A 115,343-nucleotide genomic window follows, 5' to 3' on the forward strand; every position below is an offset into this window, starting at 1 on the left:
TGAAAACTCAGGCCATCATTGATGCCTTCGACCAGCTTGGCTATCGCAGCCGGCTGATCGCCGGCGGGCGGAAAAGGCTGAAACAACTGGAATGGCGAACCCTCGAAAGACACGAACTCCCCTTTCGGAGCGTCGTCCGGCGCGTCCGCTTGAGCGGCGTTTTTGTCTATGAGGCGATCTGAATCTTGCATCGGGTATTCCCTGGAATTTGGCGCCCACCCGCCTCAAGGAGGCAGCATGCGCAACCCGACAGATTAGCGCAGACGCGGCCAGCGCGTCACCCAAGAGGGCTCTTGATGCTGCCACCGTATTGTCAGCAGCCGAGTCTTTACAGGGTTATTCGACCGAAAGCGCGGGCGGCACACCGCCATAATTCCGGCACCGCTCTCGAACCGCTTCCTAAGCGTTTGCGCCGGTTTCGGTATTTCTCCCTGCTGCTGAGTCGAGCAATTGCAAGCGCAGCGCAAGCGAATTGATCATAAAATGTTGCAGCGCACAAAATGTGGCAATATCAGGCACACAACGCTTGCGACGGCCAGCCGCCAACACCTCACTTGAACCCAAGGGCAAAACATGCTGTATCAGCTTTTTGAAACTCAACGCGCTTTGATGAGCCCGTTTGCGGAGTTCTCCAGCGCCTCAGCCAAGCTCTATAACCACCCTCTGTCGCCGTTCTCGCATTCGCCGATTTCGCAACGGGTGTCGGCAGGTCTGGATCTGATGCATCGCTTGGCCAAGGACTACGAAAAACCGGAATTTGGGATCCGTGGCGTCAACGTGGACGGCGTGGAAGTGGCAGTTCAGGAACTGGTGCCGCTGACCAAGCCTTTTTGCCGCCTGCTGCGCTTCAAGCGCTACACCGACGATTTGGCCGTTCTGTCCAAGATGAAGGATCAGCCCACTGTGCTGGTGGTGGCACCGCTGTCTGGCCATCACAGCACTTTGCTGCGCGACACCGTGCGCCAACTGCTCAAAGACCACAAGGTCTTCATTACCGATTGGACAGATGCCCGCATGGTGCCCAAGGAAGTCGGCGCCTTCCATCTGGATGACTACATTGCCTATGTGCAGGAATTCATCCGCTTGGTGGGCCCGGACTGCCATGTGATTTCGGTCTGCCAGCCGACCGTGCCGGTGCTAGCCGCCATCTCGCTGATGGCCTCCAGCGGTGAGCAAACACCGCGCAGCATGACCATGATGGGTGGCCCGATCGACGCACGCAAGAGCCCCACCGCCGTCAACAATCTGGCCATGAACAAGCCCTATAGCTGGTTCGAAAACAATGTGATTTACCGCGTACCGACCAACTTCCCGGGTTCGGGTCGGGCGGTTTACCCAGGCTTCTTGCAGCACACCGGTTTCGTCGCGATGAACCCGAATGTGCATATGAGCTCGCATTACGACTACTTCCTCGACCTGATGCGCGGCGACGACGAAAGCGCCGATTCGCACCGCCAGTTCTATGACGAGTACAACGCCGTGCTCGACATGCCGGCCGAGTACTACCTCGACACCATCAAGACCGTGTTCCAGGACTTTGCCCTGGTCAACGGCACCTGGATGGTCAAGGGTCAGTTGGTGCGCCCGCAGGACATCACCACCACCGCCTTGCTGACAGTGGAAGGCGAGCGCGATGACATCTCCGGTGCCGGCCAGACCCGCGCCGCGCATGAGCTGTGCTCTGGAGTTTCAAGCGTTCACCAATACCATTACGACGCCGTGGGCGCTGGCCATTACGGTATCTTTTCGGGCCGACGCTGGCGCGAGAATGTCTACCCCGAGGTGCAAGCCTTCATCAGCAAGTATGACCGTCCGGACGCCGTGCTTGCTGGCCAAAGGCCTGCAGCTAGCCCGGTCCAGACGCCTGCGGCCAGCCCTGCCCCAACCTCCGAGCCGGCCCGTAAGACCAAAAGCAAATCAAGCACTTGACGAGACTAGCTTCAACTGCAGTCGAGCTGCAGCGTTTGGTCGGGGAGATTGACGCGGCATTGCCGCAGACCCAATGCACACGCTGCGGCTTCCCGGACTGCCATGCTTATGCGGTAGCGGTGGCGAACGGTGAGGCGGGCATCAACCAATGCCCGCCCGGTGGCGCCGAGGGCATCGAGCGCTTGGCCGCGATTACCGGGCGCGCTGCCCTGCCTTTGAGCGCGGCGCATGGCCAAGAAGGCCCGTTGAAACTGGCTGTTATTGATGAGGCTTGGTGCATAGGCTGCACCATGTGCATCAAGGCCTGCCCGGTGGACTGCATCGTCGGCGCGCCCAAACAAATGCATGTGGTCGTCAACGATCAATGCACAGGCTGCGAGTTATGCGTGTCGGCCTGCCCGGTCGACTGCATCTCGTTGCTGAGTCTCAAACCCGAGCTCAGCGGCTGGGCCGCCTGGGGCGAGAGTCAAGCAGATGCCGCCCGCGAGCGTTATCGCTTTCATCAACTCAAATTGGCCCGTGGCGAGCAAGAAAACAGCGCTCGCCTGGTCGCCAAGGCCGAGGCCAAGCTGGTCGATCTGGCGGCGGCTTCCAAACTCACCGAAGCCACGGCCCTGGACGCAAAACGTGCCGTCATCGAAGCGGCACTGGCGCGCGCTCGCGCCAAGCGGCTGGGCTAAGCGACAGCCCGTCCAGCATCAAGGCCGGTCGATAGGCTCGTCACATCACGAGCTCTGCCAATTCCAGCTCATCAGGGGTCTCATCGATCAGGCGGTCAAAGTCGGCCGCAGCAAACTGACCCTTGGGAATCAGCGGCTTGTCCAGCGGACGGTAAACCCGGCTGTGCAGACGGTTGAGTAACTCGGAATGCTCCATCGCCGACACCACCTCCTCCGGGTTGAGCAGCATGGCGAAAGGGCTGTACAAGGCGCTTGCAAATTGGGTGCTCAACATGGTGATGCTCCGTTAGGTTCGACTTACGTTTCAAGATGTAAGTAACTTTAGGGAGCGGGAGCAGTTAGGCATAGTCGGGGCCGCGCCAATATGCGTGTCAGGCAAACTCCTAGGAGGCTGTCGGGCCAAGGCCGGTGCGGCCCCGGCACGGCACTCGCAATCAGCTGCCCGACTTGGCCATCAGCTTGAGCAGCTTGGCCTTCAATTCATCCCTGCCGGCAGTGCCGGCAAAGTCAGCCGCTGTGAGGCCTTGATCATTGCGAATATGGACATCGGCACCGGCCTTCAGCAGTGCTGCCGGCAGATCTATCGCGCCATAGCGCACCGCCATCATCAGAGGCGTGCTGCCATTGGGCGAACGGGCATTGATGTCCGCGCCCTGACTCAGCAGCCAGACGGCCACACCGTTGTCCGGCCCGCTGCAGGCGTAATGCAGCGGTGTCCAACCGGCGGTATTGACGGGCGCGCCTTTTTTGACGATCTTCTGCACCCAGTCCAGCTTACCCTTGATGGCCGCCAGCATCAGCGCAGATTCGCCGTTCGCATTGACGGCCAGAATGTCCAGCTGCGGGTGGGCCAGCAAACTGTCCAAGGCCTTGTCCGAATCCTCACGCAGCGCAATGTTCATTGCATAACGGCCACGTGCATCGGGCTTATTGGGGTCCGTGCCGCGCTGCAAAATCTTTGACACGGTGTAGCCATCATTCAATTCGGCCGCCAAAACCAAATCATCAATCGGTGCCGCCAAGCTAGCGCCGGTGATGGCCATACCGAGCGCCAACAACACCCCTATGCTGCGAGTCTTCATCGATTGCCCCTTTTTTTTCTTCAATTCAAGCCAAACAAGCGCCGGCAGTTGGCCGAGGTTTGCGCCGCCAACTCTGCAATCGACACACCTTTCACCGCCGCCAGCGCCGCACCGACATGCGGCACATAAGCCGGGCTGTTGGTGCGTCCCCGAAAAGGCACGGGCGCAAGGTAGGGGCTGTCGGTTTCGATCAGCAATCGCTCCAGCGGCAGCGCCGCAGCCACATCACGCAAGTCTTGTGCGCTCTTGAAGCTCAGGATGCCGGAGAAGGACACGTAATAGCCCCGCTCGACGGCCGCCAGGGCCACGTCGACGCTTTCGGCAAAGCAATGGAACACCCCGCCCGCCTGCTCACCGCCCTCCTCGTCCAGCAAGCGCAAGGTGTCTGCGGCGCTGCTGCGGGTGTGGATGACCAGGGGTTTGGCGGCCTGCTTCGCAGCGCGGATATGGGTGCGAAAGCGCTCGCGCTGCCACGCCATATCGACCTCGATGCTGCGGCCGTTGAGGCGGTAATAGTCGAGGCCAGTTTCGCCTATCGCCACCACCTTGGGATCGGCCGCACCCGCCACCAACTCCTCGACGCTGGGCTCATGCACATCCTCATTGTCCGGGTGCACACCCACGGTGGCCCAGAGCTGAGGGTACTGATGCGCCAAACTGCGCACGAGCGGGAATTCTTCCATCGTGGTGCAGATGCAGACCGCCTGCTCGACTTGTGCGACGGCCATTTCGGTCAGAATTTCCGGCAAGCGTGCGTGCAGTTCGGGAAAGCTCAGATGGCAGTGGGAATCAATGAACATAGAGGCCAAAAGATGGGGGAACATTGCCAAGCGTGCCAGGACGCAAGGCTAAAAGAGGCAGGACTCAAATTGTCTGAGTCGGTTTGGACGAAGAAATTTGCGTGCCCAAAATCTCCTCGATCTTGAGCTTGACCAAACGGCTCTTTTCATCGGAAGGAAAGCGCACGCCGATACCCTGCGTGCGTCCGCCGGAAGCATTGGCCGGCGTCAGCCAGGCGATCTTGCCCGCCACTGGATAACGCTGATTGTCATCGGGCAAGGCCAGCAGCAGGTAGACGTCTTCACCCAGGCGATAGTCGCGCGTGGTCGGCACAAACAAGCCGCCGTCGATAAAAACCGGCATATAGGCCGCGTAAAGCGCGCCCTTTTCCTTGAAGGCCAACTGAATCACGCTGGGCCGCGCACCCACAGCGGCCACAGCGCCTACAGCGGCCGCTTGACCGGCGGGAGGCGAGCCCGTAGCTGGTTTTGAAGGCGAATCACTCATGAGGCCGAGTGTAGCGAAAGCCTTGCCTTGCCATCGATCGAAAAACGCGGCTCATCAGCGGCGCGGCGACGCGTCCATCAGCGCTTGTCGACCTTGAGCAAACAGTGACTCCATCAACAAGCCGGCATTCAAAGGGTGCTCGGCATGACGGGCTGCGCGGCGCAGTGCCGCGTCCCAGCCGAGCAGCGGTCCAGTGAGCTTGGGCGCGGGCAAAAACTCGGCCGCAAAATAGCTCGGCGGTGCACCGTGGCAGCGCCGCAGCAGATCATGGCTGAGGCGCTGCAAGGCGTCGATCGCACGCGGGACGGGCCAGTCGGCCAAGGCGGCAGCTTCGCCTCGCGCCAGGCGTTGGGGCAACTGCTGCCAAACACTCGCCCGCAGGCCGGCCTCGAACCAGTCCTTGGCTTCTTGCGGGCGGCCGCCAGCGGCCATCAGCAAGACGTCTGCGCACTCTACCCCTTGCTCGCTCAGCCATTGCAGCGCAGGTTTTTGCGCCGGCAGGCCCAGCGGCAAGGGTTGGCAGCGGCTGCGAATGGTCGGCAACAAGCCCTCGGGCGAGTTGCTGGCCAAGACAAAGCGCAGCATGCCGCCGGGTTCTTCCAGAGTCTTGAGCAAGGCATTGGCCGCCACATTGTTCAAGGCCTCGGCAGGGTAAACCACCACCACCTTGGCGCGGCCGCGTGCTGAGGTCACCTGCGTGAAGCCCAGCATCGCCCGCACGGCATCGATCTTGATCTCGCGGCTGGGCTTGGTTTTGGAAGCCTTGGGCTCACCGTCCCTGCCGGTTTCGCTGTCCTGCGCCCAGCCCAACGTCTCACGCAGGGCATCGGGCAGCAGCAACTGGAAGTCCGGATGGGTATGGGACTGAAATAACAAACAACTTGCACAGTGTCCGCAGGCCGGGCCGTGGCTGGTCTGTTCGCCCGCCCCATGCGCTTCACACAACCAGGCCTGCGCCAAGAGCAAAGCCAAATCAAATTGACCCACGCCCGCCGGCCCTTGCACCAGCAAGGCGTGCGAGCGCACCGTCGCCAGCGCTTGGCTCAAGGGCTGCTCCAACCAGGGCAGCACTTGCTGCAGAGTGCCGGCTACCACCCGCGCGACTCCATCACAGCGCTGATCTGCGCCGCCACCTCGGCTACCGAAACGCTCGCATCGATGCGCGCGAAACGCTGCGGCGCGCCAGCGGCTCGCGCGGCATAACCCGCCCGCACGCGCTCAAAAAAATCCAAATCCTGCTGCTCAAAGCGGTCGGCCTCGCGCGCCGCCGCACGGCGCGCCGCCGCCATCTCGGCCGGCAGGTCGAACCACAGAGTCAGGTCGGGCTGGCGACCGTTTTGCACCCATTGCTCCAGCGTCGTCAACACGGCCAGATCCATGCCCCGGCCGGCGCCCTGGTAGGCGAAGCTGGCGTCGGTATAACGGTCACAGACCACAGTCTGTCCGGCCGCCAAGGCCGGCTCGATCACCCGCTGCAAATGGTCGCGCCGGCCCGCGAAGACCAGCAGCGCTTCGGTCAAGCTGTCCATGCCGCTGTGCAGGAACAGGCCACGCAGGGTCTCGGCCAGCTCGGTGCCGCCAGGCTCGCGCGTGTTGACGACCACGGCGCCGCGCGCACTCAAGCGCTCGGTCAGGGCCGCAATATGGGTCGACTTGCCGGCCCCGTCTATGCCTTCAAAGGTGATGAATCTGGCTGTCACTTGCTTCAATCTAGATTACTTGCCGCGCTGGAATTTATTGACCGCGCGATTATGCGCGGCCAGATCGTCACTGAACTCGCTGGAGCCGTCGCCGCGAGCCACAAAATACAGCGCCCGGCTGCGCGCCGGGTGCAGCGCGGCCAGCAGCGAGGCATTGCCCGGCATCGCAATCGGCGTTGGCGGCAAGCCGCCTCGCGTGTAGGTGTTGAAGGGCGTGTCGGTCTGCAAATCACGCTTGCGCAGATTGCCGTCAAAGGCCGCGCCCAGGCCATAGATCACCGTCGGATCGGTCTGCAAAGGCATGCCCAGGCGCAGACGATTGATGAAGACGGCCGCCACCATGCCACGGTCGGCGGCGGCACCAGTTTCTTTTTCCACGATGGAAGCGAGGATCAAGGCCTGGTCTTGGTTCTTCAAGGGTAGGCCCTCGCTGCGACCCGCCCAAGCGGCGTCCAGACGCTTTTGCATCGCTTTGTGCGCGCGCTTCAAGACGGTCAGATCGCTAACGCCCCGGCTATAGGCATAGGTATCCGGAAAAAAGCGTCCTTCCGCCGCCTGCTCGGGCGCGCCCAGCAGCGCCATCAATTGCGCCTCGCTCAGTCCTGCCGTGCTTTGCTTGAGCGCAGGAGCCTTGGCCAGCGCGGCGCGCACCTGGGCAAAGGTCCAGCCCTCGATCAGGCGCAGCTGCTCCAGCACCTCGTCACCGCGCACCATCTTGGCGAGCAAATCTCGCGGTGTCACCCCTTGATGAATTTCGTAGCTGCCGGCACGTATCAAGCGCGCTTGGCCCGACCAGCGAAACCATTCATACAGCAAGCGCCCATCGGCCTGCACACCGGCATTGACCCAGGCCTGTGCCACCTCCCGGGGCGAGGCGCCGGCCTCGATCGAGAGCTCGACCGAGGGCGCGGCCAAACTCAGCGGCGCTTGCAACCACCACCAAATCGCTCCGCCCATGATTGCTGCAAGCAAAAACAGGGTCGCCAGCAATTTACTTAAAAATTTCATTCCCAATACCCTTTTGCCCACGCCCTGATTCGGGGGCTGATGATAATCGCGCCATGACTATATTCAGCACCAACATCGGCGGGGCCGCTCGCTTGACGCAATGGGGCGTGATCCGCGCCCAAGGCGAGGAAGCGGCCAAGTTTTTGCACAGCCAACTGACGCAGGACTTTGCCCTCTTGGGCGTCAATGAAGCGCGCTTGGCTGGCTTTTGCTCCGCAAAGGGGCGTTTGCTCGCAACATTGATAGGCTGGAAAACGAGCGAGAGCGAAGTGCTGCTGGCTCTGCCGGCGGAACTGCTGCCAGCGGTCCTCAAGCGCTTGTCGATGTTTGTGATGCGTGCGAAATGCAAGCTCAGCGACGCCAGCGCCGAGATTGGACTCTGGGGCTTGAGCGGCGCCGAGGCGCAGGCTTGGCTGGCCGAGGCGGCGCCGTCGCAACGTTGGGCCTGTGCCGACATTGCTGGGGCCCGGGTGATTCGATTGCCTGGCCTTGAAAGCCAAGCTCGCTTCTTGCTGGCGCAAGACGCCCAGGCAGCCGCGCCGGCCCTGCCCGTCATCAGCGAGGCCGACTGGCAGTGGTTGGAGCTGCTCAGTGGCCAGCCTTGGGTGCTGAGTGCCACCAGCGAACAATTCGTGCCGCAGATGTTGAACCTGGAGTTGCTGGGCGGCGTCAACTTCCAAAAAGGCTGCTACCCCGGCCAAGAGGTCGTGGCGCGGATGCAGTACCGCGGCACGCTGAAACGTCGCACCTTCCTGTTCGAGACCGAGGCGGGTTTGGGTATGGAAGTCTTGCCCGGCCAAGAGATTTTCCATAGCGAAGACCCCGGTCAACCGGCCGGGCTGGTGGCCAATGTGGCCATCAAGGATGGCCGGGCCTTGCTGCTGGCCGAGACCAAGATCGCCGCGCTCGCCAGCGGCAGCTTGCATCTGGGCTTGATAGACGGCCACCTGCTGCGTCCGGTCGCCCTGCCCTATGAGCTGACAGAGCCGCAATGAGCGTTGAGATTTACGTCTACTACAAGGTGCTGGACGCAAATCTTGATGCGGCCCTGCGGGCCTTTGAGCAAGCCTTGCTTGGCCTGAGCGGGCCATGCCCAAGGCTGCTGCGTCGTGAAGGCAGCACGACAGGTGAGCAAACCTGGATGGAAATTCATGCTGGCGCCAACGCTCAAGCTGACGAGCAACGGCTGGCTGTCGCCATGAGCCCTTACCTCAGCGGCATCCGCCATAGCGAGCGTTTCAGCCCCTTGCGCTGAGAGTCAAATGCCCGCCAGGAGCGGGCTCGCTCAACCGTCAAGCCTCAAATGCCTGACGCAGCGCAAGGCCGCAGGCCTCTAGCGCGGTCAAGGCTTCGGGGATGGCCCGGCCCATCTTGATGAAGTCATGCGTCACGCCCCGGAACAGCTCCAACTGAACCTGCCCCCCATTGGCTCTCAGGAGATCGGCATAGGCAATGCCTTCATCAACCAAGGGGTCGCATTCGGCCAGCAACACGCAAGCTGGAGCCAAGTCGCTATGGTCTTCGGCTTCAAGCGGCGCAAAACGCCAGTCACGCTTGTGATGGTGGGAAATGTAATGGTTGAAAAACCAATCAATGGACGCCGCGTCGAGCAAGAAGCCATTGGCAAACAGCTTGTGCGAGGCGGTGTCGGCATGCGCCGTGGTGCCGGGCGTGATCAGCAGCTGCAGGGCGAGCTTGAGACCGATATCGCGCGCGTGCAGCGCGCAGACCGCAGCCAGCGTGCCGCCCGCACTGTCGCCGCCAACAGCAAGGCGTGAGCCGTCCAGCCCCAAGCTCGGAGCCGCTTTGGCCAACCAAGTCATGACCGCCCAGCAATCATCGACGGCCGCCGGGAAGCGGTTCTCGGGCGCCAGCCGGTAATTGAGCGACAAGACCGCCGCTCCGCTGCGCAGAGCCAATTGCCGGCATAGGCTGTCATGGGTATCCAGGCTGCCAATCGTGAAGCCGCCGCCATGCAAATAAAGCAAGACGGGCAAACATGCGTCGCTGGGGGCATAGAGCCGAGCGGCCAGCGGCCCCTCGGCCCCGGGCACTTGAAAGTTCTCGACCCGAGCCAGCGGCGCACGGGGCAAATCCAGAATCTCGGCACCCATCAGATAGCCAATTCGCGCCTGCTTCGGGCTAAGGCTATGAAAGGCCGGCCGATTCGCGCGGTAGATGCGGTTCAAAACGCCGGCCATCTTCGGTGTCAACAAGGTGCTACTCAAACAGTACTCCAGGGCTTAGGCTAGGGGCCAATCCGCGATTTTCCCATCAGCCCAGGACTCCACATGGCCTTGATTCAATATCTGACCCAGATTCACATCGATTTCGGTGCGGTCGCCATGCTGCCGCAGCTCTGCGAACAGGCCGGCATCCATCGCCCCTTGGTCATCACCGACATGGGCGTACGCTCGGCAGGCGTGCTGGCACAGGCGCTGGCACCTTGGGGCGCCTATCCACCGCCGGTGTTTGACCAAACCCCCGCCAATCCGACCGAGGCCGCCGTGCGCTGGGCCGTGCAGCTATGCCATCACGGCTTTTGTGACGGCCTGATTGCGATTGGCGGCGGCTCCAGCATGGACTTGGCCAAAGGCGTGGCGATCGCCGCCACACACCAAGGCGCCTTGAAAAACTACGCCACCATTGAGGGCGGCAGCCTGCAAATCACAGCCGCAGTCTTGCCAGTGATCGCAGTTCCCACCACCGCCGGCACCGGCAGCGAGGTTGCGCGCGGGGCGATTTTGATTGTGGACGATGGCCGCAAACTTGGCTTTCACAACTGGGTCTTGATGCCCAAGGTCGCCCTGTGCGACCCTGAGTTGACGCTGAGCCTGCCGCCGCGCCTGACGGCCGCCACTGGCATGGACGCGATCGCGCATTGCATGGAGACCTTTATGTCGGACGCCATCAACCCGCCGGCCGACGGTATCGCGCTGGATGGCCTGCGGCGCGGCTGGGCCCATATCGAACGGGCCACGCTGGACGGGCAAGACCGGGAGGCGCGTTGGCAAATGATGAGTTGCAGCATGCAGGGCGCGCTGGCCTTTCAAAAAGGCCTGGGCTGCGTGCATTCGCTCAGCCACGCGCTGGGCGCGGCCGACCCGCGCCTGCATCACGGCACGCTCAATGCGGTGTTTCTGCCGGCGGTGATTCGCTTCAATGCCGCGGCACCCGGCATGCAGCGCGAACAGCGGCTGCAACGGATGGCGCAAGCCATGGGCTTGTCGGGCGATGCTGTCGCTGGTGACGGCGTGGCCCTGGCGCAAGCCGTCAGTACGATGAACGCCAGGCTGGGCTTGCCGGCAGGCTTGGCCGCGTTGGGCGTTGACCCGCAATTGTTCGACGCGGTGATCAAAGCCGCCCTGCTCGATCATTGTCACAAAACCAACCCGCGCGAGGCCAGTGCAGCTGACTATCTGGAGATGCTGCACGCATCTCTTTGACGCGCAGCGCCGCAAGGTCGAAGCGATTTTTGGGCTTGAAGAATTGAAAAAGGCCCGGCGACTGCCGGGCCTTTTGCTACTCAAGTGAGTTCGCTTGCGTTGATCAGCTGATCAGTTGATCAACCATGCTTGGCGTCGAAGAACTGCTCATCTTCGGTCGAACCCTTCAAGGCAGCGGTGGAGGCCTCGCGTTCGATTGTCGTGGTGACGGCGTCGAAGTAGCCGGTGCCGACTTCGCGCTGATGCTTGACGGCGGTGAAGCCGCGCTCAGCCGCCGCGAACTCCTTCTCCTGCAACTCGACGAAGGCGCTCATATTGTTGCGAGCGTAGCCGTAGGCCAACTCAAACATCGAGTGGTTCAGGCTGTGGAAGCCGGCCAGCGTGATGAACTGGAACTTGTAGCCCATCGCACCCAACTCGCGCTGAAACTTGGCGATCGTTGCGTCGTCGAGGTTCTTCTTCCAGTTGAAGGAAGGCGAGCAGTTGTAGGCCAGCAGCTTGCCGGGGAACTTGGCATGGATGGCGTCGGCAAACTGCTTGGCGAATGCCAGGTCGGGCTTGCCGGTCTCGCACCAGATCATGTCGGCGTAAGGGGCATAAGCCAAGCCACGGCTGATCGCCTGCTCGATGCCGTTGTTGGTGCGATAGAAGCCTTCGACCGTGCGCTCACCGGTGCAGAACGGCTTGTCGTTGTCGTCGATATCGCTGGTGACCAGGTCGCCGGCTTCGGCGTCGGTGCGGGCCAGCAACACGGTAGGCGTGCCCATCACGTCGGCGGCCAGGCGGGCTGCGACCAGCTTGGAGACGGCTTCACGTGTCGGCACCAAGACCTTGCCGCCCATGTGGCCGCATTTCTTGGCCGCGGCCAATTGGTCTTCAAAGTGAACACCGGCGGCACCGGCTTCGATCATCGCCTTCATCAGCTCGAACGCGTTCAGCACGCCACCAAAACCGGCTTCGGCATCGGCCACGATAGGGGCGAAGTAGTCGATGTCGTTCTTGCCTTCAGACCACTGGATCTGGTCAGCGCGAGCAAACGTGGCGTTGATCTTCTTGACGACCTTGGGCACCGAGTCGACCGAGTACAGCGACTGATCGGGGTACATCTCGCCATTGCTGTTGGCGTCACCGGCGACCTGCCAGCCAGACAGATAGATCGCCTTCAGGCCGGCCTTGACCTGCTGCATCGCTTGGTTGCCGGTCAGGGCGCCGAGCGAGTTGACGAAGGGCTCGGTGTTGATCAGACCCCAGAGCTTGTTGGCGCCACGCTTGGCCAAGGTGTGCTCGACTTGCAGCGAGCCCCGCAGACGCACGACGTCGGCGGCGCTATAGCCACGGGTGATGCCCTTCCAACGTGGGTTTTCGGCCCAGTCTTTTTCGAGGGCGGCAATTTGCTGGTCACGGGTCAAAGTCGTCATGAGTAACTCCTGCTTGGCTAAGGGAAGAAAAAACCGTCTTGCTGGATCTAAATTTAGTCCTCTTCGGCCCGCAGTGGAAGACTTATGTCTTATATAAGACCAAATACTTAAACCTTATAAAACAACAACTTACGAACAACATTTCTGATTATGAAAAGACTTTCCCCATGATGAGAAAAAATGCGGCAGTGCAACATCACAGCAATTCACGATGCGCAAGCGGGATTTCACATCGTGGGAAATAGGCCTGCGCCAAGAACCCGCTCAAGCAGTTGGGGTCGGAGCAGCCTCTGGGCACAGAGTCAGGTCCAACCCACAAATCCCTATAAACCGCCCACGAAATAGCGCTTCAACCCCGCCAGCACCATCTCAACCGCAATCGCGGTCAGCACCAGGCCCATCAGCTTTTCAATCGCCGAGATGACCGAATCGCCGAGCAGGCGGCGGATACGGTCGGCCATCAGCAGGGTCAGACCCGACACCCACATCGCCGCCAGCAAGGCTCCGATCCAGTCCCAGATACGGTCGGGTTGACGGGAAGAAAGCAGCAGCACCGTCGCCATCGCAGACGGCCCAGCCAGCAGCGGCACGGCCAGCGGAAAGATAAAAGGCTCTTTGCCCGGCTCCAGGCCATAGGCCGATTCGCCGGCGGCGCCAAAAATCATCTTGATCGCAATGATCAACAAAATCACCCCGCCTGCCACTTCCAGCGATCGCTCGGACAGGTGCATCACCCGCAAGAACACATCGCCAAAGAACATAAAGGCAAGCAGCGCGATGGAGGCAATACCGACCTCACGGCCGGCCACCCGCGCGCGCCGCTCCTTGGGCACGGACTTCATGATGGAGACAAAAATGGGTAGGCTGCCGAGCGGGTCCAAAACCAGCAAAAGCAGAATGAAGGCGGAGAGAAAGCTATGGTCCATGGCACGATTGTCGCCGCCACCGAGCCGCTCGGGCAGCTATCCTTCGGCCGAAATCCTTCCGTTGAAGAAAAACAATGATGACCGCCATGACCACAGAAAAGCTAGACGCCATCGACCGCAAGATTATTGAAGTGCTGCAGCGCGATGGACGGGCCTCCAATGTGGAATTGGCGGCTCAAATTCATTTGTCGGCGCCGCAATGCTTTCGGCGGGTCAAGTCACTGGAGGAGCGCGGCGTGCTGCGCGGCTACCGCGCCTTGGTCGCCCCGCAGACGCTGGGTCTGGGCGTCACGGCTTATGTGAGCCTGAACATCGCCGGCGAGGCCTTTGACCGCGTCCGCGAGGTCGAAACCTTGATCCGGGACTTCCCGGAGATCCTCGAATGCCATACGGTCTCGGGCGACTGCGACTATCTGCTCAAGGTGGTAGCGCAAGACCTGAAGTCACTGTCGCAGTTCTTGACCGACAGGCTGATGCAAATCAAGGGCGTCGATGATGTGCGCTCGATGATTTGCCTCGAGGAAATCAAGCCGCCCTCGCCGCTGCCGGTACGGGACTGAATTCGAGTTCAACCCCGCGGGTGATGTTGGGCGTGAATAGCTTTGAGCCGTTCACGCGCCACATGGGTGTAGATCTGTGTGGTTGACAAATCGGCATGACCCAAGAGCAATTGCACCGCGCGCAAATCGGCACCGTGGTTGAGCAAATGGGTGGCGAATGCATGCCGCAAGGTGTGGGGCGACAGGGGGCTGGTGATGCCGGCCGCTATGGCGTATTTCTTCACCAGGGTCCAGAACATCTGCCGGGTCATGCCGGTGCCGCGCACGGTCACGAAGAGTTCATCGCAGCGCAGCCCTTTGAGCAAATTGGACCTGGCTTCTTGCAAATAGCGCATCAGCCAGCCATGCGCCTCCTCGCCGAAAGGCACCAAGCGCTCTTTCGAGCCCTTGCCTGTGATGCGCAGTGCCGCCTCCTTGAAGCCGACATGCACGCTCTTGAGCGTCACCAGCTCGGTCACGCGCAGGCCGCTGGCATACATCAGCTCCAGCATCGCGCGATCACGCAAACCCAGCGCGGTCGTGGTGTCGGGCGCGGCCAGTAGCAACTCGACTTGCTGTTGGCTCAAAAGCTTAGGAACACGCAGCGCTTGGCGCGCGTTTTGCAAGCGCAACGTCGGGTCGGCCTGAATTCGCTGTTCGCGCAAGGCCCAGCGGAAATAGCGCTTGAACACACTCAGGCGCCGGTTTGAACTGGTGGCCCGGCTGCCCGCGTGACGAGCGCTGGCATAGGCCAGCAGGTCCGGCTCCCGGCATTGATCCAAGGCTTTTGCGTCCGGCTGCGCCAACAGCCAGTCGGCCAACAGGCTCAGGTCGCGCCGGTAAGCCTCCAAGGTATTGGCGGCCAAACCGTCCTCAAGCCACAAGGCCTCAACAAAGCCATTGATCGCTTGTTGGCTGGCGGCAGCCTTGGAAGCTGGCGTCGTCACTCCAGCTTGAGCTTTTGCTGGGCCACCACGGACTTGTAGACCTCAAACTCGGCCTTGATCTGAGCGGCAAATTGCTCGGGGGTGTTGGCCAAAATGATGGAGCCGGTGTCCTCGATACGCTTTTTCACGTCGGGCAACTCCACGGTCTTCTTGACCGCAGCATGGACCTTGTCGACCACCTCTTTGGACAGGCCCTTGGGGCCGTAGATCCCGTAATAAGCCATTCGGTTGACCGGCTCCAGGCCCACTTCCTTGAAGGTCGGCACATTGGGCAGCTGGCTCAGGCGCTGCGGCGCGGCGACGACGATGGGGATCAAGCGGCCGTCTTTGATGAAGGGCAAGGCCGAGGGCAGATTGTCAAAAATCATCGGAACTTGGCCGGCCACCGTGTCGTTGAGCGCCGGGCCGGCGCCCCGGTAGGGAATATGGATGACATATACACCGGCCAAACTCTTGTAAAGCTCCATCTGCAAATGCCCGATACCGCCGGTGCCGCTGCTGGAGAAGCTGTACTTACCGGGGTTGGCCTTCAGCTCGGCCAAAAAGCCTTTGTAATCCCGTGCCGGAAACGAGGGATGCACGGCGATCACATTGGGCGTGGCCGCCACATTGATGATGGGCGTGAAATCGGTGATGGGGTTGTAGGCGATCTTTGGATTGATGGCCGGGTTGGCGGCCGTCGTCGACACCGTGGCCATGCCCAAGGAGTAGCCATCTGGCGCCGCCTTGACAGTCTCACCGGCACCGATCGTGCCGCCACCACCGGCCTTGTTTTCCACCATCACGGTCTGGCCCAAGGCCAGATGAAGTTTCTCTGCCACCACGCGAGCCACGATGTCGGTCGTTCCTCCTGGCGCAAAAGGAACGACCAAGCGCACCGGCTTGTTCGGATAGGTCTGCGCCAAGGCTGGCTGCAGGCCGGCCAGGCTCAAAACCAAAAGACTTGTACCCGACACCCAATTGCGACGATTCATGCTTGACTCCGGTTGAGGCTTTCGCTGCGCTAAGTTTGCGGCACCAAGCATGCCACAAGCTGCGTCACCTGTTTGCCGCCAAGGCCCAGTCAATATGTTCACTCACCAGCTCGCCGGCGCCGGCGCGAGCTTGTAGCAAGGCCGCGCGCATCTCGCCATGCTCCTGGGCACGCAAAGCATTGCCCATCGCCACGGCCAAGTTGCGCTGCCAGCGTTCATACCCAATGCGGCGGATGGCCGAGCCCTCAGTGCGGCTCAAAAACTCTGCCTCGCTCCAGACCCAGAGCTGCAGCAGCCCGGGTGCTGCCAAGGCCTCGCGCGCATCAAAATCGGCCAGCGAAGTTTTTTGGGCGAACTTGTTCCAAGGGCAGATCAATTGACAGTCATCGCAGCCATAGATGCGGTTGCCGATCAAGGGCCTCAGTTCGAGCGGAATCGGCCCGGCATGCTCGATGGTCAGATATGAAATGCAGCGCCGCGCATCGACCCGGTAAGGTGCCACGATGGCCTGGGTCGGGCACACATCGACGCAGGCCGTGCATTGCCCACAGTGGGCCGTAACGGCCTCGCTCAGCGGCAGCGGCAGGTCGACATAAATCTCGCCCAGAAAAAACATAGAGCCAGCCTCACGGTGCAGGGTCAGCGTGTGTTTGCCGCGCCAACCCAGGCCGGATCGCGAGGCCAGCTCGACCTCCAGCACCGGCGCAGAATCGGTGAACGCGCGATGGCCAAAAGGGCCGATCAGACCGGCCAGCTGGGTCGCCAACTGTTGCAAGCGGTTGCGCAAGACCTTGTGATAGTCGCGCCCTCGGGCATAGATCGACAACTGCGCGCGCTGCGGGTCGGCCAGCCCCGCCCACTCGATGGCCTGCCATTCGGCTGATGTGTCGCGCGGCAAATAGTCCATCCTTGCCGTCAGCACCCGCACCGTGCCCGGCACCAGCTCGGCTGGCCTGGCGCGCTTGAGCCCATGCGCCTGCATATAGTGCATCTGGCCGTGAAAGCCGGCCTCCAGCCAAGCCAGCAAACCGGGCTCGGCCGAGCTCAAATCAATATCGGCCACGCCGATCTGGGAGAATCCCAACTCAAGCGCCCAGCCGCGCAGCTGCTCCAGCAGTTCGGCCAAGGTCTTTGCATCGATCTCGTCATTCATCTTCTGTGGAGCTTGCGTCATTTGCGCATTCTAGAAACTCAGTCATTGCTTTGGCCCAATGAGGCCGCCTGCGAGGCTTTTGCGCAGTCTTTTGCAAACGCCCTATGCGCCGGCACCGAGTCGATCAACGCCAGCATCGAGCTGCACGGCCAGCTCGGCGCTGGCAAGACCAGCCTGGTGCGGCATCTGCTGCGCGCCTTAGGTGTGGAGGGCCGCATCAAAAGCCCCAGCTACGCGGTGATGGAAAGTTATGACGTGAGCAGCACGGCGCCACGGGTCGGCGAAGTTAGCCACTTTGATTTCTATCGTTTCAACGACCCGCGCGAATGGGAAGACGCCGGCTTTCGCGACATCTTTGCCGCGCCTGGACTGAAGCTCAGTGAATGGCCCGAAAAGGCCAGTGGTGTGTTGCCCCCGGCCGATTTGCAGATCTGGCTCGATGTCGGGGCCAACGACAGCCGCAGCGTGCGCCTCATCGCCGGCAGCGCTTGGGGGCAGCAGATGCTGCAAGCTTTAAGGACAAGCCCATGAGCGCGCGGCGCACCGCCCTGCGGGCCATGGGCGCGCTGGCTTTGGCCCTGCGCTTGCCTGCGACAGCGATGGCAGCTGGCAGCTTCAGCAGCATCATCGCCGTGCGTGTCTGGCCCGCCAGCGACTACAGCCGGGTCACGCTGGAGTCCGACAAGCCGCTACAGGCCAAACATTTTCTGGTCGAGAACCCCGACCGCCTGGTGATAGATATCGAAGGCCTGGAGCTGAACGCCGGCCTGCGCGAGCTGCTGGGCAAGGTGCGCGCCGACGACCCGTTTATCGGCGGCGTCAGAGTCGGCCAGAACACCCCAAGGGTCGTGCGACTGGTGCTTGATTTGAAACAGCCGGTCGCGCCGCAAATTTTCACCCTGGCGCCGGTCGCCTCCTACCAGCACCGGCTGGTGTTCGACCTCTACCCCCAACAAGCCGCCGACCCCTTGCTGGCCCTGATCCGCGAAAAGGAGCAGGCCGAGCAAGCTGCCGCGCAGTCGGTGCAAGACGCCTTGGGCGAGTTGATAGGCCGCATCGACAAACCCAACTCGACAAAGCTGCCGCCCGTGCCGCCGCCCTTGGTCGTGCAAACGCCGGTGCCGCTGCCGCCCTTCCCTGCGGCCTCGGCGGCGAGCGCCAAAACGGATGCGCTGCCCGGCTTTAGCCAGGCCAAACTGGACCGCCTGATCGTGATTGCACTGGACCCTGGCCATGGCGGCGAAGACCCCGGCGCCATCGGCCCCACAGGCTTACGCGAAAAAGATGTGGTGCTGGCAGTGGGCTTGAAGCTGCGCGACCGCCTCAACAGCAACCCGAATATTCGCGTCATGATGACCCGCGACGCCGACTTCTTTGTGCCCCTGCATGAGCGGGTCAACAAAGCGCGCCGTGTGCAGGCCGATCTGTTCGTGTCTCTGCATGCCGATGCGTTTTTCACCCCACAGGCGCGCGGCGCCTCGGTGTTCGTGCTGAGCGACGGCGCTGCCAGCAGCCAAGCCGCTAAATGGATAGCCAACAAAGAAAACGCAGCCGACTTGGTCGGCGGCGTGAATGTCGGCGCGGTCAAGGATGCCGGTGTGTTGAAGGCCATGTTGGACATGAGCACCACCGCACAGATCAAGGATAGCCTCAAGCTGGGCCACGAGGTGCTGGGCCAGATCGGCCGAGTCGGCAATCTGCATAAGCGCAAGGTCGAGCAGGCCGGATTTGCCGTGCTGAAGGCACCGGATGTGCCATCCATCCTGGTTGAAACGGCCTTTATCTCCAACCCTGAAGAAGAAGCCAAGCTGCGCGACCCGGCCTACCAGGGCGAATTGGTCGAGGCCCTGGCCACCGGTATTGCGCGTTACTTTGCCAAGAATCCGCCACTGGCACGGCATAGGGCGCTGACCTGAGCGGGGCAAAGTCGTTTGCCCGCTTCAAATGTGGCCAAGCTGCCTAAGTGGGCCGAGTGGGCCGAGTGGGCCAACTGGGCCATTCAGGCAATCAAGCGGCCTTGACCTTTTCTGCCTTGCGCGCCTTCCAGCCCCCGTAAATCGCGATCAGCCCCGGGATGATGATCATGGCCCAGATGATCTTGCTCAGATTCGTCTGCACCCAGGCCAGATTGCCGAACCAATAGCCTGCCAGCGTGATGCCGAGCACCCAGATCAGCGCGCCGATGACGTTATAGAGCGTAAATTTCGCCCGGTCCATCTCGGCCACACCCGCGACAAAAGGCGCGAAGGTGCGCACAAAGGGCATGAAGCGCGCAATGATGATGGTGACCGCGCCATTGCGCTCGTAAAACTCATGCGCGGCGTCGAATGCCCTGCGGTTGAAAAAGCGCGATTGCTCCCACTTGAACACCTTGGGGCCGATAAAGCGCCCGATCGAGTAATTGCATTGATCACCCAGAATCGCTGCCACCAACAATATCGCCAGCACCAGGGGCAAATTAACCAAGCCAGCACCGCAAAGTGCGCCGACCACGAAGAGCAAGGAGTCGCCCGGCAAAAACGGCATCACCACCAAGCCGGTTTCAACAAAAATAATCAAGAACAACAAACCATAGATCCATGCGCCATAGTGAGCTACAAAAGACGCCAGATGGCGATCAACGTGGACAATGAAGTCGATCAGGGTGCTAATAAGTTCCATGGCGCGGGATTATGCGGCAAGCTTGTGACAGCCAAGGAAGCGCCCGGGTCTATCGAAGAGCCGCACTCAGTCCTTCGGGCGGCGCAGTTTCAGCAGCAATTCGACCAGCCTATTGATATCAAAAGGCTTGCCCATATGCTCGTTCATGCCGGCGGCCAAGCAAGCCGCGCGGTCGCTGTCCAGGGCATTGGCCGTCAAGGCGATGATGGGCAAGGCCGTCAGGCCCAGATCGGCCCGAATGTGGTGGGTGGCCGTGAAGCCGTCCATCACCGGCATTTGCAGATCCATCAGCACCAGATCGAATGAATCGCGGCCTGCGGCCAATTTTTCCAGCGCTTCCTGCCCATCGTTGGCGACCTGCACGCGGGCACCCTCGTCTTCCAACAACTCCAGCGCGATCTGCTGATTGTTGAGGTTATCTTCCACCAGCAGCAAGCGCATGGCGGCCAAGCGCCGCCGCGGCGCAGCCGTGTCCACAGCCACGCTCGGCGCTATGGGGGCTGGCGCCGGCGTGGCGGCCGGCAGCGCCGCAACACTGCTCTTAAGCGCCGGCGCCGTCGGCTTCAATCCTTGCAACGCTGCCGACAGCGACTCCAGCGCGGCCGCACCTGCGGCGCTTTGGGTGGCGAACTCGGCCAACCAAGCTTCATCAGGCGCCAGGTTTTGTTTGAGCTGGGCCTCGCCGGCCGCAGCCAGCTTGGCCAGGGCGTCGCCGCCCAGCGTGGCCACCAAGCCCTTGAAGCTGTGCACGGCAATCGTGGCCGCCGCATAGTCTTCGGCCTGCAGCAGCGCGCGCAGCTGCTCGGGCAATTGCACGGCGCTGGCTGCCAGCGAAGCGGCCATGCGCTGAAACAGCCCGACCTTGCCCATCATTCGGTCCATCGCACTTTGCACATCAAAGCCCTGGGCGGCGGCCATCGCGCGCAAATCGGCCGGCACCGCCAAGGTCGGAAACACGCGTTCAGCCGGGGCTGCCGTCGGGGCAGATGGAACGGGCTGGCTTGGGGCTGGTGCCTGACTAGGCGCGAGCGACGCAGCAGCGGCTGCCTTGGCCTGGGCCGGCGGCGCAATCACGTGGCCCGCTTGCTTGGCCAGCCTGCCTGCGTCCAGTTGCAAGAGCATGGCAACAAGTTTGTCTACCTCAAAGGGCTTGGCAATGTGCTCGTTCATGCCGGCAGCCAGGCAGTCGCGCCGGTCGGAAGCCAGGGCATTGGCCGTCATCGCCACAATCGGCAAATCGGCGAGGCCCAAATCATTGCGAATGATCAGGCAGGCCGTCACACCGTCCATTACCGGCATCAGCATGTCCATCAGCACGACCCGGTAGGCCTGCGGGTCGGCGCGCAGCATATCGACCGCCTGCTGACCATCGCCAGCCACATCGACCCGTGCGCCAGCATCTTCAAGCAACTCCTTGGCCAGTTGCTGGTTGTTCAAATTGTCATCGACCACCAGCAGGCGCATGCCCCCCAAGGCTTGCGGATCGGTCGCAAGCCGCGCTTTGTCCAGCTGCGGCTCGGCACCTGCTGTGAGGTGCGCCAGCCTATGCTCATGCGCCAGTAAAGCGCGGCGCAAGGTGGCGGCGGTCAGCGGCTTGAGCAGCACCAAATCAATGCCGGCCTGCTCTTGCGCGCTGTGCTTGGACATCAATTCCTGATCCAGCGCCGTCACCAGGGCGGCAATCGGCAAGGCTTGCTGTTGATGTGAGCTGATCTCCCGCAAGCGCTGCAGCGCGCTCCAGCCTGCTTGCTCGCTGGCTGCCGCGCCGCTGCGCCAATCCAGCAAGACAGCGCGGCATTTGCGCCCCCCCGCTTGCAGTTCGCCCAAGACCGTCAGGCCCTGCTCCAAATTGGCCGCCACGATGTGCGCCCACTGCATTCCTGTCAACATACGGGCCAGCACAGCGCGAGCGCCGGCGTTCTCTTCGATGATCAAGATGGGCTGGCTTGATGGGGTTTGCGGGTCAAGCAGTGCCACCTCAGCCCCTGCCCCAGTCTTCACCAAATTTGACGCAGCGCCGGGCAAGGCAGCCGCAGGATTTGGCAGGGCGTCGGGCAAGGCCGCCGCAGGATTTGGCAGGGCGTCGGGCAAGGCCGCCGCCAAGGGCAGCGTCAAGCTGAATGAAAAGCAGCTGCCCTGCCCCAAGCTGCTTTGCAGCCTCAGCTCCCCGCCCATCAGCGCGACCAGGCGCTGGCTGATGGCCACCCCCAAGCCGGTGCCACCAAAGCGGCGTGAGGTCGAGGCCTCGGCCTGCGAGAAGCCGCTGAAGATACGCGCATGGTTCTCCGGCGCGATGCCAATGCCGGAGTCCCTGACCGCAATATCCAGCGTCACCGAATTGGCGTCTCTTGAGAGCAGCGTCGCCGCCAGCACGACCTCTCCGGCCGCCGTGAACTTGATGGCATTGCCGCACAGATTGATCAGCACCTGCTGCAAGCGCATCGCGTCGCCGAGCAATTGATCCGGCAGCTCGCTGTCGATATCGAACAGCAGCTCAACCGGCTTATCGCCCAAATTGGCAGACAAAATGACCGCCAAGTCGGCCAAGAGCTGCTCCATGCTGAAAGCCTGCACGTCCAGACTCATCTTTCCGGCCTCGACCTTGGAGAAGTCCAGGATTTCATTCAGCAGGCCCAGGAGCGAACGCGCAGCCCCCTCGGTCTTGGCCGCGTAGTCGGCCTGGCGGGGCGTCAGGTCGGTGCGCCGCAACAAGGTCAGCATGCCCAGAATGGCGTTCATCGGTGTGCGGATTTCGTGGCTCATATTGGCCACGAAATTGCTCTTGTACTGCGAGGCCTCCTGTGCCGCTTCGGTCGCCGACACCAATTCGGTCACGTCCAGGCGCAGGCCCACGATATGGCCGTCGGCCATGCGGCGCTCCACATTGCGCACGCTGCGCCCGTCGGCCAGGCGCTGCACCAAGCTGCTGTTGCCGGTCCGATGCAGGGCCACGCGCTCGGCCACCCATTCTTCAACCCGGCCTAGGGCGTCGGGAAACTTGCCGCTCTCTGCACCCACCCGCATCATGGTCTCGAAGCTCACACCGGGCACGATCAGGCCGGGTGCGTAGTCGAACAGCTGCACAAAACTCTGATTGCACAGCACCATCTTGTCGTCCGGGTCGAACAAGACAAAAGAGCCGTCCAGCGCCTCGATCGAGCCGCGCAGCAGTTCGGTGCTGCGTATCAACTCGGCATCAATCCGGCGCCGCACGCTGATGTCTTGCAAGGTCCCGACCAGGCGAAAGGGGCCATGGTCATTGAATTCCACCTCGCCCACCGCACGCACCCAGGTGGCGCGCCCCTTGAAGGTGGTGAAGGGCAGTTCGAGATCGAAGCCTGCGCCGTTCGCAATGCCGGCTTTGAGGGCGGCATCCAACAACAAACGCGAAGCCTGCGAGAACGGCCTTTGACTGTCGGCATAGCTGGGCCGGTAGCCCGGCTCCACTTCATGAATCAAGCAGGTCTGGTCCGACCACTGCACCTCTTGCGTCAGCAGGTCCAGCGCCCAGCCACCCATGCCGCTGATTCTGGCCGTACGGTCCAAGAAGGTGCGACTGTCATGCAGCTCGGCTTCAGCCAATTTGCGAGCGGTGATGTCAATCAGGGTGCCGGCCATCCAGCGCGGCCGGCCGTCCTCGCTGCGGCTGAAGAGCTTGCCCCTGGACTGAGCCCAAATCCAGCTGCCGTTCTTGTGCCGCATGCGACCTTCAAACTCATAGGCCGGCGTCTGGTCATCAAAATGCTTGCCCAGCAACACGGCCGAGCGAGTGATGTCGTCCGGATGGTTGAAGCTGCTCCAGGTTTCTATGGTGGTGGCGCCCAATTCTTCCAGCGAGTAGCCGACGATTTCGGCCCAGCGGTGGTTGAACTTGGTCTCGCCGGTCTCGACATTCCACTCCCAGGTGCCCGCATGGGTGCCATCGATGATGTTTCGCAGCGCCAGGCGCTCGCGCCCGAGTTCGCGTGCCGCCATCGCGGCCGCCGTCACATCTGTGCGTATGGAGATGTAGCGCTGCACCTTGCCTTCAGGCCCCATGACGGGTGATATCAAGGTGTCGACCCAGTACAGCCCGCCGTTTTTGTTGCGGTTGCAGATTTCACCGCGCCAGGCCGTACCGGCGGCGATCTGGCGCCAGACCTCGGCCCAAAAGCCCGGCGGCTGATGGCCCGAATTGACGATGCGGTGGTCTTGCCCCAGCAGTTCCGCCTGGCTATAGCCACTGATGCGGCAAAACTGCTCATTGGCCATGATGATGCGACCGGAGGCATCGGCAATGGACACGATCGAGTGCTGATTGAGCGCAGCGAACAGTTCGTCCCGCCCATCCGGGGCCTCATCGAACCAATGAAGCTCGGGCGTGGTCATGCCGCCAAATCCCCGGCGGCACGCGCTGACAAGCCTTTGTCTCGATCCATCACTGTAAAGCTGAGGCTGCGCATAGATGATCCAAGCGGGCTGATTGATCTGCTTCGAACGTTTTTATCATGGCCTGTTTTGTTTTGCTTTGCTCTTTCAGGGCAGGCACAGCACATTGACACCCCAGGGTGCAGCAACAGTCATCTTCCTGCTATCGGCGCGGCACGCCGCAGCTTGAGTGCGAACATTGCTTGGGCGCTTTATCTGGCGCCCAAGCCAGGGCAAGCCTGACCAAGGTAAAATTCGGCATGGATTTGTCCCTTCCCGCCTCGCCTGTGCCTGCACCGCAGCATCTGGCCGCCGCGCCCACGCGGCGCAGCATCCGCGAACTCCCCGATGAACTGATCAGCCAAATCGCCGCCGGCGAGGTGGTGGAGCGGCCTGCATCGGTCGTGCGCGAGTTGGTCGACAACGCGCTGGACGCCGGCGCAACGCAAATTCAGGTCAAGCTGATGGCCGGCGGCGTGCGCGCCATCGTCATCGAAGACGACGGCCTGGGCATCCCGGTGGACGAGTTGCCGCTGGCGCTCAAACGCCATGCCACCAGCAAGATCCGCTCGCTCGATGATCTAGAGTCGGTCGCCACCATGGGCTTTCGCGGCGAAGCCTTGGCCGCGATCTCCTCGGTCGCCGAGATGGCGCTCTTGAGCCGCTGCGAAGGTGCCGCCCACGCCCACCGGCTCGACGCTCGCTCGGGCGAGTTGGCCCCGGCGGCGCGTTCGCGTGGCACCAGCATCGAGGTGCGCGAGCTGTTCTTCAGCACCCCGGCGCGGCGCAAATTCTTGAAGACCGACGCGACCGAGTTGGCGCATTGCATGGAGGCGGTGCGCCGCCATGCGCTGGCCCGGCCCGATGTGGGCTTCACCGTCTGGCATGAAGGCAAGCTGGTCGAGCAGTGGCGTATTGCCTCGTCGGAGCAGCGCTTGAGCGATGTCTTGGGGGCGGAGTTCCTCGCCGTCAGCCGGGCGGTTTTTTCCGAGCGCGGCCCTTTGCGGGTCTATGGCCGCGCCGGCCTGCCCGAGGCGGCACGCAGCCGCGCCGACATGCAATATGTCTACGTGAACGGCCGCTTTGTGCGCGACAAGCTGATCGCGCATGGCATCCGCTCGGCCTATGAAGACGTGCTGCACGGTCACCGCCAGCCCAGCTATGTGCTCTTCATCGAGATCGCGCCCGACCGTGTCGACGTCAATGTGCACCCGACCAAGATTGAAGTGCGCTTTCGTGACGGCCGCGAGATCCATCAGCAGGTGCGCTACGCGGTGCAGGATGCGCTGGCGCTGTCACGCTCAGCCGCTGCGGAGAACCTCGAGCCCAGCCCCGCCGAGCAAGCGCAACAGGCGATTGCCGCTGCGGCCAGCGTGCCGGGCTATCGGCCCTCGCCCGGCAATCCGCCGGCCTGGTTTGCGCAAACGCCCACCGCACAGGCCAATGAGCCGGCCGCAGGCTACGCCAACCCGCCCTCAACCAATAGCTGGCGCCCGCCGATTGGCCAGGGCGCGCAGGCTTCGCTGGGGCTGGCCGAGGTGGCCACACTCTACGGCCAGGCCGAGTTCAATCCGCAGGCAAGACCTGACCCTGCAGTGCCTTTGCAGCAAGCCTTGCCCCAGCATGACTGGCCGCTGGGTCGCGCCATCGCGCAGATCCAGGGTGTCTATGTGCTGGCCGAGAACGCGCAGGGGCTGATCATTGTCGATATGCATGCGGCCCATGAGCGCGTGGTTTATGAGCGCCTCAAGGCCAGCTTGGGCGCTGCGGCGATCGAGTCGCAGCCGCTGCTGATCCCGATCACCTTTGCCGCGACGGCGCAAGAGATTGCGGCCGCTGAGGCGCATGCAGCGACGCTGGAGCGGCTCGGCATGGATGTGGCGCCGCTGTCGGCCAAGGTCTTGGCGGTGCGCGCACGGCCGGCGGCGCTGGCCGGCGGCGATGTGGTGGACTTGGTGCGCAGCGTGCTGGCCGAGTTGGCGCAGTTCGATGCCAGCCACGCCATTGAGCGCGCTCAGCATGAAATTCTCGCCACCATGGCCTGCCATGGTGCGGTGCGCGCCAACCGCCAGCTGACGCTAGAAGAAATGAATGGCCTCTTGCGCGATATGGAACGCACCGAACGTGCCGATCAGTGCAATCATGGCCGGCCGACATGGCGGCAATTGACCATGCGCGAACTCGATGCCTTGTTTTTGCGCGGGCGCTGAAGTTCATGCTTGTTGCATGACGAATTCAGCGACTGCTTTTTGTGATGGAGCCCTTTATGGCCACTTTGAAATTGAATAAAAAGAATAAAACTGGCCCAAGTGGTTCCAGTCGACCTGACGGCGAACGTCGCCCTCCAGTGCGCGGCAAGGGTGTCTCACGCCCACGCCAAAGCCTGGAGCGCGCGCAAGCCGAGCGGCAGGAGCGACAAGCGCAATATGAGCAGCGCCAAGGTGGCTTCAATGCGGAGCGGCCCGCCTTCGCCGGATCACGCGACGAACGCGCAAGACCGCCGGCCGGCCCCCGCCACGGTGGGCCTGATCAGCGTGGTGGCTATCAAGGTCATCAGGGCGGCCCTCGCCGAGACGCGGGCCCACGGCGTGACGAAGGCCCTCGCTACGAGGAGCGTCGCCCGCAAGCGGGCTACGGGCGCCCACATGAATATGACTCACGCGACTCGCGTGAGTCGCGCGGCCCACGCGATGAAGGCCCGCGTTATGAAGATAGGCGCCCCGGCGGCTATCAAGGTCAGCGCCCGAACGAGCGGCCGCCAATGCGGGAAGCTCGCGAGCAAGCGCCTCGTTTCGACGACCGGCGTCCGCAATACGACCGGCCGCGCCAGGATCAACAAGGGTTTAACGAGCAGCGCCCACGTCAGCAATTCCAGGGCGGCGGTGGTGGCGCTGGCTACAACGCGCCGCGCGAGCAAGGTGCTTACCGGCAAGGTCCGCGCGATCAGCAGCAATACCAGCAGCAGCGTCCGCGCTATGAGGACCGTGGCCAGGGCGGCTATCGTGGGCAAGGCGATCAAGGGGGCCAAGGCGGCTTCAATCAACAGCAGCGCGAAGAGCCGGGTCAAAGCAATTTCACCCGCCAGGATCAGCGTCGCGCCAGTGGCCCCAGGCCCGCGCCACGAGGGCCAGTTCAGTCCTCTAAGTATTCCCAGGCAGCGGCCCGCCAGCTGCCAGAGCATCTGCGCGCTGCGGCCGCTCAGCTGAGCCGTCAGCTCGGCGATGACGACGAAGATGAAGATTATGTGGATTCGCGCGATGAAGGCGTGCGCCTGTCCAAGCATATGGGCGTGCTGGGCATGGCCTCGCGCCGTGAAGCAGATGAGTGGATCGCGGCCGGCTGGGTGCGCGTCGACGGCAAGATGGCCGTGCTGGGTCAGCGCGTGCTGCCGGGCGTGAAGATCGAGGTCGATCAACTCGCTAACAAAGAGCAGGCCAAGCGCGTGACCATCCTCTTGCACAAGCCGATTGGCTGGGTCTCGGGTCAGGCCGAAGACGGCTATGAGAACGCGTCCACGCTGATCAAGTCCGACACCCATTGGACCGAAGACACCTCCGGCATCAAATACCACCTCGGCCACAGCCGTGGCTTGGCACCTGCCGGGCGGCTGGACATCGACTCGACCGGCTTGCTGGTGCTGACGCAAGACGGCCGCATCGCCAAGCTCTTGATCGGCGAAGACTCCAAGATCGAGAAGGAGTATCTGGTGCGGGTGGAGTACCACGGCCGCGACGGCGTCAAGAGCGCCGACGGCAGCTTCCCCGCCGCCGATATGGCGCTGCTGAACCATGGCCTGGAATTGGACGGCGTTCAGTTGAAGCCGGCCAAGGTCAGCTGGGCCAATGAAGACCAGCTGCGCTTTGTCTTGCGTGAAGGCCGCAAGCGCCAGATCCGCCGCATGTGCGAGCAAGTCGGCCTGAAAGTGGTGGGCCTCAAGCGCGTGCGCATCGGGCGCATCAACTTGGGCAATCTGCCGGTCGGCCAGTGGCGGTTCCTGACACCGTGGGAGCGCTTCGATTGATGGCGCGAGCAAGCCAAATGGGAGCAGGATGGGGTCAAATCAAATGAACCTGACCCCATTTAACGGGCCGGTTTGCTTGGCTGGCCCCACGGGCACGGGCAAGACCGCGTTTGCGCTGGAGATCGCGCAGGTCTTGCCGGTGGAGATCATCAGCGTCGATTCGGCCCTGGTCTACCGCGGCATGGACATTGGCACGGCCAAGCCAAGTGCTGCCGAGCAGGATGCCGTGCCGCATCATTTGATCGACCTGATCGACCCACTGGACGCGTTCTCGGCCGGGCAATTCGTGACGGCGGCCAAGCGCATCGCAGTCGAGGTCTTGGCGCGCGGCCGCTTGCCGCTCTTGGTCGGCGGCACCATGCTGTACTTCAACGCGCTGCACCAGGGCTTGAGCGAGATGCCGCTGGCCGACCCGGCGCTGCGCGCCGAGCTGGATGCCCGCGCGGCCGAGCTGGGTTGGCCGGCCCTGCATGCCGAGCTGGCAAGACTTGACCCCATCACGGCCGCCCGGCTGGCACCAAACGACTCGCAGCGCATTCAGCGTGCGCTCGAGGTCTGCCAGTTGGCCGGCCGGCCTATGAGCGAGTTGCACGTACAACGCAAGGGCGCGGTCGATTGGCCCATGATTTCGCTGGAACCGAATGACCGCGCCTGGCTGCATAGGCGCTTGGCAGAGCGCTTTGAGCTGATGCTCAAACAAGGCCTGCTCGACGAAGTGCGCGCCTTGCGCGCGCGCGGCGACCTGCACGCCGATCTGCCCTCGATGCGCTGCGTTGGCTACCGCCAAGCCTGGGCCGCGTTGGAGACCAATAACTTCAAGGACTTGGCCGAACAAGGCACGATCGCCACCCGCCAACTGGCCAAGCGCCAGCTGACTTGGCTGCGCTCCAGCCCGCAGCGCCATGTGATCGCCTGCGATGACCCTCAGGCCAAGCTACATCTATTGGCTTGCCTGCAACGCTTGCTGAGCGCCCCTCATGCCGGTGCTTGAGGCCCGTGGTCTGGCCAAAAGCTATGGCGCCACACCCGTCTTTACAGGCATTGATTTGCGCCTCCAAGCCGGCGAATTGGTGGCGCTGCTGGGTGAGTCCGGCTCGGGCAAGTCCACACTCTTGAATTGCCTAGCCGGCCTGGATGAGCCCAGTGCCGGGACGGTGCATCTGGCCGGCGCAGAGTTGGGCAGCCTGGGCGAAAGTCAGCGCGCCTTGCTGCGCCGCCAACACCTGGGTTTTGTATTCCAGGCCTTTCATGTGCTGCCGCATCTGAGCGTGGCGGCCAATGTCGGCCTGCCCTTGCTGCTCATGAAGCGAGCCGACCCGCAGCGCGTGCAAGAGATGCTGGAGGCCGTGGGCCTGGGCGATCTGGGGGCTCGCAGCCCGCGCCAGCTGTCCGGCGGCCAGTTGCAAAGAGTGGCGATTGCGCGCGCGCTGGTGCACCGCCCGGCGCTGGTCCTGGCGGACGAGCCGACCGGCAACCTCGATGCCCGCAATGCGTCCGCCGTGCTGGATCTGCTGCTGGAGCAAGTCCATGCGCAAGGCTCGGCCTGCTTGCTCGTCACACATTCCGAGCGTGCGGCGGCGCGTGCCGACCGTTGCCTGCGGATCAGCGAGCAAGGCATCACGACGCAGGACCTTCAAACACAGGCGCTCGCTTGAGCTGGGCCTGGCTGACCCAGCTGTCTTGGCCCGCCCTGCGCCATCAGGCGGGCCGGCAACTCTTGGCCCTGCTATCCATCACGCTGGGTGTGGCGCTGGCTTTTGCGGTGCATCTGCTCAATAGCAGCGCCCTGAGCGAGTTCTCCAAGGCCGCCGCCAGCCTGAATGGCGCACCCGATCTGGTGCTGCGCGGCACACAAGGTCCACTGAGCGAGAGCAGCTATGCGGCGCTTGCCAAGCTGCCGGGCCTGAGTCTGGTGGCCCCGGTGCTGGAGGGGCAAGCGCAGGCGGTAGGCGCCGACGGCAAACGTTTCAACTTGCGTGTGATCGGGCTGGACGTCCTGCAGTCCGGCCCGCTCAGCCCCGAGCTGATGCCCAGCGAGCTGAAGTCCATCTCCTCATTGCTCGACCCGGCCACGGTCTTCCTCAATCCGGCCGCCATCGCGCGCCTGGGCGGCAAGGCCGAGCGCCTGAGCCTGCGGGCCGCACAAGGCACGGGTGCGGCCCACAGCCAAGACTTTGCCATCGGCCCGCCGATTGCCGCGACAGGCTCAGCGCTGGCGGTGCTGGACATCGCCGGCGCTCAACTTTTGCTCGGCCGCCTGGGCGAGCTCGACCGCATCGACCTGCGCCTGGAGGCCGGGCAGAACGTTTCGACATGGCTGGCCAATAACGCTTTACCCCAGGGGCTGAAGGCCGCCCCGCCGCCCGACGAAGGCGCGCGCCTAAGCGCCATGACGCGCGCCTACCGCGTCAATCTGGGCGTCTTGTCTTTGATGGCCTTGTTCACCGGCAGCTTTCTGGTTTTTGCGGTGATGTCCTTGTCGGTAGCGCAACGCCAGCCCCAGCTCGCCTTGTTGGGCGTGCTGGGCATGACGGCCAAGGAGCGTGCCGCCTTGATCATGGCCGAGGGCCTGGCCCTGGGTCTGCTCGGCAGCGCCGCTGGGCTGCTGCTGGGCTATGCCTTGGCCAGCGTGGGCCAGCAAGTCTTGGGCGCCGAGCTCGGCTTTGCCGTCGGCAAGGCGGGCGGCAAGAGCTTCGGGCTGGCGCTGAGCGCCACCCAAATCGGCGCTGCGGCCATCTTCGGCGTCATTGGCGTGCTGATCAGCCTGGCGGCCTGCGCCCTGCCCGCTTGGAGCGTGCGGCGCATGCCGGTCGCCTTGGTCTTGCGCGGCCTGGGCAATGAGTTGGAACCCGCGCTTCCCAGCTGGCTGGGGCCGAGCTTGTTGTTGGCAGGCCTGGCTTTGGCTTTTGTGCCTCCGCTGCCCGCCTGGCCGGACGTGCCGCTGGCCGCCTACGCGGCGATGTTTCTCTTGCTGCTGGGCGGCATCGCCTGCGTGCCCGCCTTGCTGCGACTGGCTCTCGGCCTGCTGAGTGTCTTGCCGAAGGCCTTGAGCGGCTCTGCCCTGCTTGCCTTGGTGCGCGATCGCGCCCGCGACCAAGCCGGCGAAGCCAGCCGCTCTTTGGCCGGCGTCTTAGTGGCGCTGAGCCTGTCGGTGGCAATGCTGGTGATGGTGGGCAGCTTTCGTGACTCCTTGACTCAGTGGTTAGATCAAATGCTGCCGGCGGATTTTTATGTGCGCTCCAGCCTGCGCATGCAAGCCGGCCAAGGCGCTGCCTTGCCGCCCGACTATGCCCCGGCCTTGCGCGCCAGCGGCCTGGCCAAGACCGTGACCGGCCAGCGCAGCAGCAGCGTTTGGCTGGACGAGCAGGCCGAAGCGATCGACTTGATGGCGCGCGAGTTCAAAGTGGATCAGCTGCCCCTTGTTGGGCCGCTTGTTGAGCCCCTTGCCGAGACATCGACTGCCCTGCCCGTCTACATCAACGAGCATCTGCGTGACCAGCTGCAGCTGCGCCCGGGCCAAAGCATCACACTGCGTTTGACGCCGGGCGGCGCGAGGCAGGCGGCCTATGTGCGCGGCGTCTGGCGCGACTACGCACGCCAGAGCGGCGCGTTAATGCTGCAGCTGAGCGACTACCAGCGCTGGAGCGGCGATATGCAGCTGACCGAGCTCTACATCTGGCTCAAACCGGGTCTGGCCTCGGCCGAACCAGGACCTCAGCTCAAGGCCTTGCAGTCCAACAATCTGGACGATCTGGAGTTTGCTGCCGTTGGTGAGTTGAAGGCCATGTCGCTGAGCATTTTTGAGCGCAGCTTCGCGGTCACCCATTGGCTGCAGGCGGTGGCTTTGGGCATAGGGCTGTTCGGCATCGCCGCCAGCCAGTCGGCGCAGGTCTTGGCGCGGCGGCGTGAATTTGGTCTGCTGCGCCATCTAGGGCTGACGCGCGCCGATGTGCTGCGGCTCTTGGCCGTCGAGGCGGCGCTGCTCAGCGGCGTTGGCGCGCTGGCCGGCCTGGGCCTGGGGCTGGCCCTGAGCGGGGTGCTGGTCTGGGTAGTCAACCCGCAGAGTTTCCACTGGAGCATGGACATGAGCCTGCCTTGGCCGCGCCTGCTGGCCTTGCTGGGCGCCGTGTTTCTGGCCGGCCTGTCGGCCTCGATGCTGGCTGCCTGGCGCGCCACCGGTGATGACGTGGTGCAGGCGGTCAAGGAGGACTGGTGATGATGATGAACATGGTCACCGCCCTGCGCCGGCGCCGACTCTTGCAGGCGTTGGGTCTCACCTCGCTGCCCGGCTTGGCGCGATCTGAAGGAGAGGTCCCAGGCCTGCAGTTCCCGCGCGACTTCGGCGCCCATCCGGCACAGAGCCTTGAATGGTGGTACCTGACCGGCGTGTTGGGCGACGTTTTCAGCGAGCGGGAGCTTGGCCCCCCTCGCTTCGGCTATCAGCTGACCTTTTTCCGTGTGCGCGGCCCGGCGCCGCCAGACCACCCGAGCCGCTTCGCCGCCCGGCAATTGCTGCTGGCGCATGCCGCCGTGACCGATCTGGCGGGCGGCAAATTGCAGCACGATCAGCGCCTGGCGCGCGCCGGATTCGGTATCGCCGAGGCCAGCGAAAGCGATTGCGATGTCCATTTACGCGACTGGTTTTTGAGAAGAAACGAGGCTGGCTACCGCGCCGGCTTCGCCAGCAAGACAGGCGGCTTCGCGCTAGCCCTGCGCTTGCAAACCACGCAGCCGCCCTTGCTGCAAGGCCAGCAAGGGCTGTCGCGCAAGGGCCCCGACCCCGCTCAGTTCAGCCACTACTACAGCCAGCTGCAGTTGCAGACCGAAGCGAAGCTGCAGCTCGGCGGCAAGACTCGCCAACTCAGTGGGCGCTCCTGGCTGGACCATGAATGGAGCGACAACCTGCTCGGAGCCCAAGGCGGAGAACAAGCGGTCGGCTGGGACTGGGCCGGCATCAATTTGAGCGACGGCGGCGCGCTGACCGTCTTCAGGCTGCGCCGGGCCGACGGCACGCAGCTCTGGGCCGGCGGCAGCTGGCGCAAGCCCGGCGGCACTAGCCAGGACTTTGCGCCTGCACAGATCAGCATGGCGCCGCTGAGGCATTGGCGCAGCCCGGCCAGTGGCGCCAACTATCCGGTCGCCTGGCGCATCACCACACCGCTGGGGCAGCTGGAGCTGCGCACGCTGCTCGACGCGCAAGAAGTCGACGCACGGGCCAGCACGGGCATGCGTTACTGGGAAGGCGCTGCGGAGTTGCTGAGCCTAGACGGCCAGCGCCTCGGTCTGGGCTACCTGGAGTTAACCGGCTATGCCGACGGCATGACGCTGCTGCGGTCGCAGGGGCCAGACAAAAAACTCAAGCCCTGAGCTCGGCCGCCCGGCCCGGCATCAAGCCGTCGCCCACCCGCACACAGTTGCGGCCATCCGCCTTGGCCATGTGCAGGGCGTCTTCGGCCGCGTTGACGAATTGATCCAGGCTGTGGTGGTCGGCCTGCAGTGCCGCCACACCCAGGCTGACGCTGACCGGGATGACGTGGCCGTTCCAACAGAAATCAAGCCGCTCGACCCGTTCACGAATCCGCTCCGCCACATCGAGCGCACCGAGCGGGTCTGTGTGGGGTAAAAAAAGCCCGAATTCTTCACCGCCAAAGCGAGCCAGCACATCGCCCTGGCGCAAGGTCTCGCTGCTGGCCTCGGCAATCTGGCGCAGCAGCATGTCACCGCAGCGGTGGCCAAAGTTCTCGTTGATGCGCTTGAAATGGTCGAGGTCGATCATCACCATCGCACAAGTCGTTTCATAGCGCCGGGCCAGGGCCCATTCACGCTCGATCAAGCCGAGAAAGGCACGCCGGTTGACGATGCCGGTCAACATATCGGTGCTTGAAAAGCGTTTGAGCTGCAGCGTCGACTGTTCGAGCTGCGCCAGCAGGCCCAGCAACACGCGCCCGAGCAGCGCAGCCAGCAAGAGCGCGCTGACCCCGGCACAGAGGGCGGCGGCAACGCGGTCGCCAAAACCCAGCAATGAAATCAAGAGCTGTGAAACAGCTACCGCAGCCAGCAATGCCGCTGCCAGCAGCAGCGCCAGGGCCTTAGCCGGCCCGAGGACCTCGGTCCATTGTCTCAACAAGGCCAACCACCTGGGCGGCTCCAAATTTTTCAACATGTGCGAATAGTGAAGCGAATGTGCGAGCAGCATTTCAACACAGACCTACAGGCTTCAAGAATCATTGAGCCGCCGTGTTGCCGAGCCCGACCGATGCACGCGCGTCACAATCTTGTCGTAAATCAAAATGGCCAGCCGCAGGCTGCAGCAAACTGAAGCGATGACCAACAAGCTCGCGGCAATGACCGCGAGGCATGGAGACAAGACATGAACAAGCACGCCGCCGCCGCATGGCTGAACAGCATTGAAGCTACCGTGGACCAGATCCTGCAGCGCGTACAGGGCGAGATCGTGATGGCCATACCGCTGGGCCTTGGCAAACCCAACCCCTTGGTTAACGCGCTATATCGACGCATTGCGGCCAGCCCCGAGCGCCGGCTCAAACTGTTCACCGCCCTGTCCCTGGAAAAACCCCAGGGCAAGTCCTCGCTGGAGGCGCATTTTCTGGAGCCGCTGGTCGAGCGCGTGTTTGGCGACTACCCCGACATGGACTATGTCAAGGCGCTGCGCGCCGGCACGCTGCCGCCCAATATCGAGGTCCATGAGTTCTTCATGAAGACCGGCGATTACCTCGGCAATGATGGCGCGCAGCAGGCCTTTGTCTGCACCAATTACAGCTTCGCGGTGCGCGACATGATGTCGCATGGCGTCAATGTGCTTGCGCAAGCGGTGGCGAGCCGCACCGGGACCGACGGGCGCACCGAGTTTTCCCTGTCCTGCAATCCTGATCTGAGTTTTGATTTGATCGAGCGCATGCAAGCGCAGGGGCGGCCACTGCTGGCGGTGGCCATGGTCAACCATGAACTGCCCTTTATGCCCGGCAACGCGGTGGCCTCGCCCGATTTGTTTGGCCTGGTGCTGGATGGCCCGGGCTGCAGCCACACCATCTTCGCGCCGCCCAATGCGGCCATCAGCTGGGCCGACTACGCCATCGGTCTGCACGCGGCCAGCCTGGTGCCCGACGGCGGCACGCTGCAGATCGGCATTGGCTCGCTGGGCGACGCAATCGCGCAGGCCTTGATCGTGCGCGATGGAAATAGCGAGCATTTCAAGACCATCCTGAGCCCGCTCTGCCATGGCGAGCTGCAAGGGCGCGAGCTCGATAAGTTCGAGCAAGGCCTGTACGGCTGCTCGGAAATGTTCGTCAACGGCTTTATGCGTTTGATCGAGGCCGGCCTGATTCGCCGCCGCGTTTTCAGTGATCTGGATCTGCAAGAGTTGGCGCTGCAAGGGCGCATGCCGGCCAATCCCAGCCTGCAGGTGCTGCAAGACCTGCTACAGCGCCGGCGCATCAGCTCGCCGCTGCGCGAGGCCGACCTCGCCTTTCTGAGCCGGCACGGCATCTTCAAGGCCGGCGTGAGCTGCAGCGCGGATCAGTTGCAGCTGGGCGAGCAGTCGATTCGCAATGATCTTCGGGACCCCGCCGCCCTGGCCGCCATCGAGGCTTGTTTGCTGGGGCCAAGCTGGCTGGGAGCGACCATCATGCATGGCGGTTTCTTCCTCGGGCCGCGTGACTTCTATCAGCGCCTGCGCGAGATGCCCGAGGAGCAGCTGGCCCTGATTGACATGACACGCATCGGCTTCATCAATGAACTCTACGGCGACGCCCTGGGCAGCGAAGCGCTCAAACGTGCACAGCGCGTCAAAGCTCGCCTGATGAACACGACGATGAAGGTCACGCTGCTGGGGGCGGCGTCCTCGGACGGCATGGAGTCGGGGCAGATGGTGTCGGGCGTCGGCGGTCAGTACAACTTCGTCGCCATGGGCCATGCGCTGCCCGATGCGCGCGGTATTTTGATGCTGCGGTCCACCCATGACAATGCCGACGGTCTGCGCAGCAATATCGTCTGGAGCTATGCCAACTGCACCATTCCTCGCCATCTGCGCGACATCGTGATCACCGAATACGGCGTCGCTGACCTGCGCGGCTGCACCGATTCGGAATGCGTGAAACGCTTGCTCAATATTGCCGATTCGCGCTTCCAGACCGCGCTCTTGCACGAAGCGATTGCCCATGGCAAGTTGGAGGCGGACTACGAGATTCCCGCCGCCGCCCAGCGCAACAGCCCCGAGATGCTGCGCGAACATTTGCGCCCCTGGCGCAACAGCGGCGTGCTGCCGGACTTCCCCTTTGGCACCGACCTGACGGCGGACGAGCTGACCATCGTGCGCGCACTCAAGAAGCTCAAACACGCCAGCCACCATCCGCTTGAATTGGTCGGCATGATTTTGCAAAGCTTGAGCGGCGAGAAGCCCGTGCCGCCCGCCTATCTGGAGCGCCTGGGCTTGGCCGACGCCAAGAGTTTCAAAGATTTGTTTGTGCGCAGGCTGTTTGCCAGCAATCTTTAAGCCTCAGCCGGATGGCATTTTAAGCCGCCGCATACACTGCGGCCATGCCCAAAAACCCAGACCTCGCCCCACCAAAAACCGGCAATCCACGCTCGCTCAGTGGTTTGCTGCCATTCCTGCAACCTTACCGTGGCCCCATTTTGGGCGCCTTGCTCTTCTTGGTGCTGGCCGCCATGGCCACCCTGGCCTTCCCGCTGGCGCTGCGCGGCCTGGTCGATCAAGGCATGGGTGGCAGCTCCACCAACGGCGCCCTCCAAAGCGGCGAGCGCTTGATGGCGATGCGCGAGCATTTCCTGGCCTTGTTCGCGGTTGGCGCCGCGCTGGGTGTGTTTTCGGCGGCGCGTTTTTACGCCGTCACCTGGCTGGGTGAGCGCGTCACTGCTGACCTGCGCAATGCGGTCTATGGCCATGTGCTCAAGCAAAGTCCGGAATTCTTTGAGACCACCCAAACCGGCGAGGTCTTGAGCCGCATCACCACCGATACCACGGTGGTGCAAACCGTCGTCGGCTCCAGCTTCTCGATGGGCTTGCGCAGCCTGGTCATGGGCGTGGGGGCGATGGCCATGCTGATCGCCACCAATCCGCTGGTGATGACGCAGGTGCTGGGCATCTTGATCTTTGTGCTGCTGCCGGCCATCTACTTTGGCCGGCGGGTGCGCAAACTCAGCCGCTCGGCGCAAGACCGCGTCGCCGACACCAGCGCAATCGCCGCCGAGGTCTTGAACGCGGTGCCGGTGGTGCAAAGCTATACGCAAGAAACCGCTGAGGCCAGTCGTTTTGCGCTCGCCAGCGAAAACGCCTTCGAGACCGCCCGCAAGCGCGCCTTGGTGCGTTCGGGGCTGGTGGCCTTCATCATCACCGCCACCTTCGCCGCGCTGCTATGGGGCTTGTATCAGGGCACGCAGGCGGTCTTGGCGGGCAAGATTTCGGCAGGCCATCTGGGCCAGACCATTGTTTATGTGATTTTGCTGGTCAGCAGCGTGGCCGTGCTGGCCGAGGTCTACGGCGATGTGCTGCGCGCGGCCGGCGCCACCGAGCGATTGATGGAGTTGCTGGCCAGCCGCTCGCCGGTGGGTGAGCCTGCCCGGCCACAGGCGCTGCCGCTCATGCCGGGCGGCAGCGCGCTGCGCTTGGAGCAGGTGAGCTTCAACTACCCTTCCCGTCCGAACCAAGCCGCCTTGCAGGACTTTGCGCTCAACATCCAGCCCGGCGAAACCATCGCGCTGGTGGGCCCCAGCGGTGCTGGCAAGAGCACCGTGTTTCAGCTGCTCTTGCGCTTTTACGATGCCCAAAGCGGCCGCATCTTGCTGAACGACGTGCCCACCGATCAGCTCAGCCTAGCGACGCTGCGGGCCGGCATTGGCCTGGTGCCCCAAGACAGCGTGATCTTCTCGACCAGCGCCATGGAAAACATCCGTTACGGGCGCCCCGGTGCCAGCGACGCCGAAGTCATCAAGGCGGCCGAGGCTGCGTTTGCCGATGACTTTATCCGCCGCCTGCCCGAGGGCTATGCGACGTTTCTGGGCGAGCGCGGCGTGAGGTTGTCGGGCGGCCAGCGCCAACGTATCAGCATTGCACGCGCGATGCTGAAAAACCCGCCGCTGCTGCTGCTGGACGAAGCCACCAGCGCGCTGGATGCCGAAAGCGAGAGGATGGTTCAAGCCGCACTTGAAGCGGCGATGCAGCACCGCACGACGCTGGTGATTGCGCACCGCCTGGCCACCGTGCAGCGCGCCGATCGCATCGTTGTGATGGAGCATGGCCGCATTGTGGATATCGGCAGCCATGCCGAGCTGAGCGCGCGCGGTGGGCTCTACGCCAGGCTGGCCGCGCTGCAATTTGATTTGCAGCCGGCTGCCGAGGCTTAAGCCGAGTCCTAAAGCCAGCGCTGTCTGTCGATGATTGACAGCCGCCGGCGCCTGCTCATTTTTTGATCTTCTTGGCGGCTGAGGCTGGGCTAGCCGGCGCTGAAGCGGCATGCTCCACGCTGACGGCCGATGCCTCAACCATGGCGACCCGCACCTCATCACCGACCTTCAACTTCTTGATGTCGACGCTTTCGGGCACAGGCACGGTGAAGGTGCGGTGCACGCCGCGCAAGGTGGCGGTATTGGCCTTGGCATCAAGTGCCTTGATGATGACCAGCATTTCCACGGTGCTGGACTCCGTACGACCGGGCAGGCCGCCCACATCCGTTGTCGCCGAGGCGCTGGACTCCACCCGCTCGCGAATGCCACTTGAGCCGGCCTTGCTTCTAGGCTCCAGGCTGACCGCGATTGCGCTGGCATAACGAATCACCAGCTCGTCACCGACCTGCACCTTGTCCAGATTGTTGACGCTGGCCGGTACATCCATCTTGGTCAGCTTGCCCTTGGGATCACGCACCACGGCGGTCCGCTTGGCCAGGTCCAGCTCCACCACGCGCGCCCTGAATTCCAGCTCGCTGCCCTTCATCCGGGCCAGTTCGGTCTTGCCGGATACGGTTGATGTGACCAGGCCTTGCGCTTGAGCCGCATGGCCCAGGGCCAAGGCCATTGCGAATGAGAGCGAACCGAGAGTGAATAGCTTCATGAAAAATCCGTTCAGGAGGGGCGGTAGATCTTGCTCACTATTGGAGCACCGTTTAGTTTGATTCCATCAAGTCCAGCGCAGCAAGGGGGCGCAGCAGCAAATTTGCGCCCGAGTTAAAGGGCTGACCTTGTCGGTCCAATTGACGCAAACTGAGCTCGGCCGTCTGAGCTGTTTGGGCTTGAATCAGAAAATAGTTGCTCTGCTGCTCATTCAGCAATTTCAGATGAAAGTAGCTTTGGTTTGAGCCGGCTTGGCTGACACTCCATCGGCCCTGCTGCAGCAGCGGCAGCCCCGGCTTGCCCAGATAGCTTTGACGCATTCGGTAGACCCCGTCAGGCAGCAGGGTCAGTGTATGGGCGATGCCGGCACAGTCGGCGCAGGGCAAGACGCCGGCAAAACTTTGCGGCAAGCTCAGACCGGCCTTGTCAGAGGCCTGGCGGGCGGGTTCCTGCCCCACCGAACTTCGCGCCACTGCCTGCAGCTGCAGCTCCAAAGGCTGGGCCGGCGCATCATTCAGCACCGGGTAATGCTGGGTGCTGGTAAACCGCAATTGGCCGTCCACATGGATGGTGGCGCGCAGCGCGTAGCGATGCCTTGGATCGACCTGCGTCTTGGGCACCGTCAGCTTAAAGTCCAGCGCTGCTTGGCTACGCCCCAGCGGCCTGCTCAGCTCGGCCATCAGCTTGGCCGGCGCGTCGGCCAGCGACACATCTTCGATACGCACGGTGAAGACCGCCTGCGGCGGCAGCGCGATCCGCTCCCGATAGCTGGCTCGGCCCTGCACTTCAAACATCGCGCCCTCCCCGGCGGACGCGGCGCCGGAAGGTGCAGCGGCAATGGCCAAGCCCGGCCCGCAAGCGAGTGCGGCCAGCACGGCCGCGGCGCGCGTAAAAAATGCAAGTGCTGATCTATATTTCATGCGTCACCCGTCGGGCCGGCACAGCCCGGTATATATCCTAACGGCTGAAGCGCTCAGCTCGGTAGCGAGCTGCCGTTATAGTGCCAAAGCATACGTGGCCTTGCCTAGCCTTTTCGAGAAAAAGGGCTGGCCCGGCTTCTTGAACTGGCAACAAAGAAAGACGCAACACCATGCGCAAGAACCTCGGCTTGACCAAGAGCGTCGCCCTCTCCCTGCTGCTGGCCTTGCCGCTGGCGATGTTGATGAGCGCTTGCGAGAAGAAGGCGCCTCCCGCAGCGTCCAAACCGCCCCCGGCCGAGGTCAGGGTTGTGACTTCCCGCTCAGAGACCGTGCCGGTGGTGAACGAATATGTGGGCCGAGTGGCTGCGTTTCGCTCGGTCGAGGTGCGCGCCCGGGTCGAGGGGATTCTGGAGCAGCGCCATTTCGTCGAAGGCAGCGAGGTCAAGAAGGGGCAGCTGCTGTACACGATTGACCCCACCCCTTACCGCATCGCTTTGAATGATGCGCTAGCCGATCAGGCCCGCTCCAGCGCCAATCTGGCGAGTGCGCGCTCAAAGGAAAAACGCCTGGCGCCGCTGGTCAAAGAGAACGCGATCAGCCAGCAAGACTATGAAGACGCGGTCACGGCGGTCAAGCAGACCGAGGCGCAGCTGGCGGTTTCCGCCGCTAACGTCGAGCGCGCGCAGACCAACCTGGGCTACACCAAGGTCTTGGCGACCGAGTCGGGCAAGATAGGCGCCGCCTTGGTGCCCGAGGGCCGCCTGGTCGGGCGCGGTGAATCGACCCACCTGACCACGGTCGACCGGCTCGATCAGGTGTATGTCAATTTCAACGTCGCCGACCGTGACGCTTTGATCCTGCGCCGAGAGCTGAGTACGGGCCGCGTCAAAGAAGGTGCAGGCAGCGCCCAGGCGCGCATCTTCTTGCCCGACGGCAGCGAGTTCGAGCGCACCGGCAAGCTGGACTTTTCCGAGTCGCAGGTCAACCCCAGCACCGGCACCATCACCTTGCGCGTGGTGATGCCCAACCCCAAACAAAAGCTCCTGCCCGGCATGTATGTACGGGTGGTCTACACCTCGGGCGAGCGGCCAAACACCATTTTGATCCCGCAAAAAGCCGTCACCAAGACACCAACCGGCCATGTGGCCTGGGTGGTCGGGCCTGAGAACAAGGTCGAGCGCCGCGATCTGGTGGTGGGCGAATGGTTAAAGAGCGACTGGATCATCGAGAAGGGCCTGGGTGCGGGCGAAACCGTCGTGGTCGAAGGCCTGCAGCGCCTGCAGCAAGGCGCGGTGGTCAAGCCGACACCTTGGGTGCCCGGTGCTGCGCCCAGTGCGCCGGCCTCAGTCATCTCGGCCGCCTCCGCCGCCTCGCGATAAACCGGAGGCCTGATCATGGGATTTTTTGTCAAGCGCCCGGTCATGGCGACCGTCATCGCCTTGCTGTTCATGCTGATCGGCATTCTGGCCAGCACCCAGCTCGCTGTGGAGCAATACCCTAACGTCGCACCTCCCCAGGTGCAAATCACCGCCGTCTACCCCGGCGCCAGCCCCGAGACGCTGGAGACGACGGTCGCCGCGCCGCTGGAGCGCGAGATGAACGGCATCAGCGGCCTGCTCTATATGCAGAGCACCAGCTCGGCCAGCGGCTCGATGCAGCTGCAGATCTTCTTCCAGCCCGGCACCGATCTGGACCTGGCGGCGGTGGAAGTGAACAACCGCGCCAAGCGGGTCGAGTCGCTGCTGCCGCAAGAAGTCTTGCGCAATGGCCTGCGGGTGGACAAGACCAATCCGCAGATCCTGCAAGTGATCGTGATGCAGTCGGATGACCCGCGCTTTGATCGCACCTATATCGCCAATCTGGCCAATAGCCAGGTCATCAATGAGCTCAAGCGCCTGCCCGGCGCCGGCGATGTGACGCTGTTTGCCGCGCCCTATGCGATGCGCTTGTGGCTGGACCCGGACCGGCTCTCCAAATACCGCCTGACCGCCGCCGATGTCGGTAATGCGGTGCGCGAGCAAAACCAGAACTTCGCCGTCGGCGAGATTGGCCAGTCGCCCGCCGACAGCGGCCAAACCCTGACCTTCCCGGTGCAAACAGCCGGCGGTCTGACCGATGTCGAGCAGTTCAAGAACATCGTCATTCGAGCCCAGGCCGACGGCTCGGTGGTGCGCGTGCGTGACATTGCCCGGGTCGAACTCGGAGCCGACGACTATCTGTTTGAGTCGCGCCTGAACGGCAAGCCGGCCGTCGCCATCGGCGTGTATCTAAGCCCGGGCGGCAATGCGCTGGAACTGTCCAAGGCCTTAAGGGTCAAGATGGACCAACTGACGGCCTCCTTCCCACGCGAAATCAAATGGTCGGTCAGCTACGACACCACCAAATTTGTCACCGCCTCGGTGGAGCTGGTGGTGCATACCTTTATCGAGGCCTTCATCCTGGTGCTGGTGGTGGTCTATCTGTTCTTGGGCAGCATGCGCGCCACCATCATCCCGCTGCTGGCGATTCCGGTCTCCATCGTTGGCACCATGGCCGGCCTGCTCTTGGCCGGCTTCTCGATCAATATGCTGACGCTGTTCGGCCTGGTGCTGGCGATCGGCATCGTCGTTGACGACGCCATCGTCGTCGTCGAAGCGGTCGAGAAGATCATGCATGACGAACATCTGGACGCGACCAGCGCGGCCATCAAGGCCATGCAAGGCATTGGCGGCGCCATCGTCGGCGTGACGGCGGTGATCTGTGCGGTGTTTGTGCCGATCGCTTTTCTGGGCGGCGTCACCGGCACGCTCTACAAGCAGTTCGCCATCACCATCACCTTCGCCACCCTGCTGTCGGCCATCACCGCGCTGACGCTAACGCCGGCCTTGTGCGCACTGATCCTCAAGCCCGGCATGACCAAGCTCAAGCCGATTCAGGTCTTCGACCGCTTTTTCGAGCGCGTCACCGGCGGTTATGTCAAGGGTGTCAAGCTGCTGCTGGCCCGCAAGCTGCTGGCCTGGGGCCTCTATGGCGGCATGATCGCCGGCGTGGTGTTCTTGTTCGGCGCGATTCCCGGTGGCTTTGTGCCCGAAGAAGACAAGGGTTCGATCTTTGTTGCGGTGGACCTGCCGGCCGGCGCCTCGCCCGAGCGCACCCGCGAGGCCCTGATCAAGGCCGAGAAGATTCTGGCCAGCGAAGACTCGGTTCAGGACGCCACCGCGATCCTGGGCTTCTCGATCTTCTACCGCTATGCCAACCAGGCTTTCATCTTCGCCACACTCAAGCCCTGGGCCGAGCGCAACACGCCGGAGACGCAGGTGGCCGGCTTGCTCAAGCGTCTGAACCGCAAGTTCTCGACCATTACCGAGGCGCGCGTGTTCGCCTTGAATGAGCCGCCGATCTCGGGCATGGGCAATGTGGCCGGTTTTGACTTGCGCCTGATCTCGCTCGACGGCGACCGCGCCAAGCTCAATGCGGCCACGCAGGCCTTGGTCGCCGCCGCCGCCAAAGACGAGCGCCTGGTCGGCACCCGCAGCGTGGCCGCACCCGATGTGCAGACGCTGTTCCTCGATGTGGACCGCAACAAGGCCAAGTCGCTGGGCGTGTCGGTGCCTGACCTGTACGCGACGGTGGGCACCTTGATGGGCTCCAACTTCATCAACCAGTTCACCGCCTTTGGTACCAATCTGAAGGTCAAGATGCAGGCCGAGCAGGCCTTCCGTTCGGACCCGGCCGCGCTGGAGCGCTTCCAACTGCGCAACGCCTCTGGCGAGTTGGTGCCCTTGGCGGCGCTGATGCGCACCGAGTGGCGCTCGGCGCCTATCGCTTTGACGCGTTACAACGGCTACCCCTCGATTCAAATCAACGGCGGGCCCGCACCCGGCCGCAGCTCGGGCGAGGCGCTGGACGCGATGGAAGAGCTGGCCGCCCAGCATCTGCCCGAGGGCGTGGCTTTCGAGTGGTCGGGGCAATCCTTGCAGGAGCGCGTCGGCGGCTCGCAGTCGGCCGGCATTTTTGCGCTCTCGCTGGTCTTTGTGTTCCTGTTCCTGGCCGCACTTTATGAGAGCTGGTCGCTGCCCGTTGCGGTGTTCCTGATCGTGCCTATCGCTATTCTGGGCGCGCTGCTGGCCCTGCTGCTGCGCGGCTCGCCCAATGATGTGTTCTTCCAGGTCAGTTTGATCACGCTGGTCGGTCTGGCGGGCAAGAACGGCATTCTGATCGTCGAATTTGCCAAGCAGCAATATGAAGCCGGCATGTCGGTGATGGACGCAGCCGTGGAAGCCGGCCGCCAGCGCCTGCGCCCGATTGTGATGACCTCGCTGGCCTTTATCCTGGGCGTGCTGCCCCTGGTCAAGGCATCGGGCGCGGGTGCTGCCACGCAGCATTCGGTCGGTACCGGCATCTTGGGCGGCATGCTGGCCGCCACGCTGGTGGGAGTATTTTTCACACCGCTGTTCTATGTGGCGATGATGAGTCTTTTCAAGCCCAAGCCTGAAACAAAGCCCAAGCCTGGGCCCGAGCAAGCTGCGGAGGTGCAGCCATGAGATCCCATCGTTTGAACGGGCTCGCCCTGGCCGCCGCCCTGCTCTGCAGCGCCTGCGCCGCGCCCACCGCTGAGCTCGCCGGCTACGCGCCCCAGCCGGTGCAAATGCCCGGCCAATGGAACACCCCGACCAACGCCGCCAGCAGCCTGGCCGAGCGGCCGTTCGGCAGTCTGTTTAAGGATGCCGAGTTGGAAGCCTTGATCAAAGAGGCGCTGAGCAATAACCGCGATATCCGCATCGCCGCCCAGCGCGTCGAGCTGGCGCGCGCGCAGTACGGCCTGCAACGGTCGGCCGGTCTGCCCAGCCTGGGCGCAGACGCCAGCGCCACCCGCAGCCAAGCGCCCAGCGGCCTGAGTGCGACCGAGAACCTGACATCCAGCAGCTACCGCCTGGGCCTGGGGATGCCGGCTTGGGAAATCGATTTGTGGGGCCGTATTGCCTCGCTGTCAGACGCGGCCTTGAACAATGTGCGCGCCAGTGAGGCGCTGCGGCATTTCGTCGAGGTCGGGCTGGTGTCGCAGGTGGCGGCCGGCTGGCTGAACTTGCTGGAATACGACCAGTCGCTGCTGATCGCCGAGCGCACCCGGGTCTCGCGCGTCGAGTCGCTGCGCATCGTCACACTGCGCTTCAATGCCGGCGTGGTCTCCAAGGTCGATGTGACCCAAGCAGAAACCTCGCTGGCGCAGGCGCAGGCTGCCTATGCCCAGTTGCAGCAAAAGCGCGGTTTGCAAGAGAACGCCTTGTCGCAGCTCGCCGGGCGCAACCCCGGCCCCTTGCGAGTCAGCAAGCCGCTGGAGCGGCATGAATTGCCGCAGGCGCTGCCGGCCGGCATTCCGTCCGATTTGCTGACACGCCGCCCCGATGTGCGCGCCGCCGAACTGAGCCTGGCGGCCACGCAGGCCAATGTGGAGGCTGCGCGCAAGGCCTTCCTGCCCAGCATCTCGCTGACCGGCTTTTTGGGTTTCATCAGCCCGCAGCTGAGTCAGCTGATTGATGGCGACCGGCAGGCTTACACCATCTCGCCTGCCGTCACCCTGCCGCTATTCACCGGCGGGCGGCTGAGCAGCAATTTGCAGGCAGCCGAGGCTCAGCAGCGGATTGCGACCGAGGACTACGCACGCACCACCCAAGGCGCTTTGCGCGAAGTTGAAGACGCTTTGGTGCGCTTTCAACGCCTGCGCGAGCAGCAGGCCGCTATGCAGACCATCGTGAAAGCCAGCCAGGAACGGCTGCGCCTGGTGGACCTGCGCTACGTCAACGGCATATCGAGTTTCTTCGAGGTGCTGGAGTCACAGCGGCAATTGTTTGACGCCGAGCTGCAGCTGACTCAGCTGACCAGCGGCGCCTATGCGGCGGTGATCGAGCTGTACCGGGCCTTGGGCGGCGGCTGGACGCCACAGGGCTAAGCCGCGCCCAGAAACCAGCGCCGGTTCACTCCTGAACCGGCCCGGTCAAGCCCCATTGCCCGCTGGGCTGCTTGCAAAAGCGGAACACGCCCTCGTCGCGCTGGTTGCCCCAGCTGTTTTGGATGCGCAGATTGCGGCAGTCCATATCGCGGAACCTGCCGCGCGCCAAGGGCGTGACGACGCCCGAGGCACGGCTCTTGTCGCTCTTCCACTCAAAGCTCTGCCCTTCGGCCTCGGCTACCACCGCCTTGTCGATCTGCGCCCGCATCAACGCCTGATCGGCCGCGCTGAAGCGGGAAAAGGCCGAGTTATTCATCGCGCGCAGATTGCTATTGGCCTGCGCTGGTGCAATGAAAACCGCCGTTAGGCTCAGAAGTAGAAGTAAGGCTTTGATGATGACACCTGTGCTGGCTGTAGGACTGCCCGACAGAATACTGCATCCCATAGAATTCGCCCCCATGAACAGCCCAAGCTCCAGCCCCATCCTCAGCCATTCAGCGCGCCCGGTGCGCAGCCAGTACGAGGACTTCATGCGCCATGTCTTCAAGCATGGTGCAGCCAAGACCGACCGCACCGGCACCGGCACGCGCAGCGTGTTTGGCCAGCAGCTGCGCTTTGACCTGAACGAAGGCTTCCCGCTGGTGACGACCAAAAAGGTCCACCTGAAGTCCATCATTCTGGAGCTGCTGTGGTTTTTGCGCGGTGACTCCAACGTCAAATGGCTGCAAGAGCGCGGCTGCACGATCTGGAACGAATGGGCCCGCGAAGACGGCGACCTTGGGCCCGTCTACGGCGTGCAGTGGCGCAACTGGCCCAAGCCCACTCCTGACGATCCTTGTGGCCACATCGACCAGATCGCCGAAGTCGTCAAACAGCTCAAGACCAACCCCGACTCGCGCCGCATCATCGTCAGCGCCTGGAATGTGGCTGACCTGGACCAGATGGCGCTGATGCCTTGCCACGCCTTCTTCCAGTTCTATGTCGCCGACGGCAAGCTGTCCTGCCAGCTTTACCAGCGCAGCGCCGATATCTTTCTGGGCGTGCCCTTCAATATCGCCAGTTATGCCCTCTTGACCCAAATGCTGGCGCAGCAATGCGATCTGGCCCTGGGCGACTTCATCTGGACCGGCGGCGACTGCCATATCTACAGCAACCATTTCGAGCAGGTGCAGACGCAGCTCGCCCGCGAGCCCCGCGCTTATCCGACTATGACGATCAAGCGCCGGCCGGCCTCGATCTTCGACTACGAATTCGATGACTTCGAGCTGAGCGGCTACGACCCGCATCCCGCCATCAAGGGCGCGGTGGCGGTATGAGCCGGCCGAAAATCAGCTTGATCGCAGGCGTGGCCCAAGACGGCGCGATCGGCCGGGGCAACGACTTGCTTTGGCGTTTACCGGCCGATCTGGCCCGCTTCAAGGCGCTGACGCTGGGCCACGCCGTCATCATGGGGCGCAAAACCTGGGACTCGTTGCCGGCCAAGTTCAGGCCGCTGCCTGGCAGGCGCAATTTGGTGCTGACGCGCAAGCCAGACGCAGCGCTTGACGGTGCCGAAGTCTGCACAAGCTTGGACTCTGCCCTGGCCGCCTGTGCGGGCCAAGAGCGCGTGTTCGTCATCGGCGGCGCCGAGATCTATGCGCTGGCCCTGCCGCTGGCGGACCGGCTGGAGCTGACCGAGGTAGGACAGGCCTATCCGGATGCGGATAGCTTCTTCCCGCTCTGGGACAAAGCGGCCTTCAGCGAAGCGGCACGCGAGCCAGGCCAGAGCCCGGACGGTTTGCGCTACGACTTCGTCAGCTATCAAAAACACATCTGATTAAAAAAAAGAGGGAACACGCTATGTCAGGACACGGCTTTCACGTTCACGGCCCGCATGACCATGAGGTCGAACATGCGGCCCAGCATGAACCCAAGGGCATGGCGGGCAAACTGGCGGTCGTGACCGCCATCTTGGCCACCATCGGTGCCAGTTTCTCCTATATGGGCGGGGCGACCCAGGCCAATGCCGGGCTTTACAAAAACGAAGCCGCTATCAAGAAGACCGAGGCCGCCAACCAATGGGCCTTCTACCAGGCCAAGAGCAGCAAGCAGAATCTGGCCGAGTTGGCAGTAGAGATCGTCGGCGAGGACAAAAAAGCCCGCTACCGCGAAGACATCGAACGCTACAAGAAAGAAAAGGCCGAGATCAAGGACAAGGCCGAGAAGTTGGAGGCGGAGTCCAGCGACTGGAACCATCAAAGCGACGAGCAAATCCATTTGCATCACCGTTGGGCGCAGGCCACGACGGTCTTGCAGGTCTCGATCGCGATGGCCGCGATTGCGCTGCTGACCAAAAACCGCTGGATGACGGCCGTCACCCTGGTGCTGGGCACGGCGGGCATTGTGCTGGGCGCTCTGGCCTGGCTGCATATTTGAGCGACGCTGACTCAAGGCACAAGCCTAGTTGCTAGTGCCTGATTTGAGCGGCGCGTCTAAATCGGTCGGTATTTACCCTTGAGTTGAGGCAAGGGGATGGAGAAGTCTTTCCGACAGACTCATACTGTTCGCTGACCCCCAGCTCTTTCCATGACTTCCGACCACAAATCCACCCAGACCAAGGCCGAGAACGCAGTCCCAGCAGCGCCTGCGGTGCCGGCTTTGGTCGCTACGGTGGCTGTGCCCCTGCCAAGCAGCGCGGCGGCCGATGCCAGGCCTGCGCTGGCCATCGTCGGCATTGGCGCCTCGGCCGGCGGCCTGGAGGCCTTCGAGGCCTTTTTCAAGGCCTGCCCGCAGGACACCGGCCTGGGCTTTGTGCTGGTGCCGCATCTGGACCCCGACCACGAAAGCCTGCTGGTCGAAATCCTGCAGCGCAGCACCGCCATGCCGGTGCTGCAGGCGCTGGACGAAACCTTTGTTGCGGCCAATCACGTCTACATCATTCCGCCCAACCGCGATATGGCCATCCTGGGCGGCGAGTTGCAGCTGACGCTGCCGGAGGTGGCGCGCGGCAAGCGCATGCCGATCGACGGTTTCATGCGTTCGCTGGCGGCTGATCAGCGCGGGCGCGCCATAGGCATCGTCTTGTCAGGTACCGCCAGTGACGGCACGCAGGGGCTGGCCGCCATCCTCGACGCCGGCGGCACCAGCCTGGTGCAAGAACCCGGCAGCGCGCGCTATGACGGTATGCCGCAAAGTGCGATCAAGGCCGGGGTAGCGAAGCAGGTCTTGTTGCCCGAGCAAATGCCGGCCCAGTTGATGCGCTTGGTCAAACAACTTGCTGGCGCGCCCCGGCTGACGGCGCTGGCGGCGACAGTGCCGGTCAGAACGCTCAACGCGCTCAACAAGATCTTGCTGCAGCTGCGCGCCAGCAGCGGCCATGATTTTTCGCTCTACAAAAAGAGCACCATAGGCCGGCGCATCCAGCGCCGCATGACCTTGCATCAAATCGACGACGACCTCGTCTATGCGCGCTACCTGAAGGAAAACCCGGGCGAGGCACAGCTCTTGTTCCGCGAGTTGCTGATCAATGTGACCAGCTTCTTCCGCGACCCCGAAGCCTTTGTGATGCTCAAGCAGACCCTGCTGCCGCCGCTGCTGGAGGGCAAGCCGGCGCACAGCGTCTTCCGGGTCTGGGTGGCCGGCTGCTCCACCGGCGAAGAAGCCTATTCCATCGCCATGATCATGCATGAGCTGCAAAGCGAGCTCTTGTCCAGCAGCGCGCAAGGCCTGACCCTGCAGATCTACGCCACCGATCTGGATGATGAGGCGATCGCCGTGGCACGAGCCGGCCGCTACCCCAGCAGCATCGCGCTGGACGTGTCGCCAGAGCGCCTGCGCCGCTTCTTCACCAAGGAGGCGGAGGGCAGCTACAAGGTCAAAAAAGAAATTCGCGACTCGGTCGTGTTTGCGGTGCAAAACGTCATCAAAGACCCGCCCTTCACCCGGCTGGATCTGCTGAGCTGCCGCAATCTGATGATCTACCTGGAACCCGAGTTGCAGCAGCGGCTGATCAACACCTTTCATTACGCGCTGCGGCCCAATGGCTTGTTGTTCTTGTCCACTTCGGAGAGCATCACCAACCAGCCCGAGCTGTTTTCGCCGCTTGATCGCAAATGGAAGTTCTACCAGGCCCGGCATGATGGGCGCGCGCAGCGCGAGCACGGGCGTGTGCCCATAGGCCCTATCTCTATGCTTGCCGCGCCCCCGCAAGCCGGCATCACAGGAGGCGATTTGAATCCGAAAGAAACCCTAGCCACAAGCACCGGCAAGTTGAGCGCCCAGATTGCCGATATCAGCAACCGCTCGCTCTTGCAGGCCTTTGCACCGGCCTCGGTCACCACCGACAGCGACGGCAACATCCTCTACATCCACGGCGACACCGGCCGCTATCTGCGCCCGGCCCCCGGCCCGGCCAGCTTCAATGTGCTGCAGATGGCGCGCGAGGGCCTGCAAGGTGGTTTGCGCACGGCCCTCTTGCAGGCGGCAGCGGGCGCTGCAGGTGCGGCGAGTGGGCTTGCTGGTGGAACAGGCTTGCCGCAGGGCGCGCTGTCCTGGCCCAGCGAGCTGGCCATGGTCAAGACCAATGGCGGTTTTTCGCCGGTTCGCTTCAGCGTGCGTGCACTGCCCCGACTGGCCAACCAGCCGGCGATGCTGCTGGTCAGCTTCGAGGAAGCGCCCGAGGCGCCCGAGCCGAGCACACTCAGCGTGGCGGGCGACGGCAGTGTCGAACAGGCGCGCATCAAGGAGCTGGAGTTAAAGCTCAACTACGCCAACGAGACGCTGCAAACCACCCATGAGGAGCAGCAGGCTTTCAACGAGGAACTCAAATCCACCAATGAGGAGCTGCAGTCCACCAACGAGGAGCTGCAATCCTCCAATGAGGAGCTGGAAACCTCCAAGGAGGAGTTGCAGTCGCTCAACGAGGAAACCATCACCGTCAACGCCGAGCTGAACAGCCGCATCGAGCAGCTGACCAGCGTGCAAAACGATATGAAGAACCTGCTGGACAGCATAGGCTCCGGCACCCTCTTCCTCGACCACAGCTTGTGCATTCGCCGCTTCACGCCGGCCACGCTGAAGATCTACCGCCTGATCCCCAGCGATGTGGGCCGCCCTTTGAGCGACATCACCTGCAATCTCGATGCCGCCCAGCACCAGGCCATGCAGGCCGACCTGCAAAGCGTGCTGGACAGCCTGATACCGATCGAGCGCGAAGTCAGCACCGCAGATGGCACCTGGCACCTGAGTCGCATCCAGCCCTACCGCACGCTGGACAATGTGATCGAGGGTGTCGTGCTGACCTTCACCGATGTGAGCGAATTCAAGCGCGCCCATATGGCCGCCGCGCAGGCTGCCGTCGAGCTGACTGCGGCCAAGCAAGCGGCCACTCAACTAACGCTGCAGCTGAGCGTGCAATTGGCGCGCGAGCTGGCCGAAGGCATTGTCAACACCGTCAGCGAGCCGCTGCTGGTGCTGGACGCGGCGCTGCAAGTGGTGTCGGCCAGCCGCAGCTTTTACGCGTATTTCAAGGTCGAGGCCGCCGACACGGTCGGGCGCAAGCTCTTCGAGCTTGGCAATGGCCAATGGGCGATCCCTGCGCTGCGCGATTTGCTGGAAAACATCTTGCCCAAGAACCGCACGCTGGACGGCTATGAGGTCAAGCACGACTTCCCCGGCCTGGGGCCGCGCCGCATGGTTTTGAATGCGCGCCGCATCAGCACCTCGGCCGGAGAAACCGACCTGATCTTGCTGGCGATGGTCGCCATCGAGACGGTGGCCGCCGGCTGACTCTATTTACCAACCCTGATGCAGCCCGCCGCCCCAAGCCCAGATCCAGACGGGGACTCCGGCCACAGCGCGCTGCGCGCGGTGGCCGAGGCGGCTTGGGCTGCGACCGGCCAGCAGAGTGCCTCGCCCGCGCCCCTGGTCGACAGCAGCCAGCTCTTGCATGAGCTGGAGGAGTACAAAATCGACTTGGAGATGCAGAACGAGGCCTTGCTCGAGGCGCAGTGGGAGCTGCAGAACTCACGCGACCAATTTGCCGAGCTGTATGAATTCGCCCCGTCTGGCTACCTCTTGCTGGGGCCGAACGAGCAAATCGAGCAGGCCAATCTGACAGCGGTCAAGCTGCTCGGGCAGGAGCGCGCTCAGCTGCTGGGGCGCAACTTCGTCGGCTGGGTGGCGGCGACGCAGCAAAAGGCATGGCGCCAGCTGTGCCTGCGCTTGCGCCAGGCAGGCGCTCATCCACGGTCCGAGCCGCTTGAGCAGATCGAGTTGCTGTTGCGGCGCAGCGACGGCAGCGAGTTTTTGGCCCATCTGGAATGCAGCCCAAGGATGCAGCCGGGCGCCGCTGCCCAAGCCGGGGCTGGGGCCAGTGGATTTCGCCTGTTGATCAGCGATGTGTCGGCGCTGCGCGCCAGCGAGGCCCGGCTGCGCCTGAGCGATGCTGCGCTGGGCGCCATCAGCGAGGGAGTACATATCACCAGCCCCGAAGGTCTGCTGACCTCGGTCAACGCTGGCTTCGAGGCCATCACCGGCTATAGCGCCGCTGAAGCCATCGGCCGCAAACCAAGCTTTATGCAAGGCCCGGGCAGCGACCCCCTCACGATAAAAGCCATCCGTACGGCGCTGCGTGAGCGGCGCCAATTTGCCGGTGAAATACTCAATTACCGCAAGGACGGCCAAGCTTTCTGGAGCGAGCTGACCATCTCGCCGCTGCTGGATGAACAAGGCATGCTGACCCATTGGGTCGGAATCTCGCGCGACATCAGCGCCGCTAAACGGGATGCTGCCGAGATCCACAGATTGGCGTTTCACGACAGCCTGACTCAGCTGCCGAATCGGCGCTTGCTGCATATGAGACTGGAGCAGGCACTGGCGGCCAGTGAGAGCAGCGGCCAGTTTGGTGCGCTGTTCTTCATCGACCTGGATAAATTCAAAGAGCTGAACGACTCGCATGGCCACGATATGGGTGACCTGCTCTTGACGCAGGTGGCGCACAGGCTGCGCGAGGCCTTGCGCCATCAGGACACGGTGTCACGCCAGGGTGGCGATGAGTTTGTGCTTCTGGTGCTGGAGCTGGGCGCCACGCAAGAGTTGGCGGCTAAGGCGGCCGCTCAGATCGGCAATTCCTTGCGTGAATTGCTGGCGCCGCCCTTTGATCTCATGGGTTTTGAATACCCTTGCAAGGCCAGCATAGGAGCGGCGCTGTTTCGCGCGCCCGACAGCGTGGCCGAGCTGCTCAAGCATGCCGATTTGGCGCTTTATGAGGCCAAGGGCACGGGCCGTGACCGAATGCGGTTTTTCGACCCTGCCATGCAGTTGGCGCAGGATCAGCGCATGCGCTTGCTGAGCGAGTTGCGGCTGGCTACCGAGCTGGGGCAATGGCGGCTGTACTACCAGCCGCAGGTTGACGCGACGCGGCGCATGATAGGCGTGGAGGCCTTGCTGCGCTGGCAGCATCCGCGTCTGGGCCTTTTGCTGCCGGATGATTTCATCGGACTGGCCGAAGACAGTGGCCTGATCCTGCCCATAGGCTTGTGGGTCTTGCAGACCGCCTGTGCCCAGCTCAAGCAATGGGAAGCCGACCCGCACAGCGCCGGCCTGCCAATCGCGGTCAATGTCAGCGCCAGGCAGTTCAGGCAGCCCGACTTTGTGGCGCAGATCGTCGCGCTGCTGGCGGCCAGCGAGTGCCGTCCGGAGCTGCTGAAACTGGAGCTGACCGAGAGCCTGGTGCTGGATGACATCAGCAACACCATAGACACCATGCTGGCCTTGAAGGTCTTGGGCCTGCAATTTTCGATGGATGACTTTGGCACCGGCCACGCATCCCTGAGCTACTTGGCCCAGCTGCCGCTGGATCAACTCAAGATCGACAAATCCTTTGTCGCCAAACTGCCCGGCCTGGCCAAGGATGAAACCATTGCACGCGCCATCATCACCATGGGTTTAGGCCTTAATATGAGGGTGATTGCCGAGGGCGTGGAAACCGAGGCGCAGCGCAATTTTCTGGGCACCCAGGGTTGCGCCGAATGCCAAGGTTTTTTGTTTAGCCGCCCACTGCCCATCGATGCCTTGCAAGACTATCTGGATGAAAAGGCGCAGCCCGCAGCGACAGCATGAAGGACCAGCATTCGCAAACCCAAGCGTCGTCGCCGATCATCGCTGAGCCTGTGCCTGAGCCTGGCTCGGATGCGGGGGTCCTTGAGCACAGTCAGCCGCTGCTAGAGCAGCAACGCCGCCTGCTGCACGAGTTGCACGTACACCAACTCGAACTGGAGATGCAGAACGAGCAGCTGCGGGCGGCACGCCAAGAGCTGGAAGAATCGCGCGACCGTTATGTCGAGTTGTATGAGTTCGCGCCGATCGGCTATTTGACGCTGGACGCAGACGGCTTGATTGAGCAGATCAACCTGTTCGCGATCAAACTGCTAGGCCAGGAGCGCAAACGGCTATTGGGCAGAAGTTTCACCCATCTGGTCATTGATCAAGACCGTCCGCGTTGGCGGGAGTTGACTATTCGCCTGCGCAACAGTCCGCAGGCCATCGAGTCGCAGACCAATTTCGAGCTGGGCTTGCGGCGCGGCGACGGCCGCCCGCTTGCGGTGAGCCTGCATTGCGCCGGGCCGGCACACGGCTTGCCCGGCGACAAGCTGCGGGTCGCCATCACCGACATCAGCGAGCGGCGCCAGGCCGAGCTGGCCCTGCAAGAAAGCGAATTCCGTTTTCACCAAGTGCTGCGCAGCATCACCACCGTGGCGGTGCAGGGCTACCGCATGGACGGGCGTGTGAGCTACTGGAGCCCCGCCTCGGAGAGGCTCTACGGCTATAGCGCCGAGGAGGCCTTGGGGCGCCATCTGCTCGATCTGATCATACCGCCCGAAATGCGCGACACGGTGGCCGAGGCGATACGACAAATGGCCGCCACCGGCCAGCCGATTCCCGGCGGCGAGTTGACTTTACGGCGCAAGGATGGCAGCCGAGTGGCGGTAATCTCCAGCCGCGCACTGATGCAGGCAGAAGGTCAGGAAGGCGAGCTATTCTGCGTGGATATCGACATCAGCGAGCGCCTGGCGGCCGAAGAGGCGCTGCGCCGGAGCGACCAGATTTTGCGCAGCATCTTGCAAGCGACGCTGGACGGCTATTGGCATGTCGACCGGCAATGCCGGCTGCTCGATGTCAACCAGCGTTATTGTGAGTTGTCGGGTTACACGCGCGAGCAGTTGCTGGGCAGGCCGGCGCAAGATTTTGATATCTTGGCGGACGACGCCGAATCGGCCGCGCGCATTCAGAGGGTGCTGGACCAAGGCAGCGCCCAGTTCGAGACCATCCACCGGCGGCGCGATGGCTCGGAATGGCCGGTCGAGGTCAGCGTGACCCTGCAAGACTCGCAGGATGGCGGCTTCGTGGTGTTTTTGCGCGATATTTCGGCGCGCCATGCTGCCGCCGCCTCACTGCGCGAGCGGGAGTTGTTCGGCCAAGCCATCGGCGAGAACTTCCCCGGCATGCTGATCTACCTGGACCATGAACTGGTGACTCGTTATGCCAACCAGCAGGCCTTGGATTGGTTCGGTTTCGGGCGCGTGCAGCAGACAAGCGTGCAGGAGGTCCTCGGGCCGGAGCGCTATGCACAGCTCGAACCGGCTTTTCGCGCCGCGCTGGCCGGCGAGCCGCAGCAGTTCGAGAGTCGGCGCAAAAAGAGCGATGGCGAGGTCGGCTGTTTCTGGACCCAGTTGGTGCCGCACCGCATTGACGGTAAGGTTTGCGGTGTGTTCGTGATGGCCACCGACATCGGCGCCTTGCGCGCCAGCCAGGTTCGCCAGCGCCTCAATGATGCGGCGCTAACCTCTGTTTCTGACGGCATTCGGATCAGCGACGCGGATGGGCGCATGGTTGCGGTCAACGCGGCTTTTGTGGCGATCACCGGTTATGGCGAGGCGGAGCTGCTGGGCCGCAGCGGGCGCATGCTGCAAGGCCCGGGCACCGACCCGCAAACGGCCGCCGACATCCAGGCGGCCTTCCTGAGCCAAAGCGAATATGCCGGCGAGATCCTCAATTACCGCAAGGACGGCACACCGTTCTGGAACGCCTTGACGATCTCGCCGGTCAAGGACGAGCAAGGGCAGTTGACCCATTTTGTCGGGGTCAGCCGCGATGTCACGCTGCGCCGGCAAGCCGACGCGGCGCTGCAGAGCACGCTCAAGGACAAGGAAGCGCTGCTCAAGGAAGTGCATCACCGGGTCAAAAACAATTTACAGGTCATCACCAGCCTCTTGCGCCTGGAGGCGGGGCGCAGCGCGGTGGCCGACACCAAGACCGTGCTGCAGGCGATGCAGGGCCGCATCAGGGCGATGGCACAGCTGCATGAAACGCTCTACCGCTCGGGCACTTTTGCTGCGGTCGATCTGGGTGCTTATCTGGGGCAAGTGGCGACCCAGGCCTTTCGCGCACAGGTGCTGGACCTCGCAGGGGTGCGCTTGGCGCTGGACATGTCAGCCTTGCCAACGAGCATGGACCAGGCCGCTGCATTTGGCTTGCTGGTCAACGAGTTGATCTCCAACAGCCTCAAGCATGGGTTTGCCCAGCCTCATCCAATGGGAGCGGGCGAGATCAAGCTCAGTCTGCAGGCTGTTGATGCCGCGAGTTCGCTATGGCGCTTGCGGCTTGCCGACAACGGCCCCGGCCTGGCGGACGACTTCGAGGCCAGGCGCCAGAGTTCGCTGGGCCTGCAATTGGTGGGAGACCTGTGCCGCCAGGTCAAGGGGGCTTTGAGCATCAGCTCGCAGCCGGGCCAAGGCGTGGCGTTCAGCATTGACTTCAAGGCCATGGCGCCGAGTGCGCTGGTGATGCCGCCATGAAGCAGCCATGCCGAATTCTGGTGGTCGAAGATGAAGCGATCATCGCCCGCGACATCATGCTTCAGCTGCGGGATCTAGGCTATACCGCGCTGGGCCCGGCCGCCAGCGGTGAGCAGGCGATCGATATGCTGGCCGAACTGTCAGCCGATTCGCGGCCCGAGCTGATCTTGATGGACGTACATCTGGACGGCGCCATGGACGGCATCAGCACGGCACAGCTGATTCGCCAGCGCTTCGCCTTGCGCAGCTTGTTTTTGAGCGCCTTCGACGGCCCGGACAGCCTGCAGCGCGCCAAGCTTTGTGAGCCGGCCGGTTTTCTGGTCAAGCCCTTCGAGGAACACGACTTGCGGCAGGCCTTGACGGACGCCTTTTCGGGGTCAGCCTAATTCAGGTCTGCGGCTGGCACCGGCCGGCCGAAGAAATAACCCTGAAACGCATCGCAACCAATCGCCGCCAGGAAGTCGCGCTGCTCGGCCGATTCGACCCCTTCGGCAATCACCCGCAAGTCAAGGTTATGGGCCAGCGCCACAATGGTGCGGGCAATCACCGCATCATTCGGGTCGACCAGGATGTCGCGCACAAAGCTCTGGTCGATCTTGAGTTGCTGCAGCGGCAAGCGCTTGAGGATGGACAGAGAAGAGTAGCCGGTGCCAAAGTCGTCCAGCGAGAAGGCCACGCCATAGCCCTTGATGGCCTTCATCTTGGCGACCACGCCCTCGATATCGTCGACCAACATGCTCTCGGTCAACTCCAGCTTCAGCTGCGTTGGCTTGGCACCGGTCTTTTGCAGCGCCTGGCCGACATGTTCGACAAAGGCGATTTGCGCGAACTGCAGCGCGCTGACGTTGACGGCCATGGTCCAGTGCGCACGCTGCGGGTCCTGACTCCAGGCTACCAGCTGCGCGCAGGCCGTCTCCAGCACCCATTGGCCGAGCGGCAATATCAGGCCATTGGCTTCGGCAATCGGGATGAACTGGACCGGCGGCACCATCTCCGTGCCGCCGCGACGCCAGCGCAGCAAGGCCTCCACCCCGGTGACCGCGCCGACCGAGTTGACCTGCACCTGGTAATGCAACTCGAACTCCTGGCGCTCCAGACCGTGGCGCAGGTCAAGCTCGAAGGCGATGAAAGCACTGGCGATGGCTTGCAGCGCGGGATCAAAAAAGCGCATGGTGTTGCGCCCGGCGGACTTGGCCTGGTACATCGCCACATCAGCCCGCTTGAGTAACTCGTCACTGCTATGGGTCTCCTGCGTCAGCACGACGACACCGATGCTGGGCGTGCCCTGGTAGCTTTTGTCGCGCAGCAAATAGGGCTCGCGCAAGCTCTCCAGGATCTTGCCCGCGAAACTCTCGGCCTGGGTCGCCGCTTCATGATCCAGGCTGCTCAAGCCCTCCAGCAAAACCACGAACTCGTCGCCGCCCAGGCGTGCTATCAAACCTTCCGGGTGCACGTCGAGTGCCGGGGCCAGATGAGCGCCCACGTGCGCGGCTGCATGGACCACGTCCTGCAGCCGCTGGGTCACTTGCAGCAGCAACTCGTCGCCGACGCCGTGGCCCTGCGTGTCATTGAGCTGTTTGAAATGATCCAGGTCCAAGAGCATCAGCGCGCCATGGCGCCCGCTGCGGGCGGCCACCTGCATCGCATGCTGCAGGCGCTCGGTCAGCAAACGCCTGTTCGGTAAGCCGGTCAAACTGTCGTAGTAGGCAAGCCGGTGCAGCTCTTCGATATGCTGGCGGTTCGGCGTGATGTCGCGCAGCAGGCCGATATAGCTGCGCGGCTCAGCACCGACAATTTCAGACACCAGCAGGCTAATCGGCAGCAGATGGCCGTCACGGTGGCGCGCCTCGACCTCGCGTGCCTTGCCAATCACGCGTTTTTCGCCGCCCTCGCGGTAATGCTGCAGATAACTGTCATGTTGGGCGGCATGCGGCTCGGGCATCAACAGCCGGACATTGCGGCCCAACAGTTCTTCGGCGGCATAGCCAAACAGCTTGCACGCGGCGCTGTTGCAGCTCAGCATCTGGCCAAAGGCGTCGATGGTGACGACTCCGTCCAGCATATTGTCCAGAATGGTCTGGCTATGCAGTGCCGAGGCACGCAGGCGGGCTTCGGCGCCATGCTTGTACAGCGCCATCTCCAGCACGGTGCGCAACTCACGCTCGGAAAAAGGCTTGAGGATGTAGCCGAAGGGCTCGGTCAGCTTGGCCCGGGCCAAGGTCTCGTCGGCAGCAAAGGCGGTCAGAAACACCACCGGCAGCGCAAAGCGGTCACGAATGATTTGCGCGGCACAAACGCCGTCCATGCCTTCGCCCAGCTGGATGTCCATCAGCACGAGATCCGGCTTGGTGCTGCCGGCCAGCTCGACTGCGTCCTCACCGCGGGTGACATGGCCGACCGTCTGATAACCCAGCAAGTCGAGCTGCTGCAGCAAGTCGCGCGCGACGATGGCCTCGTCTTCGACGACCAGGATGCGGGGTTTGAGTGCGCTGCTCTGCATGATGGTTTGCGCGCCTCAGTCCTGTTCGTCTTGCTGCATCTGGGTGATGATGGGCAGCAGACCATCGACAAAATTGGCCTTGCTGACGAAGCTGGACCCCAGCCCATGTGCGGCTATATGGTAGCCACTGCTGTCATGCATGGACAAGAACACCATGCGGGGCGGATCGGGCTGTTCGCGCAGGCGCGCCGCCATCTCCAGGCCGTTCATTTCGGGCATGGCAATGTCCAGCAGCACCAAATCGGGCCGGTGTTGCGCTATTTGCGCCAAACCCTGTCGGCCATTCGCTGCATGAGCGACCACCTCAACCTCGGGCAGGCGCGCCAGGAAAGCGCTGACGGCCGCCACAAAGGTCGGGTTGTCGTCAACCAGCAAGATCTTGATTGCCATCTCTTCCTCGCCCGCGGCCCAATGTCTGATCATTGCTTGCCACTGTATGCATGGAGCAGATGCTGGACTATCGGCAAGACACCTGAACTGCAGGCGGGAATTGCCCGAGTGGGTTGAAGCCTTAGCTGTCGACCGAGATCAGGCCGCAGCGCAGCGCGTAGCGCACCAGGCCGGTAACCTCGTGAATATCGAGTTGGCGCATCAGCTGACTGCGATGGGTGTCGACCGTCTTGACCGACAGGTCCAGCCGCCGCGCAATCTCCTTGCTGCTATTGCCCTCGGCAATCAGCTGCAGCACCTCGCGCTGGCGCGGCGTCAGCTGCGAGCCACTGGGCTCATCAAAACGTAGGCGCTTCACATAGTCGCTCATCACGCCCTTGGACACCGCCGCGCTCAGATAGGTTTCACCGCGCATCACCGCGCGCAAGCCCGCTTCCAACTCGGTCGGCGCCGCATCCTTGAGCAAATAGGCGGCCGCACCTTGGCGCAGCGCCTGGCGCACATAGTCTTCGTTTTGATGCATGGACAGAATAAGCACCTTGCTGTCGGGCTGGCTCAGCTTCAGTCGGGCGGTCGCATCAAGGCCATTGAGCCCCGGCATCGCCACATCCATCACCACCACATCCGGGCGCAGCTGTTCGGCAAAACTCAACACCTCCGTGCCGTCACAGGCCTCGCCCACCACCTCCACGCCAGGCAGTGACTCCAGCAGTTTGCGCAAACCGGCGCGGACCAGCGTGTGGTCATCGGCCAGCAAGACCCTGCAACTCATCTGGGCACCTCGGGCGCAGACAGCGGGCAGCTCAGCAGCACCATGCAGCCGCGGCCTAGGCTGGACTCGATAAGCAAGCTGGCGCCTATCAGCATCGCACGCTCTTGCATGCCCAGCAGGCCCAAACTGGCGCCAGCGACGGCCAAGCCCCGCGAGGCTTGTGGTTCGAAGCCACGGCCGTTGTCATTGATGCTCATCACCAAATCCTGTTCACTTTGTTGCAACACCACTTCGAGCTGGCTCGCCTGCGCGTGGCGGGCCACATTGGTCAGCGCCTCTTGGGCGATGCGGAAAAACGTCGTCTCGATCTCGGGCGGCAAGCGCGCTGTCGGCGTCAGCGCCTGAAACTGCAGCTCATAGCCGCTGCGCGCAGCCGCCTGCTCGGTCAACCAGCGCAAGGCCGGCGCCAGGCCCAAATCATCCAGCATCGACGGGCGCAGCGCCATCGCCAAGCGCCGCACCTGCTGCAAGGCGTCATCGACGATGCGGATATTCTCCAAGCCCAATGCCTCGGGCGAGATGGTCCGGAACCGTGCCTGCGATTGCAGATTGATCTTGATCGCCGTCAGCGATTGGCCCAATTCGTCATGCAACTCCAGCGCCAGACGGCGGCGCTCGGTTTCCTGCACCTCGAGCACCCGCCGTGACAAGGCGCGCAGTTGCGCCGCACCTTCGGCCAGGCCTTGCTCGGCCTTGTGCTTGTACAGCGCCATCTCCAGCACCGTGCGCAGCTCGCGCTCGGTGAAGGGCTTGAGGATGTAGCCATAGGGCTCGGTCAGCTTGGCGCGCGCCAACACCTCGTCGGCGGCGAAAGCGGTCAAAAACACCACCGGCAAGGCCAGATGCGCGCGGATTTGCCGCGCCGCCTCGATGCCGTCCAGCTCGCTATTGAGTTGGATGTCCATCAGCACCAGGTCGGGGCGCAGCTCGGCCGCCATGGCCAAGCCCTGCTCGCCGCTGGTGGCGTGTCCGACCGGGCTGTAAGCGAGGTCAAGCAATTGCTGCTGCAGGTCGCGGGCGACGATGTGCTCGTCTTCAACAATCAATATTCTGGGCGACGGCAGCTCGGTCATGGGCAAGAGTCACAGGCTGGAGGGGGGGCATCGGCAGGCCAGAAGCGGCGCTCAGGAATGGTCATTGTCTATGATCAATTCCAGCATGGCTTTTGCCTGCGCGAATTCGAACTGGCTGATCAGGTTTTCAAGTGCGTCGAAGGAGTCGCCCAGCGCGCTGCGCAGCAGCACCGCATGGTCTTCCAACAAGACGACGGCGGCGATATCGCCGTCCGCCAACAAGGCGTCGAGCTGGCGCAAAACCGCCCCGCGCCCGCTAGCCTGCGCGGCCAGACCTGCGGCATCGCCCTCCTCCTCCGCCATCGCCTTGGCCAGGCTCTGCAGTTCCGCCTCCAGCCGCGCGATGTCGGGGCCGAACGCGGCCAGCAGATCAGCGCCATAGCCTTCTGAAGCAGCGACACCTTGGGCTTCCATATCGCGCAAGCTATCCTCAATCGCGGCGGCAATTTCGGCCAGCCGCAGCGCGCCCAAGGCCGCTGCAGTGCCCCTCAAGGTATGCACGATTTGCCGGGCCGCGCCCGCATGAGCGCCCGCCAGCTGCGTTGTCAGGGCTGCCGCGCACTGCGCATTGGATTGCAGCAAACGGCTCAAGAGATTCAGGTACTTCTCGCTATTGCCCCGCAGCGCCGCCAGGCCTTTGCTCAGATTCAAGCCCGGCAACAGGGCCAAACGGTTCAAGCGAGCAGCATTGGCAGGCGCTACGCTGGGGCTCGCGGCCGGCTGAGGCGCAAGTCCCAGCGCGGCTTCCGGGTTGCCACGCTGCTGGGTGGCCGGCAGCCATTTCAGCAAGGCCCGGTACAGCTGCAAGGGTTCGATCGGCTTGGAGATGAAATCGTTCATGCCCGCTTCGTCACAAGCGCGGTGGTCCTCATCGAAGGCATTGGCGGTCAAGGCCAGCACCGGCAATGCGCCGCCCACGGTCAAAGCGCGGATGCGCCGGCAGGCTTGCAAGCCGTCCATCACCGGCATCTGCATATCCATCAACACCAGATCAAAGGGCTGGCTCTGCGCCATCTGCTCGACCAAGGCCAGCGCTGCGGCGCCGTCGGTGGCGGTGGAAACTTGCAGGCCCAGCCGGTGCAGCATGTCCAGCGCCACTTCCAAATTGACCTCGTTGTCATCGACCAGCAGCACATGTGCGCCGCCATGCAGGCGCCGCACTTGCATCTCCAGGCCCAGCACATCGACGGCATCCTCGAAGCCCGGCAGCGAAGCGAAGTCGGGCTTGTGCGCCTGGCCCGCGCGCAACTCGGCGGTGAACCAGAAGCAGCTGCCCTCGCCCAGGCGGCTGCTGACCCCCGCCTCGCCGCCCATCAGATGCGCCAGGCGCTGCGTGATCGCCAGCCCCAGGCCGGTGCCACCATGCTTGCGGGTGGTGGACGCATCGGCCTGCTCGAAAATCTGGAACAGCCGCCCAACCGCCTCTTCGCTCAAGCCCGCGCCGCTGTCCTCGACTTCAAAGCGCAGGCGCAGCGTTGCCTCGTCCGAGTTGGGCAGGCGCGGCAGGAGGCTCACCCGCAAGGTCACGCCGCCCTGCTCGGTGAACTTGACCGCATTGCCGGCATAGTTGAGCAGCGCTTGACGCAGGCGCGTCGGGTCGCCGTTCAACCAGCTCGGCACGCCCTCGCTGAGCAGCTTGATCTTGAGACCCTTGCGCAGCGCCGTCTCGGCGATCATCGCCTCGACCTGATCGAGCAGCGCCCCCAGATGGAAGTCAATGCGCTCGAGCTGCACGCGGCCGGCCTCGATCTTGGAGAGGTCAAGAATGTCATTGATCAGGCTCAGCAAATGCTGGCCGGCCCCGGCAATGCGGTCCAGGCGCGGCACCTGGGCGGGCGACGGATCATCGCGGCGCAGCAAGTAATTCAGCCCCAGAATGGCATTCATCGGGGTACGAATTTCATGGCTCATATTCGCCAGAAATGCACTCTTGGCCAAGCTGGCCTCCTCGGCTTGCTCGCGCGCCACCGCCAGCTCCTGGGTGCGCCGCCCGACCAGCTCCTCCAGATGGAAGCGGTGCTTGTCCAACTCGCGGCCCATGCGGGTGCGCTCGGTGACATCCTCCATGACCGCGACATAGTGGCTGATCTGCCCATCGGGCTGGCGCAAGGGGCTGATGATGGCGAAGTCGCTGCGGTCTGCTTCTGTATCGGTTTGAATCAGGCCGCGCCAGGTGTCCCCGCCTTGCAAGGCGGCCCGAATGGCCGGCAATGGCGCCGTGCTGTTGGCAAACAGCGCCGGCGTGCTGCCCAGCAACTGCGCGCGCGTCTGGCCGCATGAGGCCATATAAGACTCGTTCACATACTCGATGCGCTCGTTCACATCGGTGATGAAAATGGCTTCGCTGCTCTGCTCCACTGCGAGCGACAGCTTGCGCAACTGAGCCTGCGCTTGCTTGCGCTCGGTGATGTCACGGATCAGCACATGCACGGCCAACTCATCATCAAAGGGGATCGTGGTGCCCACGACCTCCACATCGATTTCGCGGCCGTCAAGCCGGATGAAGCGCTGCTCGGCCAGCGCGGATCTTGTACCCGGCACGCTGACCGCCGCCAAGCTGGCCCGCGCCACATCATGCTGCTCGGGATGGAGCAGCTCCAGCGCGCGGCGGCCCAAGAGATCCTGGGCCGAACGCGCGCCCAACAGCTCGACCGCCGCCGGGTTGGCAAAGATCAGCCGGCCACGGCGATGCACGACCAAGGCCTCGGGTGACCATTCGACCAGGGCGCGATAGCGCGCCTCGCTGTCGCGCAACTGGGCCTGGCTCTTGGACTTGTACAGCGCCATTTCCAGCACGGTCCGCAATTCCCGCTCCGAAAACGGCTTCAAGATGTAGCCAAAAGGCTCGGTCAATTTGGCCCGCGCCAACACATCATCGGCCGCAAAGGCGGTCAGAAACACCACCGGCAGCCCGCATTGATCGCGTATCGCCTGCGCCGCGCTGATGCCGTCTAGCGGGCCGGCCAATTGAATGTCCATCAAGACCAGATCGGGCCGCAACTCATGGGCCAAGCGAATGGCTTCTTCGCCGCGGCCTGTTTGAGCCACCGGCAGATAGCCGAGCTGGCGCAATTGCTGCTCGATATCGCGCGCCACCAGAACCTCGTCTTCGACAACCAATATGCGCTGGCCTGACGTGGAATTGGGCATAGGGCTTCAGTTCAAAGGGGCCGGGCGGGTGGGTATATGTGGGCTGCTGGGAGCATCGTACACAAACAGCAACTCGAAAATAGCCAGAGGTGCCGGGCCAATACTCAATGTGGCGCCAAGTTGACGCGCCAGATCAAACACCAGTTGCATTCCCAGCGAGCGCGCACAACGCGCCTCGAATTCGGCCGCGTCGCCCAAGCCCACGCCGTTGTCGCTGACCCGCAGGCACCACTGCCGCTCGGCCTCATCCAAGGCTTTCAGCTCGATCTTGAGCTCACCCCCGCGCCCGGCCGGGAAGGCATGTTTGAAGCTGTTTGAGATCAGCTCATTGACCAGCAGGCCAATCGGTGCGGCCTGATCTAGGCTCATCGTCAGCGGGCGCAGCTGCAAGGTCAGTTTCACCGCGACATCGCCGACCTGCGCTCGCACCGCCTGCGTTGCCAGCTGCTGCAAATAACTTGCAAAATCAACGGATGCAAAAATCCCGCTGCGGTAGAGCGACTCATGCAAGAGCGCCATCGAGCGAATGCGCGCCTGCATCTCGCCCAAGACCGCGCGGGTTTCGAGCTGTTCGCTGCGCGTGGCCTCAAGGCGCAACAAGCTGGTGATGACTTGCAGATTGTTCTTGACCCGGTGGTGCACCTCATTGAGCAGGCCGACCTTCTCCTGCAAGGACAGCTCCAGCTCACGCTTGGCCTGGTGACTCTCGCTGATGTCCTGAATCGTGCCGATCAATTTCAGCGTAATGCCGTTTTCACGCACGGCCGAGCCTTGTGTGCGTACCCATTTGGGCGTTCCCTGTGCGCCTATCCAGGGCAGTTCCATGTCGTAAGGCGTACCGCTGTCGATGGCAGCCTGCAAGGCCGCCTCGATCAAGGGCCGGGCCTCGGGCGCAAACAGGTGGATGCCGTCGGCCAGCGGCGGCTCCAGCGCGTCCGACAACTCGGCGATGCGAAAGGTCTCGCGCGTCCAGCTCAGCTTCATCGTGGCCAACTCAAGCTGCCAGCCGCCGACCTTGGCCAGCGCACCGGTGCGCTCCAGCAACTCGGCGCTGACGGCCAAGCTCGCTTGCACACGGTATGCCTCACTGACATCGCTGAACACCAGCACCATACCTTGCAGGTGGCCGGCGGAGTCACGAATCGGCGCGGCGCTGTCAGCGATTTGATACTCCGCCCCGCCTCGCGCCAGCAAGCTGGTGTGATTGGCCAGGCCCGTGGCCTGGCCGCTGGCCAATACCCGCTGCGCGGGGTCCTGGCGTGGCTGGCGGCTGCCGGTATCGATGATGCAAAACACCTCCGGCAGCGTGCGCCCCAAAGCCTCGGCCAAGGTCCAGCCGGTCAGGCGCTCGGCCACCGGGTTCATGCGGGTGATCAGGCCGGCCGCGTCGGTGGCGATCACCGCGTCGCCGATCGAGTGCAGCGTGATGCTCAAGCTCTCTTCGCTGCGCTTGAGCAACTGCTGGCCGTGGGCGAGCTCGGCCACGGCTTGCCTGACTTGGCGGCGCAACAAGATCACAAAAGCCGTGGCGAGTAGCAAGGCCAAGCCAAGCGAAAACAGCAGATATTTGGCCAGATCAGGCCAGGCGATGTCATACATGGTGTTCAGGGGCAACATGCGTCAGCGCGGCAAGAAGCTGACGCTGAATTCCGCCGCCGGCCCAGTGCCGACTTCAAGCTGACCGCCGATTTGATGGGCCAGGTCGGACACCAGTTGCAGGCCCAAGGAGCGCTCGCGCCTGGCCTCAAAGTCCGCCGGCAGGCCGGCACCGGTATCGCTGACCTTCAAGCGCCAGCGGGGGCCACCGGCCAGCGGCTGCAAGCTGACCCGAACTTCTCCTTCGCTGAGTGCGCCACCCTGTGCGCCACCTTGTTCGCCACCTTGCGCCGCCTCATCTGCGCCGCTCGCGAAGCCATGCTTGAAACAATTGCTGAGCAGCTCATTGAGCAGCAGCCCGCAAGGCGTGGCCAGGTCCATGCCGACCTTGAGCGGCGCCAGATCCAGCGTCAAGCGCACCCGGCCACTGGCCGACATGCGAAACACCTGCGTGGCGACCTGCGCCAAATAGACCGACAGATCGGAGCCCGCAAAGACACCCGAGCGATACAGCGTCTCATGCAGCAAGGCCATCGAGCGGATGCGGCCCTGCATTGCGTCAAGCACCGACTTGGTTTGCGGCAGGCTGCTGCGGCCCGCCTCCAGGCGCAAGAGGCTGGTGATCACCTGCAAATTGTTTTTGACTCGGTGATGCACTTCCCTGAGCAAGGCTTCCTTGTCCTGCAAGCTCTGACGCAAAGCTTCCTCGGTCTGTTTGCGCGCCGTGATGTCGCGCGACAAGACCACAAAGCGAGACTGATCGGATGCCCCATCCACCTTGCGCACCATGGAGAGCTCGAACCACATCGGGCCTTGCGCCAGATCGAGCTGGATCTGCTGACCGATCGAGAAGCCTTCCCGATCGGCTTGCTCCAGGCTGGCCATCACCACCGCCGCAGCAGCGGGCGGCAAGATATCGCTGACCAACTTGCCCAGAAATACTTCGGCGGGTGCGGCCAGCAGATCGCTGCGGGCGGAGTGGTAATCGTGATATCGGCCCTGCCGGTCGATCTCAAACAGCAGGTCGGGCACGGCATCCAAGGTTGCCCGCAGACTGGCCTGGCTGGCATGCAACTGCCTGGCCAGATTGGTCTGCTGCAAGGCCGTGGCCACGCGCCATTTAAGCAGCTTGAGATAACCGCGCTGTGGGTCCTTCAACATATAGTCGTGCACACCCAGCTCGAGCGCGCGCACCGCGATTTGCTCCTCGCCCATGCCCGCCACCAACAGCACCAGCTGCGCGCCAAACGCATCGATCAAATCAAAGCAAGTGCCGTCGCCCAGGTTGTAGTCGGACAGGATGATGTCGAAAGCTTGCCCGGCCAGCTCGCTGCGCGCCTGCGCGACCGAGCGCGCAACGCGAACACGGTAAGGCAGGTCTTGCTCCTTGACCGCCTTCAAAAAGGCCATTTCGTCGACCAGATCGTCTTCGATCAACAGCAAACTGACGACGCTGGCAGCATTGAATGCGGGCACATTCGCCGCGTTCAATTGGGTGCCCCTTCACTGGTCGACCAATAGTCGCGAATCACCTGCATGGTGCGCACAAACTGCGGGTAGTCGACCGGCTTGAGCATATAACCCGAGACATTTTGATCAAAGCTGGCCATGCGGTCGGTTTCTTCTTGAGAAGTGGTCAGCACCACCACCGGAATACGCTTGAGCAGAGGGTCTTGCTTGAGCACGGCCAAGAATTCGATCCCATTCATGCGGGGCATATTGAGGTCAAGCAGAATCAAACCCGGCCTGGGATTGGCCGGATCGCGCAAAAACGCCAAGCCCGCTTCACCATCGCTGACCTGATCGAGCGGATATTCCACACCCAAATCTCTGAGTGAGCGGCGCACCGTCATCACATCGACCTCATCGTCTTCGATCAGCAAAATATGTTGCTGTGCTTGCATGATGATCTGGCCCTCGCTGGCTACTGATTGCACTGCTGCCGATGGTTTTGCGTCTGGCTTTGCAGCGGACTGCTTCTTTGCACAATGCCGAGACGCAACGCTACACGATTTCGGCCGGCAGCGTGAAATGAAAAGCAGCACCTTCTCCGGGCGTGGATTCGACCCAAACGCGCCCCCCCTCGAGCTCGACGATCTTCTTCACCAAGGCTAGGCCAACGCCGGTGCTCTCGACCTTGTCACGCGGGCTCAGGGTTTGAAACAGCTGGAAGATCTTGTCGAAAAATCTGGCCTCAATGCCGGGGCCGTTATCGGCCACCGTGAACTGCCACATCGGCCCGATCACCGCGCAGCTCACCGTCACCCGGCCGGCCGCTTTGTCCATGTATTTGATGGCATTGGAGAGCAGGTTTTGAAACAGCTGCTGAGCTTTGAAGGGGTCGATTTGCACGCTCGGCAAGGTTCCGTTCAGCTCAATCATTAGGTGCGGCGGCGGGGCCAATAACTCGATGCTATTGCGCACCAGCGCATCCAGATTGACCAAGCGGCGCTCCTCCCGCCCGCGCCCGGCGCGCGAGTAGGCCAAGATGCCGTCAACCAAGGCGCCCAGGCGCTTGACGCGGTTGTCGATCAGGCCGAGCTGCTGCGCACCTTCGGCGCCAAGTTTGTCGGCGTAGTCGCTCATCAACCAGCTGGCCAAGCTGCTGATGCCGCGCAGCGGGGCCTTCAAGTCATGCGAGACGATGTAGGCGAAGTCATTCAACTCACGGTTGGCTGCCTGCAACTCCAAGAGCATTTCTTCGTTGTGTTGCTCCAGCAATTTACGCGCCGTGATCTCGGCGCGGATCGCCACATATTGGGCCGGACGCCCATCCGCGCCCAGAAAAGGCACGATGGTGGTCTCGACCCAATAGATGCTGCCGTCCTTGGCCAGGTTCTTCAATTCGCCCTTCCAGACCCGGCCGCTGCTTATCGTCTCCCACAGCTCGCGGATAAAGGCCTTGGGGTGGTGACCGGAATTGATGATGCGGTGATCACTGCCTATCAATTCCTCGCGCGACCATTTTGAAATCGCGCAGAACTTGTCGTTCACATAGCAGATGCTGCCGCGCGCATCGGTGATCGCGACGATGGCATGCTCGTCCAAAGCTCGTTTATAGGCCTCGAGCTCACTCAGCTGAGCGGGCGGGCTTGGGGGCGAAGCAGCGGGTTCATGACTCATCTTTTGGGGCCTCGGTTGGGGGCGAGGTTTGGAGCGAGTTTTGGGGCGCGGTTTGCGCCGTGGTTTGCGCCGTGTTTTGGGGCATGAAGCGCAACTCGAAAGCAGCCAGCGGCAGCGGGCCAACCGTCAAGACGCCGCCTATCTGACGGGCCAAATCGCCCACCAGTTGGAGGCCCAACGAGGACGTGCCGGCCAGCGTGAAGTCTTGCGGCAAGCCGATGCCATCATCCTGCACGCGCAAGCACCATTGCCGATCTGTATCGGTTTGCTCACTGCCTGCCAGCGGCTGCAAGCTCAGCCCCAGCACGCCCTCTCGGCCGCCGACAAAGCCATGCTTATAGGCATTGGTGATCAGCTCATTGACCAGCAAGCCGCAGGGTGTGGCTTGGTCCAGGCTCACTTGCAGACTGCCCATATCCAAATGCAGCCGAACCGCTGGGCTGCCCTGGCTGCGGCAGGCCTGCACGGCCACATCCTTCAGATAAGCGCCCAGATTCACGCTGGCAAAGAGGCCGCTGCGATAAAGCGACTCATGCAGCAAGCCCATTGCGCGCAGGCGCCCTTGCATATCTGTCAAGACCTGTCGAGTGCGGGCCTCGGCGCCGCGCCCCGCCTCCAGCCGCATCAGGCTGCTGACCACCTGCAGATTGTTTTTCACGCGGTGATGAACTTCGTTCAGCAGCACCGTCTTCTCCTGCAAGGCCGCCTGCAGCGCGAGCCGGCTTTGCTTGCGCTCGGTGATGTCGTGCACCAGCGCCAAATTGGCAGGCGCGCCGTCAAATTCGATCATGGCGCCCTGCACTTCGACGTCGATGACGCTGCCGTCCAGCTTCAGATAGCGCGATTCCAACGGGATCAAACGCAGCCCACCTTCGGCCACCTGAGCCACCCTGGCAAGTACCTGCGAATGCTCATCGGGGTGGATGAATTTCAGAACCGGTTGGCCGACCAGGTCCTGGGCCGATTGCCCGCCCAATAACTTGACCAAGGCTGGGTTGGCAAAGAGCAAGCGGCCCGCCCGGTGCACGGCGATGGGCTCGGGTGACCGCTCGATCATGGAACGGTAGCGGGCCTCGCTGTCGCCCAGTGCGAGTTCGCGCTCGCCGAGTTCGGCCAAGAGCAGATTGAAGCCCGCGATCAGCAGGCCGATTTCGTCGGGCCGTTTGATTGGCAAAGGCTGCATAGGCAAACCGGTACTTGATGTGGCCGCCGCGACAGCCAGGTGTTTGGCCGCTTGCACCAGCGGCGCGAGCTGATGTTGCAGCAGCCACCACATCAGACCCGCAGCCAGCAAACTCAAGCCCAAGGCGGCCCACAACATACGCCGCTGCATGGCGTGCAGCGGCGCAAAAGCTTCTTCGGTCGGCAAGGATGCCGCCACCGCCCAACCCGCCAGCGGCACGGTCGTCAGCGACACCAGCGCCTCTTGCCCGGCCGGGTTGGTGTAAACCAAGCTGCTGTGTTGCCCTGCGAGGAGCCGGTCCAAGGCCGGGTCTTCACCGAGCGGCGCCAGAGTTTGCATGACGCGACCGGGGTCGCTGGACGTGATGCTCAGGCGATGCTTGATTGACACCAAAAAGAAATGCCCGGTTTGGCCAAAACCATGGGCCGTGATGCGGTCCAAAAAACTCGGCTTGGCCATATTGATCAGGCCGACCAGGACGCCCTGCACCTGACCGCCCCCATCACGCACGGCCACGATCAGGCCGAACACGGGGGTCTTCAAGATCCGCCCCATCACCGCGCGCCCGACGCGGGAGCGGCCATCATTCAGGCAGTCAGCGACATCGGTGTTGCGCAAATAGTTGCTGCCCACCCGGCCGGGCAGTGGCGGCGCATCGGCAATCGCCCGCCCATCCTTGGCGATGAACACCACCCCGCCGTTGAAGAGGGACAGCAAGACCGGCCGTTGATCCAGCAGGCTTTGAGCTTCTACGGGGTCTGCATCCCTCGCACCGCCGGCCTCTCTTGCGACCGCCTCAAGTGCAGCGAAGCGTGTTCCCAACTGATCATTGATCTCGGCCGCCAACAGACCCACGCTGCGATATTGTTGCTCGCTCAACAAGGCCTGCACATCGTCATGCACGATGCGACCGACGTAGATCGCCAGCGTCCAAATGCTCAACACCACCAAGGCCAGGGTAACCAGCGTCAGGCGGGCATTGAGCGTGCGCAAAGGCAGGAAACCGGGCCTTGACAAATGACTCTCCAACACGATGAAGCCAAAAGGAAAGACACCCGCCCGTCAAGGCAAGGCGTTCGACTTTGAGCGGCCAATATTCAGCACGATCAAGCTCAGGCCTATGCGCCAGCTCAACCAGGTGATCAGCATGACAAAGGCCAAGCCAAGGGCCAAACTATGACGCAGCATGGCCTCGGCGTCTGCAAAAAGTTCGGCCTGCGGCAGCCCGGCGAGCAAGCGCCAATCCGTCCCCGCAATGTTCACAACATGGTTCAGGCGCGGCCCCTCATCCGGCGCCAAGGGGGCGCTGAACTCGCCTTCCCGAAATCCTTGCTGCCCCAGCAAGTCACGCAAGGCATCGGCCGAGACATTGACCCGACCAATGAAGGCGGCAGCATCGCTTGAACGGGCCACAATGGTCTGCTGCCGACTCAGCACCTCCACGACCGCATGGCTGGGCAGGCCCTCACGCAGGCGCTCACTCATCTGCAAGAGGTCCAGTTGCAGGTTCAAGGAACCCAAGCGCTGACCCGAGCTGTCGAACAGCGGCTGCGTCAGCCAGGTCAGCCAACGACCTGCGCTGTGCAAGGACAGGCTTGCACTCTGCAAGCTCGCCGGGCTTGGCGGCAGCCGCCCATGCGGGCTCACCAGCTCGCAGATCAGCTCGCCATGCAGATCTCTAACGCTTAAATTGACCAGCACCTGGTCCAGCCGGACAAGGGCGCTGGAAAAGCGCGCGCAACGAGCCGCATCGGCGTCTTGCCTGGCCGCTTCCCGGGCCAGGTTTTTCAGCAAGACTAGATCGCGGCCGAGTTGCTGCTGCAGGCTTGTTGCCGCAGCCGTCGCCACGGCTTTGACGCGGGCATGTGCTTGCTCCCGGGCAAGCTGCATATGCTGCAGGCTGGACCCGATCAGCTCAAAAGCGATCAACAGCGTGATGGGCAGGGCGATCAAATAGCACAACAAGGCAAAGCGCCGCGAAGTCTGGGCCACCGCAAGGTCGGGCGCCTCTATCTCGTCGCCGCTCGGTGGGCCTGCTTGCCTGATTTCCAAATCGCTCCCCTCCACTGCGGCGCGCGGCTTTACTCCAATTTGGCTTGCTTGGAGCCTTGCACACTTCTAAAGCGCCGATCGATTGAAGGCGCATGCAATTCATGCGCCGAATTTCAAGGCACTGTAGGCAGGTCGGCCTTGCAGCGCCATCGGCTCAATACCTGAAGTTCGGGGGGAATATTCCTGAGTACCCTCAGGCAATCAGTCCGCGCAAACCCTTGGTCACCAACAAAAGACCAAAAATAAGCAACATCACGGCCATCACCAGGGCATTGTGTTTGACCAAGGCCAGCTGCCAAACCTTCAGCACCGCCTTCGCCGCGCTGCCGCCCATCAAAAAATAGCACAAGGGTATGAAAACGCCCAAACTGGCAAACACAACAAACAAGAGAATCAATAAGGCGGCATCCGGCCGCGACAAACCCGCATGCGTTATTGATATACCGGCAGCCACGATCAATACGGTATTTTTGGGGTTGGTAAGGCCGGAAAGTAAAAAACCAGCCAAGCCGGCTTTGCGCGGCGAAAAAGATTCGATGGCCGCCATCCATTTAGGCGTGCTAGGGGCCAGTTGTCGCTTTTGCCACTGCCGCCAAGCTGCCAACAACAAGACGGCACCCAACAAGGTTCGCCCAACAGACTCCAGCAGCGATGGGCTCAGCGCATAGGCTTCCTCGCCCGCTTCGATCAAGACCACCGCTGCGCCACAAATCAGCCCCAATCCAAGTACCCAACCGGCCAAGAAGGCCGGCCCATTTTGGCGCGCCCTGCGCGAAAACAGATTCAAAATAATAGCGACCAAGGATATCGGACTCAAGGCAATCAACAGGGCGTAAGGCAGAATTTCCGCCAAAGAAGCTGCAAAACTTGTATTCATATCACCTTTTTCGCAGGCCTGATCAATGACAAAAGACCAGCCAATCAATATCCAAATCATTATGAAAATTTAGATATACATCAAGATTCCCCAATCAATGATGCCATACCGCCATGCTGAAATACTGCGGCAAATTTCAGCCATGCTAGACTGAAGCACAACCTCAGGGGGTGCGTCTAGGCAAAAACATGTGCTGCCGGATTATCTTCACCGGTTCACTTATTCACAGGGAGTCAGCCAGATGTTGAAGAATAAAGTTGCCGTCGTCACCGGTTCGACCAGTGGCATTGGCCTGGGGCTGGCGCGTCAGCTGGCGGCGGCCGGCGCCGATCTGATGATCAACGGTTTCGGCGACACCGCCGAGATCGAAGCCTTGCGCCAAGAACTCGCCAGCACTTACGGCGTGCGCGTAGCCTATAACGGGGCCGATTTGTCGATTGCGGCACAGGCGACCGGTTTGATCGAAAGCACCTTGCGCGAACTCGGCAGCGTCGACATCTTGGTCAACAACGCCGGCATTCAATATGTATCGCCAGTGCATGAGTTTCCGCTGGAGCGCTGGGATGCCGTGATTGCGATCAACTTGACCGCCGTCTTCCTGACCACACGCGCCGCCCTGCCCGGCATGAAGGAGCGCGGCTGGGGACGCATCATCAATATCGCCTCGGTACATGGCCTGGTGGCCTCGGCCGACAAGGCGGCCTATGTGGCGTCCAAGCATGGCGTAGTTGGCCTGACCAAGACGGTGGCCTTGGAAACCGCCGCGAGCGGTATCACCTGCAACGCCATCTGCCCGGGCTGGGTATTGACGCCGCTGGTGCAAAAACAAATTGATGCCCTGGCCGCCAAAGAAAACATCAGCACAGAAGAAGCGAAAACCAAGCTGCTGAGTGAAAAGCAGCCTTCGCTGCAATTTGCTTCGCCGGAACAACTGGGCGGCCTGGCCGTCTTCTTGTGTTCCGACGCCGCCGCGCAAATGACCGGTGTGTCGCTGCCCGTCGACGGTGGTTGGGTGGCGCGCTAGCGCCCTGCCCTCACTTGGCCGCTTTTGCAGCGGCAGCCGGAGTTGCCAGCACCTGGATCCGGCCCACCATGCCGGCTTGGTAATGCCCGGCGATCAGGCAAGCGAAGTCGAAGTCGCCGGCGCGGTTGAAGGTCCAGACAATCTGGCCCTTGCCGCCAGGCTGCACATGGGCCATATAGGGCTCATCATGCTGCATATTCGGAAACTTCAGCATCATCGCCGCATGCTCGGCCAGGGAGTCCTTGCTGCCGATGACGAACTCATGCATCACCTTGCCCTCGTTTTTGATGACGAATTTGATGGTTTCGCCTTGCTTGACCTCAATCAGGGCAGGCGTGAAGCGCATCGCATCCGACATGCTGACCTGAACGGTCCGACTGACTGCTTTGGCCTCGCCGGCGATGCCAAAAGCCATCTGCTCCTTATTGACACTGCCTGCTTTCGCTGCATGCCCTTCCACGCCATGCGCGCGGGCCGGTGCGTTGAAGCTCAGGGCCAGTGCGGCTGACAAGATGGCGACGCTGACTACGTTGTTCTGTATCGATTTCATTTTTAGCGCTTGAAGCAGAGTGTCTGTGGAGGCCGCTTGGGTGCGGGTTCGATGCACGATCCGCTCGGGACCGATGCGCAGTTTGCGCGAAGTTCCATCATAGAGTCTCAGGCCGAAAAGCATTTGCGGCCACCGCTCATGCACAATGCCGAGGCCTATCAACGCATAAGAAAAACCGATGAAACTTGCCACCTGGAACGTCAATTCGCTCAATGTGCGCCTGCCGCAAATGCTGGACTGGCTGCAGGCCAACCCGGTTGACGTTTTGGTGCTGCAAGAAACCAAGCTCACCGACGACAAGTTCCCCGCCGCCGAGATCGAGGCCGCCGGCTATCAGGTGCAATGGTTTGGTCAAAAAACCTATAACGGCGTTGCCCTGCTGAGCCTCGGCGAGGCCGCCACCGACGTCATCAAAAACCTGCCCGGCTTTGACGACCCGCAAGCCCGGGTGATTGCCGGCACGGTCAAGGGCGTGCGCTGCATAGGCGCCTACTTCCCCAACGGGCAGGCGCCGGACAGCGACAAATTTGTTTACAAAATGGCATGGCTGGAGGCGCTGCAGCGCTTTGTGGCCGCCGAATTGCAGAGCCACGAAAAGCTGGTGTTGATGGGTGACTTCAATATCGCGCCGACCGATGCCGATGTGTACGACCCCATCGCCTGGGCCGGCCAAATCCACTGCACACCGCAGGAGCGCGCACATTTTCAGGCGCTGCAAGCGCAAGGCCTGAGTGACGCCTTCCGGCTGTTCGAGCAAGCTCCCAAGAGCTGGAGTTGGTGGGATTACCGCAATCTTGCGTTCAGAAAAAACCAAGGCCTGCGCATCGACCATATCTTGGTCAGCCAGGCCTTGAAGAACGACGTGAGGGCTTGCGTGATCGACAAGCTGCCGCGCAAGAACGAGCGACCCAGCGACCATGCGCCGGTGATTATTGAACTCGCCTGAGATTTAATTGCCGGACGGGCCAGCCCCGCCCGAGGCCTGCGACACGTAGCGCGCCAGGGCTTTGATCTCGGCTTCACCGAGGGTCTTGAAGGCCGGCATATTGCCCAGCCCATTGCGCAAGGCCTTGCTCACACGGTCGGCATCGGGCTTGATTTCATCCAGCACCGGGCCCACTGCCCCCTCGGATGCCGCATCCCTCAGGGTATGGCAAAGCGCGCAAGCCGGCACGGCTGTTTTGGTGAACAGGCGCTTGCCCAACTCGAACTCGGCCTCCTGTGCTTGCTTGGCCGTGACGCCGTCGGTGCCGGCATTCACGGGCCCAAACGCCAGCAAGCCGCAGATCAAGGCGAAGATCAAGCCGAACAGGCGCTGTCGAGCCATCACGCCAGCGTCACCGTCACCGCGTGGTCCAGCACGCTGTTGTTGTTATAGCCGCCGACGTTCTCGAGTCGCTGCTCGGGCTGCACATTGCCGGCCGTGTCGATGGCCCGGCTCATCAAGGTGTGCGTGCCGGCGGGCAGCTTGGCCGCCAACACGAACTGTCGCCACGCGTATTTGCCCAGATCCGGGCCGACCAACCGCGCCTCTTTCCAGGTCTTGCCGGCGTCGACTGACACCTCTACCCGCTTGACCGCCCGCTGCCCACCAAAGCCCAGTCCTTGAATCTGCACTTGGCCAGCCGCCGCCGCACGCTCGGGCAAAGGCGAAGTGATCCAACTCTTCACATTCATCTCCAGCACCGAGGGCTGACTCGGGTCGGCCTTGGCGCCGGGTGGAGAGATGCGGTAGCCATGGGCCATGATCTTGGCGTCGGATTCTTGCGCCGTGAAGGCCAGCCGCTTGACGTATTTGATCTGATTGACACCTTGGTAGCCCGGCACGATCAAGCGCAAAGGGCCACCATGAGCCAGCGGAATTGGCACGCCGTTCATCTCCCAGGCCAAGAGCGCATCCGCCATGGCCTTGGCCGGCACCGAACGCTCGACCATGATGGATTTGGGATCCAGCCCCTCCGGCAATAGCTCGCCGCCGGTGCCGGTCATGAAGTCCATGCCGGCCAAGGTGCCGCCCAAGCTCTCCACCAGTTGCCGCACCGACACCCCCGTCCACACCACGCAGCCGGCTGCGCCAACAGTCCAGGGCGTGCCGCTGGGCTTGTTGGGGAAGAAGCCGCGGCCATTGCCCGAACATTGCAAGACCATGGGCGTGGTTTCCAAACCCATGGTCTTGAGTTCCCGCAGGCTCAAGACGCGTGGCTGCTTGACGCCTTCGATGCTGATTTCCCAGGCATCGCGGTTTTCCAGAATGCTGACGCTGGGCGCCGGCAGGTTGTTGCGCACATAGAGCTGTTCGGCCGGTGTGATCAAACCATTGCCGAAGGCCTGGCGCTTGGTTTCTATGGTGCTGCTGGAGTGAATGATGACGGCGCCTGCGTCCTTCCAGGCCGCATAGGCAGGTAGCAGCGGCTTGGCAGGTGCGACCGGGAGCGCCGGCGCGGAGGCAGCGGACTGTGCTTGTGCATGTGCTTGGCCATTGGCGGCACCCAAACCCATGGTCGCCAGCGCCCCGGCACTGCCAGCCAGCCATTGACGCCGACCCAGGCTTGTCGCGGCGTCCCGTTTCGATTTGCTGCTCATGAAAACTCCTCTGCTGCTCATTTCACCCAAACCGATGGTAGGGCTTATTCGCCTGCGATTCTCTTAGGGATTTACAGCAAACTCGAATTGAATGCCCTGCTGCATGCCAACAATATCGCGACCGGCACCAAAATTGAGACAAGGCTATTGACTGTCACGACCCTGTCAACACAAGATAGTTCAGCCCGGCGTGAATTTAGGCACTGCTCGGCGTGAGAGCATGTCATTACAATTGGTATCAAAGTGGATTTGTATTTGAACTAAGCAGCACCAACCGAACAAATCAGCCCTCAAGGAGTGATCTTGCAGAACACACCGTGCCTCAGCGCCCACGCCACCACGCCCCGCGCAAATTCGCGCACCAAGGGCCAGAGTGGCTTTACCTTGATGGAGTTGATGGTCGCCGTCATGGTGGTGGGGATTTTGGCCGCCGTGGCCATCCCCTCCTACACCAGCTATATCAACAAGAGCCGCGCCAAGAGCGCCAGCGCCGATCTCGCTGCACTGGCCTTGAATATGGAGAACCGCTATCAGCTGCAGCTGACTTATCCGGTCTACGCAGCCAACACGGCGGCTACGAACACGATCTTCAGCGCTTGGTCACCCACGCAGGCCAGTTACTTCAACTACACCATGGTCAGCACCGCCAGCAGCTACACGCTGACGGCCACCGGCAAGGGCAGCTCCGCCGGCTGCACGATCAGCTTGGACAACCTCAATACCCGAACCGCAAGCAGCAGTTGCGGCTTCACTTCATGGTGAAGTCCCAAGCTGGACTGTCGATGATCGAGTTGATGGTGACGATCGCCGTCATGATGTTGTTGGCCATGGCCGTGGCCCCTTTCTCGGTGGCTTGGGGCAACCAAGCGGCCGTTCGGCAAACCCAGAGTCTGTTGAATCAAGCAATGAGCCAGTTGAAATCCACCGCTCTGCGCAACCCTTCAGCCGCCAGTGCTACGGCGGCCGCCGTGCTCATCAGCATCCCGGGCAAGCTCTGTGTGCGCGAGGGTTTGCCCGGCGCCTTGGACTGCAGCGCTTTCAATTGGTCGGCGGTGCCGCCTGCGGCCATTCAACTGAACGCCGCCGCCAGCCAATGCATTGCACTGGATAGCGCCGGCATGAGCTTAAGCGCAACAGTGGGCGGCGTCGCCTGTGGCACCGTGATGAGCTTCAGCATCAGCAAGGGCTCGGAGAGCAGCAATGGCACGCTCAACTAAGTCCACATTCATGCGCAAGCCAAGGCAGCAACGCGGTGACGCCCTGATCGAGGCCATGGTGGCCATGGTTTTACTCGGCGTTATTGGTCTTGGATTGGTATATGCCGTCAGCCGCGCCATGGTGGCGCAGAAGTTTCAAAAAGGCCAAAGCTTGGCGATTCAAGCAATACGGGCCGATTTGCAAGGCAATGGCGTCGCCAATAGCTGCCCGGTCAGCGGCAACGCCACCGTCACCAGTGATTTGACGCTGGGCACCAATTTGCAACTAACGGGTTTGCAAAAAACCTGCACCGTCACCCCTGTCACGGTGACGATCAACGGCGTTGCCAAGAGCACCAACTTGCCCATCGTGCGCTTTGCGGTGGATGCCGACACCTTGCTCGGGCCGGGCACCCTGACCGTGACCAACTGATGAAGCCGCACGCTCGCCCCCCTGGCCGCAGTCAAGCTGGTTTGAGCCTGGTGAGCCTGATGGTGGGCATGGCCATATCAATGTTTGCCGTCTTAGGCGCATTGGCGCTGTACCGCAGCACGACCCAAACGGTGTTTGGCGGCGGTGGCTTGGTTCGCAACTCCTTGCAAGATGGCCAACTGGCCTCGGGCCTGCTGAGCGCCCAAATTGCATTGCAAGGCGCAGGCTACGGCATCAGCTCGCCGGTCACCGGCACCCATTTGCTGCTGCTTTCGAACGCCTCTTTAAACCCCAACACCCTGATTCTGAGCGGTACGGTGGTGGCGGTCGGCGCGGCGGCCAGTTCCGGCAACGCGCTGGTCTGGATCGCCAACCCGGGCCTCTCGGCCAGCAGCGCTGACTATCGCTGCCTGGGCCTGGTGTCTGACCCCAGCACCAAGGCGCTCTACATGATTCAGTCCAGCGGTGCCTGTTCGCCTTTGACGACGCAATGGAGCACCATCACCTGGTTGCGCCGCACCTTGGTTGACGCCAATGTGCAGGCACAAGCCGTCACCATGTCGGTGCAAAACGCCAGCAATTGCTGGCCCTATGGCGCGGTGCCCAAGACCATCAGCAGCTATGACCCCCCAGCCGCCTCTGTTCAGGTCAAATTCGGCTACAGCGGCAGCGTGACCGGGTCCAGCAACACCTACACCAGTTGTCTGGCCAACCTGAGCTCTTGATCATGGCATTCACTCAAGGACATATTTGCGCGCGGCGTCACCAACGCGGCATCTCCTCGGTGCTGTTCATGCTCTTGAGCGGTTTGTCGCTCGGCGCCATGGTGTTTGGCGCGATCTACTATGTGCGCGGCCTGCAATCGCAGTCGGTCACCGTGCATGCGCAGACGCAGGCGCAGCTCAAGGCCTGGAGCGGCGTCGAGGCGCTGCGCCAGCATCTATATCAATTGGGCGCTACCGAGGCGGCCAAGCTGAGCGTGAACCAGGTGGTGACGTTCTCCGCCTTGAGCGGCATCAGCGCGACCGTGGTGGATGTCTTGGCGGCTGACTCGGTCAACTGCGGCGGCGGCACCCGGGTCGGCTTCAATATCACCGGCAGCAGCGGCGGCGCCAACTCGCTTTTGGCTGCGACCTTTTGTGCCAAGGGCAATGGCGGCACACCTGGTGCGACAGGGAAAGTGCCGGCCGTCAATATCAAGGGCAATCTTCAGCTCGGCGGCGATCTGAAGGTGCAAGGCGATGCGCAGACCAAGGTGGTTGTTGACGGCACGGTCAATGGCTCGGGCAGCTTGACCGGCATCTCCAATCTCTATGCGACCGGCGACATCACCTTGGGCGGCTCGGTCGGTTTTGACCTCTTGTTTTCCGAGGGCAATATCAACCTTTCCGGCAGCGCGCTGTACAGCAGCGTGCAGTCGATGAAGAACGTTAGCCTGAGCGGCGGCGTCAGCGTAGCCAGCCTGACCGCCAACGGTACCGTCACGATGTCAAGCAACTCTGTGACCGCTTTGAATTCGATCGGCAATGTCACCACAGGCAGCGCCACCATCGGCACCTTGAAAACCAAGGGCAGCGTCGTCGGCAGCAATTTGACGGTCAGCGGTGACGCCCAGGTGGCGGGCAATTACACCGAGTCGTCCAACGGCAGCGTAGGCAGCGGCAACTATGGCGGCAGTCTCTCCACCCAAACCTGGAATACAAAGGTCAACATGACGCGGGTGGCCAACTTGGCCGTCAACATCACGCCCCTGACCGCCAGCACGGTGACCACGCCTGCGTTTGACGCCTACCCCTATAAGTCCTTGGCTAACTATGTTTTCGAGCGGGTTGGCAGCAACACCAAGGTCACTGTCAACAATGTCAACTCGATTCCCAATGCCACCTATTTTTTGGTCGGCACCGGTGGCACGCAGGACTATCTGTGTACGACCAGCAGCTACAACGCAGCCAGCTGCGTCGCCAAAATCTGCTCAGGCTATTCCGATTACAACTCTTGCTTCAGCTACAGCGCGGGCAAGTGGACGGTGGCCGGGACCACCATGGCGCCAGGTGTGCTGTGGTTCGATGGCGACGTCGAGGCCGGCTCCGGCACCTACTACAACAGCTGGATCGCCACCGGCAACATCAATACCGGCGGAACCAATTCCACCTATGCCGTCAACTATGCAGGCTACGCCAAGACCTGCACCAACAGCACTTTTCCAGCGCTGGCACCGACCAATTTCTGCAAAGCCAGTGACACCAGCAAGCTGCAGCCGGTGGCGGCTGGAAACATCGCCTTCGGGGCCGGTGGCTTGCTGGCTTCGGTCTACAAGGGTGGCAAGATCAACCTAACAGCCTCCAATGACGTTTATGGTTCGGTCTTGGCCGGCGATGACTTGACCACCTCGGGCAGCACGGTCGTGCATGGCTATGTTTCCGCAGCCAACTTGGCCACTACCAACACCGGCAGCTCCTTGGGTGCCAGCACCTCGATCGACCTGCGCAATCTGCCCAGCGGTTTCGATCCCAGCAATACGGCGGCCACTTCCAGCGCGCCTATGTCGGCCACGCTGCTGTGGTCACGTTACCGCTGAAGCAAGGGCTGCAGCGGCTGCGGCCGCTTCACGCAATTTGTCTTTCTTGCTTTTTCGCAAGCCCTTGACGCCACCGGTGGGCGAAGGTGCCGAGTCAAGATCGGTCGGCTCAAACCCGGCAATCTGCTCCCGCGCAACCCGCTGGGCTTGACGCTTTTCAATCAAGCGGAAATGCGCCTCGCCATTGCTGCTGTGGCCGCTGACAAAGCTGATGGCGACGCCACTCTCGCCCGCCCGGCCGGTGCGGCCGATGCGGTGGGTGTAATCGATTGCTGCGCGCGGCAGGTCGTAGTTCAAGACCACCGGCAGGTCAGGAATATCCAGACCGCGCGCCGCCACATCGGTGGCCACCAGCACCTGAATCTCCGAGTTCTTCAGCGCCGCCAGCACCTTGGTGCGACCGCCCTGGCTCAACTCGCCGTGCAAGGCGGCCGCCTTGATGCCTTGCTTCCAGAGCTTGTCCGAGACATGCTCGGTCGCGTACTTGGTCGCCACAAACACCAGCACGCGCGTCCAGCCTTCAGTCTCTAGCAAGTGCCGCAGCAAGGGCGTGCGCCGGCTCTCATCAACCTGAATCGAGCGTTGGTGAATCGCCGCCGTGCACTCGGGCTCGGCTGCAATCGTGATCCGTTCGGGCTGATGCAGCAGGCCATCGGCGAGCGCCTGCACGGCCGGCGCAAAAGTGGCGGAGAAAAACAGGTTCTGGCGCGCCTTCGGGCACAAGGCCAGCACGCGCTGCAACTCATCCGCGAAGCCCATATCAAGCAGGCGATCGGCCTCATCCAGCACCAACATGCTGACGGCCGACAAGCGCAAAGCATTGTTGTCGAGCAAATCCAGCAGGCGCCCTGGCGTGGCTACCACGATGTCGGCGCCGCCGCGCAAGGCCATCATCTGCGGATTGATGGATACACCACCAAAGACAGTGGCGACCTTGATCGCGAGGGGCAAGTCCTGGGCCAGGGCTTGCAATGCTTCACCAATTTGCGCCGCCAGTTCCCGCGTGGGCACCAGCACCAGGGCACGGGTCTGGCGCACACCGGCGCCGCGCTGTTGCAGCAGATTCTGTAGCAGCGGCAAGGCGAAGGCGGCGGTCTTGCCGGAGCCGGTTTGCGCCAAGCCCAGGACGTCCTGGCCACGCAAAATGACGGGGATGGCGGCGGCCTGAATGGCGGTCGGGGCGTGGTAGCCCTGCTCGCGCACGGCGCGGATGAGGGCGGGCGAAAGGCCCAGCGTTGCAAAAGACATGAAGTGGGCCTTGGGCGAAAACAAGGGCTGATTTTAAGGCCCGCCAACGAGCTTTCGGCCCAGTTCGCCAGAGAACTAAAACAAAGCGCGCTGCTCGGCTGCCATTTGACCCGCGGCGGCGGCCTCGATCGCCAGCAGCTTCAGCTTGGTTTGCGCGCCGCCATGGGCCGAAAAGCCTCCGCTGGCGCCCTTGGCGCCCAAGACCCGGTGGCAAGGCACGATGGGCGCAAAGGGGTTGTCCCCTTCGGCTCGGCCGACTGCACGCGCAGCGCCGGGCTGGCCCAGCATCAGCGCAATTTCGCCGTAAGTCAGGGTCTGGCCGAGTGGTATTTGCCTTGTGATCGCGTGCACACGTTGATTGAACTCGGCCACCTCGCTTTGGTCAAGTGCGAGCTCCAGCAAGTCGGCATGCGCAGTCGGGTCACCAGCCAGCAAACGCTGAATCGCATCAATGGCCCGCAAGACTTGAGCGTTAGGCGCTGCCTCACTGGCCGTACGAAAACGCACCCGCATGCGCTCGCGAGTCAGCCCAGCGTTCTCTTCCGGCAATTGCGAGCCCTTGATGCCCTGCTCGCTCCAGGCAATGCCGCAGCAGCCCAGAGCGGTATCAAAGCAGCTGAATTGCAGCATGTTCAGGCAGCGGCAGCGGCCTGCCGCAAGGCCTCGGTCTGCGCCTGATGTTCGGCCACATGCGCCGCTATGCCGGTGCGCGACTGCCTGGCCAAGGCAGCTACCGCCGCAACATCCATCGACTTGTACTGATGATCGGACCAGATTTGCCGCCAGCGCCGCGAACCGGCCTGGCCATTCCACAAACCCAGGGCATGGCGCATCGCCTGCGTCCAGGGCCGGCCGCTCGCTACTTGGGCTTCGAGGTACTTCAGCCATTCGACCTCGACCTGCTCGCGACCGTTCTGGTGGTTTCGGGCCGGCCCCGCCGTGCCGAAAAAGCGCTGGTCCCAGGCCGCCATTTGCCAAGGCTCGTGATAGGCCTGGCGGCCGACCATCACGCCGTCCACATGCAGCAGTTGCTCGGCGATCTGCTCGTCGGTCTTCACGCCACCGTTCAACACGATGGTCAGCCCAGGGAACTCGCGTTTGAGTTGATGCACCAACTCATAGCGCAAAGGCGGCAGCTCGCGGTTTTCTTTCGGAGAGATGCCCTGCAGCCATGCATTTCGGGCATGCACGATGAAGACCGTGCAACCCACATCGGCAATCGCCCCGACAAAATCTCGCACGAATTCGTAGCTCTCCAAGCGGTCGATGCCGATGCGGTGCTTGATCGTCACCGGGATGCTCACCGCATCCAACATCGCCTTGATGCCATCGGCCACCAAGGCCGGTTCGGCCATCAGGCAGGCGCCAAACGCCCCGCGTTGCACTCGCTCGCTGGGGCAGCCGCAGTTCAGATTGACTTCGTCATAACCCCATTGCTCGGCCAGCTTGGCGCAGGCAGCCAGATCGGCCGGCTCCGAACCGCCGAGTTGCAGGGCGACCGGATGTTCCTCTTGATTGAAATCGAGGTGGCGCGGCTGATCGCCATGTAGCAAGGCGCCGGTGGTCACCATTTCGGTGTAGAGCCGGGTCTTTTGGGTCAGCAGGCGATGGAAGTAGCGACAGTGTTTGTCGGTCCAATCCAACATGGGGGCGACCGAGAGCCGCCAAGGGTTGTTGATTTTTTCTTGCACCCTCGGATTATCCCAGGCTCAGAAGCCAGACTCGGCAGAATGGGCCGGAGCGCTCAGAACAAGCCTGAAATGCGCCCCGCATCATCCACATCAATCCGCTCGGCCGAGGGGACCTTGGGCAGACCTGGCATGGTCATGATGTCGCCGCAGATTGCCACGACAAACTCCGCCCCAGCGTTCAAGCGCAGCTCGCGCACATGCAAAGTGTGGCCGACCGGCGCGCCCCGCAGCGTCGGATCGGCACTGAAGGAGTACTGGGTCTTGGCGATGCAGACAGGGAAGTGGCCATACCCGCCCGCCTGCCAGTCCTGCAATTGCGTCAATGCCTTGGGTGCAAACACGACGTCGGCGGCCCGGTAGATTTTGGTGGCGACAGCGCGGATCTTGTCGGCCAGCGGCTCGGCATCGGCATAGAGAGCGGCCGCTGAAGCCGATGAACCCGATGAACCCGACAAAGCCGCACTTCCCTCGCAAGCCCGTACCACCGCTCGGGCCAGATCGGCCGCGCCAGCGCCGCCATCGGCCCAGTGCGTCGCCAGCACGCAGGGCACGTCCAGCTCGGTGCAACAGCGCTCAATCATGGCCATTTCTTCAATCAGGTCGCTGTCGAAACGGTTGATCGACACAATCACCGGCAGACCGTAATGGCGCTGGATATTCTCGACATGGCGGCGCAAATTGGCCAGTCCGTCGGCGAGCGCTTGCGGGCCGTCACTGCCGGGCTTTTTGGCATCGGCGCCGCCGTGATATTTGAGCGCACGCACGGTTGCGACCAAGACCGCGCATGCCGGCTTCAAACCGCCTTTGCGGCACTTGATGTCAATGAACTTTTCAGCCCCCAGATCGGCGCCAAAGCCGGCCTCGGTGACCACATAGTCGGCCAGTTTCAGAGCCGTCTGCGTGGCGATCAAGGAGTTGCAGCCATGCGCGATATTGGCAAAGGGACCGCCATGAACAAAGGCCAGATTGCCCTCCAGGGTCTGCACCAGATTCGGCGCCAACGCGTCTTTCAGCAAAGCAGCCATTGCGCCATCGGCCTTCAATTCGCGCGCGGTGACCGGCTGCTTGGTGGCCGTGTAGCCGACCACGATATTACCCAATCGGCGCTTCAGATCGGCCAGCGAAGTGGACAGGCAAACGATCGCCATCACCTCGGACGCGACCACGATGTCAAATCCGTCTTGCCGAGGGTAGCCATTGCCGGGCCCGCCCAGCGCCACGGTGATGTCGCGCAAGGCACGGTCATTCATGTCGATGACACGGCGCCAGGTGATCCGGCGCACATCCAACTGCAGCGCATTGCCGTGGTGGATGTGGTTATCGATCAGTGCGGCTAACAAGCTATGAGCCAGGCCAATGGCGTGGAAGTCACCTGTAAAATGCAGATTGATGTCTTCCATCGGCACGACCTGGGCATGTCCACCGCCGGCCGCACCGCCCTTCATGCCAAAGCATGGGCCTAAAGAGGGTTCGCGCAAACAAATCATCGTTTGCTTGCCAATGTGGTTCAGGCCGTCGCCCAGGCCGACGGTCGTGGTCGTCTTGCCTTCCCCTGGCGGTGTGGGTGAGATCGCGGTCACCAGAATCAGATGCCCGTCCTTGCGACCGCTCAGGCGCTGTACCTCTTCCAGGCTCAGCTTGGCTTTGTAGTGACCGTAAGGGCTGAGTGAGTCCTCCTGAATATCCAAGCGGCGGCTGGCCAAAGGGAGAATTTTTTGCAGCGTAGCGGCTTGGGCGATTTCGATGTCGGTAGGCATCAGGGCATCCTTGGAGTCGGGGGTAGGTCCAGAACGAAAAAGCGGCAAGGTCCGGTAAGACCTTGCCGCAATTATGAAGCTGGATTTGCGCTGAATTCGGCGCTCAGCTCAGCGCACGCAATGGGTGTTGCTCGGGCGCCCAAGGGCTGTCGAAAAACGCCAACACCTGCTCGCGACTGACATCTTCAATCCGCGCCGGCAACCAACAGGGCTGATGATCCTTGTCGATAGCCAGGGCCCGGATGCCTTCGACGGTTTCACTGCGCGCACCGGACCTGAGGTGAAAGCAGTGATGAACGATGTCGCGCTCCATGCGCAAATCTTCGGCCAGGCTCATGCTGCGCGCACGGCGGAATTGCTCCAGCGTGACGGCCAACATCAGGGGCGAGCGTTTGCGCAAAACAGCCAAGGTCTGCAAGGCCCATTCGTCGCCGGCCGCCTCTAGCGAAGCCATGATGGCGGCAACATCGCTCAAACCAAAATGCTGATCAATGCGGCCGCGCAACGTCTTGGGGTCGACTGCCGGGGCCAAGTCGACATGCTCCATCACCGTCGCCACCACATGTTCCGCGCTGCTTTGCTCGCCATGTTTGAAGGCTTCGATCAGCGCCGGCATCGCCGCACTTTGCACATAAACATCACCCAAGCCGAGCTCGATGGCGTCACCGGCACCGATTGTGTGGCCGGTGAGCGCCAGCCATTCACCCACATGGCCGGGGCATTGGCTCAGAAAGTAACCCCCACCCACATCGGGGAAGAGACCGATATGGGTTTCGGGCATGGCCAGCTTGGAACCCTCGGTCAGCACACGCAACTTGGCGCCTTGACTGATACCCATGCCGCCGCCCATCACCACACCGTCCATCAAGGCGATATAGGGCTTAGCGAAGTTGTGAATCAGGTGATTGAGCGCATATTCCTCGGTGAAGAAATCATCCAAGGCAGAGTCCTCTGCCAAGGCCGCACTGTGAAAGAAACGGATATCGCCGCCGGCGCAAAAAGCGGGCGATTTGCCCATTCGTGCGGCGCCGAGGATGACGACGGCCTCGATGGCGGGATCAAGAGCCCAGGCCTTCAACAAGGACGACAAGTCGCGGATCATGGCCAGCGACAAGGCGTTCAGCGCCTCCGGGCGATTCAGCGTGATCAGGCCCAGGCAACCATTGATTTCGGCCAGCACCTGGCCCTTGGATTGAAGTGCGGGTAATTGCTCCGGCATCGTCATGCCTCTCTCCGAGAATGTGTAGGGTTTATTTCGTTAGCTTGTGGCAGGCTTGCATTCGCATTAGGTGCTTGACGCCCAGCCAATAGCTCGTTAGCCAGCAAAGCCAGCAGCACCATAGCACCACCGAGCAGGGTTGCGGCCGTTGGGCTTTCTCCCGCCCAAAGCCAGGCCCACAGCACGCCCAGCACCAACTCCAATTGGCCCAGCAACGCCAACTCTGGCCCAGTCAGCACGCGACTAAGTTTCACCACCAGCAAACAGGGGATGGCAAGCTGGAAGATGCCCAATCCCGCCAAGAGAGTCAGGTCATGCGGGCTCGCCTGCATGGGCCAGGCCAAGGGCAGCATCGCCAGCGTGGAGATCAGTGCGCCGAGCAAGACCGCCAGGGGCATATCTTCAAGTGCATCGCTTGCTTTGCTGCCATGGCCGACATGCTGCAACACGCACCAGTTGATTGCAGCTGCGAGCGGCACACCCAGTGCAACCAGCATGCCTAACACGCCTTGACCGGTAGCAGATGCACCGACCTCGGCCCCCTGCCCCAATTCATGGCCGAACATCCAGGCGATACCGGCGCTGGCCAGTGCAATGGCCCACCAAGTGCGGGTCGGCAGTTGCTTCTTCAGGACGAGGCGCGACAACAGCGCAGTCAACAACGGCCCCAAGGCCATGGTGACCAAGACATTGGCCACGCTGGTCAAACTTAAAGCCACCATGAAGGCGGTGAACATCACTGCCCAACACAAGCCCGAGAGCCAGACCAAACGGGGTGCGGCCCGCAACTGCGCCCACAAGGCCGGCCCGCGCAGCCAGCGCAGGCCAATCACCAGAGCGATCGCATTGAAGCCGCTGCGCCAAAACGTCAGCTCAAAGCCGCGCGCCGCCTCCAGATGCCGTGTGACCACCCCGGCTGTGCTCCACAGCAGGGTGACCAACAACATCAGGTAGACGGCGCGACGGTGAGTCATGGCTCAGCGGCAAAGGGCAAGCTCAGACTTGCCCTGGGCTCCCTGGACTATTAGCCACGCGAATTGCGCTTGCGCTCGTTCTCGGTCAAGTAACGCTTGCGCAGACGCACGCTCTTGGGCGTGATTTCGACCAACTCGTCGTCCTCGATGAATTCCACGCCGTACTCCAGCGTGCAATCAATCGGAGGTGTGATCTTGATCGCATCTTCCTTGCCGCTGACACGGAAATTGGTCAGCTGCTTGGTGCGGGTGGCGTTGACGACCAGATCGTTTTCGCGGCTGTGGATGCCGACGATCATGCCTTCATAGACGGGATCGTTTGGCTTGACGAACATGCGGCCGCGGTCGTCCAGCTTGCCCAGGGCGTAAGTGAAGATTTCACCGGCGTCCATCGAGATCAGCACGCCGTTCTTGCGGCCAGCGATCTCACCCTTGTGCGGCTCATAGCCGTCAAAGATGTTGGAGATCAAGCCCGAGCCACGCGTCAAGTTCAGGAACTCGTTGGTGAATCCGATCAGACCGCGCGCTGGGATGCGATATTCCAAGCGCACGCGACCACGGCCGTCCGGCTCCATATTGACCAGCTCGCCCTTGCGCTCGCCCAGAGCTTGCATCACGCCGCCCTGATGAGTCTCTTCGACGTCGGCAGTCACCAACTCGATAGGCTCATGCTTTTCACCGTTGATGGTCTGGAACACCACGCGCGGCTTGGACACCGCCAGCTCATAGCCTTCACGGCGCATGTTTTCCAACAGGATGGTCAGGTGCAATTCGCCCCGGCCCATCACTTCAAAGATACCGTCTTCGTCGGTTTCAGAAACGCGCAGCGCCACATTGCTTTGCAGTTCTTTTTGCAGGCGATCCCAGATCTGACGGCTGGTCACGTACTTGCCTTCACGACCGGCCAGAGGGCTGGTGTTGACGCAGAAGTTCATTGTCAAAGTGGGCTCGTCCACCTTCAACATAGGCAGCGGTGCTGGATCGGTGACGCTGGTCACGGTCACGCCGATGCTGATGTCATCAATACCGTTGATCAACACGATGTCGCCGGGGCCGGCCTCAAGGGTTTGAACCCGGTCCAGGCCTTGGAAGGTCAAGACATTGTTGACACGGCCTTTGACGGACTTGCCGTCCGGGCCTTCCATCACCAACACGTCCATCGAAGGCTTCAAAGTGCCCTGGCTGATGCGACCCACGCCGATACGGCCCACGAAGGTGGAGTAGTCCAGCGCCGAAATCTGCAGCTGCAGCGGTGCAGCCGGGTCGCCCTTTTGGGCTGGCACATGCTTCAGCACGGTATTGAACAGGGCCGACATATCGGGGCCCCACTGCTCGCCCGGTTTGCCTTCTTCCAAGGAGGTCCAGCCGTTGATGCCCGAGGCATAAACCACGGGGAAGTCCAACTGCTCGTCGGTCGCACCCAGCTTGTCGAACAGGTCGAATGCGGCGTTGATCACGGCGTCGGGCTTGGCACCTGGCTTGTCGACCTTGTTAACCACCACGATAGGCTTCAGACCCAAGGCCAAGGCCTTTTTGGTCACGAAGCGAGTTTGTGGCATCGGACCTTCTTGCGCGTCGATCAGCAGCACCACGCCGTCAACCATCGACAAGGCGCGCTCGACTTCACCGCCGAAGTCCGCGTGACCGGGGGTATCAACGATGTTGATGTGGGTACCTTCCCAGCTCACGGCACAGTTCTTGGCCAGAATCGTGATGCCGCGCTCGCGCTCGATGGCGTTGTTGTCCATCACCGTGTCGACGACTTTCTCGTGCTCGGCGAAGGTGCCGCTTTGACGCAGCAATTGGTCAACCATGGTGGTTTTGCCATGGTCAACGTGGGCGATGATGGCGATATTACGGATTTGCTTACTCATACGACACTTTCTAAAAATCTGTTACTGCTCGCGGTACTCAGGAGGCCTTCTACCTCTTGGGGACTCAACAATCGGTCGGCGATCAATTCGCCGTCGGTGATGTGGGCGCTGCCAAGAAATTCATGTGCTGCGGGCCCGTAGACCCTCACATGCGCACTGTCTTGCTCGGCAACTCGGCGCCGCAAACCGGTTGAAAAACGGGCCGCCTCTGCGCTATCCAAACGCAGCTCGGGCCAGTCCGCCAACAAAGAGTCCGGCGGGCGCAACAAAGCCTCCCGCTCGATCTCGGTCAAAGCCGCCAAGGCATCCAGGCTGATCGCCTGAGCCACGTTGAGCGGGCCAGATCCGGTCCTGCGCAGCGCGCTCAGCGAGGCGCCACAGCCCAACACCCGGCCAATGTCTTCGGCCAAGGTGCGGATATAGGTGCCCTTGCTACAACGCACTGCCAGCGTCAACTGCTCAGCTTGCCAGTCAACAATGTCAATCGAATGAATCGTGACGCGCCGCGACGGCCGCTCGATCACAATGCCGGCCCGCGCGTATTCGTACAGGGGCCGGCCTTCATGCTTGAGCGCCGAGTACATCGGCGGCACCTGGTCGATCGCGCCGGTGAAGCGCGCACAAGCGGCTTCGATTTGTTCGCGCGTCACCGCGCGTGCGGCCGCTTCGCTGCGATCCAGCACTTCACCTTCGGCGTCACCGGTGGTCGTGGTCAAACCCAGAAAAAGCGTGGCCTCGTAGGCCTTGTCGGCATCTAGGCTGACCTGGCTGAATTTGGTACCCGCACCAAAGCACAGCGGCAACAAGCCGGTGGCCAAGGGGTCCAGCGTGCCGGTATGGCCGGCTTTTTCCGCCCGCAGCAGCCATTTGGCTTTTTGCAGCGCATCGTTGCTGGACAGACCCAGCGGCTTGTCCAAGAGCAACACACCGTGCACGGCACGGCGCGGTGTCTTGACTCGCTGGGGTGGGCTATTCGTCATCAAAAGACTTCTTATTCGCCCGACTCGGTCTTGGCCGGTGGCAAATCTGTGGTCGCCTCGGCAGAGTCGGCGGGCACGGCCTCGTCATCCAAGGCGCGCGTCGCGTTGGCCTTGTTGATCAAGGCGCTCAGCTCGGCCGCGCGCTCGATGGTGCGGTCGTAGTGAAAGTGCAAGCTCGGCACGGTGTGAATTTGCAGACGCTTGAACAAGCCGTTACGCAAAAAGCCCGCCGCTTCGTTGAGCGCCTCACCGGTCTCGACCGGGTCACCGACCAGGACCGAAAAGAACACCTTGGCATGCGCATAGTCGGGCGTCACCTCGACGGCGTTGACCGTGGCCATGCCGATGCGCGGGTCTTTCAACTCACGAATCAACTCTGCCAGATCGCGCTGAATCTGGTCCGCCACGCGGAAGGACCGATTCGGTATTACTCGTTTATGTCGCATGCTCAACTCCTTGCCTGCTGCTCCTTGGACCTATTGCACCACCCATCAAAAACAAACCCCGCCACTCTTTGGAGGGCGGGGTTTGCGCTGGTGAGGGCAAATCCGCCTTAGAGCGTTCGGGCCACTTCCTTGACCTCGAAGAACTCCAACTGATCGCCCTCGGCGATGTCGCTGTAGTTCTTCAGCTTGATACCGCACTCGAAGCCTTCGCGGACTTCGCGCACATCGTCCTTCATGCGCTTCAGAGTGTCGATTTCGCCGGTATAGATCACCACGTTCTCGCGCAGCAAGCGGAAACGAGCCGAGCGGTTGACGACACCCGAGGTAACCATACAACCGGCAATGGTGCCGATCTTGGTCGCCACAAAGACGGTGCGAATCTCGGCCAGGCCGATCACTTCTTCGCGCTGCTCTGGTGCCAACATGCCGGTCATCGCGGCCTTCACTTCATCGACGGCGTCGTAAATGATGTTGTAGTAGCGCAGATCAACCGCATTACCTTCGGCCAGCTTGCGGGCGCCGGCATCGGCACGCACATTGAAGCCGATGATGACGGCCTTGGAGGCGATCGCCAAGTTGACGTCCGACTCGCTGATACCGCCCACCGCCGCGTGCACGATCTGCACCTTGACTTCGGGCGTAGACAGCTTGAGCAGCGACGAAGCCAGCGCTTCTTGCGAACCCTGCACATCACTCTTGATGATGATGCCCAAGGTCTGCACATCGCCGGCGCCCATGTTCTCGAACATGTTCTCCAGCTTGGAAGCCTGCTGACGCGACAACTTCACATCACGGTACTTGCCCGAACGGAAGGTGGCGATTTCACGTGCCCGACGCTCATCGCTCAGAACCATGAACTCATCACCGGCGCGCGGTACTTCGGTCAGACCCTGAATCTCGACCGGGATCGACGGGCCGGCTTCGGCACAAGCCTTGCCGTCTTCGTCCAGCATGGCGCGCACGCGGCCATAGGTCGAACCCGCCAGCACGACGTCGCCGCGCTTCAAGGTACCGGATTGAACCAGGATGGTGGCAACCGGGCCACGACCCTTGTCCAGACGCGCTTCGATCACCAGGCCCTTGGCCATGGAACCGACAGGCGCCTTCAATTCCAGCACTTCGGCCTGCAGCAAGACTTGCTCCAGCAAGCTGTCGATGCCTTCGCCGGTCTTGGCCGAAACGCCCACAAACGGGGTGTCGCCGCCAAACTCTTCGGGCACGACGCCTTCGGCCACCAGCTCGCCCTTCAGGCGTTCCAGGTTGGCACCTTGCTTGTCGATCTTGTTCATCGCCACGACCAGCGGCACACCGGCCGCCTTGGCGTGGTGAATCGCTTCCTTGGTCTGTGGCATCACGCCGTCGTCCGCCGCCACCACCAGGATGACGATGTCGGTCGCCGTGGCGCCACGGGCACGCATGGCGGTAAACGCCGCGTGACCCGGGGTATCCAGGAAGGTGATCATGCCGCGCGGCGTTTCGACGTGATAAGCGCCGATATGCTGCGTAATGCCACCCGCTTCGCCGGCAGCAACGCGGGCACGGCGGATGTAGTCCAAGAGCGAGGTCTTGCCGTGGTCAACGTGACCCATGACGGTAACGACCGGCGCGCGAGTTGTTGACTCATGCGCTTGCTCGGAGGTCGTGCCCTCTTCTTCCAGGAATGCGTCTGGATCGTCCAGCTTGGCTGCAAAAGCCTTGTGGCCCATTTCTTCGACCAAAATCATGGCCGTTTCTTGGTCCAGCTGCTGGTTGATCGTGCACATCTGGCCGAGCTTCATCAAATGCTTGATGACCTCGGACGCCTTGATGGACATCTTGTGGGCCAAATCGGCCACCGAGATGGTCTCAGGGATATGCACTTCTTGCACTTGCATTTCTGCAGGTGCGACAAAGGTCGACGGACCACCGCGGCGATCGGCATTGCGATCAGGTGCGCCACGACGGCCACCCGCACCACCACGGCTCGGCGCACGCCATGCACCGGCGGCCGGACGCGCACCACCGGGAGCGGCTGGGCCGGCAGGCTTGACGCCGCCGCGCTTCTTGTCATCGGACCAGGTCGAGGACAATTTTTCCGACTTGACGGACTTCTTATCGCCCGGCTTGGCTGCGCCAGGCGCAACCGGAGCACCCGGCACGACCGGTTTCTTATGGATGGTGCCCTTGATGGCGTCCTTGGGCGGCTCGACCGGCTTGGGCTCTTCCTTCTTCGCGATCATGACCTTTTTAGGGGCATTCATCATCGCGCGGATGGCTGCGGCTTCCGACTCGGCGGCTTGACGGCGACGCGCCAAATCAAGCTGCTTTTGTTTCTCTTCGACCACCACGTCAACCGCTTTGACCACGCGCAATGCGGGTTTGGCAGCTTCTGCAGTTGCAGCCGGAGCGGCGGGCGCACTTGCTGCAGCAGGCTTGGTCGGCGCTGCGCTTGCAGCTGTGGTGGCGGCGCTGGCGGCTTCAGCCACCACAGCCGGCGTCACAACAACCGCAGGTGCCGGTGCTGCTGGAGCAGGCGAGCGTGCAGCAGCGGCCGCCTTGTTGATGGCAGCAGCTTCCTTCGCCACCGACTCAGCAGTCGGCCGTGGCGCTTTGGGCGCCTTGGCAGCGGACTTCGCGGCGGCGGCTTCAGCAGCAGCGCGAGCTGCCGCTTCTTCAGCGGCACGCGCTTCGGCCGCAGCCTTTTCCTGACGACGCAATTCGTCTGCTTCGCGGGCAAGGCGGTCCGCCTCTTCACGCTCACGCACACGAGCTGCCAACTCTTCTTCTTGCTTGCGCAAAGAGGCGGCCTGAGCCTGAGCCTCTTCTTCGCGACGATGCAGTTCGGCATCTTCTGCTGCAGCGGCGCCAGCGTCTTCCGCGCCAGTGCTGCCGTCGAGCTTGACGAAGGTCCGCTTCTTGCGTGTTTCCACAGGGATGACGCGCGACTTGCCGCTGGCATCGGCCTGTTTGATTTCGCTGGTTGTCTTGCGAGTCAGCGTGATCTTCTTGCGGTCGGCGCCGCCAGTACCATGCGCTGTGCGCAGGTGGTCAAGCAGACGTTCTTTGTCAGCTTCATTCAAAACGTCTTCGGTAGACGCCAACTTGACGCCCGCAGCGTGGAGCTGCTCAAGCAGTGTGTCTGCAGGCTTTTGAAGCTCTACAGCAAACTGGGCGACGGTAGTCACAGCCATTGTTAAATCCTTAACTTATGCGTTCGGTGCTGGGCGAGTAATGGGTCGAGCTGAAGCCACCAGGGCTCAAGCCGTGAACCAATGCTCGCGAGCCTTCATGATCATGGTGCGGGCCAAGCCCTCATCCATGCCAGCGAGTTCAACGAGTTCGTCGACGGCCAAATCGGCCAAATCGTCGCGGGTATGAATGTCGCCAGCGGAGAGTTTTGCAACCAGTTCAGGCGTCATGCCTTCCAGGTCGCGCAGGTCTTGGGACACGTCCTCGACCTTCTCTTCACGGGCAATCTCCATGGTCAACAAGGCATCCTTCGCTCGGGTGCGCAATTCGTTGACCGTGTCCTCGTCGAAGGCCTCGACTTCCAGCATTTCCTGCATAGGCACGTAGGCCACTTCTTCCAGGCTGGTAAAACCTTCGGCGATCAAGATGTCGGCGACTTCGGCATCCACATCGAGTTTCTCGATGAAGAGCTTGCGCACCGACTCTGATTCCTGCTCATGCTTCACGGCCGATTCCTCGGCCGACATGATGTTGATGCGCCAGCCCGTTAATTCCGAGGCCAAACGCACATTCTGACCACCGCGACCGATGGCGATGGCGAGGTTTTCCTCGTCCACCACTACATCCATCGCGTGGCGCTCTTCGTCAACCACAATCGACTGCACATTGGCCGGAGCCAAGGCGCCGATGACAAACTGGGCCGGGTCTTCGGACCACAGCACAATGTCCACACGCTCGCCGGCCAACTCATTCGTCACGCCATTGACGCGCGAACCACGCACGCCGACACAAGTGCCGATCGGGTCAACCCGCTTGTCATGCGACAACACAGCCAACTTGGCACGCGAACCGGCATCACGGGCGCAGCTCTTGATCTCGAGCAGACCCTGCTCGATCTCGGGCACTTCTTGCGAGAACAACTCCGTCATGAAGGACGGGGCATTGCGCGACAACATGATTTGCGGGCCGCGCTGGGTGGGGTCGATGCCCAGAATCACCGCACGAACCCGGTCACCGGTGCGCAGATTTTCCTTGGGGATCATCTCGCTGCGCTTGAGGCGCCCTTCAATCCGACCGGATTCGGCAATGACGTCGCCCTTGTCCAGGCGCTTGACGGTGCCAACAAAAATTTGCTCGCCACGGGCCAGGAAGTCATTCAGCAACTGTTCACGTTCGGCGTCGCGAATCTTCTGCAGAATCACCTGCTTGGCCGCTTGCGCGCCGATGCGGCCGATAGGCACCGAATCAATCGGCTCTTCGATGTGATCTTCAACTTCGATGTCGGCAATTTGCTCTTGCGCTTCAAACAGCAAGATTTCCGCATCCGGATTCTGCAGACCCGCCTCATTAGGCACCACATGCCAGCGACGGAAGGTCTCGTAGGCGCCTGACTCCCGGTCTACCGAGACGCGAATATCAGCCTCGCCACCGCATAGCTTCTTGGTAGCCGAAGCCAATGCCGCCTCGACAGCACCAAACACCACGTCGAGCTCGACGCTTTTCTCGCGAGAAATCGCGTCCACCAACATCAACAGTTCGCGGTTCATTGATCAGGACCTCCGTCTACTTTGTCATCTTTGCTCTCGGCCTTGGCCCGCTTCGGCTTCTTGGCCGGCTCGGGCTTCACGCCGCGGCCCTTGAAACTCACCACCGGCACCAAACGGGCCTCGCGGAGTTCTTCAAGAGCAAAATCCAAGGCCTGATCGGCCTTGCCATCATTAAAAACTATGCGCCAAGTTTCAGCGGCAGCCGACTCAGCGGCAACGCCCTCGACTTCAAGCTTGGCCGCCTCGGCAGCCGGCACCGCACCCAGTACACCCTGGTACTTCTTGCGCCCCTGAAAGGGCATACGCAGCGTGATCTCGATTTCCTCACCCACGAAGCGGGCATAGTCTGCCGACTTCTTCAGCGGACGGTCCAGACCCGGCGAGGAAACCTCAAGCCGCTCGTAAGGACAAGCCTCGACCTCAAGCAAGTACTGCAACTGACGCGTCACGCGCTCGCAATCATCAACATCAATCAAACCACCGGCCAAGGCAACTTCAGGCAACTTGTCAATGTACACACGCACCAGACCTGCTGGAGTGCGCTCGCAATCCACCAAGTCGTAACCCAATCCGGTTACCGTTTTTTCAACAGCCTCTTGCCAATTCATGCGCGGTATGTTTTCTTGTTTCTAATGAGCAGTACGAGATGAGCGTGATGATTCAAATTTTAATCAACAGAACGTTCAAGCAAAAAAAATGGGCTGGATGAATCCGCCCAACTTCCCCACTCGAGATTCCATTCGGTCTTCAAACCCACCCCGAAGGGATTTGACCTGAAGCAAACCCAAGCGCCGCAAGAGACTTGAGTCTTTTCGCCGACCCCGACCTAAGCCAAGTCAGCGAAGCCGGGATTGTACTATGTATGCGAAGCACCGACAAGTACAAGGCTTGCTAATACGCGAAGCCATGCGAAAATCATCGATTGTTTCAAATCAAAGGAGCCACTATGGGATTTCTGGCAGGCAAGCGATTGCTGATCACGGGCCTTCTGTCCAACCGATCCATCGCCTACGGCATTGCAAAAGCTTGCCACCGCGAAGGTGCCGAGTTGGCATTTAGCTATCAAGGCGCGCGCTTCAAGGATCGCATCACCGAATTTGCCGCCGAGTTTGACTCCACGCTTATTTTTGACTGCGACGTGTCCGATGACGCGCAGATGGAAGCACTGTTCACCGATCTGGGTGCAGCCTGGCCAGAGTTTGACGGTTTCGTCCACTCGATTGGCTTCGCGCCACGAGATGCCATCGCAGGCGACTTCCTGGACGGGCTGACGCGTGAGAACTTCCGCATCGCCCATGACATCTCGGCTTACAGCTTCCCCGCCATGGCCAAATTGGCTGCACCGCGCCTGCGTGCCGGCGCTGCGCTGCTGACCCTGTCCTATCTGGGCGCTGCACGCTATGTGCCGAACTACAACACCATGGGCTTGGCCAAGGCCTCGCTGGAAGCCAGTGTGCGCTATCTGGCGCAATCGATGGGTAAGCGCGGCATCCGGGTCAACGGCCTGTCAGCCGGCCCGATCAAAACCCTGGCAGCTTCGGGCATCAAGGATTTTGGCAAGCTCTTGACGCAGTTCGCTGCGAACACACCAATTCGTCGCAACATCACGATCGAGGATGTCGGCAACGTCGCCGCCTTCTTGTTGTCCGATTTGGCAGCCGGCATCAGCGCCGAGATCACCTATGTGGACGGCGGCTACAGCCAAGTCGCCCTGACCGACGAAGAATAAGCCAACAGGCGCCATGCAAAACGGGACCATCAGGTCCCGTTTTCTTATGCGTCGCCGCGATTAATCGTCGGCCTGCACACAGTCAACAAAGTAGCTTGAGCGCCCATCTTCGCCCTTCACCTCGACCAGGCCATGGACGTCGGTCGAGAAGCCCGGGAATTGAGCATTGAAGTCGCGTGTGAATCTCAAATATTCAACAATTTTCTTATTGAATCGCTCGCCCGGGATCAACAAAGGAATGCCGGGCGGATAAGGCGTCAGCAACACCGTCGTGACGCGCCCTTCCAATGCGTCGATAGGCACCCGCTCGGTACGGCGATGCGCGATGTATGAGTAGGCATCGCTAGGCTTCATGGCCGGCTGCAGGTCGGACAAATACACCTCGGTGGTCAAGCGCGCAATATCGCCCTTGGCATACATCTCGTGAATGTTCTGGCACAGATCGCGCAAGCCCAAGCGCTCGTAGCGCGGATGCGCTGCCGCGAACTCCGGCAAGATGCGCCAAATCGGCGCGTTCCTGTCGTAGTCATCCTTGAACTGCTGCAAGGCAGTCAAAAGCGTATTCCAGCGCCCCTTGGTGATCCCGATGGTGAACAAGATGAAGAAGGAGTACAGACCCGTCTTCTCCACCACCACACCATGCTCGGCCAAGAATTTGGTCACGATGGAGGCCGGGATGCCGGTCTCGGCAAACTTGCCGCTCATGTCCATGCCGGGCGTGATGATGGTGGACTTGATCGGGTCCAGCATATTGAAGCCCGCGGCAATCTTGCCGAAGCCATGCCACTTCTCGTTCGCCTTGAGCATCCAATCGGCCGGCTTGCCGAAGCCATCTTCGGTCAACTTGTCCGGACCCCAGACCTTGAACCACCAGTCCTTGCCATATTCAGCATCGACCTTGCGCATCGCGCGGCGGAAGTCCAAGGCCTCCGAAATGCTCTCCTCCACCAAGGCGGTTCCGCCCGGTGGCTCCATCATGGCGGCCGCCACATCACAGCTCGCAATGATTGAGTATTGCGGACTGGTCGAGGTATGCATCAGATAGGCCTCATTGAACAAATGCTTGTCCAACTTGACGTCCTGCGAGTCCTGCACCAAGACCTGCGAGGCTTGACTCAAACCGGCCAGCAACTTGTGCGTTGACTGCGTGGCGTAGACCATCGCGGTCTTCGGGCGCGGACGGTTCTTGCCCATCGCATGGTAGGAGCCATAGAAGTTATGGAAGGCCGCATGCGGCAACCAAGCCTCATCGAAATGCAGCGTGTCGATCCAGCCGTCCAGCTTCTTCTTGATCGTCTCGGTGTTGTAGAGCACGCCGTCATAGGTGGATTGCGTCAAGGTCATGATGCGCGGCTTGACCGTCTTGACGTCCACACCCTTGAGCAGCGGGTTCTTGGCGATCTTCTTGCGAATGGCCTCGGGCGAGAACTCGCTTTCCGGGATCGGGCCAATGATGCCGTAATGGTTGCGCGTGGGCGTCATGAAGACCGGCACTGCGCCGGTCATGATGATGGCGTGCAAGATGCTCTTGTGGCAGTTGCGATCCACCACCACCACATCGCCAGGCGCCACCGTGTGGTGCCAGACCATCTTGTTGGAGGTCGAAGTGCCGTTGGTCACGAAGAAGCAATGATCGGCATTGAAGATGCGAGCCGCATTTTTCTCCGAGGCCGCCACCGGGCCGGTATGGTCCAGCAGTTGACCCAACTCCTCGACCGCATTGCAAACATCGGCCCGCAACATATTCTCGCCAAAGAACTGGTGGAACATTTGACCGACCGGGCTCTTCAGGAACGCCACACCGCCACCGTGGCCAGGACAATGCCAGGAGTAAGAGCCGTCTTGGGCATAGTCCATCAGCGCCTTGAAGAAGGGCGGAGCGAGTCCATCGAGGTAGCTCTTGGCCTCACGGATGATGTGACGCGCGACGAATTCCGGCGTGTCCTCAAACATATGAATGAAGCCATGCAACTCACGCAAGATGTCGTTGGGCAGATGCTGGGATGTGCGCGTCTCGCCGTAGATATAGATCGGGATGTCGGCGTTCTTGAAGCGGATTTCTTCAATGAATTTACGCAGTGACAGCACTGCAGGATCCAGCTCCGGCCCAGGCGTGAACTCCTCATCGTCGATCGACAAGATGAAGGCACTGGCGCGGCTTTGCTGCTGCGCGAACTGGCTCAGGTCCCCGTAACTGGTCGCCCCCAGCACTTCGAAACCTTCTTTTTGGATCGCATCGGCCAGCGCGCGAATACCCAAACCCGAAGTGTTCTCGGAGCGATAGTCCTCGTCGATGATGACGATGGGGAAACGAAAACGAAGCATCGTGAGCCTCCAGGGGCTAGGCAGTTAAAAAAAGAAAGGCGCGAAGTGTAGACCCTCAGGTCTTCCGCCAGGCATCGACATGAATTTAATCATCAAAAACACCGCAAAAGCACCAAAAACCGGGGGCGATACACTCGTCCGGGATCTTGAACCGAAAGAGGTGACATGGCGATGAATATAGCCAACGCATGGTGGATCGCCTGCGGCATTTTGATTGCCGTCGAACTCTGCACCGGCACTTTCTACCTGTTGATGCTAGCCCTCGGATGTGCAGCCGGCGCAGGCGCGGCGCATCTGGGCCTGGGCGGGGAGCAGCAGGTATTGACCGCTGCTGTCGTTGGGGGCGCGGCTGTTGCTGCCTGCTACCTAGCCAGGCGCAACAGCCATCAAGTCGTACCCGCCGGCGAGAACGCCGACGTCAATATGGACATTGGCCAGACTGTGGAGGTCGAAAGCTGGCAAAGCGACGGATCCACGCGCGTCAAATACCGGGGCGCTGCCTGGCAAGCCCGCTGCATCAGCAACACCGTGCCAGTGCCGGGACGCTATGTCATACGCGCCGTCGAGGGCAGCTGCCTATTGCTCGACCACTGAACTTTCACATCAATAAAAAGTAGACAAGAGGGACTCTCCATGGAATTCGCAGTTGTTTTGCTGGTCGTAGCGATCGTCTTCATCGTCCAGTCCATCAAGGTCGTGCCGCAGCAAAACGCCTGGGTGGTAGAGCGGCTTGGCAAGTACCACGGCACCTTGACGCCGGGCCTGAACTTCCTCTGGCCCTTTGTTGACCGCCTGGCCTACCGACATTCGCTGAAAGAAATCCCGCTCGACGTGCCCAGCCAAGTCTGCATCACCAAAGACAACACCCAGCTGACGGTCGACGGCATCCTCTACTTCCAAGTCACCGACGCGATGCGAGCCAGCTACGGCTCCAGCAACTTCATTGTCGCCATCACTCAGTTGGCTCAAACCACGCTGCGCTCGGTGATTGGCCGTATGGAACTGGACCGCACCTTCGAGGAGCGCGACGTCATCAACAGCTCAGTCGTGCAAGCGCTGGATGAGGCGGCGCTGAACTGGGGTGTCAAGGTACTGCGCTATGAGATCAAAGACCTGACCCCGCCCGCCGTCATCCTGCATGCGATGCAGGCGCAAATCACCGCGGAGCGTGAAAAGCGCGCCTTGATTGCCGCGTCCGAAGGCCGCCGCCAAGAGCAAATCAATATCGCCACAGGCGCCCGCGAAGCGGCCATCGCCCGCTCCGAAGGCGACAAGCAAGCCGAGATCAACAAGGCGGTCGGCGAAGCCGCAGCCATCACCGCCGTTGCCGACGCCACTGCCGATGCGATTCGCAAGATAGCCGCAGCCATTCAAGCGCCGGGTGGCGAACAGGCCGTGCAACTCAAAGTCGCTGAAAAAGCAGTAGATGCCTACGCTCAATTGGCCAAGGCCAACAACACAATGATCGTGCCGGGCAATATGAGCGAAGTGTCCGGTTTGATTGGCACGGCTATGGCCTTGATGAAGGGCGCCGGCTCAAAGCCGTGAGCGCGATCTCCGGGCTTTTGCTGAGCAAATAGGTCAGCTGCGATGACAAACTCAGCAAACAAGAAGTACAGGCTCAAAAGTGCGCTATGATGGAGGGCTTCGGAGAGGTGGATGAGCGGTTTAAGTCGCACGCCTGGAAAGCGTGTGTGGGTTTATCCCCACCGCGGGTTCGAATCCCGCCCTCTCCGCCAGAAATATGTCCAGGACCATCCACATAGGTCCATCGCAGTACAAGAAGGCCCCGTGAATCAATGATTTACGGGGCTTTTTTACGTCCTTATGTCCACATACGTCTGCATGCAGCCACGGTCTGGTGAGGGCAACCGTGAGGGCAATTTATGCATTACCCTACCGGCAGTGCCAAATTACCCTCAAATGAAGGTCGCCGATGCTCACCGACACTGCAATCAAGAAGGCTAAGCCTACGGCCAAGCAGTACAAGTTGCCTGATGAAAAAGGCCTGCATCTCTTGGTGCGAACAAACGGCAACAAGCTTTGGCAGTTTCGATTCAGACATGAGGGCAAGGAAAAAACGGCTTCACTGGGCCAGTATCCCGATGTCAGCCTTAGCGACGCCCGCCAAAAGCGCGATGACCTGCGCAAGCTGGTAGCCACTGGCACAGACCCTGTTGCCGCCAAGCGTATAGCCAAGGCCGCAAAAGAGGCCAGCGCTATCAACACATTCGAGGCCGTCGCCCGAGACTGGCACGAGCATTGGAAGGCCAGTCGTAGCGACAGCCACGTTGCACAGGTACTTCGGCGTTTCGAGGCTGATGTATTCCCTGCAATCGGATCACGGCCCGTCGCAGATATTGAAGCCCCCGAACTTGTACAACTGGTGAAGGCGATCGCAAAGCGCGGCGCCATTGATGTAGCAAAGCGTGCACTACAGACCAGCGGTCAGGTGTTTAGGTTTGCAATTGCTCATGGCAAGGCCAAACGCAACCCAGCGACTGACATCAAGCCATCGGACATTCTTCCTCAGCGCAAGGCCGAGAACTATGCCCGCATCGGCGCGCCGGAGCTTCCCGCCCTACTTCGTAAAATCGAAGGCTACCAGGGCACACCGGTGACCCGAATGGCCATCAAATTGATGGCGCTGACTTTTGTGCGTACCGGCGAACTGATCGGTGCCAAGTGGACCGAGTTTGATTTGGACGCTGCTCGATGGGATATTCCGGCTGATCGAATGAAGATGCGAACCCCGCACATCGTGCCGTTGTCTACTCAGGCTATTGATGTCTTGCGGGTGCTTGAGAGCGTGACGGGTGAAAACGTACTGCTATTCCCAGGTGAGCGCAAAAAGGGCAAACCCATGAGTAACAACACGATCCTAAAAGCGCTCGAAATCATGGGCTACAAAGGCCGTATGACGGGTCACGGCTTCAGGGGTGTCGCGTCGACCTTGTTGCATGAACAAGGGTTTGAACATGCGCATATCGAACTGCAATTGGCCCACGCTGAGCGCAACGAGGTTTCTGCGGCCTACAACCATGCGCTTTATCTGCCACAACGTGCAGCCATGATGCAGGCTTGGGGTGATTACCTTGATGGACTACGGACCGGCCAAATTAGTCCGCTCGGTCGGCTCGCTGCATAGTGTTTTATGTACAGCGAGACACTGCTGCTCCATGCGCTTGCTCAAGTCGGGCAAGGCGCAAAGGTTCTTAGCGTTCGCAATAGTCAGCCAAGGCCTCAGAGCTTAAGAAAGTGGCGCACCTTTCAAGCAATGTTAGCTTATACTAACATCAACAAAGGCCACCACAACGCTCTCTGCTCAAGTCGCCATTGTCAACACTTGGCATTTTAAGAGCGGCCTAACCGGCAGCCTTCAACACCCGCTGCACCACTGACACGCCGCACGGTATCGCCGCAGCGATCTTGACCATGCCAAGCCCCTCTGCGCGCAACTCACGTATCCGCGCCTCAACGTCTTCGCTGGCCCTAGGCCGACCAATCGCCAGCCCCGATTTCGTGCCGACCTTCTTGGCCCGAGCCAGGCCGGCATGGATACGCTCTTGAATGATTGCGCGTTCAAACTCGGCAAACACACCCAACATGCCGAAGATGGCCTTGCCTGCCGGTGTCGTGGTGTTGATGCCTTGCTGGTGCAGGTACAGGTCCACGCCGGTCGAGTGCAACTCCTGCAGCATGTTGATCAGGTCGATCAGTGACCGGCCCAAGCGATCCACCGACCAGGCCGCCACCACGTCAAACTCCTTGCGCGCTACACCCTTTAGTAGTGCTTCAAGCCTTGGCCTGTCTTTGCGGCCCTTGGCACCACTGATGCCACGGTCAACGAACTCATCAGCAACGGCCCAGCCAAGGCGCTCTGACGCCGCTCGCAGCTCTTGCAGTTGGTTCTCGGTGGATTGCTTGTCGGTGGACACGCGGGCATATAGCGCGACTCTGAGCACCTTACTTGCCTTAGTCATGTGGAACTCTCTGAGTTGGTGGCTCAGGATCGTGCCTTATCTCTGTACGGAAAGCAACTGGTTTGCGTATGCATTAAATCAGGTGCTGCCGTCATGGGTGCGCGCTGGTAATTTCCAGTTGGGGGTTTCGGTATGCCCTCGAAGCCTGGCACAAGCAGACCCAGGTGCATCAACCAGGACCATCCTTTTGGAAATTCAGCAAGTGAATTCAGAGGGGGACGGACTGCCCCCCCTACACACCCCAAATTGCCTAGAACCCCGTCGGGCTAAACCCCACCTAACCCGCGCGCAGTTTTGGACGAGTTTTGGCAGCAATTCAGTCGAAGGTGGCTGAAGCGGCATGTCTGCCGCTTGCATCTGCGCATCCGGGCTGAAAGACAGCACGGTGCCCAAACCGGGCATTCGAAGTCGCACCTTATGACCAGTTCAATCGGCACCGGTCGCCCGCCGCGTCCTGAACGCCAAAGTCAGCTGACTCACGCAGGGGAAAGAGTCAGATCTTGCGATCCAGCACCCACCCCAGCGCTGAAGGTGGTCAGGCAATGCATGAAAGCAAGACCTGGGCCCTCGCCGCGTGTTGACCGGGCTGGTCAGTTGACCCCGACCGGCGCTCACCACGGCAGGGTCACTGACTCACTCAAAACTGAAGTGGAACTTCTGTTCGACAAACACACCGTCCTTGCTGCCGGGCGAACATTTATAGCCTTCGATGGCCTTGCGCACCGGCTGGGCCAGACGCTCGTCGCCCACTATCTTGATTTGCTCAACCTTGCCTCCCTGGCTGATGGCAAAGCGTGCATTCAGCAGAAATTCGCCTTGGATATTCTGCTCAGGCACCTCCGGTTTGGGCATGACGCTGCAAACTTCGCTGGCCTTCACGGCTGAGCTCTTTTTGGTCTGAGGCGACGCCTCTTTTTGCGCCAAAGCGGCGGCGACGCCAAAGCTGGCAAGTGCCAAACCCAGCAGCAGAGCGTGGCCACCAAGGCGGCGCAAGGGGGAAGCAGGAACATGGTGGATTTTCAACATGGTGATTCTCTCGATCAGTGGATGGGTGGATTGCCAGGCCGTGGCAAGAGGCGGTACTGCAGCGAAACCCTGAACCTTCAGCAAGGTCTGGGCATAAAGCGGCCAGGCGCCGGGACGGCTGGCCAGAACTCGAGCGTCACAGGCCAATTCCTGGTCTTGGCGCAAGCGCGACAGGGCCAGCCAGACCAGCGGGTTGAACCATTGCAAGGCCGCCAACACACAGGCCAGCAGCCGCGCGGCGTTGTCGCGGCGAGCCGCATGACCCTGCTCATGGGCGAGGATCAGGCCGCGTTCCTCGGCATTGAAACGCTGCTCAAAATCGAGCGGCAGCACCAATTGGGCCTGCCAGCAGCCCAGCAGGGCCGGACTGCTGCCCGCCGGCGCCAACCAAACCCCTTGACCACGCCGCAAGCGGCCTCGATAGGCCCGGTGCTGAGCCCAGCTTAGGAGCCCCAAGGCCAGTGCCCCCAGCGCCCACACCGCCAGCAGCAGCGAGGCTTGCAATACCGGGGGGCCCAGCGATGCTGCGAAGGCAGCAAGGAGCGTCCACCAGTCGTCGGCCGCAGACGCGCGCCACATTTGCATCGCCACGGTCGGCAGTTGCAGCGGCGGCAGATCGTTGATGTGCGTGGCCAAACCCGGCGCCGCAGCGACGCCCGCCACCATCAGCAGGGGCAAGGCCCAGAGGCCGTACTGCGCCTGCGCACCAAGCCAGCGACGCAAGGGCGAACGCAGCATCAGCACCAGCGCAAGCCCGACAGACAAGGCCAAACTTAGGCGCCACAACAGGCTCAGGATCTGTTCAGGACTGGCCATCATCGTCTGTGCCTCCGGCTTGTTGATCCAGCAGTTGGCGCAGGGCCAGCACGTCTTCGGCGCTGAGCCGACGTTGCGCCGAAAAATGGGCAACCAGCGGTGAGAGGCGACCCAGAAACAGCCGATCCAGCAGGCCCAAAGTTTCTTCTTCCTCCCATGCCTGCTGGGCCAACACGGGGCTGTAAAGATAGCGCCGCCCCTCGCGCTCCGCACTGACCGCGCCCTTGTTGAGCAATCGGTTCAGCAAGGTCTTGACCGTGCCCAACTGCCACTCCGCCGCTCCACTGGCCAGTGACTGCGCAAGCGCGGCGGCAATGTCTTCGGCCGTCTGAGCTTGGCGCTGCCACAGCACTTGAAGAATGCGACTTTCTGCTTCAGAGATCGGGCTCATGATTCGACAACAGTTGTTAACGGCGCGAATGTTTACAGATGTTGTCGATGATCGCAAGTCCGCGTAAACCCTCGCTCAAGCCGTTTGACCGGCTCGGATTCCAACACGCCTTGTAGCCCGGTAGGTTCATGGAGTGAGCCTTCGAACTCCAACATAGCTGCGCGCCACCAACCGTTCTCACGGCAGCGACCGATGTTGGGGTTCACGGTGTTCACCGCAAACCTACATATTTGCCAATGCCGACTCATTGCCGATTTCGTGAGCGTACTGAGCGAAGGCAATAGACAGCTCCGGGCACCTTGCGGCCCGCAGCAAGAGTTGGGACCGTGCGAGAAAGGGAATTAGCCGAACCAGCACGGTTGGCGCTATGCTGTTCGTCTCAGCCAAAGTCAACCGTCCATGACGGTGAGATTTGCAGTGGAGCGCTTGAACTTCCTATGTGTACGGGCTCTGCTTGAGTCCCGGGCGCCAAGCCCCAGACTCAATCGGGCAACAAACTCATCATGACCTCTTGGGTAGCCTTGTCGGCCCCCATGTCGGGACCAGCGTTTGCCGCCACCAAAACGCCGCGGCCGGATTCCGGGAACAGAGCCACCAATGCAAACCAGTTGCCATCTGAGCCGGCATGCATCAACACCGGGCCCTTGCGCCCGGCCAAGCTCGCCTGCACGCCCCAGCCAAGGCTGCCCTCCCCACCCGGCAGGACACTTTGCATCAGGCGGTAGGACGCGGGGCTCAGTAATTTGCCGGCGCCTTGCTGTGCCGCCAGCTGGTCCAGGCAAAAGCTGGCCCAGTCACGCATGCTCATGTGCAGATTACCGGCCGGTGCAAACATCGCAGGATTGCTGTCCGTCGCCTTGTCCACAGGTTTGCCCTGCGTATGACCGGTGTTCTGACCCTTTTTGGTAGTGCCAAAGCCGACCTGCTTCATGCCCAGCGGCTCGAACAATTCTCGTCGCATCAGATCCTCATAGCTGCTGCGGGTGGCGCGCTCGGCGATGGCGGCAGCCACCATGAAACCGGTGTTGCTGTAACTGACTTTGCTGCCCGGTGCCGCCACCGACGCTTCCGACAGGGCTCGGGCGATATAGGCAAGACGCTGCTCGGTCGGGGAACGAGTGTCGGTGTGGAACGTTTCAAAGTACTTTTCATCACTGAAGTTCTCCGGCAGACCCGACCGATGCGACAGCAATTCGATCAGCGTCACCTTGCGGTACTGCTCGTTCATCTGTTCTTTCAGTTCGGGCAACAGCAACTCCAGCGGCGCATCCCAGGACAAGACGCCCCGGTCAACCAGCTTCGCCAACAGGGCCGCTGTCATTGGCTTGCCGTCGGAGCCAATCAGCCAGACGTCGTCGAGCTGCACGGTGTTCTTGCCGTCGTTGCGGCGCAGGCCAGTCGCCTCCTCCTGCAGAATCTTGCCGTCGCGCAGTTCCACGGCGGCGATGGCGGGCGTCTTGCTGCCCTCCAAAGCCTTGCTCAAGGCCAGTTTCAGATCACCGGCAGCTTTGGTTTGGGCCTGCACGGCCGAAGCCGCAGTGAGCATATAGAGCGAGACCGCCAAAGTGGTGAGTAAGCGAGGCAACAACATGGAACATCCTTTGAAGGCATGGGGCGGGGGAAAGAGCTCGCCCGGTTGGGCTTGGTGGTTACAAGTGAGCAGAATGTGTGCCAGGCTTCGACTTGCACTCAATGTCAATCAAATCAACCGCTTACCTATGACGACGGCCACTCCCACCTGTCCACGGACAGTCTGCGGACAGCCAGCGGACAGTCAATGCTGTCAGACCCCTCGCACTTGTTCGCCAGGATAGTTTCGATAGGCAAGGAGTTGGACCGGGGCTTAGCCGTAGTCGGCTCTGGGCACCGTGCTGGCGCCACCCACTGCGCATCCGAATGACACGAACTGGCCAGGGCCGTGAGGCCGCATCGTCGCCAGTAAGCCGCCGTTGACAAAAACGGTCGGCGAATCGAACGTCAGCTATGCGGCGCTTGGTCCAACTGTCAGCCTGGCGCAGGCCGGGACATTGCGAGGGCCCTGACGGCCTGGCAACACAGTGCCCATAGGAGTCGCTGGCGCTTTCAATCTCTACGACAAGCCGTCTCGACAGCAGAAGGCTGGCAAATTGGCAGAGTAGGCTTCGACTGATCTGATGGAGGTTCTCCAAATTGGTCGTAACGAGTTCTAACGGGAAACTGAAAGCTTAATTCGAATCGGGAGGACAAAAAGAGTTGAGCCCATGTCAGTTCAGCGTTTTCCTTTTTATACGTGCACTCCAAACTACCGCCGCCTGAGACGCGGGTAAAAATCGGATGTGATTGAGCTACAGTGCATGCGACAAAAATCAGACCTTGTTGCTGGAGTGGTGAATGACCCGACTTGATTTGCAGCTTCCTGTGTTGAGTTCCCATCGCCGGGGTCGAAAGTTGAGCCTCGACCTAGCCGCATCAAACGGCACAGGCTCCTCTCTGGAGCACCAACTCAAACAGGATGTTGCGCAGCCCAACTTGCGCCGTCGCGCCGGTCAGTTGGCTGCTGGGGTTATCTTCAGCGCGCTGGCATCTGCCGCCGGCGCAACCGAATCGGGCGGTGGGCGGCCGGTGGCAGGCACGGCGGTCAACCCTTCGGCCGGCGTTGTGCCTGATCAGCCCATCATGATGTTCAATCTGGGTTTGCAGGCAGTGGACGGCAATATCGGGGCCAACAAGCAGATCCCGATTGCCGGCCGAATCGCGGGCGAGGCCGAGAATCAGTACACGCTCCAATCGCTGTCCCTGTTCAAGGTCTGGGACACCGGCCCCGGCGCATGGCACTTTGCCTCATCGCTGACGATGCTGTTTATGCAGAGTGAAGTCACCGTCCAGGCCTTTGTGCCGCCAGCGCCGGGGCTCGATCACAGCGCCAAGGTTGCTGGGCTGTATGACTTGGCGATCACGCCCATCGTCGCCGGTTATCACTTCAGCAAGGACGAGCATTTGTCGCTGTCGCTGCGAGTCTGGGCACCTACAGGGCGTTATGTATCCGGCAAGCTGGTCAATCTGAGCCAGAACGTTTGGACCGCCATTCCTACCCTGTCCTACACGCGCTACCTGCCGCAGGGATGGGAAGTCTCCAGCGTGGCAACGCTCAATTTCTCGACCCGCAACAAAGCCAGCAACTATCAAAGCGCACCCTTGTTTACCTTGGACGTGCTCGGCTCCAAAAAGCTGGGTGATGGTTGGGCGATGGGGGCCATTGCGGGGTGGATCGAGCAGATCGGCAAGGACTCGGGGCCACTGGCCGACAAGCTCAATGGCTTTCGCGGCAGCGAGTTGGCACTCGGACCCATCGTGACGTATTCAAGCAAGATCGGCGCGTTGCCGCTGTCCTCGTCCTTTCGCTGGATGAACACGGTGTCGCAACGCAATCGCATGGACCGCAATACGTTCTATCTCTCCTTCAGCGTCCCGGTGCCGCTTTGAAGCCATCCCTCAGCAGCCGGCTGCCCTGGCGCACCTGGTGCTGCTTGTGGGCGGCCTTGCTGCTGTTTGTTGGTGCAGCCGGGGCACATGAGATCCGGCCGGCCTATCTTGAAGTGATGCCCACTCAGAGCGGCTGGCAGGTCTTATGGAAGCAGCCCGTGGTCGGTGATGCGGCGGTCGCGTTGCAGCCGGTTTTTTCCGGGGGCTGGCTCGACGACTCGTCCGCCGAGCTGTCGCGCACGCCCACGCATTTGGTCAAGCAATGGCGAGTCGCGGCCACGCAAGCGCCCTTGGAGGGGCAGACCATCACTATCACCGGGCTTGACCGCACCATCACCGACACCTTGGTGCACATCCGCCTGAGCGACGGCAGTGACATCACGCGGCTGCTCAAACCGGATGCGCCGTCGATGCGGGTTGAAGCCGGTCGCGGCGCCCCAGCTGTGGCGGCCTATCTGATGCTAGGCATTCAGCACATCTTGCTGGGCATCGACCATTTGCTGTTTGTACTGGGGCTCTTGCTGCTGGTGCGCAAACGCGCTCGCCTGCTGTGGACGATCACCGCCTTCACCTTGGCGCACAGCCTCACATTGGCGCTGTCGGCCTTGCAGATTGTGCAGGTGTCGGTGCCGCTGATTGAAGCCACCATTGCCCTGAGCATCCTGTTTGTCGCCGTTGAAGTGGTTAATCTTTGGCGCGGCGAGGCCGGGTTGGCCTCGCGCTGGCCCTGGGGTGTGGCTTTTGCTTTTGGGCTGCTGCATGGTTTCGGCTTCGCGAGTGCTTTGGGCGAAGTGGGCCTGCCCAAGGATGCGGTACTGCCGGCCTTGCTCTTGTTCAACCTTGGCGTCGAAATCGGGCAGCTCGCCTTCGTTGCCGCCGTGCTCTTGGCGTATCGCGCCTTGCGCCGCATTCGCCCCGCGCTGCTGGAGCGCGGCCGCTGGCTGGCGCCCTATGCCATCGGCGGGCTGGCTGGTTTTTGGTGTATCGAACGCAGCATCGCCGCATTCACATGAGAACGAATTCTTGAGCACATCGCCCCTCTCCCATCCGACACGTGAGCCGCGCGAGTTGCACAAACCTGCCGGCCGTGCAGGCCGCTGGCTGCGTGAGCCCTTGCTGCATTTCATGCTGCTCGGTGGGCTCTTGTATGCCGCATCACGCGTGTTTGCGCCCAGCGACGCCGACGCGCAAATCCAAATCGACGCCGCGCGCGTGGAGCGCCTCGCGCGCCTGTATCAGTTGCAAACCGGCACTGCGCCGACTATCGCGCAACGCGAGCGGCTGATCGCCGACTTTGTGCGGGACGAAGTGCTGTACCGCGAAGCGCGCAAACTGGGTCTGGACGAGGGCGACGAGATGGTGCGGCGCCGCTTGGTGCAGAAGATGGAATTCTTGCAATCGAACATTGCCAATCTCGAAGTGCCCAGCGAAGCGCAATTGCGGGCCTTCCACCGCGAGCACGCCGCGCAGTTCACCGAACCCGCGCGGCTGAGTTTCACCCACGTCTACTTCAGCGCTGACGGGCGAAGCCCAGGGGCCGCGCGCGACGCCGCCGCTGCGGCGTTGGCCGCGCACATGGCCTCCGGCGCCGATATGGCACGTGGCGACCGCGCGCCCGTAGCCAGCCACTTCGACAAGGTGGGGCGCGATGAGGTGCAACAGACTTTTGGGCAACGTCCCATCGTGGACGCGCTGATGCAGGCGCAGCCCGGCCAATGGGTCGGGCCAGTGGAGTCGGGCTATGGCTGGCACCTCGTGCGCGTCACCGAACGTGAGAACCCCGTTTCGATCAGCTTCGAGCAGGCCAAAGCCGCCGTGACTGAGGCATGGCAGCGTGAAGCCGGCCAGCAAGCCGAGCGCTCGCGCCTCGCCGCCTTGATGCGCCAGTACACCGTGATCCGAAAAGATCAAAGCGTCTCAATACCCCCCTCAAGCAGCCGCCCGAGCGCGGTCAACACCCCGGAGAAGCCATGAACGCACTGCAGAGAACTACCCTATGCCTTGCGCTGACAGCCGCCCTGGCGGGCTGCACGCGAGACGCGCCTGCACCGCTCGCTGCGACGGCAACGCCACATGCGCCCGGTCCCGGTGCCTCGATGACAGCGGTTGCCTTGCCGCCCCCCAACCCAGAGCGCAACGCCTACTTTGGTGACCTGCATCTGCACAGCAGCTATTCGGCCGACTCATACGCACTCGGCACCCGGCTTGATCCAGAAGCGGCGCACAAATGGGCCAAGGGCGAAGAGATCAACTACCTCGGCCGCACGATACGTCGCAAAGCGCCGCTGGACTTTCTCGCACTGACCGATCACGCCGAGTACCTGGGCGTGATGCCCGAGGCGGCCAATCCCAATGGCGCGCTGGCCGGCAGCAGCTGGACTGCAGCACTCAACGACCCTGATCCTGCGGCCCGCTTCGCGCTTTTCCGCAAGCTTGTGGCCATGGCTGACGCCAACAAGCGCATTGATGAGTTCGAAAAGCCGGAGATGCTCAAGAGCGTTTGGAATCGCTATACCGCCGTGGCAAACGCGCACAACGCGCCCGGCAAGTTCACCGCCTTCGTGGCCTATGAATGGACCTCGGCGCCAGGCAACCAAAACCTTCATCGCTGCGTGATTTTTAAGGGCAAGGGACCGGAGTTGCCCTTCTCCTCGCTCGATTCGGTCGACCCCGAAGCGCTTTGGACGTATCTGGACCGCCAGCGCGAACTGGGCTTGCAAGTCATTGCCATCCCGCACAACGGCAATATCAGCAACGGCCTGATGTTTGACGGCGAGAAGACCTATTCGGGCGGGCCCATCACCCGGGCTTATGCCGAGCGCCGCATGCGCAATGAACCGCTGTTCGAGATGGTGCAGGAGAAGGGTTCCAGCGATACGCACCCCTCGCTGTCACCGAGCGACGAGTTCGCGGACTTCGAAACCTACACGATGATGCTCGGCCAAGGCCCCACCGCAAAGTTCGCGAAGGGCAGCTATCTGCGCCAGGCCTACGGTGTGGGACAGGAGATCAGCGCGCGTATTGGCGCCAACCCATTCAAGTACGGCATCGAGGCTGGCACCGACAATCACAACGCCATGTCGTCGACCGAGGAGTTCAACTTCCAAGGCCCGAACGGCGGCATTACCGACCGTGCGGCTGCGATCCAGTCGGTAGCGGAAGGTACATCCGTCTTCAACTCACCTGGGGGTCTGACCGGCGTTTGGGCCGAACAGAACACACGCGACGCGCTGTTTTCCGCCATGGAGCGCAAGGAAACATTTGGAACCTCGGGTGTGCGCATCAAGCTGCGCATGTTCGGCGGCTGGGATCTGAACGCAGACCTGCTCAAGCAGGACGACTGGGTCAAGCAGGCCTACCGGCGCGGCGTGCCTATGGGCAGCGACTTGACGGCACGCGGGGAGGCAAAAGCGCCGGTGTTCTTCGTGCACGCGGTGAAGGACCCCGATTCGGGCAATCTTGATCGCATCCAAATCATCAAGGTCGCGACCAAGAACGGCAAATCGTCGGAGCGCGTAATCGATGTGGTGTGGAGCGGTGATCGCAAGCCCGATGCCAAGACCGGCAAGGTGCCGCCGGTGGGCAATACCGTCGATCTCAAGACCGCCAGCTACGCCAACACCATCGGCGCGGCAGAGCTCAAGGGCAGTTGGACCGATCCGGACTTCGATCCTGCTGCCCATGTCACCTACTACGCCCGTGTCGTTGAGATACCCACCCCCCGTTGGACCACCGTCTGGGCTGCCGAAGCCAAGGTCGGGCTGAACCCCAAGGTACCGGCGATCCTGCAAGAGCGCGCGTGGACATCCCCGATTTGGTACGTCCCGAAGCCATGACCTGACCCCTGCACCTTGATCTAAGAATAAGAGTCGGCTTCAACAGAGCCGCAGAGCCTCCAAGCAGCCGACCAAGCACGCTCGACACCCCGGAGAAGCCAAGAGCGCACTGCAGCTAGCTAACCTATGTCTTGCGCTGTTTCACGCCCTGTGAAAGCCGTCATTGGATTGGTCTGTGTCTCGCGCCCAGGCTGTTGCACGCGGAGACGTCGTGGACCGGCAGCATCGGGAGGTACAGCTGACATCCGTCCAACGAAATGCTCAGTGGTCGGTGTCAGCCGTCAGCATTCCAGCGCTGGGCGATCTAGCGAGATGGACGACAGCTATGGGCACTTTGCGGCCGGTCAATGCGCAGCGCTTTGGATGCTGCTCGAATTGAACTCGCTCGCCTGGTTGACCGACAAGGTCGCGTAACTGCATGTGTTAGCCCGCTGGAAATGGAAACCAGCAGAAGTTTGAAGGAAGTCGGTTCTGCCACTTCCCCAGCCACTCAACTAGAAGTCAGAAGTGGAAGAAGCCCACCCTATAGGGGGGCTTCCCACTTCCGACTTCCAGTGCTCAGCGCTACTTCACACGGCCAAGTTAATGCAGGGTCGCGAGCCCGTCCCGGGGATACAGATTGCCCCGTCCAATACCCCCCGCGACAAGGTTAAGAACCCTGTCGTCGATCAGTTGCTTCATCGCAGCTTTGAGCATTTTGGCGCGATGAGGTGACTCGATGCCCTTCTCTGAGAAAAGGCGATCTGCTGCCGCATTGATATCAATTTGCGTTGCTTGCAGCTGACCGTGGGCTGCTCCTGCCCAAGCTTCCAGCGCATGGCGCTGCCACTGGGTGAACTTGGGCGCT

Annotated in this window: 95 protein-coding genes and 1 tRNA gene (2 of these 96 running past the window's edge); 42 read left to right on the forward strand and 54 right to left on the reverse strand. The window is 61.9% G+C overall.

What is annotated here, in order from left to right:
* Together uvrB and LNV08_RS18225 are read right to left on the reverse strand one after the other, a co-directional pair.
* A protein-coding gene (gene uvrB / locus LNV08_RS18220; RefSeq protein ID WP_263535166.1) for an excinuclease ABC subunit UvrB crosses the window boundary here: on the reverse strand, nucleotides 1-191 show its 5' portion. 1,912 nt of this gene lie to the left of the window's left edge; the window shows 191 of its 2,103 coding nt (coding positions 1-191); the start codon lies at nucleotides 189-191; its stop codon lies off the left edge, out of view.
* Nucleotides 192-399: 208 nt separating this feature from the next.
* Nucleotides 400-600 carry a hypothetical protein gene (locus tag LNV08_RS18225; protein ID WP_263535343.1) on the reverse strand — a complete coding sequence of 67 codons (201 nt, stop codon included), beginning with the start codon at nucleotides 598-600 and terminating at the stop codon, nucleotides 400-402.
* On the opposite strand from LNV08_RS18225, the gene LNV08_RS18230 reads away from it, so the two are divergent.
* Complete coding sequence (locus LNV08_RS18230; protein ID WP_263535167.1) at nucleotides 574-1,929, forward strand: polyhydroxyalkanoate depolymerase; 1,356 nt, start codon at nucleotides 574-576, stop codon at nucleotides 1,927-1,929. The genes LNV08_RS18225 and LNV08_RS18230 overlap by 27 nt on opposite strands.
* Nucleotides 1,926-2,609: an electron transport complex subunit RsxB gene (gene rsxB / locus LNV08_RS18235; RefSeq protein WP_263535168.1), complete on the forward strand. Its 684-nt coding sequence runs from the start codon at nucleotides 1,926-1,928 to the stop codon at nucleotides 2,607-2,609. Before LNV08_RS18230 ends, rsxB begins: the two co-directional genes overlap by 4 nt.
* Nucleotides 2,610-2,649: 40 nt before the next feature.
* On the opposite strand, the gene LNV08_RS18240 is transcribed toward rsxB, so the two are convergent.
* From LNV08_RS18240 to mltG, 7 genes are all read right to left on the reverse strand, one after another.
* Nucleotides 2,650-2,883, reverse strand: a complete 234-nt coding sequence (locus LNV08_RS18240; protein WP_263535169.1) for a hypothetical protein — start codon at nucleotides 2,881-2,883, stop codon at nucleotides 2,650-2,652.
* 160 nt (nucleotides 2,884-3,043) lie between these two features.
* The gene (locus tag LNV08_RS18245) at nucleotides 3,044-3,691 is read right to left on the reverse strand and encodes an ankyrin repeat domain-containing protein (RefSeq protein WP_263535170.1); all 648 of its coding nucleotides are present in this window, start codon (nucleotides 3,689-3,691) and stop codon (nucleotides 3,044-3,046) included.
* A gap of 20 nt (nucleotides 3,692-3,711) precedes the next feature.
* Nucleotides 3,712-4,491: a TatD family hydrolase gene (locus LNV08_RS18250; RefSeq protein ID WP_263535171.1), complete on the reverse strand. Its 780-nt coding sequence runs from the start codon at nucleotides 4,489-4,491 to the stop codon at nucleotides 3,712-3,714.
* A gap of 64 nt (nucleotides 4,492-4,555) precedes the next feature.
* A complete protein-coding gene (locus LNV08_RS18255; RefSeq protein WP_263535172.1) occupies nucleotides 4,556-4,978 on the reverse strand; it encodes a PilZ domain-containing protein in 423 nt (140 codons plus the stop codon).
* A gap of 54 nt (nucleotides 4,979-5,032) precedes the next feature.
* Nucleotides 5,033-6,073 (reverse strand): DNA polymerase III subunit delta', encoded by a 1,041-nt coding sequence (locus LNV08_RS18260; protein ID WP_263535173.1) that lies wholly within the window; start codon nucleotides 6,071-6,073, stop codon nucleotides 5,033-5,035.
* A complete protein-coding gene (tmk, locus tag LNV08_RS18265; RefSeq protein ID WP_263535174.1) occupies nucleotides 6,067-6,678 on the reverse strand; it encodes a dTMP kinase in 612 nt (203 codons plus the stop codon). The genes LNV08_RS18260 and tmk overlap by 7 nt, the downstream gene beginning before the upstream one ends.
* A 15-nt stretch (nucleotides 6,679-6,693) precedes the next feature.
* Nucleotides 6,694-7,686: an endolytic transglycosylase MltG gene (mltG, locus tag LNV08_RS18270; protein ID WP_263535175.1), complete on the reverse strand. Its 993-nt coding sequence runs from the start codon at nucleotides 7,684-7,686 to the stop codon at nucleotides 6,694-6,696.
* Nucleotides 7,687-7,739: 53 nt separating this feature from the next.
* Between mltG and LNV08_RS18275 the strand changes: the two genes are divergently transcribed.
* Nucleotides 7,740-8,681, forward strand: a complete 942-nt coding sequence (locus LNV08_RS18275; RefSeq protein WP_263535176.1) for a YgfZ/GcvT domain-containing protein — start codon at nucleotides 7,740-7,742, stop codon at nucleotides 8,679-8,681.
* Nucleotides 8,678-8,941 (forward strand): DUF4936 family protein, encoded by a 264-nt coding sequence (locus LNV08_RS18280; RefSeq protein WP_263535177.1) that lies wholly within the window; start codon nucleotides 8,678-8,680, stop codon nucleotides 8,939-8,941. Before LNV08_RS18275 ends, LNV08_RS18280 begins: the two co-directional genes overlap by 4 nt.
* A 37-nt stretch (nucleotides 8,942-8,978) precedes the next feature.
* Here LNV08_RS18280 and LNV08_RS18285 read toward each other — a convergent pair whose 3' ends face one another.
* Nucleotides 8,979-9,887, reverse strand: a complete 909-nt coding sequence (locus LNV08_RS18285; RefSeq protein WP_263535338.1) for an alpha/beta hydrolase — start codon at nucleotides 9,885-9,887, stop codon at nucleotides 8,979-8,981.
* 90 nt (nucleotides 9,888-9,977) lie between these two features.
* On the opposite strand from LNV08_RS18285, the gene LNV08_RS18290 reads away from it, so the two are divergent.
* Entirely contained in the window at nucleotides 9,978-11,132 is a 1,155-nt protein-coding gene (locus LNV08_RS18290; RefSeq protein ID WP_263535178.1) for an iron-containing alcohol dehydrogenase, read from the forward strand.
* A gap of 119 nt (nucleotides 11,133-11,251) precedes the next feature.
* On the opposite strand, the gene aceA is transcribed toward LNV08_RS18290, so the two are convergent.
* Nucleotides 11,252-12,550: an isocitrate lyase gene (gene aceA, locus LNV08_RS18295; RefSeq protein WP_409993970.1), complete on the reverse strand. Its 1,299-nt coding sequence runs from the start codon at nucleotides 12,548-12,550 to the stop codon at nucleotides 11,252-11,254.
* A gap of 323 nt (nucleotides 12,551-12,873) precedes the next feature.
* Complete coding sequence (locus LNV08_RS18300) at nucleotides 12,874-13,476, reverse strand: MarC family protein (protein WP_263535179.1); 603 nt, start codon at nucleotides 13,474-13,476, stop codon at nucleotides 12,874-12,876.
* Between the two features lie 86 nt (nucleotides 13,477-13,562).
* On the opposite strand from LNV08_RS18300, the gene LNV08_RS18305 reads away from it, so the two are divergent.
* Complete coding sequence (locus tag LNV08_RS18305; RefSeq protein WP_263535180.1) at nucleotides 13,563-14,036, forward strand: Lrp/AsnC family transcriptional regulator; 474 nt, start codon at nucleotides 13,563-13,565, stop codon at nucleotides 14,034-14,036.
* A gap of 8 nt (nucleotides 14,037-14,044) precedes the next feature.
* On the opposite strand, the gene xerD is transcribed toward LNV08_RS18305, so the two are convergent.
* The 3 genes from xerD to queG form a co-directional block, all read right to left on the reverse strand.
* Nucleotides 14,045-14,962 (reverse strand): site-specific tyrosine recombinase XerD, encoded by a 918-nt coding sequence (xerD, locus tag LNV08_RS18310; RefSeq protein WP_263535181.1) that lies wholly within the window; start codon nucleotides 14,960-14,962, stop codon nucleotides 14,045-14,047.
* A complete protein-coding gene (locus LNV08_RS18315; protein WP_263535182.1) occupies nucleotides 14,959-15,936 on the reverse strand; it encodes a tripartite tricarboxylate transporter substrate binding protein BugE in 978 nt (325 codons plus the stop codon). Before LNV08_RS18315 ends, xerD begins: the two co-directional genes overlap by 4 nt.
* Before the next feature lie 64 nt (nucleotides 15,937-16,000).
* Nucleotides 16,001-17,110, reverse strand: coding sequence for a tRNA epoxyqueuosine(34) reductase QueG (gene queG, locus LNV08_RS18320; RefSeq protein WP_263535183.1), 1,110 nt, complete (start codon nucleotides 17,108-17,110; stop codon nucleotides 16,001-16,003).
* 24 nt (nucleotides 17,111-17,134) lie between these two features.
* Here queG and tsaE point away from each other — a divergent pair, with 24 nt between their 5' ends.
* A complete protein-coding gene (gene tsaE / locus LNV08_RS18325; protein WP_263535184.1) occupies nucleotides 17,135-17,620 on the forward strand; it encodes a tRNA (adenosine(37)-N6)-threonylcarbamoyltransferase complex ATPase subunit type 1 TsaE in 486 nt (161 codons plus the stop codon).
* A complete protein-coding gene (locus LNV08_RS18330; protein ID WP_263535185.1) occupies nucleotides 17,617-19,005 on the forward strand; it encodes an N-acetylmuramoyl-L-alanine amidase in 1,389 nt (462 codons plus the stop codon). Before tsaE ends, LNV08_RS18330 begins: the two co-directional genes overlap by 4 nt.
* A 91-nt stretch (nucleotides 19,006-19,096) precedes the next feature.
* Here the strand turns inward: LNV08_RS18330 and LNV08_RS18335 are convergent, their stop codons facing one another.
* The gene (locus LNV08_RS18335; protein ID WP_263535186.1) at nucleotides 19,097-19,750 is read right to left on the reverse strand and encodes a DedA family protein; all 654 of its coding nucleotides are present in this window, start codon (nucleotides 19,748-19,750) and stop codon (nucleotides 19,097-19,099) included.
* A gap of 66 nt (nucleotides 19,751-19,816) precedes the next feature.
* Nucleotides 19,817-24,118: a response regulator gene (locus LNV08_RS18340; RefSeq protein WP_263535187.1), complete on the reverse strand. Its 4,302-nt coding sequence runs from the start codon at nucleotides 24,116-24,118 to the stop codon at nucleotides 19,817-19,819.
* Between the two features lie 299 nt (nucleotides 24,119-24,417).
* On the opposite strand from LNV08_RS18340, the gene mutL reads away from it, so the two are divergent.
* Genes mutL through LNV08_RS18370 form a run of 6 tightly spaced genes read left to right on the forward strand, consistent with a single transcriptional unit; the run spans nucleotide 24,418 to nucleotide 33,545 of the window.
* Complete coding sequence (mutL, locus tag LNV08_RS18345; protein WP_263535188.1) at nucleotides 24,418-26,367, forward strand: DNA mismatch repair endonuclease MutL; 1,950 nt, start codon at nucleotides 24,418-24,420, stop codon at nucleotides 26,365-26,367.
* A 56-nt stretch (nucleotides 26,368-26,423) separates the two neighbouring features.
* A complete protein-coding gene (locus LNV08_RS18350) occupies nucleotides 26,424-28,178 on the forward strand; it encodes a pseudouridine synthase (RefSeq protein ID WP_263535189.1) in 1,755 nt (584 codons plus the stop codon).
* Nucleotides 28,179-28,221: 43 nt separating this feature from the next.
* Entirely contained in the window at nucleotides 28,222-29,169 is a 948-nt protein-coding gene (miaA, locus tag LNV08_RS18355) for a tRNA (adenosine(37)-N6)-dimethylallyltransferase MiaA (protein ID WP_263535190.1), read from the forward strand.
* Nucleotides 29,156-29,833, forward strand: coding sequence for an ABC transporter ATP-binding protein (locus LNV08_RS18360; protein ID WP_263535191.1), 678 nt, complete (start codon nucleotides 29,156-29,158; stop codon nucleotides 29,831-29,833). The genes miaA and LNV08_RS18360 overlap by 14 nt, the downstream gene beginning before the upstream one ends.
* Nucleotides 29,830-32,394, forward strand: a complete 2,565-nt coding sequence (locus LNV08_RS18365) for an FtsX-like permease family protein (RefSeq protein ID WP_263535192.1) — start codon at nucleotides 29,830-29,832, stop codon at nucleotides 32,392-32,394. Before LNV08_RS18360 ends, LNV08_RS18365 begins: the two co-directional genes overlap by 4 nt.
* Nucleotides 32,394-33,545 carry a carotenoid 1,2-hydratase gene (locus tag LNV08_RS18370; protein ID WP_263535193.1) on the forward strand — a complete coding sequence of 384 codons (1,152 nt, stop codon included), beginning with the start codon at nucleotides 32,394-32,396 and terminating at the stop codon, nucleotides 33,543-33,545. Before LNV08_RS18365 ends, LNV08_RS18370 begins: the two co-directional genes overlap by 1 nt.
* Here the strand turns inward: LNV08_RS18370 and LNV08_RS18375 are convergent.
* Nucleotides 33,535-34,341, reverse strand: a complete 807-nt coding sequence (locus LNV08_RS18375) for a GGDEF domain-containing protein (protein ID WP_263535194.1) — start codon at nucleotides 34,339-34,341, stop codon at nucleotides 33,535-33,537. The genes LNV08_RS18370 and LNV08_RS18375 overlap by 11 nt on opposite strands.
* Before the next feature lie 207 nt (nucleotides 34,342-34,548).
* Between LNV08_RS18375 and LNV08_RS18380 the strand changes: the two genes are divergently transcribed.
* The gene (locus tag LNV08_RS18380) at nucleotides 34,549-36,690 is read left to right on the forward strand and encodes an acetyl-CoA hydrolase/transferase C-terminal domain-containing protein (RefSeq protein ID WP_263535195.1); all 2,142 of its coding nucleotides are present in this window, start codon (nucleotides 34,549-34,551) and stop codon (nucleotides 36,688-36,690) included.
* Between the two features lie 44 nt (nucleotides 36,691-36,734).
* Nucleotides 36,735-38,558, forward strand: coding sequence for an ABC transporter transmembrane domain-containing protein (locus LNV08_RS18385; protein ID WP_263535196.1), 1,824 nt, complete (start codon nucleotides 36,735-36,737; stop codon nucleotides 38,556-38,558).
* Nucleotides 38,559-38,613: 55 nt separating this feature from the next.
* Here LNV08_RS18385 and LNV08_RS18390 read toward each other — a convergent pair whose 3' ends face one another.
* The gene (locus tag LNV08_RS18390; RefSeq protein ID WP_263535197.1) at nucleotides 38,614-39,261 is read right to left on the reverse strand and encodes a hypothetical protein; all 648 of its coding nucleotides are present in this window, start codon (nucleotides 39,259-39,261) and stop codon (nucleotides 38,614-38,616) included.
* Between the two features lie 52 nt (nucleotides 39,262-39,313).
* The gene (locus tag LNV08_RS18395; RefSeq protein WP_263535198.1) at nucleotides 39,314-40,180 is read right to left on the reverse strand and encodes a YbaY family lipoprotein; all 867 of its coding nucleotides are present in this window, start codon (nucleotides 40,178-40,180) and stop codon (nucleotides 39,314-39,316) included.
* A gap of 170 nt (nucleotides 40,181-40,350) precedes the next feature.
* Here LNV08_RS18395 and LNV08_RS18400 point away from each other — a divergent pair, with 170 nt between their 5' ends.
* The 3 genes from LNV08_RS18400 to LNV08_RS18410 are packed head-to-tail and all read left to right on the forward strand — an operon-like array spanning nucleotide 40,351 to nucleotide 46,109.
* Entirely contained in the window at nucleotides 40,351-41,559 is a 1,209-nt protein-coding gene (locus LNV08_RS18400; protein WP_263535199.1) for an efflux RND transporter periplasmic adaptor subunit, read from the forward strand.
* Nucleotides 41,560-41,574: 15 nt separating this feature from the next.
* Nucleotides 41,575-44,703, forward strand: a complete 3,129-nt coding sequence (locus tag LNV08_RS18405) for a multidrug efflux RND transporter permease subunit (protein ID WP_263535200.1) — start codon at nucleotides 41,575-41,577, stop codon at nucleotides 44,701-44,703.
* The gene (locus tag LNV08_RS18410) at nucleotides 44,700-46,109 is read left to right on the forward strand and encodes an efflux transporter outer membrane subunit (protein ID WP_263535201.1); all 1,410 of its coding nucleotides are present in this window, start codon (nucleotides 44,700-44,702) and stop codon (nucleotides 46,107-46,109) included. Before LNV08_RS18405 ends, LNV08_RS18410 begins: the two co-directional genes overlap by 4 nt.
* 25 nt (nucleotides 46,110-46,134) lie before the next feature.
* Here the strand turns inward: LNV08_RS18410 and LNV08_RS18415 are convergent, their stop codons facing one another.
* Complete coding sequence (locus tag LNV08_RS18415; RefSeq protein ID WP_263535202.1) at nucleotides 46,135-46,554, reverse strand: RT0821/Lpp0805 family surface protein; 420 nt, start codon at nucleotides 46,552-46,554, stop codon at nucleotides 46,135-46,137.
* Between the two features lie 13 nt (nucleotides 46,555-46,567).
* Between LNV08_RS18415 and LNV08_RS18420 the strand changes: the two genes are divergently transcribed.
* The 7 genes from LNV08_RS18420 to LNV08_RS18450 all read left to right on the forward strand — a co-directional run bounded on the left by LNV08_RS18420 (nucleotide 46,568) and on the right by LNV08_RS18450 (nucleotide 57,330).
* On the forward strand, nucleotides 46,568-47,425 hold the full coding sequence (locus tag LNV08_RS18420) for a thymidylate synthase (RefSeq protein WP_263535203.1): 858 nt from the start codon (nucleotides 46,568-46,570) through the stop codon (nucleotides 47,423-47,425).
* The gene (locus tag LNV08_RS18425; protein WP_263535204.1) at nucleotides 47,422-47,925 is read left to right on the forward strand and encodes a dihydrofolate reductase; all 504 of its coding nucleotides are present in this window, start codon (nucleotides 47,422-47,424) and stop codon (nucleotides 47,923-47,925) included. Before LNV08_RS18420 ends, LNV08_RS18425 begins: the two co-directional genes overlap by 4 nt.
* Nucleotides 47,926-47,948: 23 nt before the next feature.
* The gene (locus LNV08_RS18430; protein ID WP_263535205.1) at nucleotides 47,949-48,524 is read left to right on the forward strand and encodes a DUF4337 domain-containing protein; all 576 of its coding nucleotides are present in this window, start codon (nucleotides 47,949-47,951) and stop codon (nucleotides 48,522-48,524) included.
* Between the two features lie 150 nt (nucleotides 48,525-48,674).
* The gene (locus tag LNV08_RS18435; RefSeq protein WP_263535206.1) at nucleotides 48,675-51,875 is read left to right on the forward strand and encodes a CheR family methyltransferase; all 3,201 of its coding nucleotides are present in this window, start codon (nucleotides 48,675-48,677) and stop codon (nucleotides 51,873-51,875) included.
* Between the two features lie 18 nt (nucleotides 51,876-51,893).
* Entirely contained in the window at nucleotides 51,894-54,209 is a 2,316-nt protein-coding gene (locus tag LNV08_RS18440) for a putative bifunctional diguanylate cyclase/phosphodiesterase (protein WP_263535207.1), read from the forward strand.
* A complete protein-coding gene (locus LNV08_RS18445) occupies nucleotides 54,206-56,944 on the forward strand; it encodes a PAS domain S-box protein (protein WP_263535208.1) in 2,739 nt (912 codons plus the stop codon). Before LNV08_RS18440 ends, LNV08_RS18445 begins: the two co-directional genes overlap by 4 nt.
* Complete coding sequence (locus tag LNV08_RS18450; RefSeq protein WP_263535209.1) at nucleotides 56,941-57,330, forward strand: response regulator; 390 nt, start codon at nucleotides 56,941-56,943, stop codon at nucleotides 57,328-57,330. Before LNV08_RS18445 ends, LNV08_RS18450 begins: the two co-directional genes overlap by 4 nt.
* On the opposite strand, the gene LNV08_RS18455 is transcribed toward LNV08_RS18450, so the two are convergent.
* From LNV08_RS18455 to LNV08_RS18510, 12 genes are all read right to left on the reverse strand, one after another.
* Nucleotides 57,327-59,444 carry an EAL domain-containing protein gene (locus LNV08_RS18455; protein ID WP_263535210.1) on the reverse strand — a complete coding sequence of 706 codons (2,118 nt, stop codon included), beginning with the start codon at nucleotides 59,442-59,444 and terminating at the stop codon, nucleotides 57,327-57,329. The two genes, LNV08_RS18450 and LNV08_RS18455, sit on opposite strands and share 4 nt — an antisense overlap.
* A 15-nt stretch (nucleotides 59,445-59,459) precedes the next feature.
* Complete coding sequence (locus LNV08_RS18460) at nucleotides 59,460-59,834, reverse strand: LytR/AlgR family response regulator transcription factor (RefSeq protein ID WP_263535211.1); 375 nt, start codon at nucleotides 59,832-59,834, stop codon at nucleotides 59,460-59,462.
* A 121-nt stretch (nucleotides 59,835-59,955) separates the two neighbouring features.
* Entirely contained in the window at nucleotides 59,956-60,606 is a 651-nt protein-coding gene (locus LNV08_RS18465; protein WP_263535212.1) for a response regulator, read from the reverse strand.
* Nucleotides 60,603-61,679, reverse strand: coding sequence for a response regulator (locus LNV08_RS18470; protein WP_263535213.1), 1,077 nt, complete (start codon nucleotides 61,677-61,679; stop codon nucleotides 60,603-60,605). Before LNV08_RS18470 ends, LNV08_RS18465 begins: the two co-directional genes overlap by 4 nt.
* Before the next feature lie 51 nt (nucleotides 61,680-61,730).
* The gene (locus tag LNV08_RS18475) at nucleotides 61,731-64,829 is read right to left on the reverse strand and encodes a response regulator (RefSeq protein ID WP_263535214.1); all 3,099 of its coding nucleotides are present in this window, start codon (nucleotides 64,827-64,829) and stop codon (nucleotides 61,731-61,733) included.
* A 6-nt stretch (nucleotides 64,830-64,835) separates the two neighbouring features.
* Complete coding sequence (locus LNV08_RS18480) at nucleotides 64,836-66,446, reverse strand: sensor histidine kinase (protein ID WP_263535215.1); 1,611 nt, start codon at nucleotides 66,444-66,446, stop codon at nucleotides 64,836-64,838.
* Nucleotides 66,447-66,449: 3 nt separating this feature from the next.
* Complete coding sequence (locus LNV08_RS18485; RefSeq protein ID WP_263535216.1) at nucleotides 66,450-67,901, reverse strand: sensor histidine kinase; 1,452 nt, start codon at nucleotides 67,899-67,901, stop codon at nucleotides 66,450-66,452.
* An 11-nt stretch (nucleotides 67,902-67,912) separates the two neighbouring features.
* On the reverse strand, nucleotides 67,913-68,329 hold the full coding sequence (locus LNV08_RS18490) for a response regulator (protein WP_263535217.1): 417 nt from the start codon (nucleotides 68,327-68,329) through the stop codon (nucleotides 67,913-67,915).
* A 100-nt stretch (nucleotides 68,330-68,429) separates the two neighbouring features.
* Nucleotides 68,430-69,548, reverse strand: a complete 1,119-nt coding sequence (locus LNV08_RS18495; RefSeq protein ID WP_263535218.1) for an ATP-binding protein — start codon at nucleotides 69,546-69,548, stop codon at nucleotides 68,430-68,432.
* Nucleotides 69,538-71,748, reverse strand: coding sequence for a sensor histidine kinase (locus LNV08_RS18500; protein WP_263535219.1), 2,211 nt, complete (start codon nucleotides 71,746-71,748; stop codon nucleotides 69,538-69,540). Before LNV08_RS18500 ends, LNV08_RS18495 begins: the two co-directional genes overlap by 11 nt.
* Before the next feature lie 45 nt (nucleotides 71,749-71,793).
* Nucleotides 71,794-72,783 carry a hypothetical protein gene (locus LNV08_RS18505; RefSeq protein WP_263535220.1) on the reverse strand — a complete coding sequence of 330 codons (990 nt, stop codon included), beginning with the start codon at nucleotides 72,781-72,783 and terminating at the stop codon, nucleotides 71,794-71,796.
* 193 nt (nucleotides 72,784-72,976) lie between these two features.
* Entirely contained in the window at nucleotides 72,977-73,660 is a 684-nt protein-coding gene (locus LNV08_RS18510; RefSeq protein ID WP_263535221.1) for a GAP family protein, read from the reverse strand.
* A 241-nt stretch (nucleotides 73,661-73,901) separates the two neighbouring features.
* Between LNV08_RS18510 and LNV08_RS18515 the strand changes: the two genes are divergently transcribed.
* Nucleotides 73,902-74,684 carry a 3-hydroxybutyrate dehydrogenase gene (locus tag LNV08_RS18515; RefSeq protein WP_263535222.1) on the forward strand — a complete coding sequence of 261 codons (783 nt, stop codon included), beginning with the start codon at nucleotides 73,902-73,904 and terminating at the stop codon, nucleotides 74,682-74,684.
* Between the two features lie 10 nt (nucleotides 74,685-74,694).
* On the opposite strand, the gene LNV08_RS18520 is transcribed toward LNV08_RS18515, so the two are convergent.
* Entirely contained in the window at nucleotides 74,695-75,234 is a 540-nt protein-coding gene (locus LNV08_RS18520; protein ID WP_263535223.1) for a cupredoxin family protein, read from the reverse strand.
* A gap of 178 nt (nucleotides 75,235-75,412) precedes the next feature.
* Here LNV08_RS18520 and xth point away from each other — a divergent pair, with 178 nt between their 5' ends.
* The gene (gene xth, locus LNV08_RS18525; protein ID WP_263535224.1) at nucleotides 75,413-76,180 is read left to right on the forward strand and encodes an exodeoxyribonuclease III; all 768 of its coding nucleotides are present in this window, start codon (nucleotides 75,413-75,415) and stop codon (nucleotides 76,178-76,180) included.
* A 3-nt stretch (nucleotides 76,181-76,183) separates the two neighbouring features.
* On the opposite strand, the gene LNV08_RS18530 is transcribed toward xth, so the two are convergent.
* Both LNV08_RS18530 and LNV08_RS18535 read right to left on the reverse strand, forming a co-directional pair.
* The gene (locus tag LNV08_RS18530) at nucleotides 76,184-76,561 is read right to left on the reverse strand and encodes a c-type cytochrome (RefSeq protein WP_263535225.1); all 378 of its coding nucleotides are present in this window, start codon (nucleotides 76,559-76,561) and stop codon (nucleotides 76,184-76,186) included.
* Nucleotides 76,561-77,817: a sulfite oxidase gene (locus LNV08_RS18535; protein ID WP_263535226.1), complete on the reverse strand. Its 1,257-nt coding sequence runs from the start codon at nucleotides 77,815-77,817 to the stop codon at nucleotides 76,561-76,563. The genes LNV08_RS18530 and LNV08_RS18535 overlap by 1 nt, the downstream gene beginning before the upstream one ends.
* Before the next feature lie 303 nt (nucleotides 77,818-78,120).
* Between LNV08_RS18535 and LNV08_RS18540 the strand changes: the two genes are divergently transcribed.
* The 5 genes from LNV08_RS18540 (at nucleotide 78,121) to LNV08_RS18560 (ending at nucleotide 82,024) form a co-directional block, all read left to right on the forward strand.
* Nucleotides 78,121-78,579 (forward strand): type IV pilin protein, encoded by a 459-nt coding sequence (locus LNV08_RS18540; protein WP_263535227.1) that lies wholly within the window; start codon nucleotides 78,121-78,123, stop codon nucleotides 78,577-78,579.
* Nucleotides 78,573-79,034 (forward strand): type II secretion system protein, encoded by a 462-nt coding sequence (locus LNV08_RS18545; protein WP_263535228.1) that lies wholly within the window; start codon nucleotides 78,573-78,575, stop codon nucleotides 79,032-79,034. Before LNV08_RS18540 ends, LNV08_RS18545 begins: the two co-directional genes overlap by 7 nt.
* 10 nt (nucleotides 79,035-79,044) lie before the next feature.
* A complete protein-coding gene (locus LNV08_RS18550) occupies nucleotides 79,045-79,446 on the forward strand; it encodes a type II secretion system protein (protein ID WP_263535229.1) in 402 nt (133 codons plus the stop codon).
* Between the two features lie 80 nt (nucleotides 79,447-79,526).
* Complete coding sequence (locus tag LNV08_RS18555) at nucleotides 79,527-80,171, forward strand: hypothetical protein (protein ID WP_263535230.1); 645 nt, start codon at nucleotides 79,527-79,529, stop codon at nucleotides 80,169-80,171.
* Nucleotides 80,172-80,173: 2 nt separating this feature from the next.
* Complete coding sequence (locus LNV08_RS18560; RefSeq protein WP_263535231.1) at nucleotides 80,174-82,024, forward strand: hypothetical protein; 1,851 nt, start codon at nucleotides 80,174-80,176, stop codon at nucleotides 82,022-82,024.
* On the opposite strand, the gene LNV08_RS18565 is transcribed toward LNV08_RS18560, so the two are convergent.
* The 12 genes from LNV08_RS18565 to rimP all read right to left on the reverse strand — a co-directional run bounded on the left by LNV08_RS18565 (nucleotide 82,010) and on the right by rimP (nucleotide 97,536).
* A complete protein-coding gene (locus tag LNV08_RS18565) occupies nucleotides 82,010-83,272 on the reverse strand; it encodes a DEAD/DEAH box helicase (protein ID WP_263535232.1) in 1,263 nt (420 codons plus the stop codon). The genes LNV08_RS18560 and LNV08_RS18565 overlap by 15 nt on opposite strands.
* A gap of 75 nt (nucleotides 83,273-83,347) precedes the next feature.
* Nucleotides 83,348-83,902 (reverse strand): methylated-DNA--[protein]-cysteine S-methyltransferase, encoded by a 555-nt coding sequence (locus LNV08_RS18570; RefSeq protein ID WP_263535233.1) that lies wholly within the window; start codon nucleotides 83,900-83,902, stop codon nucleotides 83,348-83,350.
* A gap of 2 nt (nucleotides 83,903-83,904) precedes the next feature.
* The gene (dusA, locus tag LNV08_RS18575) at nucleotides 83,905-84,963 is read right to left on the reverse strand and encodes a tRNA dihydrouridine(20/20a) synthase DusA (RefSeq protein WP_263535234.1); all 1,059 of its coding nucleotides are present in this window, start codon (nucleotides 84,961-84,963) and stop codon (nucleotides 83,905-83,907) included.
* Nucleotides 84,964-85,016: 53 nt separating this feature from the next.
* A complete protein-coding gene (locus LNV08_RS18580; RefSeq protein WP_263535235.1) occupies nucleotides 85,017-86,720 on the reverse strand; it encodes a formate--tetrahydrofolate ligase in 1,704 nt (567 codons plus the stop codon).
* Nucleotides 86,721-86,823: 103 nt separating this feature from the next.
* Nucleotides 86,824-87,939, reverse strand: a complete 1,116-nt coding sequence (locus tag LNV08_RS18585) for an enoyl-CoA hydratase/isomerase family protein (protein WP_263535340.1) — start codon at nucleotides 87,937-87,939, stop codon at nucleotides 86,824-86,826.
* Between the two features lie 2 nt (nucleotides 87,940-87,941).
* Nucleotides 87,942-88,913, reverse strand: a complete 972-nt coding sequence (locus tag LNV08_RS18590; RefSeq protein WP_263535236.1) for a DMT family transporter — start codon at nucleotides 88,911-88,913, stop codon at nucleotides 87,942-87,944.
* Between the two features lie 50 nt (nucleotides 88,914-88,963).
* On the reverse strand, nucleotides 88,964-90,787 hold the full coding sequence (gene typA / locus LNV08_RS18595; RefSeq protein ID WP_263535237.1) for a translational GTPase TypA: 1,824 nt from the start codon (nucleotides 90,785-90,787) through the stop codon (nucleotides 88,964-88,966).
* Entirely contained in the window at nucleotides 90,784-91,767 is a 984-nt protein-coding gene (gene truB, locus LNV08_RS18600; protein ID WP_263535238.1) for a tRNA pseudouridine(55) synthase TruB, read from the reverse strand. The genes typA and truB overlap by 4 nt, the downstream gene beginning before the upstream one ends.
* An 11-nt stretch (nucleotides 91,768-91,778) precedes the next feature.
* Nucleotides 91,779-92,213, reverse strand: coding sequence for a 30S ribosome-binding factor RbfA (gene rbfA, locus LNV08_RS18605; RefSeq protein WP_263535239.1), 435 nt, complete (start codon nucleotides 92,211-92,213; stop codon nucleotides 91,779-91,781).
* Between the two features lie 107 nt (nucleotides 92,214-92,320).
* Complete coding sequence (gene infB / locus LNV08_RS18610) at nucleotides 92,321-95,383, reverse strand: translation initiation factor IF-2 (protein ID WP_263535240.1); 3,063 nt, start codon at nucleotides 95,381-95,383, stop codon at nucleotides 92,321-92,323.
* A gap of 66 nt (nucleotides 95,384-95,449) precedes the next feature.
* Nucleotides 95,450-96,928, reverse strand: coding sequence for a transcription termination factor NusA (nusA, locus tag LNV08_RS18615; protein ID WP_263535241.1), 1,479 nt, complete (start codon nucleotides 96,926-96,928; stop codon nucleotides 95,450-95,452).
* Nucleotides 96,925-97,536, reverse strand: coding sequence for a ribosome maturation factor RimP (rimP, locus tag LNV08_RS18620; protein WP_263535242.1), 612 nt, complete (start codon nucleotides 97,534-97,536; stop codon nucleotides 96,925-96,927). Before rimP ends, nusA begins: the two co-directional genes overlap by 4 nt.
* 338 nt (nucleotides 97,537-97,874) lie before the next feature.
* Here rimP and fabI point away from each other — a divergent pair, with 338 nt between their 5' ends.
* Nucleotides 97,875-98,657: an enoyl-ACP reductase FabI gene (fabI, locus tag LNV08_RS18625; RefSeq protein ID WP_263535243.1), complete on the forward strand. Its 783-nt coding sequence runs from the start codon at nucleotides 97,875-97,877 to the stop codon at nucleotides 98,655-98,657.
* A gap of 60 nt (nucleotides 98,658-98,717) precedes the next feature.
* Here fabI and LNV08_RS18630 read toward each other — a convergent pair whose 3' ends face one another.
* Nucleotides 98,718-100,982: an arginine/lysine/ornithine decarboxylase gene (locus tag LNV08_RS18630; protein ID WP_263535244.1), complete on the reverse strand. Its 2,265-nt coding sequence runs from the start codon at nucleotides 100,980-100,982 to the stop codon at nucleotides 98,718-98,720.
* Nucleotides 100,983-101,147: 165 nt separating this feature from the next.
* On the opposite strand from LNV08_RS18630, the gene LNV08_RS18635 reads away from it, so the two are divergent.
* The 4 genes from LNV08_RS18635 to LNV08_RS18650 all read left to right on the forward strand — a co-directional run bounded on the left by LNV08_RS18635 (nucleotide 101,148) and on the right by LNV08_RS18650 (nucleotide 104,130).
* On the forward strand, nucleotides 101,148-101,576 hold the full coding sequence (locus LNV08_RS18635) for an NfeD family protein (protein ID WP_263535245.1): 429 nt from the start codon (nucleotides 101,148-101,150) through the stop codon (nucleotides 101,574-101,576).
* 39 nt (nucleotides 101,577-101,615) lie between these two features.
* Nucleotides 101,616-102,530: an SPFH domain-containing protein gene (locus LNV08_RS18640; RefSeq protein WP_263535246.1), complete on the forward strand. Its 915-nt coding sequence runs from the start codon at nucleotides 101,616-101,618 to the stop codon at nucleotides 102,528-102,530.
* Between the two features lie 101 nt (nucleotides 102,531-102,631).
* Nucleotides 102,632-102,721: transfer RNA gene (locus tag LNV08_RS18645), tRNA-Ser, on the forward strand.
* 197 nt (nucleotides 102,722-102,918) lie between these two features.
* The gene (locus tag LNV08_RS18650; RefSeq protein ID WP_263535247.1) at nucleotides 102,919-104,130 is read left to right on the forward strand and encodes a tyrosine-type recombinase/integrase; all 1,212 of its coding nucleotides are present in this window, start codon (nucleotides 102,919-102,921) and stop codon (nucleotides 104,128-104,130) included.
* Between the two features lie 217 nt (nucleotides 104,131-104,347).
* Here the strand turns inward: LNV08_RS18650 and LNV08_RS18655 are convergent, their stop codons facing one another.
* The 4 genes from LNV08_RS18655 to LNV08_RS18670 all read right to left on the reverse strand — a co-directional run bounded on the left by LNV08_RS18655 (nucleotide 104,348) and on the right by LNV08_RS18670 (nucleotide 108,789).
* Nucleotides 104,348-104,965 (reverse strand): recombinase family protein, encoded by a 618-nt coding sequence (locus LNV08_RS18655; protein WP_263535248.1) that lies wholly within the window; start codon nucleotides 104,963-104,965, stop codon nucleotides 104,348-104,350.
* Nucleotides 104,966-105,598: 633 nt separating this feature from the next.
* On the reverse strand, nucleotides 105,599-106,810 hold the full coding sequence (locus LNV08_RS18660) for a M56 family metallopeptidase (protein WP_263535249.1): 1,212 nt from the start codon (nucleotides 106,808-106,810) through the stop codon (nucleotides 105,599-105,601).
* On the reverse strand, nucleotides 106,794-107,198 hold the full coding sequence (locus tag LNV08_RS18665) for a BlaI/MecI/CopY family transcriptional regulator (protein ID WP_263535250.1): 405 nt from the start codon (nucleotides 107,196-107,198) through the stop codon (nucleotides 106,794-106,796). Before LNV08_RS18665 ends, LNV08_RS18660 begins: the two co-directional genes overlap by 17 nt.
* 481 nt (nucleotides 107,199-107,679) lie before the next feature.
* Nucleotides 107,680-108,789, reverse strand: a complete 1,110-nt coding sequence (locus LNV08_RS18670) for a serine hydrolase domain-containing protein (RefSeq protein ID WP_263535251.1) — start codon at nucleotides 108,787-108,789, stop codon at nucleotides 107,680-107,682.
* Nucleotides 108,790-109,568: 779 nt separating this feature from the next.
* Between LNV08_RS18670 and LNV08_RS18675 the strand changes: the two genes are divergently transcribed.
* The 4 genes from LNV08_RS18675 to LNV08_RS18690 are packed head-to-tail and all read left to right on the forward strand — an operon-like array spanning nucleotide 109,569 to nucleotide 114,496.
* A complete protein-coding gene (locus LNV08_RS18675) occupies nucleotides 109,569-110,660 on the forward strand; it encodes a transporter (RefSeq protein ID WP_263535252.1) in 1,092 nt (363 codons plus the stop codon).
* On the forward strand, nucleotides 110,657-111,673 hold the full coding sequence (locus LNV08_RS18680; protein ID WP_263535253.1) for a HupE/UreJ family protein: 1,017 nt from the start codon (nucleotides 110,657-110,659) through the stop codon (nucleotides 111,671-111,673). Before LNV08_RS18675 ends, LNV08_RS18680 begins: the two co-directional genes overlap by 4 nt.
* A gap of 10 nt (nucleotides 111,674-111,683) precedes the next feature.
* Nucleotides 111,684-112,634 carry a peptidylprolyl isomerase gene (locus LNV08_RS18685; RefSeq protein WP_263535254.1) on the forward strand — a complete coding sequence of 317 codons (951 nt, stop codon included), beginning with the start codon at nucleotides 111,684-111,686 and terminating at the stop codon, nucleotides 112,632-112,634.
* Nucleotides 112,631-114,496, forward strand: coding sequence for a DUF3604 domain-containing protein (locus LNV08_RS18690; protein WP_263535255.1), 1,866 nt, complete (start codon nucleotides 112,631-112,633; stop codon nucleotides 114,494-114,496). Before LNV08_RS18685 ends, LNV08_RS18690 begins: the two co-directional genes overlap by 4 nt.
* A gap of 582 nt (nucleotides 114,497-115,078) precedes the next feature.
* Here LNV08_RS18690 and LNV08_RS18695 read toward each other — a convergent pair.
* Nucleotides 115,079-115,343: the end of an AAA family ATPase gene (locus LNV08_RS18695; RefSeq protein ID WP_263535256.1), read on the reverse strand. The gene runs 1,997 nt beyond the window's last position; 265 of the gene's 2,262 nt are visible here — the last part of the coding sequence; the start codon falls outside the window, past its right edge — the gene reads right to left on this strand; its stop codon occupies nucleotides 115,079-115,081.

Origin of the sequence: Paucibacter sp. TC2R-5, from assembly GCF_025717605.1 — a bacterium.
GTDB classification, from domain to species: domain Bacteria; phylum Pseudomonadota; class Gammaproteobacteria; order Burkholderiales; family Burkholderiaceae_C; genus Paucibacter_A; species Paucibacter_A albus.

Excerpts from the sequence above, each read along its gene's own strand:
- LNV08_RS18480 (WP_263535215.1), bottom strand. The coding sequence starts at position 66,446 with ATGTTGCCCCTGAACACCATGTATGACATCGCCTGGCCTGATCTGGCC.
- LNV08_RS18465 (WP_263535212.1), bottom strand. The coding sequence starts at position 60,606 with ATGAGTTGCAGGGTCTTGCTGGCCGATGACCACACGCTGGTCCGCGCC.
- LNV08_RS18250 (WP_263535171.1), bottom strand. The coding sequence starts at position 4,491 with ATGTTCATTGATTCCCACTGCCATCTGAGCTTTCCCGAACTGCACGCA.
- LNV08_RS18490 (WP_263535217.1), bottom strand. The coding sequence starts at position 68,329 with ATGCAAGCACAGCAACATATTTTGCTGATCGAAGACGATGAGGTCGAT.
- LNV08_RS18440 (WP_263535207.1), top strand. The coding sequence starts at position 51,894 with ATGCAGCCCGCCGCCCCAAGCCCAGATCCAGACGGGGACTCCGGCCAC.
- LNV08_RS18475 (WP_263535214.1), bottom strand. The coding sequence starts at position 64,829 with ATGCCCAATTCCACGTCAGGCCAGCGCATATTGGTTGTCGAAGACGAG.
- LNV08_RS18640 (WP_263535246.1), top strand. The coding sequence starts at position 101,616 with ATGGAATTCGCAGTTGTTTTGCTGGTCGTAGCGATCGTCTTCATCGTC.
- mutL (WP_263535188.1), top strand. The coding sequence starts at position 24,418 with ATGGATTTGTCCCTTCCCGCCTCGCCTGTGCCTGCACCGCAGCATCTG.
- typA (WP_263535237.1), bottom strand. The coding sequence starts at position 90,787 with ATGAGTAAGCAAATCCGTAATATCGCCATCATCGCCCACGTTGACCAT.
- LNV08_RS18370 (WP_263535193.1), top strand. The coding sequence starts at position 32,394 with ATGATGATGAACATGGTCACCGCCCTGCGCCGGCGCCGACTCTTGCAG.
- LNV08_RS18585 (WP_263535340.1), bottom strand. The coding sequence starts at position 87,939 with ATGCCGGAGCAATTACCCGCACTTCAATCCAAGGGCCAGGTGCTGGCC.
- queG (WP_263535183.1), bottom strand. The coding sequence starts at position 17,110 with ATGACGCAAGCTCCACAGAAGATGAATGACGAGATCGATGCAAAGACC.
- LNV08_RS18385 (WP_263535196.1), top strand. The coding sequence starts at position 36,735 with ATGCCCAAAAACCCAGACCTCGCCCCACCAAAAACCGGCAATCCACGC.
- LNV08_RS18590 (WP_263535236.1), bottom strand. The coding sequence starts at position 88,913 with ATGACTCACCGTCGCGCCGTCTACCTGATGTTGTTGGTCACCCTGCTG.
- LNV08_RS18470 (WP_263535213.1), bottom strand. The coding sequence starts at position 61,679 with ATGACCGAGCTGCCGTCGCCCAGAATATTGATTGTTGAAGACGAGCAC.
- LNV08_RS18255 (WP_263535172.1), bottom strand. The coding sequence starts at position 4,978 with ATGAGTGATTCGCCTTCAAAACCAGCTACGGGCTCGCCTCCCGCCGGT.
- fabI (WP_263535243.1), top strand. The coding sequence starts at position 97,875 with ATGGGATTTCTGGCAGGCAAGCGATTGCTGATCACGGGCCTTCTGTCC.
- LNV08_RS18395 (WP_263535198.1), bottom strand. The coding sequence starts at position 40,180 with ATGAAATATAGATCAGCACTTGCATTTTTTACGCGCGCCGCGGCCGTG.
- LNV08_RS18335 (WP_263535186.1), bottom strand. The coding sequence starts at position 19,750 with ATGGAACTTATTAGCACCCTGATCGACTTCATTGTCCACGTTGATCGC.
- LNV08_RS18635 (WP_263535245.1), top strand. The coding sequence starts at position 101,148 with ATGGCGATGAATATAGCCAACGCATGGTGGATCGCCTGCGGCATTTTG.
- LNV08_RS18495 (WP_263535218.1), bottom strand. The coding sequence starts at position 69,548 with ATGAGTCATGAACCCGCTGCTTCGCCCCCAAGCCCGCCCGCTCAGCTG.
- LNV08_RS18400 (WP_263535199.1), top strand. The coding sequence starts at position 40,351 with ATGCGCAAGAACCTCGGCTTGACCAAGAGCGTCGCCCTCTCCCTGCTG.
- LNV08_RS18670 (WP_263535251.1), bottom strand. The coding sequence starts at position 108,789 with ATGTTGTTGCCTCGCTTACTCACCACTTTGGCGGTCTCGCTCTATATG.
- LNV08_RS18420 (WP_263535203.1), top strand. The coding sequence starts at position 46,568 with ATGAACAGCCCAAGCTCCAGCCCCATCCTCAGCCATTCAGCGCGCCCG.
- LNV08_RS18415 (WP_263535202.1), bottom strand. The coding sequence starts at position 46,554 with ATGGGATGCAGTATTCTGTCGGGCAGTCCTACAGCCAGCACAGGTGTC.
- truB (WP_263535238.1), bottom strand. The coding sequence starts at position 91,767 with ATGACGAATAGCCCACCCCAGCGAGTCAAGACACCGCGCCGTGCCGTG.
- LNV08_RS18275 (WP_263535176.1), top strand. The coding sequence starts at position 7,740 with ATGACTATATTCAGCACCAACATCGGCGGGGCCGCTCGCTTGACGCAA.
- LNV08_RS18560 (WP_263535231.1), top strand. The coding sequence starts at position 80,174 with ATGGCATTCACTCAAGGACATATTTGCGCGCGGCGTCACCAACGCGGC.
- LNV08_RS18305 (WP_263535180.1), top strand. The coding sequence starts at position 13,563 with ATGACCACAGAAAAGCTAGACGCCATCGACCGCAAGATTATTGAAGTG.
- LNV08_RS18550 (WP_263535229.1), top strand. The coding sequence starts at position 79,045 with ATGCGCAAGCCAAGGCAGCAACGCGGTGACGCCCTGATCGAGGCCATG.
- LNV08_RS18535 (WP_263535226.1), bottom strand. The coding sequence starts at position 77,817 with ATGAGCAGCAAATCGAAACGGGACGCCGCGACAAGCCTGGGTCGGCGT.
- LNV08_RS18665 (WP_263535250.1), bottom strand. The coding sequence starts at position 107,198 with ATGAGCCCGATCTCTGAAGCAGAAAGTCGCATTCTTCAAGTGCTGTGG.
- LNV08_RS18580 (WP_263535235.1), bottom strand. The coding sequence starts at position 86,720 with ATGCCTACCGACATCGAAATCGCCCAAGCCGCTACGCTGCAAAAAATT.
- LNV08_RS18445 (WP_263535208.1), top strand. The coding sequence starts at position 54,206 with ATGAAGGACCAGCATTCGCAAACCCAAGCGTCGTCGCCGATCATCGCT.
- LNV08_RS18360 (WP_263535191.1), top strand. The coding sequence starts at position 29,156 with ATGCCGGTGCTTGAGGCCCGTGGTCTGGCCAAAAGCTATGGCGCCACA.
- LNV08_RS18410 (WP_263535201.1), top strand. The coding sequence starts at position 44,700 with ATGAGATCCCATCGTTTGAACGGGCTCGCCCTGGCCGCCGCCCTGCTC.
- LNV08_RS18650 (WP_263535247.1), top strand. The coding sequence starts at position 102,919 with ATGCTCACCGACACTGCAATCAAGAAGGCTAAGCCTACGGCCAAGCAG.
- LNV08_RS18460 (WP_263535211.1), bottom strand. The coding sequence starts at position 59,834 with ATGGCAATCAAGATCTTGCTGGTTGACGACAACCCGACCTTTGTGGCG.
- LNV08_RS18545 (WP_263535228.1), top strand. The coding sequence starts at position 78,573 with ATGGTGAAGTCCCAAGCTGGACTGTCGATGATCGAGTTGATGGTGACG.
- LNV08_RS18425 (WP_263535204.1), top strand. The coding sequence starts at position 47,422 with ATGAGCCGGCCGAAAATCAGCTTGATCGCAGGCGTGGCCCAAGACGGC.
- rbfA (WP_263535239.1), bottom strand. The coding sequence starts at position 92,213 with ATGCGACATAAACGAGTAATACCGAATCGGTCCTTCCGCGTGGCGGAC.
- LNV08_RS18515 (WP_263535222.1), top strand. The coding sequence starts at position 73,902 with ATGTTGAAGAATAAAGTTGCCGTCGTCACCGGTTCGACCAGTGGCATT.
- LNV08_RS18675 (WP_263535252.1), top strand. The coding sequence starts at position 109,569 with ATGACCCGACTTGATTTGCAGCTTCCTGTGTTGAGTTCCCATCGCCGG.
- LNV08_RS18350 (WP_263535189.1), top strand. The coding sequence starts at position 26,424 with ATGGCCACTTTGAAATTGAATAAAAAGAATAAAACTGGCCCAAGTGGT.
- LNV08_RS18245 (WP_263535170.1), bottom strand. The coding sequence starts at position 3,691 with ATGAAGACTCGCAGCATAGGGGTGTTGTTGGCGCTCGGTATGGCCATC.
- LNV08_RS18300 (WP_263535179.1), bottom strand. The coding sequence starts at position 13,476 with ATGGACCATAGCTTTCTCTCCGCCTTCATTCTGCTTTTGCTGGTTTTG.
- LNV08_RS18690 (WP_263535255.1), top strand. The coding sequence starts at position 112,631 with ATGAACGCACTGCAGAGAACTACCCTATGCCTTGCGCTGACAGCCGCC.
- LNV08_RS18565 (WP_263535232.1), bottom strand. The coding sequence starts at position 83,272 with ATGTCTTTTGCAACGCTGGGCCTTTCGCCCGCCCTCATCCGCGCCGTG.
- LNV08_RS18630 (WP_263535244.1), bottom strand. The coding sequence starts at position 100,982 with ATGCTTCGTTTTCGTTTCCCCATCGTCATCATCGACGAGGACTATCGC.
- LNV08_RS18555 (WP_263535230.1), top strand. The coding sequence starts at position 79,527 with ATGTTTGCCGTCTTAGGCGCATTGGCGCTGTACCGCAGCACGACCCAA.
- LNV08_RS18240 (WP_263535169.1), bottom strand. The coding sequence starts at position 2,883 with ATGTTGAGCACCCAATTTGCAAGCGCCTTGTACAGCCCTTTCGCCATG.
- aceA (WP_409993970.1), bottom strand. The coding sequence starts at position 12,550 with ATGACGACTTTGACCCGTGACCAGCAAATTGCCGCCCTCGAAAAAGAC.
- rimP (WP_263535242.1), bottom strand. The coding sequence starts at position 97,536 with ATGAATTGGCAAGAGGCTGTTGAAAAAACGGTAACCGGATTGGGTTAC.
- LNV08_RS18520 (WP_263535223.1), bottom strand. The coding sequence starts at position 75,234 with ATGAAATCGATACAGAACAACGTAGTCAGCGTCGCCATCTTGTCAGCC.
- LNV08_RS18450 (WP_263535209.1), top strand. The coding sequence starts at position 56,941 with ATGAAGCAGCCATGCCGAATTCTGGTGGTCGAAGATGAAGCGATCATC.
- infB (WP_263535240.1), bottom strand. The coding sequence starts at position 95,383 with ATGGCTGTGACTACCGTCGCCCAGTTTGCTGTAGAGCTTCAAAAGCCT.
- LNV08_RS18435 (WP_263535206.1), top strand. The coding sequence starts at position 48,675 with ATGACTTCCGACCACAAATCCACCCAGACCAAGGCCGAGAACGCAGTC.
- LNV08_RS18530 (WP_263535225.1), bottom strand. The coding sequence starts at position 76,561 with ATGGCTCGACAGCGCCTGTTCGGCTTGATCTTCGCCTTGATCTGCGGC.
- LNV08_RS18660 (WP_263535249.1), bottom strand. The coding sequence starts at position 106,810 with ATGATGGCCAGTCCTGAACAGATCCTGAGCCTGTTGTGGCGCCTAAGT.
- LNV08_RS18510 (WP_263535221.1), bottom strand. The coding sequence starts at position 73,660 with ATGAATACAAGTTTTGCAGCTTCTTTGGCGGAAATTCTGCCTTACGCC.
- LNV08_RS18285 (WP_263535338.1), bottom strand. The coding sequence starts at position 9,887 with ATGGCCGGCGTTTTGAACCGCATCTACCGCGCGAATCGGCCGGCCTTT.
- LNV08_RS18230 (WP_263535167.1), top strand. The coding sequence starts at position 574 with ATGCTGTATCAGCTTTTTGAAACTCAACGCGCTTTGATGAGCCCGTTT.
- LNV08_RS18375 (WP_263535194.1), bottom strand. The coding sequence starts at position 34,341 with ATGTTGAAAAATTTGGAGCCGCCCAGGTGGTTGGCCTTGTTGAGACAA.
- miaA (WP_263535190.1), top strand. The coding sequence starts at position 28,222 with ATGAACCTGACCCCATTTAACGGGCCGGTTTGCTTGGCTGGCCCCACG.
- LNV08_RS18280 (WP_263535177.1), top strand. The coding sequence starts at position 8,678 with ATGAGCGTTGAGATTTACGTCTACTACAAGGTGCTGGACGCAAATCTT.
- LNV08_RS18570 (WP_263535233.1), bottom strand. The coding sequence starts at position 83,902 with ATGCTGCAATTCAGCTGCTTTGATACCGCTCTGGGCTGCTGCGGCATT.
- mltG (WP_263535175.1), bottom strand. The coding sequence starts at position 7,686 with ATGAAATTTTTAAGTAAATTGCTGGCGACCCTGTTTTTGCTTGCAGCA.
- nusA (WP_263535241.1), bottom strand. The coding sequence starts at position 96,928 with ATGAACCGCGAACTGTTGATGTTGGTGGACGCGATTTCTCGCGAGAAA.
- LNV08_RS18330 (WP_263535185.1), top strand. The coding sequence starts at position 17,617 with ATGAGCGCGCGGCGCACCGCCCTGCGGGCCATGGGCGCGCTGGCTTTG.
- LNV08_RS18380 (WP_263535195.1), top strand. The coding sequence starts at position 34,549 with ATGAACAAGCACGCCGCCGCCGCATGGCTGAACAGCATTGAAGCTACC.
- LNV08_RS18655 (WP_263535248.1), bottom strand. The coding sequence starts at position 104,965 with ATGACTAAGGCAAGTAAGGTGCTCAGAGTCGCGCTATATGCCCGCGTG.
- LNV08_RS18405 (WP_263535200.1), top strand. The coding sequence starts at position 41,575 with ATGGGATTTTTTGTCAAGCGCCCGGTCATGGCGACCGTCATCGCCTTG.
- LNV08_RS18455 (WP_263535210.1), bottom strand. The coding sequence starts at position 59,444 with ATGCAGAGCAGCGCACTCAAACCCCGCATCCTGGTCGTCGAAGACGAG.
- LNV08_RS18290 (WP_263535178.1), top strand. The coding sequence starts at position 9,978 with ATGGCCTTGATTCAATATCTGACCCAGATTCACATCGATTTCGGTGCG.
- LNV08_RS18390 (WP_263535197.1), bottom strand. The coding sequence starts at position 39,261 with ATGAAGCTATTCACTCTCGGTTCGCTCTCATTCGCAATGGCCTTGGCC.
- LNV08_RS18340 (WP_263535187.1), bottom strand. The coding sequence starts at position 24,118 with ATGACCACGCCCGAGCTTCATTGGTTCGATGAGGCCCCGGATGGGCGG.
- LNV08_RS18315 (WP_263535182.1), bottom strand. The coding sequence starts at position 15,936 with ATGAATCGTCGCAATTGGGTGTCGGGTACAAGTCTTTTGGTTTTGAGC.
- LNV08_RS18430 (WP_263535205.1), top strand. The coding sequence starts at position 47,949 with ATGTCAGGACACGGCTTTCACGTTCACGGCCCGCATGACCATGAGGTC.
- xth (WP_263535224.1), top strand. The coding sequence starts at position 75,413 with ATGAAACTTGCCACCTGGAACGTCAATTCGCTCAATGTGCGCCTGCCG.